The organism is Bacillus sp. ISL-35 (genome assembly GCF_018613355.1).
GTDB lineage: Bacteria > Bacillota > Bacilli > Bacillales > Cytobacillaceae > Mesobacillus.
On sequence record NZ_JAGGQK010000002.1, the window covers coordinates 421264 to 529580 of the forward strand.

A 108317-nucleotide genomic window follows, 5' to 3' on the forward strand; every position below is an offset into this window, starting at 1 on the left:
AAGCTTCTTTCTTAGCTTCTTTAACATAGTGGATCATCTCCTTAATTCTTATTTTAAACTATCCTTGTCCAATGTAAAGTAAACAAGGAAAAGTTTAGCAAAGATTATTTTTCAAATTCCTATCTTTTTGTTTATATTATATGATGAAATAGCAAATTTTTTCATGGATATTGATGGAATGACATAAATTGTCATTTATTTGACACACTTTTATACTGCATTTTTCTGTACATGCACTGTGCGATTTGGTAGACTACCGGGATTACATAAAAAAACCCAATGGTTGGGAAAATACTTTCTATAAGAGAGAGCATCGAAGGAGAAAATCATGAGCAAAATCGTATTTTTTGATATTGATGGTACACTATTGGACCATGATAAAAATCTGCCTGCCTCCACAAAGGAGGCACTTGAAAAGCTGAAGGAAAACGGTATATTCGTAGCGATTGCTACTGGAAGAGCTCCATTCATGTTTGAAAACCTCAGAAAAGAGCTGGATATCGATTCTTTTGTAAGCTTTAATGGACAATACGTGGTGTTTGAAGGGGAGCCAATTTATAAAAACCCTTTGAACAACCAAAAAATAGAGGAACTTTACAAAGAGGCTAAAGACCAGGGTCACCCGGTCGTATTTATGAATCATCAGACGATGAAGTCATCTGTAAAGCATCACCATTTTATCGAAACGAGCCTGGGTGGATTGAAATTTGCCCATCCGGAGCAGGATGACAGATTTTATGTTGACAGGGACTTGTTCCAAACCCTTCTTTTTTGTGAAGAAGGTAGGGAGGAGTTTTACCGGGAAAATTATCCGGAGTTTACTTTTATCAGATGGCATCCTTATTCAGTTGATGTTCTTCCTGCAGGTGGGTCAAAGGCGGAAGGTATTAAGAAGATGGTCGAACGGTTAGGTTTCAAGCCCGAGGACGTCTATGCATTCGGCGATGGACTTAATGACCTGGAAATGCTGGAAGCTGTGGGAACAGGTGTCGCCATGGGCAATGCTGTGCCACAACTAAAGGAACTGGCGAATATGATGACCCGTGATGTTGATGATGATGGGATATGGCATGGCTTGAAAAAGTTGAATTTGATCTAGAGTTAATAATTAGCATTAATACTGCTTCACAAAAAAAGCCGAATCTAATCAGATTCGGCTTTTTACCGTTCTACTGGGACAGCATTCGGTATGTCGGCATATGGATCCTGCTTATTGATATGATCGTAAAACATGATTCCGTTCAAGTGGTCGATTTCATGCTGGAAGACAATAGCGGGAAGGCCTTTGAGACGTATCTTCACTTCGTTTCCTTCAAGGTCGATTCCTCTTACAGTGATTCTTGCATATCTTGGCACATAACCGGGGATCGACTCATCTACTGAGAGACAGCCTTCGCCAGCTGCCAGATAAGATTGTTCTACTGAATGACTGATGATTTTGGGGTTGAAAAGGGCATAGCTGATCAAGTTGTCCTTCTCATCCGTCAAATGCACAGCAATCATTCTTTTCGTCACATTTATCTGAGGAGCAGCAAGACCGATTCCCGGGCGCAGTCCATGTTTTTGTGCGATCTCAGGATCCTGGCTGTTTATCACGTATTCAATCAGGCTTTGGAGTATTTCTTTATCTTCCTGTGAAGGAGGCATGGAAACTTCTTCTGCAACTTTTCGGAGCGCAGGATGTCCATCACGGACGATATCATCCATCGTCAACATATATTTCACCTCTGGTATGTAATAATGTTAAGTCTAACAAATGTATTACGAAAAGTTAACTAGAAAACATGAAAAGAGAGAGGGACAAGAATCCCTTCTCCCTTTACTCTTTCCAATTAAAATTTCCAGCAGGCGCATCCAACGATGATCAGAAGGATAAACAACACGACAATCAATGCGAAGCCGCCGCGATAACCTACTCCTGCAACAGGATATCCACCACATCCATATCCGTATCCGTACATATGGAAACCTCCTCTATAGTATGATTCGCCCGCAATTCGGGTCGATTGCTATAGCCTATGCAAAAGAAATAAGAAGGTATAGGCTCAAGCCCAAAGCATAAACCACTTTATGTTTGAATATATTTAGGGAAAGGACAAGCTCATTCCACTTCCATGATGGATAAAGAATATGCGAAATTTCATTTCTATTGTCAAATCTCGCCGCAATCGATATAGTAAAATTGGTATCTATGAGGAGGTTATTATTTTGTCCATATTCAAAAAAATAAGTTTAGCTATGATCATGATGGCTGGAGTTTTTAGTCTGGCTGGGTGTTTGGACAAGCAATCACCTGAAGAAAAGATGTTCGAAGAGCTTGAAAAGGTCGTTTCAATTGAAAAGACATTTGAGGATCAGCAGGATCCGCTTGTAGAGCTGGAAAAGAAGGAAAAGGAAATATATGAAAAAATCATTTCGCTTGGCATGAAGGAATATGACCAAATCGTAAAACTGGCTGATGAGGCATTGGCTAACGCCGACAAACGTGCAGAGCATATTGATAAAGAAAAAGAAAGTATTGACGAATCACGGAAAGAATTCAAGAAAATCGACCAAATTATTGAAGAGATTGAGGATCCAAACCTAAAGAAGCAGGCAAATAAATTAAAGGCCACAATGAATGAACGGTATGAAATCCATGATGACCTGTACAAAAACTACAAACTAGGTCTCCAATACGATAAAGAGCTTTATGAAATGCTGAAGGATAAGGAATTAAGCTTTGATCACCTGGAAGAGCAAATTAATAAAGTAAATGAGATATATGAGACCGTACTGAAGGACAACCAGGAATTCAATGATAAAACGGACCAGTATAATAAAGAAAAACTGGCTTTTTATAAAAAAGCCGGAATAGAAGTAAGCCCGGATAAGGAAGAATAGGAATAGAACTAAAACCGCTTTTAATCCAAAGCGGTTTTTTTGTTGCTTTTGATTTATGCTCTCTTAAAGCACGATGTTGTTTTACGCCTGTTGATTGTAATGGAAGACCAGAAGGCTCAGCGCCAACCAGGAAGAATTGCCTTTTGAAAAAGCCGGCAGTGGGGCTTTTTCATTATACTTCCAGCGGAAAGCGAAGTGCCTGGAACGAAAATCAACAGTCTTGTTTAACAGAGCCTGGATTTAAAACGACCGACTTGCATTTGTTTGATTTGGAGGATAAAAGCTTGGTATTTAGCATTAATACAGTTTGAATTAAAAGTAATTTATTATAGTACAGTAATTATCGAAGAGTGATACAGTTGCTTTTTCAGGATAATAACATAACGATGATGATTAAAATTAAAAAAGATAAAACATAGTATTTGACGGAGTTATTTTCGTGATGTAAACTAAAAAACGAATGAGCGAATTGTATTACTCTATTTATGGATTTTACTAATACAGAATTCAGGAAGCTGGAATGGAGAAATATAAGTTTTTTTATTGTGCATCTGTGGAAAACTATAGAATGGTGTGTCCACATGCGGCTTCAGCCAGAGATGCTTGAGCCCCTTGTGTTCTGCCATAAATAAGTTGATCGATTCCGCTCAAGATGTATTTTTAGAACCCGGGGAAATTAATCCTGTTATTGGGTAACCTATTTTTGTATATTTAATAAAATTTATGAGTTAGAAAGGAAGAGGTGGCTCTGATGGCATCTAAAACGAAAAATAACACTACTGATGCAAAGAAGCAGCTCGAAAAGATCGAAAGCCAATTTGAAATGTTCCAGATTTTAAATGAAGAGGGCGAAGTCGTTAATGAAGCGGCAATGCCTGAACTTTCGGACGAGCAATTACAAGAATTGATGAAGCGTATGGTTTACACGAGGATTTTGGACCAGCGTTCAATTTCATTGAATCGCCAGGGACGTCTTGGTTTCTACGCTCCTACAGCAGGTCAGGAAGCTTCCCAGCTTGCATCCCAATTCGCACTTGAAAAAGAAGACTTTATTCTTCCGGGATACCGTGATGTGCCACAGATGATTTGGCATGGTCTTCCGCTTACACAGGCTTTCTTGTTCTCTCGCGGCCACTTCAAGGGCAATCAGATACCTGAAGGTGTAAACGTCATTTCACCTCAGATTATCATTGGTGCTCAATATATCCAGGCTGCAGGTGTGGCGCTCGGTATGAAAAAACGCGGAGCTCAAGCAGTCGCTGTGACTTACACAGGTGATGGCGGTTCTTCTCAAGGTGACTTCTACGAAGGAATCAACTTTGCAGGAGCTTATAAAGCGCCGGCAATCTTCTTCGTTCAAAATAACCGATTCGCAATTTCTACTCCAGTAGAAAAGCAGACTGCTGCACAGACAATTGCTCAAAAAGCTGTTGCTGCAGGTATCCCTGGTATCCAGGTAGATGGAATGGACCCGCTTGCAGTTTATGCTGTAACTCTTGAAGCACGCGAGCGTGCAGTTAACGGAGAAGGCCCTACATTGATTGAAACTATGACTTATCGTTATGGTCCACATACAATGGCTGGTGATGACCCAACTCGTTACCGTACATCTGATTTGGACAATGAATGGGAAAAGAAAGATCCATTAGTCCGTTTCCGTAAGTTCCTCGAGAAGAAGAACCTTTGGACTGAAGAGATGGAAAATGAAACAATCGAAAGAGCAAAAGAAGAAATCAAAACTGCTATTAAAGAAGCGGATGATACTCCTAAGCAGAAAGTCACAGACTTGATGGAGATCATGTATGAAGAAATGCCAGACTACTTAAAAGAACAATATGAAATATACAAAGAGAAGGAGTCGAAGTAAGCCATGGCTCAAATGACAATGATTCAAGCAATTACAGACGCTCTTCGCGTAGAATTGAAAAACGATCCCAACGTCCTTGTATTCGGAGAAGACGTTGGCGTAAACGGCGGTGTATTCCGTGCGACAGAAGGCCTGCAAAAAGAGTTTGGGGAAGATCGCGTATTTGATACTCCGCTTGCAGAATCCGGTATTGGCGGACTGGCAATCGGTCTAGCTTTGCAGGGATACCGTCCTGTTCCTGAGATCCAGTTCTTCGGATTCGTGTTCGAAGTAATGGATTCAATTGCTGGTCAAATGGCTCGTATGCGTTACCGTTCCGGCGGCCGCTACAGTTCACCTGTAACAATCCGTTCACCATTCGGTGGAGGCGTACATACTCCAGAGATGCACGCTGACAGCCTTGAGGGAATGGTTGCACAACAGCCTGGCTTGAAGGTTGTTATTCCTTCAACTCCATATGATGCAAAAGGTTTGCTGATTTCAGCGATCCGCGACAATGATCCAGTTATTTTCCTTGAGCACATGAAGCTCTACCGTTCATTCCGTCAGGAAGTTCCTGAAGAGGAGTACACAATCCCTCTTGGAAAAGCCGAGGTTAAGCGTGAAGGTACAGACCTTTCCATCATTACTTATGGAGCAATGGTCCATGAATCACTGAAGGCTGCAGAAGAACTTGAAAAAGAAGGTCATTCTGTAGAAGTAATCGACTTAAGGACTGTAATGCCTTTCGATATTGAAACAATCGTTGCTTCTGTTGAAAAAACAGGAAGAGCAATCGTTGTCCAGGAAGCACAAAAACAGGCTGGAATGGCAGGACAAATTGTGGCGGAAATCAATGACCGCGCTATCCTTAGCCTTGAAGCACCAGTTTTAAGAGTGGCTGCACCTGACACAGTATTCCCATTCTCCCAGGCAGAAACTGTATGGCTGCCTAACTATAAGGATGTAATCGTAACAGCTAAGAAAGTTCTTGAATTCTAAAATAAGCAAACAGAATCGAAAAAACTTAGGAGGGTGAATTCCATTGGCATTCCAATTTAAGCTGCCAGACATCGGTGAAGGTATTCACGAAGGTGAAATCGTCAAATGGTTCGTAAAACCTGGCGATAAAGTTCAGGAAGACGATGTACTTTGCGAAGTACAAAATGATAAAGCGGTAGTAGAAATTCCTTCCCCTGTCGCTGGTACAGTCGAAGAAGTTTTAGTTGAAGAAGGAACAGTTGCAACAGTTGGACAGGTTCTCGTAACGTTTGACGCACCGGGATATGAAGACCTGAAGTTCAAAGGTGAAGATGAAGATGCTCCAGCTGAGAAAACAGAAGCACAGGTTCAATCTACAATGGAGGCTGGGCAGAAAGTCGAAAAAGAAGCAACAGAAGCACCTGCTCCTGCAGGCGCAACTGGTGCTGGCGCAGCCGCTGCACCACAGGCAGAAGTGGATCCTAACCGCCGCATCGTGGCAATGCCATCTGTTCGTAAATATGCACGTGAAAAAGGCGTTGATATTCGCCAGGTTGCTGGATCAGGAAAAAATGGCCGCATCCTGAAAAACGATGTCGACAGCTTCTTAAGCGGAGGAGCCCCTGCAGCAGCTGCTGCACCGCAGGCTGACCAAGCACAGGCACCAGAAGCGGAAGCAGCTCCTAAAGCAGCAGCTCAGGCTATCCCAGAAGGACAATACCCTGAGACTCGCGAGAAGATGAGCGGTATCAGAAAAGCGATTGCCAAGGCAATGGTTAACTCTAAGCATACAGCTCCACACGTTACATTGATGGACGAAGTGGATGTATCGAAACTTGTTGCACACCGCAAGAAGTTCAAAGAAGTGGCTGCTGAAAAGGGAATTAAGCTTACATTCCTTCCTTATGTGGTAAAAGCTTTAACAAGTGCACTTCGTGAATATCCAGCATTGAACACATCATTGGATGATGCCACAAGCGAGATCGTTCACAAGCACTACTACAATATCGGTATTGCTGCTGATACTGACAAAGGCTTGCTCGTACCGGTCGTTAAAAATGCAGATCGTAAGTCTGTATTCTCAGTCTCAAATGAGATCAATGAACTTGCCGGAAAAGCTCGTGATGGCAAACTTGCTCCAGATGAAATGAAGGGTGCTTCTTGCACAATCTCAAACATCGGTTCTGCTGGCGGACAATGGTTCACTCCAGTAATCAACCATCCGGAAGTTGCCATCCTTGGAATTGGCCGTATTGCAGAAAAGCCTGTTGTCAAAGATGGAGAGATCGTTGCCGCTCCAGTACTAGCTTTATCTTTAAGCTTCGATCACCGCATGATCGACGGTGCAACGGCACAGAACGCATTGAATCACATTAAACGCCTGTTGAACGATCCAGAACTATTGTTAATGGAGGGGTAATAAATGGTAGTAGGAGATTTTCCAATCGAAACTGATACTCTTGTCATCGGTGCCGGTCCTGGCGGATATGTGGCAGCCATTCGCGCTGCCCAGCTGGGCCAAAAAGTAACAATCGTAGAAAAAGCGGTTCTTGGCGGTGTCTGCCTCAACGTCGGCTGTATTCCTTCTAAAGCTTTGATTTCAGCTGGTCACAGATTTGAAAACGCAAAGCACTCAGAAGACATGGGCGTTAAAGCAGAAAACGTGACGCTTGATTTTTCAAAAGTACAAGAGTTCAAAGCAGGAGTAGTCAAGAAATTGACTGGCGGCGTTGAAGGATTGTTGAAAGGCAACAAAATCGACATTGTTAAAGGCGAAGCGTACTTCGTGGATGCCAATACAATTCGTGTGATGGATGAAAATTCAGCACAGACATATACTTTCAAGAACGCTATCCTTGCTACTGGATCTCGCCCAATCGAGATTCCGGCTTTCAAATTCTCTAAGCGTGTACTTGATTCTACTGGTGCATTGAATCTTCAGGAGCTTCCTGAGAGCATTGTTGTCATCGGCGGAGGCTATATCGGCACAGAGCTTGGCGGTGCATATGCAAGCTTCGGCACGAAGGTTACCATCCTGGAAGGCGCTGACGAAATCCTGAATGGTTTCGAAAAGCAAATGTCTTCACTTGTGAAAAAGAACCTTAAGAAAAAGGGTGCTGAAGTGATTACGAAGGCCCTTGCCAAGGGTGTTGAAGAAACTGAAACAGGCGTAACTGTGACCTATGAAGTAAAAGGTGAAGAGCAAAAAGTCGAAGCAGACTACGTATTTGTCATGGTAGGCAGAAAGCCAAACACTGACGAACTTGGCCTTGAGCAAGTAGGAATTGAAATGACTGATCGTGGTGTAATCAAAATTGACAAGCAATGCCGCACAAATGTCAGCAACATTTACGCAATTGGCGACATTGTTGAAGGACCGCCACTGGCTCATAAGGCATCTTACGAAGGTAAGATTGCTGCTGAGGCAATCGCTGGACACCCTTCAGAAATCGATTACCTGGCAATCCCTGCAGTCGTGTTCTCAGATCCAGAATTAGCTTCTGTTGGTTATTCTGAAAAAGAAGCGAAAGATGCTGGCATCGATGTTAAAGCAGCGAAGTTCCCATTTGCTGCAAACGGCCGTGCACTATCACTTAACCAGACAGACGGCTTCCTGAAGCTGATCACACGCAAGGAAGATGATATTGTAGTAGGTGCGCAAATCGCTGGTCCTAATGCTTCCGACATGATTGCTGAACTTGGTTTGGCAATCGAAGCAGGCATGACTGCTGAGGATCTTGCAATGACCATCCACGCTCACCCAACATTAGGTGAAATTACGATGGAAGCAGCAGAAGTTGCGCTTGGAAATCCAATTCATATCATAAAATAAATTAAAATAAAAAAATCCTTTCCATAATGGGAAGGATTTTTTTATTCGTTATTCAAAACAGCAGAGATCGGCTCGATGATCTGTTCTTTTGTGACACTTCCATTTACATTCGCGAGCACTTGGTCGCGATGGACAATCAGGATGGCCGGGAACTTTTTCTCTTTCAAAAGATCATGGTATTGGTTCGCATTTGCAGCTGGAATGACAACAATGTTATTAAATTCTGCCGGATATTCCTTCTTTAACTCTATGATTGCATCATAATAGGATGATTCTTTCTTGTAATTCTTTTCATCAGAAAAGAAGACAACCTGTTTTATATCTTCGTTCAGCACAAGTTTGTCTGAATTGTTGACTGGATTGCATGAAGCCGTCAGAAAAAGGAACGTAGCGACAAAAACAAAAGATAAGCTTTTCATTTATCTTTGCCTCACTTTTATCAGATTATGTTTCCTCTAGGGTAACTAGTTGTCCATATTCTATCACAGCAATTTCCAAAAGAATGGAATGTTATTGAAATGTTACATAATTGAAAAATATCCTTCCGTACTGGACATATACTAGTAAAAAAGATCAGATGTTTAGCAGTTTGCTGGTCGGGAAAGATAAACTAGACATGGTGGTGGAGGGTTTGAAGGTGTATACTGTTTTACTGCTTCAATCACTCATATGGAGTGGATATACCTTAACGGAATGGCTATCCAAACACGATCATCCGATTTATAATGGTATTATGTTCGTTGTGTTTTTTTATCTGGCAATAATAATTGGAAATTATATAATGAAATCGGCAAGGAAAACATTTTTAATCACGATATTAAGTCTTGCTCTGTATGTGTCATTTCATTTAACAATGTCTCTTATTATGTAATACGGGATAACATTTTCAGTAGGAACGCCATAAATCCATCAGTATTGTCAGCGAGATACACCAGCAGGAGGGGAAAAGGGTTGAATAGAACGATATCATATATGCTCACTGCATCGTTATTGCTAGCTGGCTGCAGTGCGGCAGGAGAAGCTCAGAAGCCAAAAGAGAATAATGAAGTGAAGGAAGAAAAAGTCGATCCTGAAGAAAAAGCAGCTGAGAAACCATCGGAAAACAGAAATGCAGAGTCAACAGAGGAAACACCAGAAGAAGAAGTTCAAGAGAGCGTGGACGTGGAACAAAGCACACCACAGTATCGGATGAAAACGGACTTTTCAATCGAGAATATTGAAAATCCGGATGAAAAAATAGTTTTGCTGACGATCGATGATGCTCCTGATAAAAATGCTCTTGAGATGGCGAAAACATTAAAGGAGTTAAATGTTAAAGCGATCTTTTTTGTGAATGGGCATTTTCTTGATACACCAGAAGAAGGGGAAGTCTTGAAGGAAATTCATCAGATGGGCTTTATGATTGGCAACCATACATATAACCACAAATCATTGCAGGACTTATCAGAAGAACAGCAAAGAAAAGAAATTGTAGACCTGAATGACCGGGTGGAAGAGCTGATTGGCGAAAGGCCACAATTTTTCAGGGCGCCGTTTGGGATGAATACGGATTACAGCAAGCAGCTTGCTGCTGACGAAAAAATGCTGGTCATGAACTGGACCTATGGATACGATTGGAAGAAAGACTATCAATCCAGGGACGCCCTGGCTGATATCATGATCAATACTCCATTTTTGAGAAATGGTGCAAATCTGCTCATGCATGACAGGAAATGGACAAGCGAGGCATTGAGAGATATCGTGAACGGACTTCAAAATAAAGGATATAAAATTGTTGATCCGTCACAAATAGAAACGCCAGCAAACAGCGAAACGGCTGCTCAATAGCAGCCGTTTCGTTTTTTGATGGATGATATTATTTGCGAGGATAGAAGTACATGATTCTCCCATTGAATAAGTGCAATTCACCCTGCAATTTTTTTCCGATAAACTTGCTGAATTCGTTTGCTTTGCCCTTATCGCCAGCAGTTGCAGTTGGAGGAAGTGTGATTTGTATGTATGATTGTTCGCGTTCAGTGCCGTCCTCAGTGACAACGCTTTCTTTGTCAATGCCGATCAGAATTGCATTGTAACGGTCTTGTGATGATTGCAGGTAAAACCATGTACCTTTGCCATCTTCTTTTTCCTTCATTTCATATGGAAACGCTGAGTTTTCATAATTCCAGTCAACCTGATCGCCTGTCTTTGAGGTGATTTCTTTGTAATAATTAAATAAATCTTTCAGTTCTTCGGTGGAAATGGCTTGCTGAGATGATGATGGAACAAGTTTTATATAAGCATTACTAGACATCGTCCAATCCCCTTTTCCTATCTATTCCTTCCCATTTTATCACTCCTGAAAAAGTGTTGACAATAGAATAAAAGCTTTTTAGCTTTGTGAGCACTTGCCTTTTTGTCAAAAATGAATTATAATAATATTCTAAATATTTAGTTTTAAAGGAGGAGGCATATGGAACTATTCGAAAAGCTTTATGATGAGCACGAAAAGGTTCATGTCAGGTTTGTGGGGTTTACCACCTATGACACCCGTTATGACTTTGGGATCGTGTATACCAATATGTTTTTCGGAAAACCGCTTGTCGTCTGCATGCAGACAGGGCGTTCGGCACTCCTCGACCCAAAGGACATAGAAGACATAGAATATTTACAGAAAGCATTCCACATTACAGAAGTCCGGCAGGCTGAGGATCTTGCGCTGTTTTTTAACGAAGAATTGCCAACAGCCCCATTCCAAACTCAATATGAATAAGGTTATGAAGAGAACAGGCCTGCTGCAGGTCTGTTTTAATTTTTGGGAAAACTTTACCAGATAGGTCTTTTCATTTTAATCAAGGATTACTTAATGCAAGCAGACACGTCCACATAATTATAACCCTCGAAAGAAAAAACAGAGGCTAAAAATTAAAAGTGTCATACTAATTGACAGTGAAACATATATTGTGTGTGAGTATTACATAAATTACCTATAAAAAATAAAAAGTGTTATACAATTTAGGCTTGAAATCTTAATAATGTTATATTATTATATAAACAGAAGATGTTAAAGCGCTTTCAAAATTCAAATGAAAAGGGGTTTGAAAAGATGGGCACAATCGTTTGTCAAACTTGCAATTCTACAATTGACCATTTCGAAGATGAGAAAGTAACGGTGTTATATTCAAAAAAATGCAACTGCTGCGACCATGAAGGTGCAGAAGAAAGATAAGAATAGACAAAAGGGCATGCACACTGCATGCCCTTCTTTTTTGGTTAGGAAATTATAAAAGTATTTTGTGTAGATAACTACATATGGGAGTCTTAATCCAACTCCAGCGCCTAGCCCCTCGAGACGCTTCGGTCCTGCCAATGAAGTCAAAGAACGACTTCACTGGCAGGCCCTCCAGCGCTTGTCGGGGCTGAACAAGGCGCTTGCGCTTTTTGTTCTTATCTGATCGCTTTGTGTTCCTTGATCACTCGGAATGATTTAAGTTCATCATCCTCAGGTCCTTGTACAGGAAGGCCTGCTTCCATATTAGTCTTGATATATACAAGGTTTTCTTTCGTGATGATTTCGCCCGGGATGAAAATTGGGATTCCTGGAGGATACACCATAACGAATTCGGCAATGATCCGTCCTTCTGATTCCTCGACAGGAACAACCTCTGTATCGGCGTAAAATGCGTCTCTAGGTGTCAGAGCCAATAATGGAATATCAGGCAGCATAACCTCAGCATGGACCTTCTCAGCCAGGTGGTGGAATTCCTTTGAAAGTTCACGCAAAGCCTCAACAAGAATTTCAGCTTCTTTTTGTGTGTCTCCAGGTGTGATGATACACAGGATATTATACAAATCAGAGAGTTCGACTTCGATATTATATTTTTCTCGAAGCCAATTTTCGACCTCGTATCCTGTGATATTTAGATCCTTGATGCTGATTAGAACTTTTGTTGGATCAAAATCATATGTCGCATTTGTACCAAGCAGGTCTTCACCAGGACAGTAGAGATGTTCGATTTCGTTTACCTGCCCACGAATCCATTGAGCTAATTTAATCGTTCTGTCAATAATGTCCCTTCCTTCAGTTGCAAGCCTTCTCCGTGCCGTATCCAGGGATGCAAGGAGCAGGTATGATGTAGAAGTGGTCGTCAGCATGCTGATGATCGATTGGACACGCTTGGCCGAAACCAGGCCTTCTTTAACATTCAAGATAGAGCTTTGCGTCATCGAACCGCCAAGCTTGTGCACACTGGTTGCAGCCATATCGGCACCTGCCTGCATGGCGGAAAGCGGAAGATCCTCATGGAAATGGATGTGAACACCGTGCGCTTCATCCACAAGTACCGGAACATCATAAGAATGAGCAATCTCCACAATCTTCTTCAAATCGGCAGCAAAGCCGAAGTATGTTGGATTAATTACCAGTAAACCTTTTGCGTCGGGATGCTGCTCAAGAGCTTTTTCAACAGAATCTGTTGAGATGCCGTGGGAAATTCCTAATTTTTTATCGATCTCTGGATGAATGAAGATCGGAATAGCGCCGGAAAAAACGATGGCGGACATGATTGATTTGTGCACGTTCCGCGGAACGATGATTTTATCTCCAGGGCCGCATACAGTCATGATCATCGTCATAATCGCTCCGCTTGTCCCCTGTACTGAAAAGAAAGTGTGGTCAGCGCCAAAAGCTTCAGCAGCCAACTCCTGTGCCTGCTTGATGATTCCTTTTGGTGAATGAAGATCGTCAAGCGGGCCGATATTGATCAAGTCAATTGACAGGGCATTATCGCCGATGAAATCACGGAACTCAGGATCGATTCCGCTGCCTTTCTTATGTCCAGGTATATGAAATTGAATCGGGTTCTTTTCTGCGTGTTTTAACAGGTTAGTGAATAGTGGTGTTTCGTTTTGTGACAATTGATAATCACACCTCTTTAATGTATTGGATTCCCTTTTATAGGTAATGATGATTTTTCAGCTTTTAAAAAAATAAAACACATGCATTATAGCACTAATCATGGTGTTTGCAAAGAATTTCAAAATAACCAGAAAACCGGCAATCCTGCTTCATGAAAACAGGAAATCTTGCTTCTATAATAGAAGTATTAAAGATACAAGCATGTGAAGGAGAGGGACTATGAACTGGAAAACAGATGTAACGAACCTATTAGGAATACAATACCCTATTATCCAGGGAGGACTCGCTTATCTTGCATATTCTGAGCTTGCTGCCGCGGTTTCGAATGCAGGAGGTTTAGGTCAGATCACGGCAATGTCACTTCCTGACCCTGATGCACTGAGAACTGAGATACAAAAAGTAAGGAAATTGACTGATAAGCCATTTGGTGTCAATTTTGCCATCGGACAGCATGGAAGGGCCTTTTCGCATTACCTGGATGTTGCCATAGAAGAAGGCGTGCCGGTTATTTCGATGACAGGGGGCAACCCGGCACCAATTTTTGAACAACTAAAAGGGACCGAGAGTAAAAAGCTTGTTCTGGTAGCTGCGAAAAGGCAGGCTCAGAAAGCCGAGGAGCTCGGTGCGGATGCTGTCATGGTAGTTGGTCAGGAAGGCGGCGGTCATCTTGGCAAGAGCGATATTGGCACGATGGTGCTGATTCCATCTGTAGTTGATGCCGTCAGCATCCCGGTTATCGCCTCAGGAGGAATTGGAGATGGAAGAGGTTTGATGGCAGCATTGAGCCTGGGCGCGCAAGGAATTGAAATGGGAACACGCTTTATTGCCACGAAAGAATGTGTCCATGCAAACGAACTGTATAAGCAAAAATTGATTGAAGGAACAGAGAATGATACGACCGTGATAAAAAGAACACTGGGCATGCCTGCAAGGGCGATTGCCAATCCTTTGACAGAAAAGATCCTTGAAATAGAGAAGCAAGGCGGAGGTTATGATGCCTTGAAGGACCTGATCAGCGGGAATGCAAACCGCAAATTTATTTATGAAGGAGACCAGGAGAAGGGTTTTGGCTGGGCCGGACAGGTGATGGGATTGATCAAAGACTCACCTACAGTCGCTGAGCTTTTCGAAAGGATCATTAATGAAGCAGAAGCAATCAGAACATCGTGGGGAAGATAAAGATCCGCCATGCTTGCGCACCCAGATAAATAACGGTACAATCGATTAACAAAATAAGGGTGACAGGGAAAGTTTGTTCCTGGGCACAGCAAAAAAGCAGGTGAGCACAGATGGAATACCAATATCCAATAGACTACACATGGTCGACAGATGAAATTGTCGATGTCATCCATTTTTACGAATGTATTGAAAAAGCTTATGAAAAAGGAATCGATCGCGATACACTGCTTCAAGCATACAGACGTTTTAAAGAAATCGTTCCGGGAAAAGCTGAGGAAAAGACACTCTTCAACGAATTTGAAGAAGTAAGCGGGTATGTCTCATACCAGGCAGTAAAAGAAATCAAACAAACAGGGAGCGGCGAAAAGATCAAAGTCCTACCGAAAAAGACTAAAAGATAATCTGTTGAAACCAAAGAAAGAGCCCAGGCAAAATTGGGCTCTTTCTTATTGTCCAGCTCCGGCTCCTAATTCCTCGAGACGCTTGGCTAGCTGCGGCTCCTAACTCCTCGAGACGTTTCGGTCCTGCCAATGAAGTCAAAGAACGACTTCACTGTCAGGCCCTCCAACGCTTGTCGGAGTTGGGCAGTCGCCTCCGCTTTTCGAATTGTCCAGTGTCGCCTCCTAGAAACTCCGAAACTTCAACTCCGCCGGCAGAAGCAAAAAGCGCTTCTTTGTCGGAGTCTCCAGTTTCTGCGTTTCTGGACAGTCGGCTATACTTTTCAGTTTCGGTCCTGCCAATGAAGTCAAAGAACGACTTCACTGTCAGGCCCTCCAGCGCTTGTCGGAATTGGGAAGTCGCCTACGCATTTCATGGTTTAAGCGTTTTTATATAGGGGTAATGTTTCTTTAAATACAAACTCTATTTTCGAAAGCATTTCTTCACCGCTTAACTTGACGGCTTCCTCGCGAGGAATGTTCAATCCGCAAAGGATTTCGGCTTTTTTAACAGTTTGGAGACGCTTGAACATTGACAGAAGATCTTCTTTGGAAAGGTCGCCATGCATGGTGGCTTCCGGCTTCATATGATCGCCTGACCAAAAGAAGTTTTTTGGAGTACGGGCAAAAATTGAATCGAGATCCTGTTCAAGTTTTTTCCCGATAGCTTCCTTTTCAGGTGCTTCGTAGATCACGGCGAACCAGATGAAAACATGAGTTTCCCAGAGGCCAATCTGGAAATGCGGCTGCATTTTATATCCTCTTGGATTGCTGGCAAAAGCGACCCATGTATCCTTAGGCGGGTTCTTCGTCCTCCTGGCATGTTTAGCGACATGATAATGTATTTCTTCACCGGCAATATTTGAAAGCGTCGGGGCGAAGTGCTGGCCCAGTTGTTCCAGCTTAGGGCGGATCTGGGATTTTAAGGCCTCCATTCGTTCATCGAGACCGTCAATTTTAAAAACATCGAAATCTGCTTTTTCGAATCCTTGAAATGACAATATAAAAACCTCCTAGTACTTTGTCAAATATTGTAGCAAAAGCTTATGGAAAATAGAAGCGGCAGGCCTTTTCGGAGACCTGGGTAAACGCACATATTTGTACCACAGGCAGTTGGAACTTCATACAATGAATAAAAAACTAGAAATTAATAGAGGAGTGTAAATAAATGAAACAACTCATAAATTCAACGAGAAAAAGAAATGGCGAGCTGCAGAGAACAGCTGTACTGCGATTGGAAATGGATTATGAATTAGCCACACTTTTTGATGCTATGACTGACTCGGATAAACCGAAAATGAAAGAATGCAAACAGAAACTTGAAAGAATCCGGCAAGAACTATTACGTTTAAAGGCTTTATAAGCAGGAAACGTAAAGTGAAAGAAGTAGTTGGCCAATGCTTAAACAAACCGAATACTGCGGCAATCAAGACCCTTGACGAACTCCTGTAAAGCAGATGGAGTTCGTTTCTTATGTTTCTGAACGAACAACGTGCCGAGTCTTGCATGTTATTCACTTGACAAGGGAAATCCTAATACTTGATGGGAATGAAGGAAATCCGATAAGCTAAAGTAGATTCCTCAAATAGTAAAAAATATTGGAACGGGGGAAAACTGAATGAACTATAACCTGAAAGAAATGGATACATATGCGAAAAAATGGGTGAAAGAGGCCGGTGAGAATATCAGGGCTTCGTTTCCGAAGACATTGAATGTGACCTCGAAATCCAATCCAAATGATCTGGTTACGGATATAGACCAAGCAACAGAGCAATATTTCATAAAAAAAATCAAAGAGACATACCCTGACCATAAAATCATGGGAGAAGAAGGCTACGGGGATGAGGTAACCGGACTATCAGGAGTAGTCTGGATTATAGACCCAATCGATGGAACGATGAATTTTGTCCATCAGCAGCGGAACTTCGCGATTTCCATTGGAATTTATGTCGATGGTGAAGGAATGATCGGGATCATCTATGATGTCGTTCATGATGAACTTTATCATTGCATAAAGGGAAACGGCGTTTATTTAAATGAAAAGTCGATTCCTAAGCTTACCGAAGCGAAGGTCAGTGAATCGATCATTGCCCTCAATGCTACCTGGGTGGCTCCAAATAAGCGGATCGACCATCAATTGCTGATTCCTCTCGTAAAAGATGTAAGAGGAACCCGGTCTTATGGTTCAGCAGCAATGGAAATGGTCTATGTCGCTACTGGCAGGATCGATGCTTATATGACCCCGCGGCTTGCTCCTTGGGATATTGCTGCAGGAATCATCATGATCAAGGAACTTGGCGGAGAGGCTACGGATCTCAGGGGAGAAGAATTTGATATGCTTAAGCAGAATTCTTTGTTTGTTTCGAAACCTGGGCTGCATGGTGATATTTTACGAAACTACCTTAAGGATGGAAAATGGTGAACCTAGCCTGGCGTCCATTTTTAAGTGCAGATTCAGGTTTTTTCCTGGAAATTGCAGAGTCCAGCCGGAAATGGTTGAAAAATGAGTTGCAAGGTCAGGATTTGGCTGGCTACCTAAAGCAATATGAGGATTTGTCAGGTGAGTGGAGGGTCTGGGAAAAAGGGGGCGTACCCGTTTCCATTACCTATCATCTGGAGTATGCTCCTTCCAATCAGAAGCCATGGCTGGGTACGATCCTGGTAAAAGCAGATGTACGGCGAAAAGGAATTGCTTCGTCGATTCTGGAAGGACTCTCACTTGAATTGAAGGCAAATGGGCATAGGGCTCTTTTTGCAGCTGTTCTCATTGATGAATATGAATGGTCCAATTTTTTGACGGACTGCGGTTTTGAACAATTCAAAACAGAAGAAAATGAGGGCGAGACCTTTTTGATTATGGTCCGCCCTCTTGGATGACCGGCTGGCATTTCAGCCGGTTTTATTTTTCAAATTTTAAAGCTCTCCAGCTTCTCTCATCTGCTTTTTTTTCTTAAAACCGAATCCCATAACAAACACAAGTGCTATGATACATGCAATAGCGCCGGCAGCACTTCGTTCACCTATGGCGATACCGATACCAATCATGCATGAAGCGGCTGCAAATGCGAAAAATAATAATGGCCATTTTATCTGCTTCAAGTTGATTCCTCCCATTCGACATTTGTTGCAAATAATAATATATTTAATTGTACATTAAAATGCGTATAGGTTTCTACTCATTTTGTGTTATAATATGTAAGTTGTGTAAAAAGCCAAAAGATAAATTATGATATTAAAGGCAGGGTGACTTTTTTGAAATTAAGAGAAGATATTAGAAATATAGCGATCATTGCCCACGTTGACCATGGTAAAACGACATTGGTCGACCAGCTTCTGAAGCAATCAGGTACTTTCCGTACAAATGAGCATGTCGAAGAGCGCGCAATGGATTCAAATGATTTGGAAAGAGAACGGGGAATCACGATCCTCGCGAAAAATACAGCAATTTCCTATAAAGATACACGAATTAACATTCTTGATACTCCTGGTCACGCTGACTTTGGCGGCGAGGTTGAGCGTATCATGAAAATGGTTGACGGCGTATTGCTTGTTGTTGATGCGTATGAAGGCTGTATGCCGCAAACACGTTTTGTTTTGAAGAAAGCACTTGAACAACATTTAACACCAATCGTGGTAGTGAATAAGATTGACCGTGACTTTGCTCGTCCTGCTGAGGTTGTTGATGAAGTCATTGACTTGTTCATCGAACTAGGTGCAGATGAGGACCAGCTTGAATTCCCAGTTGTTTATGCTTCTGCAATCAACGGAACAGCAAGTATGGACCCTGAAAAACAGGATGAAAACATGCAGTCATTATATGAGTCAATTATTGACCACATCCCTGCACCTGTTGATAACCGTGAAGAGCCTCTTCAATTCCAGGTTGCCCTTCTTGACTATAATGACTATGTTGGCAGAATCGGTATCGGCCGTGTCTTCCGCGGAACGATGAAGGTTGGCCAGCAAGTAGCGCTTATGAAGCTTGACGGCTCTGTAAAGCAATTCCGTGTTACAAAGATTTTTGGTTTCTTCGGCCTGAAGCGCCAGGAAATTCAGGAAGCACATGCTGGTGATCTAATTGCGGTTTCCGGAATGGAAGACATCAATGTTGGGGAAACTGTATGTCCATTCGACAACCAGGATCCACTACCAGTTTTACGTATTGATGAGCCAACACTTCAGATGACATTCCTAGTCAATAACAGTCCATTCGCTGGCCGTGAGGGTAAATACCTTACTGCGAGGAAAATCGAAGAAAGACTTCGCGCTCAGCTGCAAACGGACGTTAGTCTTAGAGTAGACAATACGGACTCACCTGATGAATGGATCGTTTCAGGCCGTGGAGAATTGCACCTTTCTATCCTGATCGAAAACATGCGCCGTGAAGGTTATGAACTTCAAGTATCAAAGCCTGAAGTTATTGTACGGGTAATTGATGGAGTAAGAAGTGAACCGGTAGAACGCGTTCAAATTGATGTTCCTGAAGAACATACTGGATCCATTATGGAATCAATCGGTGCCCGTAAAGGCGAAATGCTCGATATGATCAACAATGGAAGCGGCCAGGTTCGTTTGATCTTCAACGTACCGGCACGTGGACTAATCGGTTACACAACAGAATTTTTAACTTTGACACGCGGATATGGTATCATTAACCATACATTCGACAGCTACCAGCCGATGCTTCAAGGCCAGGTAGGCGGACGCCGCCAGGGTGTTCTCGTTTCAATGGAATCCGGAAAGGCATCTACTTATGGAATCATGCAGGTAGAAGACCGCGGAACGATTTTCGTTGAGCCAGGCACTGAAATTTATGAAGGCATGATCGTCGGAGAGCACACTCGTGAAAATGATATAACTGTTAATATCACGAAAGTAAAGGCAGCAACGAATATTCGTTCTGCAAATAAAGACCAGACTTCTGTCATCAAGAAGCCAAGAATCATGACTCTTGAAGAATCATTAGAATACTTGAACGATGACGAGTATTGCGAAGTAACACCAGAATCAATCAGACTCCGCAAAAAGATTCTTGATAAGAACGAGCGTGAAAGACAGGCTAAAAAGAAGAAATTTGCTGAAGCTTAATTAAGTAGGGGGAAGAAACATGGATGTAAGCCAGAGATTATCATTTTTTGCAGCATTATTCAGAGTAGATGAGAATCCGACGGTTGGTATGTGGATGCTGTATCTCACCATTGCCGCTTTGAGCATCCTGGTCTACAAACTTGGATTTGCACAGAAGCTGCCAGTGCTGAAAAGTATCATCATCTACGTATTTTTATTGCTGGGCTCTACAGTCCTGACCTTCCTTGCTATTTTCCTTCCCATCGCGGAGGGACTTGTGGTCGCTGCGCTTATCCTGATCATATACAAGCTCAGGTTGCGCCAGCATAAAAAAGCAGAAGCAAATGTCAAATAGGAGTTGGGGAAATGAAATCACTCCAGGATGCTATCTATAATTGGCTGACCATTAAAATTGTCAGCGATGCCCGGCCAGAAGATACAGCAGCAGCAGATACAACTCAATTGTTCGAGCAAATTCTTGCCGAAGAACATAAAGTTGAATCAAAAGAACTAAAACGGGACGCACTGATGTATTATGTCACAGTCGTGCAGGAAGGTAACTCAAAAGAATACCGATTCCCGCGAGACCTGATCGAAGTCATGCTTGACCAAATCAGGCAGGAACCTGACAAATACGCGAACTATCCAGAAGAAGACTAAAAAAATCCGCCCAGCGATGGGCGGATTTTTTGTTGTTGATGTAGGGGGATTTGTTTTCTGTGCAGGAGATGGATTTTGACAGGTTTGAGGCGGAAGCAGTTAAAGTTGTCAAAAAAAGCCCTGGATTCGGACAGGTTTGATGAACGAGACGGAAAAGCTGTCAAAAAAAGCCCTGGATTCGGACAGGTTTGAGGCGCGAGAGGGAAAAGCTGTCAAAAAAAGGCTTTGAATTTAGACAGGTTTGAGGCGTGAGGCCAAATAGCTGTCAAAAAAAGCCCGGAATTCAGACAGGTTTAGGACATGAAGCCCAAAAGCTGTCAAAAAAAGCTGTTGATTCAGACAGGTTTAGGACAAGAAGCCCAAAAGCTGTCAAAAAAAGCTGTTGATTCAGACAGGTTCGAGACATGAAGCGGAAAAGTTGTCAAAAAAAGCTCTGGATTAAGACAGGTTCGAGGCAGGAAGAGGAAAAGCTGTCAAAAAAACCTCTTGTTCTTGACAGGTTCGAGGCTCAGGTCGGAAAAGCTGTCAAAAAAAGCTCCGGATTCAGACAGGTTCGAGACACGAGGCCTAAAACCTGTCAAAATAACCTCCGAATTCAGACAGGTTTGAGTCACAAGCTATAAAACCTGTCTGAATCAGCCCCGGATATCCCCCAAAACTTAATCCAGGAGGGCCCCAATAAAAGACCTATCACTAATCACCAGTCATCTTTCTCAACACGGCTGCGATACAATTTGAAATTTCCGGTCGCAATCCGGTTGTTAGTTTTTTCGGCAATACGCTCATTGCAGTTTTCACACATATATGTATGGATCGGGCGGTTTCGAAGCCTTTTCGCCTGAAGGGTATCGCTGTTGATATTTTCGATTTTGTCGCATAATACACATTTGACTCTCATACTTGCACCTCTTATCAATAATTAGCTTACATAGCCTATTTGAGTTTGGATTATATTATAGTATATCATTGTTTAAAGCCGGAAAAAGGGGAATCGTTTGATTTGCCCCAAAATAACGGTTCGTAGTACTATTATGATAGTTTAAGGAGGGTGAATATGGCAAATCAAGTAGAACCAAAGCTAATTAAACCATTGGTTGATGAACTTCAAAAAGAGCGTTTTGTCACCTTGGCGACAGTAGATCATGAGTCCGGTGGCCCAAATGTCAGCGCAATATCATGGGTGCTTGCTAAGGACGAAGAGACCATTTATTTCGCAGTGGATAACCGCTCTCGAATCATCGAGAACATTAAAAGCAATGACAAGGCAGTCATCAACCTGATTGCTAATGAATCTACATACTCAATCAGCGGAACGGCAAGTGTCAAGCAGGAAAAGCTTGAAGGGGTACCGTTGAAGCTGGCGCTTGTTGAGATCAGCATCAGCGAAGTACGGGACGTCATGTTCTATGGGTCAAAAATCGTGGCAGAACCTCAATATGACAAGACATATGATAAGGATGCTGCTGCACGTCTCGATAAGCAAGTAATGGAAGCCATGAGAAAAGCTTAGTCAATTGACTAAGCTTTTTTTTTGCACCCTATTTATGATAGTTCGACTGTTTCTCCTGATCTTTTTCCAGCTGTTTTTTCTCTCCTTGATTTAGATTCTTCTTCGGGTCCTCCGTCGGGCTCTCCGTTTGCGGTTCAATCATGTCTGCCGGAATTTCTGGCATGACCCTTCCTGTAATATCCGCCAGCTCATTAAGGATTCCCACGATAGGGTGTCCATTTTGAATATCCTTTCCGATCTCCTTTAATCTTGCAGTGATATCCGGGTCTGCTATGACTACCGCACTGGCACCATGCGGATCTTTTTTTAAAGCCTCGGCCACTGTATATTTAACTGTATCTACTTCTGAACGCTCCATATTATCGTTAACGTCGATTCCGACAATAGCATAACGGCCAATCACTACCGCGGCGGCATCATCCACATCCGGAATATGTGTTGTCAAACTTACCAGGTGACGGGAAATTTTTTGTCCGGATTGGCGGTCGACCCCTTCGATCGCACTATTCTGCACCTTGACCTTCTGGTTTTTGTCATTCTCATTTGCGCTGTTTTGTCCAGTACATGCAGTCAACAGAAAAATAAACGAGATAGCAGCAACCAATCTTATCATCATTAAATCCCTCCGGATATTTATTCTATAAAAACCATCAAACATTCTGCATCGTTATATAAAAAAAGAAATGCTCAAAGGTTATTGTGCAAAATATCTTCTATCTTTATTCAGAAAGTCATATATTTTACCAAAGTCCCGGCCAAGGCTGCCAAGTTGGCCAGAGCCGAGATCAAGAAGGCGGGAGGCATCAATTTGAGTAAAATATACGTACTGGATACAAACGTCTTATTACAGGATCCGCACGCAATCTTTTCCTTTCAAGACAATGAAGTTGTCATACCTGCTGTAGTTCTGGAGGAAGTGGATTCAAAGAAAAGATATATGGATGAAATTGGGCGCAATGCACGCCAGGTTTCAAGGCTTATAGACGGAATGAGGGAAACAGGGAAGCTGCATGAGAAAATCAATTTGGAAGGCGGGGGAACGCTCAGGATCGAGTTAAACCATCGCTCGTTCCATCAGCTTCAGGAAATCTTCGTTGAAAAAACAAATGACAACCGGATCCTGGCAGTGGCCAAAAACCTCAGTCTTGAAGAAGAAACTAAAGAAGATGGCCGTCCGGTCATCCTGGTCAGCAAAGACGCGTTAGTCCGGGTAAAAGCAGATGCGATAGGACTGATTGCTGAGGATTTCTTAAGTGATAGGGTTGTGGAAATGAATCATCTTTATTCCGGCTATGCAGAAATATATCTGGAAATAGAGGTGCTTAACCGTTTTTATGAAAAAGGAGAACTTGATTTCTCTGAATTAAAAGGTCAGAACTTTTTTTACCCTAATCAATTTGTGATCATGAAGGACCTTCTTGGAAGTTCCGCATCGGCCATTGCAATCGTCGATACAAAGAAGAAAAAAGTAAAAAAACTGGTATTCGAAAATGAGGGGAAACATATCTGGGGAATCAGGCCGAGAAATGTTCAGCAAATCATGGCAATGGAATTGCTTTTACGGCAAGACATGCCTTTAATCACACTGATCGGCCGTGCGGGGACAGGCAAAACATTGCTCGCTTTAGCAACAGGTTTACTCCAGACGGAAGATTTGAACATTTTTAAGAAGCTGCTTGTGGCAAGACCAATTGTGCCCGTCGGAAAGGACCTTGGATTTTTGCCTGGTGAAAAACAGGAAAAGCTCAGGCCGTGGATGCAGCCAATTTATGATAACCTGGAGTTTTTATTCAACACGAAAAAACCGGGTGAGCTCGATGCAATTCTGGCGGGAATGGGTTCAATCGAGGTCGAAGCACTGACATATATAAGGGGTAGAAGTATCCCGGATCAATTCATCATCATTGATGAAGCCCAGAACTTGACAAAACATGAGGTGAAAACAATCCTTACAAGGGTAGGGGAACGAAGCAAAATCGTCCTGATGGGCGACCCTGATCAAATCGACCATCCTTATCTGGATGCTTATAATAACGGTTTGACTTATGTTGTTGAGAAATTCAAGGATCAGCAGATTTCCGGGCATGTACAGCTCGTCAAAGGAGAAAGATCGCCGCTTGCCCAGCTGGCTGCTGACATTTTAAAGTAAAGACATTTGAAAAATCCTGCAGCTAGAGGCAGCATTACAACAAATATAACGGGCACCCTGCAGGATGCCCGTTCGTGTAACTTACATATTATTCGACAGTAAATCCGGTAACATTTTTGATTGGATGATCCTTATTGGAGCCATCCTTGTAGTATATATGCAATGGGCCATCTTCCCTCAATGGCTTTCCGTCCTTTGAAAAACCGAGTATGATGTCTGCTGCCTCTTCAAGAGGAATTACGGCTTGATTGTTTTCGCCGTATTCAATGACGACATTTTTAGCTTCTTGCTCAGGTTCGGCGTTATCAAGGAATGGTTTGAATGGAATTCCGAAAGTACCCGTAAGGACTTTTTCTTTCTGGAACTTCACTTCTGTCTTGAGTGTCGGCGGATAAACAGCACCTTCCATGATTTCGCGGTCCCAATGCTTGGACACTGATTTTGTATATTCTTCAAGAAGATCTTCGCTTTCCTTCTCATTAATGAAATATGTAGTCAAATCCACTTTTCTGTCATCAAAAATCCAAACGCCAGAGTCCAGGGTGATTTTATATTTAACTTTTCCTTTGATTGGGATAATGGTTTCCATAATTTCCTCCTGCAATTGTTCTGTATGTTATTTAATAAGTATAGCGATATTTGGAATGGATGTCATTTAAGCTATCCCAATTGCAATAACCAATTAATTCTGCATCCCTAATATTCTTGCATTTTTGTCCGCATAAGGGTAAAATTTATAGATAGGATTGGGTAATCGCTCGGAAACGGGGGGATCAAGTTGGCGTCTGATATGATTATTAACCATCAGGAAAAAGCCCATGCCTTGTTAAAGGCTGACGCTGATAAAATTTTAAGGCTGATCAAAGTGCAAATGGATAACCTGACAATGCCTCAATGCCCTCTTTATGAAGAGGTTTTAGATACGCAAATGTTTGGATTATCAAGAGAGATAGACTTTGCAGTGAGGCTCGGCTTAATCGAAGAAACAGATGGGAAAGTAATTCTTGACCAATTGGAAAGGGAACTTTCCATTTTGCATGAAGCTTCGTTAAAAAAATAACCCTAAAAACTCAAACAATCCTATAATGGATGTTTGAGTTTTTTTGTAGAACGCCCATCGGTTTAGAACATAACAGCGATATGACTTTATTACATTTCTTTATAACTTTTCCTAAACAAAGGCAGGATATTTCAACTTATAGTAGAATAGATTAAACAACTTAGAAGATGGGGAAGAGACAATGTTTAAAAAAATACTGAAATCCTATGACTATTCATTGATCATTGTTGTAGTGCTCTTATGCTTGTTCGGACTTGTCATGGTTTACAGTGCCAGCATGGTCACTGCCATTCAAAGGTATGACTATCCAAGTGATTTTTTCTTTCAAAAACAAAAGTTTAATTTGTTGGTAGCTTCTGTTTTGTTCATCCTAGCGGCGTTATTCCCCTATAAAGCGATGAAAAGCACTAGATTATTGCTTCCGATGGTGACGTTTATCCTCGGCGGACTAGCTGCATTGTTTTTATTCGGGAAAGTGACGAACAATGCGTTAAGTTGGTTTGAACTTGGCGCAAGGAGTCTTCAGCCATCTGAATTTGCCAAATTGAGCGTTATTATTTATCTATCTGCGGTATATGCCAAAAAACAGGCCTACATAAACCAGTTCAATAAAGGTGTAGTACCGCCGCTTGTATATTTGATCCTGGTTTGCATGCTGGTTGCCATCCAGCCTGACTTCGGTACTGCAGCGATCATTTTTGCAATCGCGGCAACCATCATCATTTCTTCAGGTATGAACCTGAGAAATATCGCCAAGCTAATTTTATTCGGACTGGCTTTTTTGGCCCCATTTGTTGTATTCCTTCAGGATGAGATTTTTTCTGAAACCAGGATGGGAAGGTTTACCGCCTACAGCAATCCATTCACGGATGAACAGAATACAGGTTATCATTTGGCCAATTCCTATTATGCAATTGGCTCAGGCGGCCTGAAAGGGCTCGGTCTTGGTGAAAGTGTGCAAAAGCTTGGATATCTTCCAGAGCCGCACACCGACTTCATCATTGCCGTGATCTCCGAAGAGTTAGGGATTTTTGGTGTGGGATTTGTGTTGCTGAGCCTCGGGTTCATTGTTTTAAAAGGAATCCATATAGGCCTGAAGTGTAAAGATCCATTTGGAAGCTTGCTGGCTATAGGAATTTCGAGCATGATTGGGATACAGTCATTTGTCAACCTGGGCGGCGCCTCAGGGGTCATTCCATTGACAGGGGTACCGCTGCCATTTGTCAGCTATGGGGGATCTTCTTTGCTCCAGCTGGCAATAGCCACGGGAATTCTCGTCAATGTTTCAATGTTCGTTAATTACGAAGAGAAATATAAAAAGGACAAGATCTCCCAGCCGAAACCTTCTCCAGCCATGGTCAACCAGAATACATTCAAGTTCAGGTCATGACATAAAACAAAAGAAGCTGCAGCAATTGCTGCAGCTTCTTATTTTACAGTTGCCGGGGAAAGGTCAACGGCTGAAGGTTTCTCTACCCTAGCGGCATTTTTCTTGCTTCTGGAAACAAGAAGGATGAAGTAGCTGAATACACCAAACAGTACTGAGATGAAGAAAGCATGTGCCAAAGCGATATACAAATTAAGTCTGGTATAAATAATCAGTGCTCCTGCGGTCACCTGAAGTGAAACCAGCACCATGGAAATGATCCAGCCCCAGTATAATACTCTCTCATGTTTGTAATGTTTTACGGTGATATAGGTTACGTAGGCAATCCAGATAAAAATGAATCCGGCTGCTGCCCTGTGGCCCATCTGAACCCATTCATACAGGTTCGTTGGCAGGAAGGAACCGTCGTTGGTGCATAATGGCCAGTCTTTGCAGACGAGGCTTGCATTCATGTGTCTAACCAGTGCTCCCGTATAGACAACAATATAGCTGTATACTGCCAGTCCAATAATATGGAACCTCATTCTTTTATCGATCACTAATTTTTCAGCCTCAAACTTTTTATCGACTTCAAATATAAGCAAAGTCAATAATAGGACAGATGCAAAAGAAATAAGTGAAATGCCAAAGTGAAGCGCGAGAACAAAATCTGATTGTCCCCAAACGACAGCGGCAGCGCCAATCAAAGCCTGCAGAACCAAAAAGAAAAATGATAAAACAGCAAGGAACTTCGTTTCTCGTATATGGCCAATAGCTTTCCATGTCCAAATAGACAAAATAAGTACCATGAACCCTACGCTGCCCGATACTAACCTGTGGGCAAGTTCAATAACCAATTCGGGAGTTATCTCAGTTGGAACGAATTCTCCGTTGCAAAGCGGCCAGGACCTTCCACAGCCCATTCCGGATTCAGTTTTAGTAACCAGTGCTCCCCCGAGTAAAACAAATAGCATCCCAATCGTGGTTAATACAGCAAGCCACTTTAGGGAACGATTCATAATCATCACCTGCTCATTCAAAGTTCGATAAGTTGTCAAATAATAAACTTGACATGTATAATGAAAGAAACTTGTAGAAAATAAAAAATTCTATTCCTATAATAACGAAGTTTGGCGAAAAAGGATAGAAAACAATACTTATGATACTACACAAAATAAGGTTTTTTTTCAATACTAACCTCCGGGATGGACATTGAAGCCTTTTATCGGTAAAATTCTCTTGGCAGTACCATCCCTGGGAGATTGGCAGACTACATACCAGCTTTTTTACATTCATGAAAATATTATCCAAGAATATGTAATAATAGCTCTCCGACGATCCTTTTAATAAACATTCGATTCTAGTCAAAATTCCTTGCAATAAAAAAGAACTTTATGGATAATGGCGGTAAGACACAAATTAGTCAAATTTTGTTCAAAAAAAATTCACAAAAAAGTTGTGAAGTGTGATTTAATATACAACGTAGGCTTTATTTTTCTACACAAACATTTAACAGCCTTAACACGTTGAGAATAGTGAAAACTATCTGGAATATGAAGTTGAAAATACTCTTCTTTTTTTTGTAAAAATTCGCATCTTGAATTTGGAAGAAAAGGGGATGAAGGAGGATATGGATGTCTAATTCAAAAGCTTTAACAGAAGCTGTATTGGAGAACGGACAGCCTGCAGTTGCGGAGAAGACAATGATGAAGGATTTTCTTGCACTGATTAAAGTAGGAATTGTTAATTCCAATGCAATGACAACTTTTACTGGTTTATGGCTTGCGCTTCATTTTAGCGGTGCGCGATTCCTGGATAATATTGATTTGATTCTTGCGACTTTGATCGGTTCATCCTTGATCGTTGCCGGCTCATGCAGCCTGAATAATTACATTGACCGGGATATCGACCACTTGATGGAACGGACAAAAGACCGTCCAACAGTTACTGGTAAAGTCCATCCAGGTAAAGTGGCGTTGATGAGTTTCCTGTTGATCGGTATTGGTACCGCATTTTTGCTTACTACTACCATTACAGCTGCTGTAATCGGGCTGTTTGGAGTTTTTAGTTATGTTGTTCTATACACTTTGTGGTCGAAAAGACAATATGTTTCCAACACGATTGTCGGAAGTATCTCAGGAGCAGTACCGCCATTAATTGGCTGGGCTGCGGTTGACGCAAACCTTGATGTCATGGCCTGGATGCTTTTTGCCATCGTTTTTGTATGGCAGCCGCCGCATTTTTATGCTCTTGCGATGAGAAGGGCAGAAGAATACCGTGCAGCTGGAATCCCGATGCTTCCTGTCGTAAAAGGATTCAAAGCGACGAAGAAGTCAATCTACCTATGGATTACAGCTTTATTGCCGCTCCCATTCTTCCTTCAGGAGCTTGGGATCTCATTTATGGTTCTGGCAACCGTTCTGAATATTGGGTGGATTGTATTGGGAATCTATCTAGAAAAGCTTAAAGATGATATTAAATGGGCAAAACTGATGTTTGTATATTCTTTACAATACTTAACTGTCATGTTTGTCGCTATGGTAATTGTCACACTTATCTAACCTTCGTTAGGAGATTCACTCTTTGATGAGAGAGGATTTTTCCATATATTTTAAAACCAAATTAATAAGATTTTTTACGAAAGAGGGGTTTAATTAAGCTATGAAGATGCTTGCTAAATGGCGTCTGCTATCATTGTTCGCATTGATGGCATTAGTCTTGTCAGGCTGTGGAGAGCCATACTTGTCTGCGTTAAGACCTGCAGGTGAGGTTGCTCAATCCCAGTATGAACTCATGTTGTTGAGCACGGCGATTATGGTGGGAGTAATTGCAATCGTCACAGTCATTTTTATTTATGTTGTCATGAAGTTCCGCAGGAAAAACGACAACGAAATTCCGAAGCAGGTTGAAGGAAGCCACAAGCTGGAAATCCTTTGGACTGTTATTCCGATCTTATTGCTTCTAATTCTAGCTGTTCCAACAGTGGCTGCAACGTTCAAGTTAGCGGATGTGTCACCAATGGATAAGAAAAATGCAGATGGAAAGACAGATGCTCTAGTAGTTAATGTCCGTGCAAATCTTTATTGGTGGGAATTCGAATATCCAAATGAAGAAATCATCACTAGCCAGGAATTGGTAGTGCCGACAGATGAAAAGGTTTACTTTAATCTGAAAGCTTCTGATGTTAAGCACTCATTCTGGATTCCTTCTGCCGGAGGAAAGATGGATACGAATACCGACAACGTCAATAAGTTCTGGCTTGAGTTCGACAGTAAAGGTGCTGATGAAGCTGGCGGCCTGTTCTATGGAAAATGTGCTGAGCTATGCGGCCCTTCACACGCATTGATGGACTTCAAAGTAAAGGCAATGCCTCGCGCTGAATTCGATCAATGGGTAGCAAGTATGAAAACAGTTAAAGAACCTGTTAAAGCTGAAACAGCAACTGCACAGCAAGGACAGGAAATCTTCAATAACAGCTGTATTGGTTGCCATGCAGTAACTCCTGCAAACACGGCTCCAGAAGCAGCACGCGTTGGTCCTAACCTGACTAACTTCGGTGAACGTTCCCGTGTTGCTGGTGTGCTTGATCATTCTTCAGAAAATGTGAAGAAGTGGCTTGAGGACCCAGAGGCTTATAAGCCAGGAAATAAGATGACTGGAAAGTATCCTGAACTCTCTCCAGATGAGCTAGACGCATTGGCAGAGTATCTGATGGGCTTGAAAGTCCAGAAATAAAAGGGGATATGTTTGAAAGGGAGGTAAAACTGTGAGTACCTATACTCAGAAAAAAGGATTCGGCGCAACGTTATGGGACTTCCTGACAACGGTTGACCATAAAAAAATTGCCATCCTTTATCTAATCGCTGGCGGATTCTTCTTCCTCCTCGGAGGGCTTGAAGCGCTATTTATCCGTATCCAGCTTGCTGTGCCAAATAACGATTTTGTTAGCGCGGGATTCTATAACGAAATCCTGACGATGCACGGAACGACGATGATCTTCCTTGCAGCGATGCCGCTTGTCTTTGCATTCATGAATGCCGTAATGCCACTCCAGATTGGTGCGCGTGACGTTGCGTTTCCATTCTTGAACTCTTTAGGATTCTGGTTATTCTTCTTTGGTGGAGTATTCCTGAACCTTTCATGGTTCCTTGGAGGAGCTCCGGATGCTGGTTGGACTTCTTACGCTTCATTATCCATAGCGTCTGAAACACATGGTATCGACTTCTATGCACTTGGTTTGCAGATTTCAGGTGCGGGTACACTAATCGGGGGGATCAACTTCCTCGTAACGATTGTTAATATGCGTGCACCTGGTATGACATATATGAGGATGCCGATGTTCACTTGGGCTACATTCGTGACATCTGCCCTGATCTTGTTCGCATTCCCTCCATTGACTGTAGGTTTGTTCTTACTGATTTTTGACCGCATGTTCGGTTCTAATTTCTTTGATGTAGCAAACGGTGGTAACACAATTATCTGGGAACACCTTTTCTGGATCTTTGGTCACCCGGAAGTTTATATCTTGATTCTGCCGGCTTTCGGTATTTTCTCTGAGATATTCGCAATCTTCTCTAGAAAACGTCTTTTCGGTTACTCATCCATGGTATTCGCGACTGTATTGATCGGTTTCCTAGGATTCATGGTATGGGCTCACCATATGTTCACAACAGGCCTTGGACCGATCGCAAACGCAATTTTTGCTGTAGCGACTATGGCCATTGCCGTACCGACTGGTATCAAGATTTTTAACTGGCTGTTCACGATGTGGGGAGGAAGCATTAAGTTCACTACGCCAATGCTTTGGGCTGTAGCGTTCATTCCTTCATTCGTAGCCGGTGGTGTAACTGGTGTCATGCTAGCATCAGCTGCAGCTGACTATCAGTACCACGACAGCTATTTCGTTGTCGCTCACTTCCACTATGTAATCGTAGGTGGGGTAGTATTCGCACTATTTGCAGGTGCACACCTGTATTGGCCAAAAATGTTTGGCACAATGCTAAACGAAACTTTGGGTAAAATCACATTCTGGTTATTCCTGATTGGTTTCCACCTGACATTCTTCATCCAGCACTTCCTGGGATTGATGGGTATGCCACGTCGTATCTTCACATTCCTACCAGGACAGGGTCTTGAAACAGGAAACCTGATCAGTTCCATCGGTGCTGCTTTCATGGCAGTTGCTGTAATTGTTCTTTTGATTAACGTTGTTATGACAACTGTTAAAAACGAAAAAGTTGGAAATGATCCGTGGGGCGATGGCCGTACTCTTGAGTGGGCAATTGCATCACCACCGCCATTCTACAACTTCAAGCAGCTTCCATTAGTTCGTGGACTTGATGCTTACTGGCTTGAAAAAATGGAAGGCAAAAAGGGTATGACGCCTGCAGAACCACTGGGCGATATCCACATGCCGAACAACTCATTCATTCCTTTCGTGATCGCACTTGGTCTCTTCATCGCAGCATTTGGTGCAATGTACCGTGCAGAGACAAGCTGGGGCTTGCTGGTACTAATTCTAGGAATGGCAGTAACATTAGGAGCAATGTTCGTCCGCTCTATTAAAGATGATCATGGCTTCCATATTCATAAAGAAGATCTTATGGATGATGATAATGATAAGGGGGTAAAGGCATAATGCAAGCTGAAGAAAAATTAACATATGAAACATGGCCTGCCGAGCCTGAAAAAGCAACCCTCGAAGCAAAAAACAAATTTTTGGGCTTCTGGTTCTTCCTTGGCGGAGAAACAGTTTTGTTTGCAACTTTATTTGCGACATACCTAGCATTGAAAGATAAGGTTCCAAGTGCTGACCATGCACTGGCAAAAGATATTTTTGAAATACCGCTTGCTTTTGCAGCGACAATGCTGCTTTTAACAAGTTCTTTGACAAGTGTATATGCAATGTATCACATGAAGAACTTCAACTTTAAAAAGATGCAGCTTTGGCTTGGATTGACTGTCCTGCTGGGAGCAGCATTCCTTGGCCTTGAAATTTATGAGTTCAATCACTATGTTCATAAGTTCCACCATACGTTTACAAGCAGTGCATTTGGTTCTGCCTTTTACACGCTGGTAGGCTTCCATGGTGGCCACGTTGCATTTGGTTTGCTTTGGATCACGACACTGATGGTCCGTAACTCCAAGCGTGGGTTGAATCTGTATAACGCTCCTAAGTTTTATGTTGCCAGCCTTTACTGGCACTTCATCGACGTTGTATGGGTATTCATCTTCACGGTTGTATATCTAATGGGAATGGTGGGATAAACTGATGGCTAATCAACAACCAAGTTCAGGGAACCCAAGAGTTGACGTCGAATATCGCCGCAAGAAAAGCGCCGAAGAGATGAGATACCAAATCGTTTCCTTTGCATTGATGATTTTCTTGACAATTGTTGCCTTTGTTGCAGTTGGATATGAAGGATTTTCTGGCTGGTTCACAGTTCCGTTCATCCTTTTGCTTGCAGTAGTTCAAGTTATTTTCCAGCTCTACTATTTCATGCACATGAGTCACAAAGGACATGAAGCACCTTCATTATTCCTATATTCTGGAGTGCTTGTAGGCGCAATTACCATCCTTACATTCACTACAATCATCTGGTGGTAAGCATAAATATGACTTAAAGAGAAAAATCGGCTGTCACAGCCGATTTTTTCTATGATAGGCGCTAAATTAGCACTTAATGGAAGTGCCGTTTCGTTGATGTTGCATACCAATGGAAGTATAATGAAAGTAAAGTTCTATAACAGGACGGGGTGAAAAAAGATGCTTACTCTAGATATATTTGGGTTCAGAGCCCTATGGAGCCCGGTATTTTTTCTAGTGCTGGCAGCTCTATTAGTTGCTTATTATCTAATTGTGTACAAATACTATGGTCGTTTTAAAGAAGGAACTCGGGCAACACGACAACAGGCTGTATATTTTACATCAGCCATCATCGTACTGTATATCATTAAAGGATCACCTGTCGATTTGATGGCCCATATTACTTTTTATATGCACATGATCCAAATGGCCGTTCTTTATCTTGTCGTTCCGCCTCTATTGATTTTCGGACTGCCTGACTGGCTATGGCGATCATTCCTTTCCCTGCCGGCAGTCGATCCGTTGTTTCGCTTTTTCACGAAGCCGCTGATTGCCTTGATCATGTTCAATGGAATATTCTCCATTTATCATATTCCGCTGATTTTTGATTTTGTCAAAACGGATATGTGGCTGCATGCAGGCTATACATCAGTGCTTTTTGTACTGGCCATGTTCATGTGGTGGCCGCTAGTCAATAAATTGGAAGAGTATCAAACATTATCAGGCGTAAAAAAGATGGGATATATCTTTGCTGACGGTGTATTGATTACCCCAGCCTGCGCTTTGATCATTTTTGCGGATACACCAATGTACGCAACCTTTGCAGATCCGAACGCCTGGGGAGAAGCATTGAAATTATGTGTACCGCCTTCCACACTTTCCAGCTTGAATCTTAGCGGTCCTGAAACTTTCAGTTCTATTTCACTTTTGCATGACCAGCAGCTCGGCGGAGTAATTATGAAGGTCATTCAGGAAATCGTGTATGGAATTTTCCTGGGATATGCATTTTTCCAGTGGTTCCGGAATGAAGAGGAACGCCAGGCTGAACAGGATGCCATCAATCTTGCCAGCGCTCCACAGCCATTAAAATGAAATGAATTGTAAAAGCTTCCTTTTTAAAAGGGAGCTTTTATTTTTTTATGTTTTTTAATGTGAATCAGCTAATCAAAGATTGAAAAATAGGGACATGTCACCTACAATTAACCTTATGGAGAAATAATGATTGAGAGGGAAAAGAAATGTCGAATTTACCGATTCTGCCTACGATCAGCACGACCTTTATTGTCCTCAGTGCCATTACAGTGGCAATTGGCTGGGCCCAAATAAAACAAAGGAAGATTGATCAACACCGCAAGACGATGACTCTAGCCGGCATATTTGCGATCATCTTTTTTGTGATTTACGCTACAAGGACAATCTTCATTGGCAACACATCTTTTGGGGGACCTGATGATATCAAAATCTATTACACATTGTTTTTGATTTTCCATATTACACTTGCAACAATCGGTGCAGTGCTTGGAATCATCTCTCTTTACACAGGATACAAGAACAAGCTTGAGCGCCATCGGAAACTTGGACCAGTAACAAGTATTACCTGGTTTTTCACCGGAATCACAGGTGTCGCTGTTTATCTGCTTCTTTATGTTTTTTATAAGGGTGGAGACACTACTTCAGTCATCAAAGCAATTCTTGGGACATAACACGAAAAACATTGCGTATAGCAATGTTTTTTCTTTTGCAGGTATTTCTTTTCCTGAAGGCGAACTTATAAAGTTGTATAAAGGGGGATCAAGTTGCATGGAAATAAAAGTGTTAACTAAAGAACATTATCTGCAATCAATGAAATTATCAGAGTATGCTTTTCAATATAATGTGCCGGAAAGTGATATTCCTAAAAGGCTGGAAACGCTGAATAAACATCGTTTGCTAGGGATTTTTGAAGGAAATGAGCTGGCGTCGAAACTACATATTCTTTCGCTGAAGGTATTGCTGGGAGAAACAGAATGGAAAATGGGCGGAATCGCCGGTGTGGCCACATATCCTGAGTACCGGCGCAAAGGCTATGTGAATGCCTTGATAAAAAAAGCGCTGGCAGATATGAATCAAGATGGAAGTATAGTTTCTTTCCTTCATCCGTTCCAAATTGATTTTTACAGACGGTTCGGCTGGGAAATCATTTCTGATAACAGGAAAGTGACAGTGGAAAAAATCAATTTAAGACCAGTGGAAATTCAGCCTGGAAAAATTAAGCGACATACCGAGAAAGGTCACACTAGTGATATCGAAATGGTGTACCGTCAATATGCTGGCATGCACAGCGGAATGCTGGCAAGGGATTCTGATTGGTGGAACTCGAGTGTATACGGTTCCCAATTCGCGGCTGTCTATTACGATTCGGAAAATGAGGCAGCAGGTTACCTCTTATACGAGGTTAAGGATAATATCATGAAGGTAGAGGAATACGTTTCATTAACCAATGAGGCGAGAAAAGGATTATGGAACTTCATATGCCAGCATGATTCGATGGTGGACCAAGTGGAATTGATGTTATCCGTCCATGACCCATTCCCTTATTATTTAAAAGAGCCTAAGCTTAAGACTGAGATTTCTCCCTATTTCATGGGAAGGATCGTCAATGCGACGAAAGCTCTGTCCAGCTATCCGTTCCTGAACAGCGACTCTGACAGAAAGTTGTTCATCCACCTTGATGACAGCGCCGCTCCCTGGAATACAGGTGCCTATTTGATAAGCCGCGAAGGCATCAAATTTTACCCAGTGAAAGAAGGAGGTTCCTGCGTTAGAGAACCAAAACGCGGTCTTCATATGAGCATCAATTCTTTAACAGCGGTATTGTTTGGCTATAAGCGCCCTAAAGAACTATTTGAGCTGGAGCTTATAAAAGGGGATTTGGAAGCAGTCGAACAGCTTGAGAAAATCACTCCGCCATTCAAGCCATTCTTTTATGATTTCTTTTAATACAGAAATAAGAAAACCCGGGATAGCACTTCCCGGGTTTTTCGTGTTAAATTTTGAATTTCAATTTAATGATTCCAGCTTCTTTCGCTGAATTGAAAGCAATCAGCAGAAGCGGTCCGATGATAAAGCCCATGAATCCAAAAAGCTTCAGGCCAAGATACATGGCAATTAGTGTAGACAGCGGAGAAAGTCCGATTTGGCTGCCCATTACCTTTGGCTCGACTGTACGCCTGATGATCAGCAAGATGACCGCCAGAACGGCAAGCTGGGTGCCCAGCGCAATATTTCCGGTTGCAAGATGGAAAATAGACCAGGGCGCAAGGATGACGATTGAACCAATGAGCGGGATAAAATCAATGACCCAGATGATCGCTGACATGACAATCGCGTATTTGGGTGTGATGAAAAGCAAACCAATCAGTGAAACAATGAAAATAATCACACTGACTAAAAATTGAGCTTTAAGGAATCCAAACACAACATATGAAAGGCGGGACGTCATGAAATGAACCTTATCCGCCGTTCTTTCTGTTAAGTGACCATCTACGCTTTTCCTTAAAGATGGAAGTTCCAGCAAGAAAAGGAATAAGGCAATCAAATAGACAAGGAAACTGATCAGGAAATTCGGAATATAGGTCAACAATGCCTTTAAATTATCTATATTGATGAAAGCAATCATGTCATTTTTGAGTTTATTCAAAAAGTCCTCTGCCCGGTTGCTGATTTCAGTGACTACCTCCCTGGGAAGGTCATTCGCAGCTTCTACAAATCTGTTCTCGGCCTTATACCAGGCATTGGTGATTTCATTGATATAGACAGGAGTATTGTCAATAAGGTCAATTGCCTCTGTCACTGCGGTCGTCGTGAGGAAATAACCCGCAACCACGATAAGCAGTACAAACAGAAGGAAAATGACGAGAACAGCCAGCCGCCTTCCGCTCTTCAGCCTTTTCTGGAAGTATACGACTGCCGGCTCGAGAAATAGGGCAGTGATCAATGCAGCGATCAACGGAATCGACACCGGAAGGATAATATAAAGAATCGCTGCCACCAAGATGGTGATTAATGCAATAATAATCGTTCGTTTCGTGAAAATACCGGACAATTGGAGCTCCTTTCTATACTCTTGTTGAGTATATACCTCTACAAACATTCAGTTTTGGTCAAATCAGCAAAAAACGCTAAAATTCCTTAACAATTAAATTATAGTACGCATTTAATATAAGAAACAACAAAAATCAGCTATTGCGGCTGGGATTTTATTTCACATTGAATTCCGGCACAAGCAGTTTTTTGATAAAAAACGATCGTTCGTCATTCATTCCCTGTCCATGTGCCTGAACATCATGTTCGATAACCTAACCATATAGGGGTGAGGCAATGAAGAATTCTGGGAACGTCATTCCTGTGCAACTTAGAGAGTTATGCCGTGCAATTTGTGCAATCGTCCATGCAAACATCAATGAAGACGCTTTTTTTCATCAATCTGAGCTTAAAACGAGAATCCCCGTTTTCCGAAAATCAGCATTCAGTGATAATGGGGTAAGGTGTGAACTAGAGCAGGGAAATGTAAATATAAAGGTATTTGTCAACGCCATGCTAGGGGAGCACTCAATCTACCATAATGCAATGGATCTTCAGCGTCGCATAGCAGAGGAAATTATCCTGTATACTTCTTTTTTGCCTAAGAAAATTGATGTGATTATTACTGGCGTAAAAGCAAAAAAGACGCAATGAAAGCGTCTTTTTCCCTTTAGATTTATATAGCGAATTTCTCGACTTCAGCTTTCACTTCATTCAGAAGCTTCTCACACTGGCTGACTAATGATTTCGGGAAGTGTTCACCTTCACCGTATTCGACACCATGCGGATAATAATGTTTGCCCAGCAAAGGAGTCATCAATTGAATGATTGCTTTGTGTGCGCCAACATCACCCTCGTGGACATGGCCCTGGACACGCAGATAATATGTACCTTCCTTGACGACGAGCTTTTTGTCATAAGTTACTCGCTCATAATCCCATTGTCCTTCACGTACAAGACCGTGCTCCAGCATAACCTCATCAAGACGGTTCAAGTCCGCCTTCAGATTTTCGATACCTGTATTTTCGAATTTCATCCTTTTTCCCTCCTAAAAACACACTGCAAAATTCACGCTTTATAATAGAGTATATCTCAAATTTAATAATAGTAAAAATATGATTAAGTTGCAATGAATATAAAAGCGTTTTTCAGTGTTTCTTGTTTTATTCTTTATAGCATCCAGCAAGATTGACAATTTCACGTTTTTGGCATAATTAGCAAAATCCCGGCAACCATAATATCGAGCAGGTTAAGCTTGACCCATAAGGAGGAAAAAAGACGTGCGTAAAATCCGGGATATTATGACGAGCGATGTAGAGACATGTACCTTGCTGGATAATGTGTTCGAAGTGGCAGTAAAAATGAAGGAGCTGAATGTTGGAGCCATTCCTATTGTTGACAATGATAAACTGGTAGGCATGATTACCGACCGAGATATTGTCATTAGAGGAATCGCTGAAAAACATCCACCTTCCTCAAAGGTTGAAAGTGTCATGAGTGACCATCTTGTTACAGCAACCCCTGAAATGTCCACGAAAGAAGCTACAAGCCTTATGGCGGAACACCAGATCAGAAGGCTGCCTGTAGTCGAAGGAGACAAATTGGTAGGGATAGTAGCACTTGGTGATTTTGCTGTCAATGAAATGACAGATGAGCAGGCCCAACATGCTTTATCCGAAATCTCTGAATCCGAAAATCAAATGCAATAGCGAGGAAAGGCACTCTCAAAGGGTGCCTTTTTGTCTTTATCTGTCTAAAAGAAGAAACGGCATGACAAGAAATCGATCGGAAGTGTGATATTTTGACAGAGAAAAGGGAAAAGTGTCCAATTTGTTGATAGGTCATTATTTTTTATAGGGCTGATGGAACAGTCCTATTAAAAAGATCAACATAAATGGTATAATAAAAGCTAAAATCGCTCATATAGTAATAGAGAGATACTAGCTTGCATCTTATACGCAGCAGGCTTGAATAAGGGGGGGATCCATCTGCGAACAATTGTAAGGATATTGATTTTTGCTGCAATATTTCTATTTATAGGTTTATACATGGGATATAACAAAGAAGAAAATGATGATTTGGTAATCGAACAGAACTCGACTCCTAAAGTGGATGAATCTCTTGAAAAGAATATCGCAGAACAAAATATCAGCGAAGGCATTGAACAGCCTCAGCAGGGTGTAGCCTCACTATTAGGAAAAGACATTGATGGACTTAAAGAGATACTAGGCAATCCTTCCAGGGTTGACCTATCAGCTTATGGTTTTCATTGGTGGATCTTCAACAACGACCCTGATCAATATATACAGGCTGGTGTACTGAATGACAAGGTTGTGACCGCCTATGGGATTGGCCCGAAGGTGGATGTACTGCCATTTAAAATTGGGCAGCCGATCGAAGAAATTTTTTCAATGAATGTGATTGAACCGGAAGTAACCTTCGAACACAACGGAAGCTCATACAAGTTCGAGCTTTCCGAACAGGATATGAACACAAGGCCAGTCATCAAGATGGGCGACTACTTCGTGCAGCTTTATATCGATAAATTCACGAGCTCCGTATCCAGCATTCGGTATATGGACAAGGAAACAATCATCAAACAGCGACCATATGAAATGGTCTACAGAGGGACGCTGATCGAACCTCCCGTATTATCCGATGGGGACTGGGTTAGGATTGAAGCAGGCCTGGAGAAACAAATTCTCGACATAACCAATGCCATCAGATCAAGACATGAACTGCAATTACTAGAGTGGGATGAGAAAACGGCTGAAGTCGCTTATGCGCACAGCAAAGATATGGCAATCGAAGACTATTTTTCTCATGAGTCGGAAAAATACGGGGATCTGTCCGAAAGACTAAAAGCGGCTGATATCTTATATGAAGTGGCCGGGGAAAACATCGCTGCAAACTATACGGATGCGCCAGCGGTTGTAGAAGGATGGCTGAACAGTGAAGCCCACCGTGAAGCCCTATTGAATGAGGATTTCTCCCACCTTGGAGTTGGAGTTTATCAAAAGCATTATACCCAGAACTTTTTGAAAATGTGGAATCAAGAGTAATAGCAATTTTAATTAATTCTTACGATCTTCATAAATACCAGAGTGCTTGCTCTTTCCAGTAGGGTTCGGAATGCTTCCATTCCGAACCCTTTTTTGTATCGTAAGAAAAGCTGTCCGAAGTGCGGGTACTTCGGACAACTTTGGGGCAAATAGGTGTAAAGCTGTCCGAACTATGTGCCACTTCGGACAACTTACGTGCTTTTAGGTGAAAAGCTGTCCGAACCAGGGTCCACTTCGGACAACATTTGTGGTTCTAGGTGAAAAGCTGTCCGAACCAGAGTCAACTTCGGACAACTTTCGCGCTTACAGGCGATAACCTGTCCGAACTAGAGGCGACTTCGGACAACATTTGTGGTTCTAGGTGAAAAGCTGTCCGAACCAGAGTCAACTTCGGACAACTTTCGCGCTTACAGGCGATAACTTGTCCGAACCAGGGTCCACTTCGGACAACATTTGTGGTTCTAGGTGAAAAGCTGTCCGAACCAGAGTCAACTTCGGACAACTTTCGCGCTTACAGGCGATAACCTGTCCGAACCAGGGGCAACTTCGGACAACATTCGTGTTTTTAGGTGAAAAGCTGTCCGAACTAGAGTCAACTTCGGACAACATTCATGCTTACGGGTGAAAAGCTGTCCGAACTAAAGACACCTTCAGTCCACTTTTGTACAAACAGGCGTAAAATCAGGCAGACCCAAAGCTGCTTCGCCCACTCTGCTCTGCCCGTCGGAAAGCGAAGCGACCTAAACGGAAATCAACAGTTAAACAACATAAAAAAAAAACTGTAGAAAACTCGGGTATCCACGAGTTAGTCTACAGTTTGTAAGCCGCAGTCATCTGCTCTTAGCCTTTCCTGACAGCTCTGTTAATGGAAAAGTAGCCATGCTTCCAGTTACCATACAGATGCACCAATTCGCCTTCACTGAAGGTGGGAGGGACTGCTCCTTTTCTTAAAGGAGTTATTTTCTTTACCGTCAATTCTTTTACTCCGGTGTTGATTTTCAAAACAGTCACATGGTTGAAGCGGTGATAGTAAAAACGTTCTTTGTGTTCATGGACTTCAATGATTTTTCCGCTGACGATTGCTTCTTCTGGAATTTCCTCCAGACCAATCCATTCCTGCTCATTTCGCTGCATCTCTTTTTTTGTCAGCCAATAAAAATAGGCAAGGATTAGTGGAATCGCAATTGCTGTAACCATGTAATATCCCCTTATTTATGCTGTTTTTCGATAACGAAAAAGCTTCCGGAAGAGTGGGCTATTCTTTTGCCGTCAGACCGGAATACATCGGCTTCAAGGACGACGGTGCTTCTGCCTTTATGGATCAGCGAGGCTTTGCAATGGAGTTTGTCGCCGATTCCGGGAGCAAGAAAATGGATGTTGAGCTGTGATGTCACGGCAGCGTAGCCTTCTGGCAGCAACCTGTTTGCCAATGTTCCCATCGCCGTATCCAGTACAGTGGCAGTAAATCCGCCATGAACAATCCCGAGTGTATTGTCGAGCACCCTTGTAATTGGAATATCAATTTCACAAGTTTGGTCATCGAGTCTTCTGTCCATGTGCAGCAGGCCATCGATATAAGTGCTGTTTTTGCCGCTTAATTTATTTTTTACTCCTGCCAGCACAATTTTAAGTGCTTCTAATTCCTGTTCGCCTGATAGCGAGATGCATTCGTCCAAAAGTTGGTGCAAATCTTTTTCCACTATATTTATACCTCTTTCTAAATGGCTCTGTTTCTTTCATTCTTATTCTAAATCATTATTTTAGCAAAGCCTTTTTTATGTTTTCTATTTTAACAAGTTTGATTTCAATTTGGAACTATTCGATATATCCTTCACCATTCATGATGGGTTTCATATGCTATTATAGGCATTTGTTACACTGTGAGGTGAAAGGCATGGCCAAAAAGAAACTCCATCCATCTGTTGAAAAGTTCAAGGAATTTGTAAAAGAACGCCCGGAACTGGCACAGCAAGTACGGAAGGGGGAAACGACCTGGCAGGAAATGTTCGAGGATTGGTACTTACTTGGTGAAGACGATCCAAGATGGGCTGCAAAATCGGAGAATAAAAAGGACAAGAAAAACGAAGAGAAGGAACAAAAAACAGATTGGCTCGGTACCATCATGGGGGCAGTGAAAAATATGGACCCTGCCCAGGTGCAAGGGCAGATTAACAATATCAGCCAGGCACTCGGGGCAATCCAGGGTGTGCTTTCCCAGTTCCAGGGGAAATCAGGCGGGTCCCAAGGTTCAAACAATGCTGGTCCGTCAAATCCCTTTTCATTCAGGAAGGATTAGAATGGAGGCGTAAGCATGCGAAAAGATGTTATGGATCAATTGCGATCGAATAAGGAATTGATTGAGTTCGTCCGAGCCCAGCCCCACTGGTACAGGAAGCTGAGCAGGGATCCAAGGGATTTGCATTCAGCCCAAATTGCTGCGCTGCATCATTTTGAAAAAACCATCCCTCATAAGGTCCAGAAGTTCTCCAACAATGTACAGATGGCATCAATGATGATGCATATGTTCTCGAGTATGAATTCACAGTCATGATCAAGCTTCCTTCTCCACGAAGGAAGCTTTGTTTTTTCAGCCTGTAAAAGCCTTCAGACCAGAATCCTTAGCTTTTCTGGCAGTTTCATGGTAAAATGAGGTTCGGAGGTGAGCCAGCATTGCTTGCTGTTACATCAGAAAGAGTCTTATTGTTGGAAGAAGCTGAACAGTTAGTCAGCATGATTTTACAATCTGATATTGCCGAATATTATCGGGAATGTTTATATAACGTTAAAAACAATGCGGAAACACAAAGAAAGGTCCGTGATTTTGTGGACATGAAGGAACGCTATGAAGAGGTCCAGCGTTTCGGAAAATACCATCCCGACTACAAAGAAATCATGGGCAAGATCCGCCTTGTGAAAAGAGAGCTTGATATGGACGAGACCATTGCCGAATTCAAGAAAGCGGAAAATGATTTGCAAAGCCTTCTTGATGAGGTGAGCGTAATTATCGGCAGATCCGTTTCCGAGAGTGTGAAAGTGCCAACCGGAAACCCGTTCTTCGAAAGCTCTTGCGGTGGCGGCTGCGGCAGCGGTGGAAGCTGTGGATGCTCCGCTTAAAATGAAAAGCATGGGACTCCCATGCTTTTTTATTTGCCTCGATTCTGCTTCGGTAAGCGGGAAAACATGATTGATGATTGAAAAAACTGGTTTTTGTATGCTAGACTAGTACAAAGCAAACGTTTACCGAAGGGGAAAAGAATATGATAGGACAGAGGCAAGGAATCATCGTCTGGCTGTATTCACTGAAACAGGCCAAGATGCTCAGAAGATTTGGCAATGTTCATTTTGTCTCGAAAAAGTTGAAATATGCTGTAATTTATTGCAATCTCGACGAGGCAGAGGGGCTTATGGAAAAGATTAAATCATATTCATTCGTTAAAAAGGTGGAACCTTCTTACAAACCATTCTTGAAAATGGAGTTTGAAAATTCTTCCCCTGACAAGGCCAAAGAATATGACTATAAGATGGGAATATAGCAATATAAAAAAGGCGAGGGGAATCCTCGCCTTTTTTGTATTGAAATGCTATTGAAGAGGCGGAATGTAATGGTTCAGCCTGAGGATGCCTATCAAGTACTGAAAATACAATTCTTTTTCGGCAAACATCGTGGACGGTTTAACATCAAATTCTATGATCGTCTTGTCCAGTTCATCAGCCAGCTCCTTGAACATGTCAAAGCGCTTGTTCTTTAAAATATGAGGGTTCGATATTCCCTCCCTGCAGATATATAAAGCCTGGAAGTTCCCGGGGTTGGTTGGCTTAAGGACCACTACGAGGGAACTTACTTCTTTTTCATTCACTTTTGTATGGATCGCCATTAAGTGCATCAACCGATGGCGGTTTGCCCTGGCTGTTTCAATCAATTCGTATAGATCTGAGTATCCTTCTCCAAGCTCGATAAAACGCTGAATCAATTTTATTTCCCCTTCCGACTTATCACTCCTTCATACTTTACCATTTGCAGTCTTAAATTTGAAGCTGTTATGTCCTGTAGGAGAAGATGTTTTTTTACAAAAACAAAGCCTTGAACCATTTAGGCTCAAGGCTTCCTTCCATGCACCACAATAGTGCAGAAGGCAAAGGGAGAGGAGAAACCGGAGGAAGAACTTATGGGGAAACGTAAGTCTTCTCCGCGGTTGGCAACAACATCCTCAAATTGATGTTGTTAATCATCATTATTTCCATATTAGGAAGGGATATACACTGGTTTGGTTAATTTTTTGAATGTGTGGTAGGATAAGGGAGTAATTTATACGAACATATTGTAAAAAGCTTACATATTTTAAGGAGCAAAAAAATGAGAGTTGTATCAGGTGATTTAAAGGGCCGGGTTTTAAAAGCGGTGCCCGGGACGTCTACCAGGCCTACTACTGATAAAGTGAAGGAATCCTTGTTCAATATGATTGGGCCTTATTTTACGGGAGGTCTGGGCCTTGATTTATTTGCCGGCAGCGGAGGCCTGGGGATCGAGGCACTCAGCAGAGGACTGGATCAGGTCATTTTTGTCGACCGTGAAGGAAAGGCAATTCACGTTATAAATGAGAACCTGAAGTCCTGCGGCCTGGAAGAGAAAGCAGAAGTTTACCGGAATGACGCTGTCAGGGCCTTGAAGGCCATTCAGAAAAGAGAGCTGGTCTTCGATTATATTTTCCTGGATCCTCCTTACAAAAAACAGCAGCTGGTCAAGCTGTTGGAAATGATGGATAAAGAGGGACTTATCCATCAGGAAGGTTTGATTGTCTGCGAGCATGCTTCAGATATCAGGCTGCCAGAAAAAATAGGGAAATTGGTGCAAACCAGAAATGAAAAATATGGTATTATCGGAATAACTCTTTATAACGTTGATGCAGAAGATGAGGGGGAAGAATAGGTGGCAAGAGTTGCTGTTTGTCCAGGCAGTTTCGACCCAATTACCTACGGGCACTTGGATATCATCACAAGAGCTGCGAAAGTATTCGATGAACTTTATGTAGTCGTTTTGAATAATTCTTCAAAGAAACCGCTGTTTTCGGTAGAAGAAAGAATAGATCTGATCGATCAGGTCACAAAGAACATCCCGAATGTAAAAGTGGATTCCTTTCAGGGACTGCTGGTTGATTATGCAGAGAGCGTCAATGCCAATGCCATAATCAGAGGTTTGCGCGCTGTTTCGGATTTTGAGTATGAAATGCAAATCACTTCAATGAACAGGGTTTTAGATGACAAAATCGAGACTTTTTTCATCATGACAAATAACCAGTACTCATTCTTGAGTTCAAGCATCGTAAAAGAAGTGGCCAAGTATGGCGGTAAAATTTCTGAATTGGTACCAAGTGAAGTCGAGGAAGCTTTACTGAAAAAATTCAATGAAGACAAAAAATAACGGGCAGAGATGCCCGTTATTTTTCTTGCAGGATCCGGCTGCCGAGAATCCAAATGTAAATGAGCAAGCTGCCTATCGTGATCAGCGGCCCTGCCGTGGCAAGGAGGCTGTATGCTTCTGCCAGGCGGCTTCCCTCCGATGTCAGATATTCCATTACGGGCAATGCATTTGATGGCTGGCCATCCTGGAAAAAGCGTTCATATACTGGTTTCCAGAGAATGAAAGCATAAAAAGCAGCAAAGAATCCATGGATGATTCGCGCGAAAAAGAATGGCTGGAAACGGATATCTGTCTGCGCGAGAATGCTTGCCACCTGTGCCTGAACACTAAAACCGCTGAATGCCAGTATGAAGCTTGTAATGACAGCCTGATGCATCAAGGTTGCATCCTGGACCTGGCTGGTCATCTGGCTGCCGAGTGTAATCTCGAATAAGCCAGAAATAAATGGAAGGCTAAGCATATCAGTCATTCCCAGCATTCCGAGCATGATTTCAAGGAATTTGGCAAGAAATCCAGTAACATGAAGGTGGAATAACAGTTTATTTATAACCGAAAACAAGATGATGAAGCCGCCAATCATCAATAGAGTCTGGATGGAAGACATCACGGCATCGCCGAGAAGCTTTCCAATCGGACGGTTGTCCTTGATCCTTGTTCTGTGCAATGCTGCAAAAGCATCCCTTATGGATAAATTCCGTTCTTTATCCTTTTTGGTGCTTTCTTCGTTTCTCCCGTAGAACCTCATGATCAAGCCTACGCTGATATTGCCAAGATAATGAGCCAGAGCGAGTATGACCCCAAGCTGGACATTGTAAAAGAATCCAACTGATACAGCTCCGAATATGAAAAGGGGATTGGAGGAGTTTGTAAATGAAACCAGTCTTTCTGCTTCAATTTTTGTCAGCTGACCTTCCTGGCGCATCCTTGCCGTCAGTTTAGCTCCTGCTGGAAAGCCCGATGCCATTCCCATCGCCCAGACAAATCCGCCGACACCCGGTACCTTGAACAGAGGCCTCATCAACGGTTCGAGAAGTACACCGATAAAACGGACAACTCCAAATCCGATCAGCATTTCGGATACGATGAAAAAAGGAAGGAGCGAGGGAAAGACAATTTCCCACCACATATTCAATCCCCGGATCGAAGCATCAAAGGATTCTTGGGGAAAGGTAATGAGTGAAACAGCCAGAAAGGTGACGGAGGCTGCAAGGAACAGTGTTTTCAATCTGGATTTTAGCACTTGAGATTCTCCTTCCTGCGGTCTTGCTGTGAAACTTTTTTAATCAATGGTAAAATAGAGTGAAACTCACCGGTGGGGTAATTTTCCATCCATCCCATACTATATACCTTGTGTGCTGTCACATTAGTGAAAAAAACCTTGATAAGGGGCCGGTTTGGACCCGAAATTTTTTACCTGAAAAAACATGATTAGTTGTCAGCCTTGTCCTCATATAAATCAATATACTCGCTGAACTTCAATTTAGACCAAGTTTAGGATGTATCGACAAAAACATGGGTTTAAGGGAGGAAAAAGCTTTGGCAAGACCAAAGGTCGGTTTAGCCCTGGGTTCTGGTGGTGCAAGAGGATTTGCCCATCTGGGTGTCATAAAAGTCCTTCGGGATGAAGACATCCCCATTGATTTAATAGCCGGAAGCAGCATGGGGGCGCTTGTAGCATCATTCTACGGTGCGGGGCTGGATGTTGAACGGCTCTATAAACTATCACGGGTATTCAAAAGGAAATACTATCTTGATTTTACGGTACCTAAAATGGGATTTATCGCCGGGAAAAGAGTGAAAGAGCTCATCAGAATCTTTACTCATGGCAAAATGATTGAGGAGCTGGATATCCCCATTGGAATTGTTGCAACAGACCTCATGTCGGGGGAGAAGGTAGTCTTCAAACAAGGTCCTGTGGCTGAAGCTGTAAGGGCAAGTATTGCAATCCCGGGGATTTTTGTACCCGAAAAGCTTGGAGGCCGATTATTCGTCGATGGCGGGGTCGTTGACCGCATCCCCGTTTCTGTCGCCAAGGAGATGGGAGCCAATATCGTCATCGCCGTTGATGTTTCGAGTGTGAAAATCAACGAGGATGTGACCTCTATATTCGACGTGATTATGCAAAGTATCGATATCATGCAGATGGAGCTGGTCGCGAATCGGGAGGTTGCTTCCGATGTGATGCTCCGCCCGCCAGTTGAAATGTTCAATTCAAAGGCATTTACTAATATAGAAGAAATCATTGAGATTGGTGAAGAAGAAGCGAGGAAGCATATCGATAAAATCAAACAATGCATTGCAGAATGGAAGGAGCCGCAAACAGAATGAGCAGAAAGACATCGATAGGCATTTCTATATTGGCAGCTGTTTTAATTATGGCTAGTGCACTTTTTTACCTGCCATACTATGTAACCAAGCCGGGAATGGCAAAAGAGCTGGAACCGATTGTCGAGGTGGAAGGCGGTTATGACGAGGAAGGCAATTTCATGCTTACAACCGTCAGGATGGGCAGAGCCAATATATATGCATACGTTATCGCCAAGTTCAGCAAATACCAGGAAATTTATCCAGTCGAAGATATCAGGGCAGAGGATGAAACGGATGAAGAATACAATATCCGCCAGCTGCACATGATGGATAATTCGAAGACGGCAGCAATCGAGGTTGCCTATAAAAAAGCCGGGAAACCAGTGGACTATACGTATAAAGGTGTTTATGTGCTAAGGACAATGGAAGGAATGCCGGCTGATGGAAAATTGAAGCCAGGCGACCTCGTTTTCAAAGTAGATGGCAATCCTTTTTCATCATCACAAGAATTCATAGATTATATTAGTTCCAAGAAGCCAGGGGATACAGTGAAGCTAGAGTATAAGCGAAATGGCAAGTCAAAACAGGCCAAAATCCCATTGAAGGCACTTGATGATGGAAGCAATCGCCCTGTAGTAGGAATCCAGCTTGTTGATGATAAAGAAATTGACGTGGAACCGGATGTCACGGTGGAATCAGAGGAGATCGGCGGACCATCGGCAGGATTTATGTTCTCATTGGAAATTTACAATCAATTGACAGAGGAAGATTTGACAAAGGGATACGAAATAGCTGGCACCGGGACAATGAGCCCCGATGGGACAATTGGAAGAATCGGCGGGATCCAGCAAAAAGTAGTAGCGGCGGATAAGGCAGGCGCCGAAATCTTTTTCGCACCATTTGAAAAAGGTGCAAAAGGCTCAAATTACGAAGAAGCACTTATTGCCGCAAAAGATATTAAAACAAAAATGAAAATCGTTCCTGTTGATACTTTTGATGAAGCCGTGTCCTATCTGGAGAACCTAAAAGAAAAATCACGCTGATCCAGCGTGATTTTTTTATCCTTTTAACATGATGGGTGGTTGTGCGAATTCTTTTGCCAGCAATTTTTCCTGGCTGCTGCCGTTTTGGCCAAGTGCATAGATTCTGGCCGCTCTGGTATCCAGTTCAAGATCAGGATCTGAAAAGGCTGAAAGCTTGGAAACAAGCGGCAGGCTGAAATCCTTTTTCCTTAAGTTCAAGTAGGATCGTCCTTTTTCGGTTGCACCTAATAACCTCAGATAATTCACTGTATTTTTGGTGGTATTCATTTGATCTTTTCGTGTATTGGTTAAAATGTGGAGGCAGACTCTTTGCAGCCTTGTCCATGTATAGCGCTTCGTTTTAATCGATTCCATGAATTGCTGGAAGCTGTTTGAGGCTGCTGCAGCGGCAAGCAATCTGTTTTCCAGTCCTTCTTCCACTTCATAAAACTCGTTCAATTCTTTAGGACTGCTTTGCAAAAGCCTGTATTTTAAGAAAGGCCAGTAATTTTCCCAGGAATGGAATCCTCCATACTCTTCCTTATAGCTGATCAAGTGTTTGTATGTCGAATCAGGGACGTATTGTCTGATCGCTTCCATTTCGCCTGATGCGCCGAACAACGCTTTGCGTATGCTGGTCGCACTGGCGATTGTCGCCGAAGCAAAATGCTCATCATGGTAGCCAGCGTTTTTTCTGGTAATTGTTTGTGCCGTCATTTGGCTGTCCTGTCTGAGGATTGCCTGGATGTAATGCATCCCCAAAATATTATTTGGCTTAGAAATATCAATGAAGCTTTCTGCAGGAGCGAGGGCTTGGAATGCCAGGGCTATTGACTTAGGGTAGCTGTTACCTTCTCCTGCAAAAAACCTGATTTTTTCTTGAAAAAAATCATTGTTGGCCTCAAGAAAGCTGATCGTCTGGATGAACGCATTGAGATCGCCTGATTCACTGCCAAAACACAGAGTCTCACAGCCGGCTCCAGACAGGATTGAGACTGCACCTTCTGCGAAGACCTCGGCATGCTGTGTCGCGAATCGGTAGGGAAGTTCAAATACAATGTCTACTCCGGCATCAAGTGCCATCTTTGTTCTTGTCCATTTCGAAACAAGCGCTGGTTCCCCGCGCTGCAGAAAATTCCCGCTCATAGCGGCGATGGCAATATCAGAACCAGATTGTTCTTTCGCCTGCTGCAAATGAAATAGATGGCCATTATGGAAAGGATTATATTCAACGACGACACCAACAGCTTTCATTATTGTACTCCTTCGTGTTAATATGGATATTGCATTGTTTTGAAGTTTAATTTAAAGTATTTATGTAAATTATAGTGTAAAGAAAAAATATTGACAAATGATTACGCGAAGGGCTATAATTACCTTTGTTGCCTTGGGGTGATTCTATGAAATGGACAATAAGTCAGATACAAAAACATCGAAATAAGGACTTTCTGATTGACGAGTTTGTTCGAATGGACTCAATTAAGGAAACAGATCCGACAATCCGCGAGGTATCTCCCATCCATCTAACTGGAAGGGCGGATATCAGTGCCACAAGAGTGACATTCCACATCCGGATTGATGGTCACTTGATCCTGCCTTGTTCACGAACACTTGTTGATGTAAAATATCCAATTGATGTGGAAACTACTGAAACTTTCATGTTAAACAGCTACGATTATGAGGCTGATGAGGAAGTTCATCAAGTAACAGGCGATGTCATTGATCTTGAACCCATCATCAGGGATATCTTGCTGGTGGAAGTGCCGATGCAAGTATTCTGTGATGATAGCGCTGGTCAAGAAGGCGCACCCCAGTCAGGTAAGGATTGGGAAGTAATCGAGGAACAGGAGAAATCCGAAAAACTTGATCCCCGGCTTGCCGGACTTGCAAAATTCTTTGAGGATTCCAAGGATTCCTCTGACTAATGAATGAAAAAAGAGCGTGGAGGTCCAGAAAAGGACTGGCCTTCATAAACTTTCTTATTCCTTTTAAGGAGGTGGGAAGAATGGCTGTACCATTTAGAAGAACGTCTAAAACTGCGAAAAGAAAACGCCGTACTCATTTTAAATTACAAGTTCCGGGTATGGTAGCATGCCCTAACTGCGGTGAAATGAAACTTGCTCACCGTGTGTGCAAAGCTTGCGGAACATACAAAGGAAAAGAAGTTGTTAACGACTAATTTTCTTTCAGAAAAAGCACAGGATGCAGATGCATCTCTGTGCTTTTTTTGTTTTATAGGAAATGATCGCAACTGGGGTTGTCATAATCCAGCTCCAGCGCTTATCTGGGCTGACCGGGGCGCTTGTACTTTTTGTCTATATTTGCTCCTTAATACAGAAAATTGATACAATTTGAAGGACTAGTGTTTTTCAGGAGGAGCGGGTTGGATGGATTCATACATAATTTCAAAAGAAAAAGACGGAGTGCTGCTTTTTACGATCAACAGGCCTGCCAGAAGAAATGCTATTGACTATGAGGTAATGGCAGGGCTGGAAACAGCAATCGAAATGGCGGCAGATCGGGATGTTAAAGTCTTTGCGATTACAGGTGCCGGTGAGCAGGCTTTCTGTTCGGGAGGCGATTTATCTGCCTTCCATCAATTGAAAACAGAAGAACAGGCATATGGGATGCTTTCGCGGATGGCTGGGATTCTATATAATCTGCTGACACTTCCAAAACCGACCATTGCGATTCTCAATGGTTCTGCAGTTGGGGGAGGTTGTGAAATAGCATCTGCCTGCGATTTCAGAATTGGAAAAGCAGAAATGAAAGCGGGTTTCGTCCAGGCAAACCTGGCAATTACAACTGGCTGGGGAGGGGGCACGATCCTCCTGGAAAGACTTCCACACGCAGCAATGAAAATGCTGCTTGATGCAAGAATCCACAATGCTGAAGAGCTAATGGGCCTTGGTTTCTTGAATCATTTATATACAGATGATCCTATTGATGCCTGTCTCTCATTCATGAAAGAAAGTTTGAATAAAGAGACAGCGGTTTTAGAAGCTTATAAATCATTAATCAATAAAAAATGGGAGCAATTATCAATGAGAGAAAGGATGGAAGCAGAAGCCGCAAAATGTGCTGTACTATGGGGAGAAGAAGCACATCATCAAAAAGTGGACGATTTTATGAGCAAAAAAAATAAAAATAATTGATTGGTATTGGATGATATCAGTCTATCTTTCCTATTAGATGCATAAGAATGAATAAAAAACAATAGGAGGGATTTTCTGATGCCACTAACCCGTCAGGATGCCTGGTCACAGGACGAAGACTTATTGCTTGCTGAAGTAGTATTGCGCAATATCCGCGAGGGCGGCACGCAATTAAAAGCTTTTGAGGAAGTAGGGAAACAGCTGTCAAGAACAGCCGCCGCCTGCGGTTTCCGCTGGAATTCCTATGTGAGGAAGCAATATAAATCCGGCATCGAACTAGCAAAAAAACAGCGAAAAGAAGCAAAAAAACAGGTGAAATCACAAGAAGTTACGGAAGAAGCTCAGGCTCCGGCAAGCGAAACGCCAAGCCCGGTCCAGGAGATAAAGGAAAAACAATCGAATTTAAGCATTGAAGCAGTAAAACAGTATCTTGATGACCTCTATGAAAAAGCGGGAACTCTTAACAGTCAGGATGATCAGAAAGAAAAAATCCGCGGCCTTGAAAAGCAAATCTATTACTTGTCTGCTGAAAATGAAAAATTAGAGACAAAGCTGAGGTCGATGGAAGAAGACTATCGTGCCCTGATTGATATCATGGAGCGGGCCAAAAAAAGAGTAGGCCCTAAGGACGAAGAAAAACAGCAGAAAATGAACTTTCAGGTTGAGGGAAAAGGAAACCTGGAAAAGGTTGAAAAATAAACAATAAGAAGCGCCTGCCAGATTTGGCAGGCGCTATTAATATGTTCTTACTGGACTTGTTCCGTTACACCGGCAGGATACCAGACAAGCGGGTTTTCACCACGGTCTCTTTCCACATCATAATGAACAGGCGTGAAGCCCATCTTTTCCCAGAAGTCCTGAGATTTAACTCTTGGATTAGTCTTGATTGGCAGGCCAAAGGTTTTCGCGAATTCAACGAGCGCTTTGCCATAGCCCTTTCCCTGGTAATCCGGAAGTACTTCAAGCTTCCAAAGCTCCAGATAATCCTGGGAAGGTTCGAAGTAACGGTCAAACTGTTTCTTGACCTGATAAAGGCTCATGCGCGCAACAAGCTTGTCGCCGAAATAAATACCGTAAAACGGTGAATCGCTATCATTTTCCACAATATTCGCTTCCAGATCCTCCAGCATTGAAAGCTCCTGATGGCCATACTCCTTGAATTTCTTGAATTCCTCTAACGTCTTATAATTGATTTTAAGTTTTTCCACTTTTTTCACCATAATACACTCCCTCTATCAAGCCGCCAATCAATGACTGATCATGCGCTTTTCCTATTCTGAAAAAGGCAGCTGAAATTATTTGTTTTTTTACACCTATTTTTATTATATTATAAAAACATGAAAAATTCTGCATTTGAATTTTAGAAAGCGGTTCCAATTTTTGCAGGAAGAATACAGAATATTGTAGAATTTTATAAGTGAGCGTAATTTTTTACGGGAAAGGGGAAAGAGCGTGCAAAAAATATTGATTGCAAACAGAGGAGAAATAGCGCTTCGCATTATCCGCACTTGCCGTGAGCTTGGAATTGATACTGTGGCTGTCTATTCAGATGCTGATCAGGAACTGCCTTTTGTAAAAGAAGCTGACAGCGCTTTCCGGATTGGTGAGCCGCCGGTTCAGAAATCCTACCTCAATACAGATGAAATTTTGAGAATCGCAAAGGAAGAAAAAGTGGATGGCATCCATCCTGGTTATGGCTTTTTATCGGAAAACGCAGAGTTTGCCCGAAAAGTGCAGAAAGCTGGGTTGACATTCATCGGTCCTGCTCCGGATACGATTGAAAAGATGGGTGATAAAATCGTCGCAAGATCGACGATGGAAGCTGCGGGCGTTCCTGTTGTGCCGGGCAGTGACCAGGGTTTAAAAACGCTGGAGGACGCCGTCAGGCTTGCAGAAGAAATTGGCTACCCGGTCATGCTGAAGGCTAGCGGGGGCGGGGGCGGAATTGGCATGGTGCTCTGTGAAAATGAGCAAGCGCTCGCTAAGAATTTTGATTCCACGAAGGCCAGAGCAAAGGCATATTTTGGATCAGATGAAGTATTCATTGAAAAATACATCAAAAATGCCCGTCATGTCGAGGTCCAGATTTTTGGCGACAGCCATGGCAATCATGTACATATGTTTGAACGTGATTGCTCGATCCAGCGCCGTCACCAAAAAGTGATTGAAGAGGCGCCGTCACCGTTCTTAAGGGAAGAAGCGCGGCAGAAAATGTATGAAACCGCAGTAACAGCTGCCAGGGCCGTGGATTATGTGAACGCCGGGACCGTGGAATTCATTGTGGATGAAAATGAGAATTTCTACTTTCTCGAAATGAATACAAGATTGCAGGTTGAACATCCGGTCACGGAAACCATTACCGGTCTCGATCTTGTGAAGTGGCAAATCCTCGTTGCGAGAGGCGAAAAACTTCCTTTGCTCCAGGATGAAATTGAGAAGAAGGGATCAGCGATTGAATTCCGTCTCTATGCGGAAGATCCAGTCAGGTTCTTGCCTTCACCAGGTAAAATCACTGAGTTTTCATGGGAAGATCGCGAAGGAGTCCGAGTCGATGCCGGTTATGAATCTGGTTCGACGGTCACACCTTATTATGACCCAATGGTTGCGAAATGCATCGCTGCGGGAGGAAACCGGGAAGAAGCCATCAAAATTGCTCAGGAATTTTTTGCAAACATGAAGCTGGAGGGAATCAAATCGAATGCTCCATTGTTTGTGGAAATTTTAGGTGAAGAAGGCTTTAAATCCGGAAACTACACAACTGCATATTTAACAGAAAGAAAATTGGCATCAAAATAGAGGAGGATATGGATATGAAAGAAATTACAGCAAGTATGGCAGGAACAGTATTGAATGTGATGGTGGCCGCTGGGGATTCCATTACGGAAGGCCAGGAAGTATTGATGCTTGAATCGATGAAGATGGAAATCCCTGTTGAAAGCCAGGGGGCAGGAACGGTAGCTGAAGTGAAAGTAAATATCGGCGACTTTGTTAACGAAGGCGATATCCTGCTTGTACTAGAATAATAGCAAAGTAAAGGCGCCGAACTAGCCCTTTAAAGGGGAAGGATTGAACCAAATAGGTTTTAGGAGGGGAACAATGACAACCGCAAAGACTTTAACGGATACTTTACAAGAGAAAGTCCAGCAAATTGAAGCTGGCGGCCACCAGAAATATCATGACAAGCTGGCGGAGCAAAATAAATTGTTCGTAAGAGATCGGCTTAATCTTTTATTTGACGAGGGAGTCTACGAGGAAGATGGCAAGTTCGCGAATTTCCAGGCTGGCGACCTGCCTGCAGATGGTGTCGTGACTGCTATTGGCAAAATCGGCGGACAGACTGTTTGTGTCATGGCGAATGATTCGACAGTAAAAGCAGGTTCATGGGGTGCCAGGACGGTTGAGAAGATCATCAGGATCCAGGAAACAGCTGAAAAGCTGAAGGTTCCTTTATTGTATCTTGTCGACTCGGCAGGTGCCCGTATCACTGACCAGCTTGATATGTTCCCGAACAGAAGGGGAGCAGGAAAGATCTTTTATAATCAGGTGAAATTGTCAGGTGTAATCCCGCAAATCTGCCTTCTATTCGGACCTTCCGCAGCGGGAGGGGCCTATATTCCAGCGTTCTGCGATATCGTGATCATGGTGGACCAGAATGCGTCGATGTATCTCGGATCCCCAAGGATGGCGGAAAAAGTCATTGGCGAAAAGGTCACATTGGAGGAAATGGGCGGCGCCCGCATGCACTGCTCTGTGAGTGGTGTAGGCGATATGCTTGTCTATAGTGAGCAAGAAGCCATTGAAGCAGCGAAGCGGTATTTGAGTTATTTCCCTGCGAATTTCCAATCAAAAACAGATTTGATTGAAGGAGTTGCTCCAAAGGCAGGAAGAAGCCTTGAAGAGATTGTTCCACTGAATCAAAATGCTCCTTTCGATATGTATGAAGGAATCGATGCCTTGATTGATGAAGGCAGTTTCTTTGAAATCAAAAAGCTGTTCGCCCCTGAGATCATAACCGGCTTTGCCCGTATCGACGGACGTGCAGTCGGAATCATCGCGAATCAGCCAAAGGTGAAAGGCGGAGTTTTATTCGTTGATTCTGCTGATAAGGCGGCAAAATTCATCACACTCTGCGATGCCTTCCATATTCCATTGCTGTTCCTTGCCGATGTTCCAGGCTTCATGATCGGAACAAAGGTTGAAAGGGCTGGTATCATCCGCCATGGCGCTAAACTGATTGCGGCGATGAGTTCAGCCACCGTACCCAAAATCTCTGTTATCGTCCGAAAGGCATACGGTGCTGGCTTGTATGCGATGGCAGGACCGGCATTCGAACCGGATTGCTGCATAGCGCTGCCTACTGCGCAAATTGCGGTAATGGGTCCTGAAGCGGCGGTAAATGCGGTGTATTCGAATAAAATCAATCAAATCGAAGACCCGAAAGAAAAAATCGCTTTTGTCCAGGAAAAGCATCAGGAATACAAAGAGAGCATTGACATCTATAAGCTGGCTTCCGAACTGATCGTAGACGATATCGTCGCAGCGAATGATTTAAGGAATGCCCTGATCGATCGCTTCAAATTATATGAAACAAAGGACATGGAGTTTAGTGTCAGGAAACACCCTGTCTATCCTGTGTAAAACAATGAAACGGAGATCCTTGAGGGTCTCCGTTTCATTTTTGTGCCGTTTAGCAAATTAACTCAAAAATCCTTAATCCTTTCTTCCTAAGAGGCATTTGTTTCTGCTAAAATATGACTAAAGATCTTACTATTGTTTTAACATGTGATAGATTTTCAGGAGATGCACATCTTGATAGTGTGCGGAGACCTTCAATGAGGGGTACTTATGAAGATAGCGATAATTGGCGGCGGTTCATTAGGTTTATTATTCTCCTATTACCTCGGCTTCAAAAACGAAGTTACCATCTATACGCGGACTAAGGAGCAAGCAGACGAGATCAATAAAAATGGACTGCATCTTATAAAAGGCGGCATACCGCAGCCGCCGCTCAAGGTTTCGGCTGCGGCCATCCAGGATTGGAAAGGAACAGAAGAGTTTACGGTTGTGGCAGTGAAGCAATACCAGCTTTCCGACCTAATGGCTGAGCTAAGGCTAAGGGTGAATGCCAGAGGCAGTATTCTTTTTCTGCAAAACGGTTACGGCCATATCAAGATGCTCCCGGAGATCACTGCGCCTGATATTTATGTGGGATCGGTCGAACATGGAGCTGTTAGAGAGAATGAATATACCGTTCAGCATAATGGCTTTGGGGTCACCAGAACTGCAGTATTCCGCGGAGAAGACCGACTTCTCAGAGAATTTTCGCTGAGGGTTCCTGACGATTTTCCAATTCTCTTTGAATCTGATTATAAAGAGATGCTCATCAAGAAGCTGGTGGTCAATGCTGTCATCAATCCATTGACTGCAATTTTGAAAGTCAGGAATGGTGAGCTGATCAATAATTCCTTTTATTTTGAGGTCTTCAAGCAAATGTTTGAGGAGTGTGCCCTTGTCCTTGGTCTGGAACATCGGGAAGAATACCTCCAGAACCTGATGACAGTCTGCACAAAAACAGCAGATAACCATTCGTCCATGTATAAGGATATTGAAAATGGCAGACAGACTGAGATTGACGCCATCCTTGGATACTTGCTCGAATTATCAATAAGCAAAAATATCAAAGCTCCATTAATACATAACTATTATCATTGCATCAAGGGGAAGGAGCAAGAAAGGGAGGGAGCATGATGCCTGGATTCTTCTCCGCACTTGTTGCCGTATTGATTACAGTGCCTATAATTGGCTATCTGGCTGTGTTCATCATCACCAAACAAATCACGGGAAACCACCGTCGATCTGTCAATCTCGCCATTGACTTCAGTACTTTTTTGCTGGTACTGTCTGTCCATTTTTTGATCCTTACCATATGGGGAAAATCCTTTTTTTGGCTTATACTGATTATTTTATTTGGCTTGGCGGCCATATTCGTCTGGATTCATTGGCACTATAAAGAGGAAATCATTCTGCCGAAGGTTTTTAAAGGTTTTTGGCGGTTTAATTTTCTGCTTTTCAGTTCAGCCTACATCATTCTTGTTCTATTTGGTTTGTATAAGCGCCTGATGTTCCTGTTTGCTTGACCTGATGTTGGACTGTCTCTACGGAGGTCCAGCATTTTTTGATTTTTGCAAGCTGAAACGGAGCAAAAGCCTTCTGCACCTGACATAACCGAATGCTTATTCATCCTTTGTAGGGGTGGAGCGACTCCTATTCATAAAAAAACCTTGATTTTAGAAATTTCGAAAGGCAAAGTTTTTTTCTTTTCATTTCAAACAATGCTATACTCATTACAGTGAAAATTGTTAACGAGAAAGGAAGTACAAGTTAATGGAGATGTTGAATCTCTCACTTCCGGCTGCGAACCGGTTTGCGACAGATTACCTTGCTGGGAGCCCTGAACTTCAGAGGTTCTTTCATTATAATTTTACAGACGAAAATTCATATGTTCATCGATTGGATGAATTGAAAAATAGAAGTTTCATGAGACAGGAACTTGCCGACCATATTCAGACATTCATGTCACGATATGCGGAGTCTGATCGAATTGCTGAGAATATCGAGAAACTCAGGAAGGAAAACAGCGTTGCCGTCATTGGCGGCCAGCAGGCTGGTATTTTGACAGGGCCGCTCTATACGATCCATAAAGTGATATCAATCATCAAGCTTGCTGAACAAAAAGAGCAGGAGCTTGGCGTCCCGGTTGTACCAGTATTTTGGATTGCGGGTGAAGACCATGACTACCAGGAAGTCAATCATGTTTACGTCATGAAGGACAAAAGGCAGGAGAAATGGGTCTACCCGGAAAAGAATCTCGAGAAAAAGATGATTTCCGAGGTATGTATCAACCGTGATCTGTGTTATTCCTGGGTTGAGGAAATCATGGAAACCTACGGCGAAACAAAACACACGAAAGAAGTATTATCCTTTGCCCTGGAATCATTGAAGAAAGCGGAATCGTTCGTGGACTTTTTTGCCACGATCATCATGGAGCTATTCAAGGATTCAGGCTTGCTGATTGTTGATTCAGGGAATAAAGACCTGCGCAAGCTTGAAAAAGAATATTTTATCAATCAAATTAAAAATCATCGTGAAATCACTTCCGCTGTCCTTGGCCAGCAAGAAAAGACCAAAGCGGCAGGCTTTTCTAATATGATTGATATCAATGTAAATACAGCGAACCTGTTTTTTTATGATGAACATGTAAATGAACGTATTTTGCTTCAATTTGACCCACAAAGTGGAGGGTTTGCAGGTAAAAATGGCGAAGTCAGTTTCACATATGATGAACTGATGGAGATTGCGAATGAGTTTCCGGAAAAACTCAGCAATAATGTCGTTACCCGTCCGTTAATGCAGGAATGGCTTTTCCCGACGCTTGCCTTCATTGGCGGTCCCGGAGAAATTGCCTACTGGGCAGAGCTGAAACTTGTTTTCGAGCATTTCGGTGTCCAGATGCCTCCGCTTGTCCCAAGGCTGAATATCACCTTATTGGAAAGGTCGATTGAATCCGACCTTGACGAATTGAAACTGGATCTAAAAGAAGTGTTGATTTCAGGTACGGGCGGACATGAACTGAAATACATCGACTCACTGAAGGATCGGGAAGTAGAAGAGTTATTCGGTCAGGTTAAAGGGATGCTGTCAGATCAATATCAGCTCATCCGTGAAAAATCAAACGGAATCGATCCGGTTTTATTGCCATTGCTGCAAAAGAACGAATCCATCCTGCTGAATCAGATCAAGTTCATGGAGGATAAAATTGTAGAGGCAATCTGCCGAAAGAATGACCATATCCTGCGAAAGTTCTCGCGGGTGGAGAATGCATTAAGACCAGGCGGGGCGCCGCAGGAAAGAGTATGGAATCCGTTCTATTACCTGAATAAGTATGGTTTGAACCTGGTTCCGGAATTATTAAAGCTGCAGTATCGGTTCGACGGGACCCATAAAATCATAAAATTGTAAAATTGGCTCCATCCTTTTCGGATGGGGCTTATTTTTCGTCCAGGGCTGGTTTCCAAAATACGGATGAAGGAGCAATTCTCGCGAGTTTTCGCTTAATTATTAAGGATGAAGGTGCAATGAGTCTAAATCAACGGGCAATAGTCGAGGTAGACTAGGATTTCAGTGCAATTAATGAATCGTGCTGTCCATTTGCAGTCTTCGATTGTCCAGCAGCTGATAATGAAAAAATAAAAAAAGTAAGAAATGACGAAGGAATTCAAGTTGGTGGATAGAATATTTAAAATAAGGTGGTGAAAAGTGGGGGAATGTGGTACATTGTATTTAGAAAGTGGGGGTAGTGGCATGTTCATGGGTGAATACCATCATAATGTGGATAGCAAAGGCCGATTGATCATCCCTGCCAAGGTCCGTGAAAACCTTGGGGAAATGTTCATTCTTACCCGTGGACTTGACCAGTGTTTATTTGGTTACCCCGTTTCTGAATGGTCAGTGATCGAAGAAAAGCTCAAAGGACTTCCGCTGACTAAAAAAGATGCACGTGCATTTACCCGTTTTTTCTTTTCGGGTGCTACCGAGAGTGAAATTGACAAACAGGGGAGAGTCAATATTCCTTCCCCGCTGATGCAATACGCCAAGCTTGAGAAAGAATGTGTGATTTTAGGTGTTTCCAATCGAATTGAAATTTGGAGCAAAGCCATCTGGGAAGAATATTTCGCAGAATCTGAGGAATCTTTTGCTGAAATTGCGGAAAATATGATTGGATTTGATATTTAAGGGTAACATTATTCTGATATAATATTACCTGCTCCTCGATTGGAAAGGTGGATCATGATGTTCAAACATACAACAGTTTTACTGGAAGAAACAGTAGACGGGCTCAATATCAAGCCTGACGGTACATACGTGGATTGCACTCTCGGTGGCGCAGGCCACAGTGAATTGATTTTGTCCAGGCTTTCGGAAAAAGGAAAGCTATACGCATTTGACCAGGACGATGTCGCGATTGCAAATGCAAAAGAAAAGCTTGCAGCATACGGCGACAGGCTGACAATCATTAAAAGCAATTTTCTTTATCTGCAGGAAGAGCTTGAAAAGTTGGGTGTAGAAGAAGTTGATGGAATTCTTTATGATTTGGGAGTTTCCTCACCGCAGCTGGATACCCCGGAACGCGGCTTCAGCTACCACCACGACGCTCCGCTTGATATGCGGATGGACCAGGATGCAGCATTGTCCGCTTACGATGTCATTAATGAATGGCCATATGAAAAATTGGTCAAAATCTTTTTCCAGTACGGAGAAGAGAAATTCTCAAAGCAAATTGCCCGCAAGATTGAGGCTGCACGCGAAAACAAGGCAATTGAAAGTACTGGTGAACTTGTCGAGTTGATAAAAGATGCAATTCCTGCACCTGCAAGGAGAAAAGGCGGCCATCCCGCCAAAAGAATTTTCCAGGCAGTCAGGATCGCGGTTAATGATGAACTTGGTGTATTTGAAAAATCACTAGAGCAGGCAATCGAACTTCTTTCCGTAGGAGGAAGGATCAGTGTCATCACCTTCCACTCACTAGAAGACAGGATTTGTAAGGTAACCTTGAAAAAAGCGAGCGAAACACCGCCGCTTCCACCTGGGCTGCCAATAATTCCTGATGAGTTTCAGCCTAAATTGAAGCTGATTACAAGAAAACCAATCCTTCCATCAGAGGAAGAGCTCGAGTTCAATAACCGGGCAAGATCGGCAAAACTGCGGATCGCTGAAAAAGTAAAAAAGTAATAATAAAAATATAAAAATTTCAGGAGGGAAAATGATGAGCAATCTGGCTACAAAATTGCAGCAGGAACAGCAGCATCGTACAGTTCAGGCGCCAGCAAAAGCACCGGTAAAAGCACCTGCAAAAAGAAATTCGATTTTAACGCCCGGTGAAAAAATCCTGATGTTTGTCTTCGGAGCAATCGTCTGCTTCGGCGCAACATTCATGGTGTCAAAACAAGCAGCCATTTATGAAGTCAACAAAGAAATCCAGATTATTGAAGGCGACATTCAGGAGCAGCAAAAGATTAATAGTGACCTTGAAGTCCAGATTAGCGAATTAAGTACCTATGAAAGAATCAAAAAGGTGACAGAAAAGCTCGGCCTAACATTGAATGAAAACAATGTTAAAGGTGTGGAAAACTGATGATCAAGAAACAGCCAAATATGAATGCAGGAGCAGCGGTATTATTCGTAATATTCAGCCTGCTCTTTTTTATCTTGATTTTCAGGTTTGTCTCCATCCAGGTCACAGGTGAGGTTCATGGACAAGCACTGGCAGCAAGAGCACAACAAAAATATTCCAATGAAAAAGTGATTGAGGCTGTCAGAGGCACGATTTTTGACCGCAAAGGCGAAGTAGTCGCAGAAGACACCACTTCCTATACGCTGGTCGCCATCCTTGATAAATCGGTGACAACGAATAAAAAGAAGCCAAAACACGTGCAAGACCCGGCAAAAACAGCGGCTGTACTGGCGAAGTATATCGATATGAGCGAATCGGATATATACAAGAGGCTGACAAAAGAAAAAGCATGGCAGGTTGAATTCGGTAAAGCTGGACGTGATATTTCCCATCAGACAAAGCGGGAAATCGAAGATGAGAAGCTTCCGGGAATTACTTTTTTAAGAGATTCCAAGAGATTTTACCCGAACGGTATGTTTTCATCCCATTTAGTCGGCTTTGTCGAGAAGGAAGAAACAGAGGATAAAAAGACGATTACCACCGGAAAACTTGGCGTTGAGAAAACGTTGAACGATGAATTGACTGGTGAAAATGGGTCTATCAACTTCAAGAGTGATTTATGGGGATTCCTGCTTCCGGATGCTAAAGAAAAAGTGACTCCGGCAAAGGATGGCCATGATATCTATTTAACAATTGATAAAAAAATCCAGACATTTGTCGAAGACGCTGTTGAGCGGGTAGACAAAGAATATAAGCCAAAGAAAATCCTCGCTGTTGTTGCTGACCCGAAAACAGGTGACATCCTGGCGATGGCACAGCGGCCAAGCTTCCACCCGACCACAAGGGAAGGTTTGGATAAAAGCTGGCATAATGAGATTGTTGAAACACCAATAGAGCCGGGATCGACAATGAAGATTTTCACTCTTGCAGCGGCAGTTCAAGAGAAGAAATGGAATCCGAATGAACTATATAAATCAGGGTCCTATAAAGTTACTGAGAACTCGGTCCCTATTGGAGATCATAACAACCGGCAGGGATGGGGGACGATTACTTATCTGGAAGGCTTACAACGATCTTCAAATGTTGCGGTTGCAAAGCTTGTTAATGAAAAAATCGGTACGGATAAATTTCGGGAATACTTGACTGATTTTGGTTTTGATCAGCCGACAGGCATTGACCTCCCAAACGAAGCTGTTGGTAAAATTCAGTATAAATGGCCGGTTGAAAAAGCAACAGTCGCTTATGGCCAGGGATCGACGTTTACACCTATACAATTAATCCAGGCTGCAACCGCAGTAGCAAATGATGGGAAAATGATGAAACCGAGAGTGATAGACAAGATTGTTGATCCAAATACTGGTGAGGTCATCAAACAAGAAGAGCCCAAGTCGGTTGGCCAGCCGATTTCAGCTGAGACTGCGAAGGAAGTAAGAGAAGTATTAGGTACTGTTGTAACGGGTGAGCATGGTACAGGAAAGTCATACGCAATCGATGGATATGAGGTTGCCGGAAAAACCGGAACCGCCAATATTACGGAAAACGGAAAATATCTGAGCGGTGAAAGTAATTACCTGTTTTCATTTCTCGGGATGGCTCCAAAGGACGATCCTAAGCTGATTGTCTACGTCGCTGTCCAGCAGCCGGAAATCGACCATTATTTTAAAGGTTCCATTCCGACTTCCATGATCTTTAAACCTGTAATGCAAAGCAGCCTCCAATACTTGAATATCAAGCCTGCCTCTATGGAAAAAGCCGATTCCAGCCCGGTTCCCGATGTAACAGGAATGGAACCCGGTGAAGCAAAGAAGCTGCTTGAGTCCAAAGGGTTTGAGACTGTTGTCATTGGTGATGGGAATCAAGTGCAGAAGCAATTGCCAAGTGGTGACATCGTAGCGCTTGAAGGCGAAAAAATCATCATTAAAGCTTCTGGAGTCATGACATATCCTGACCTGACAGACTGGTCGCTAAGGGATGTCATGAAGCTCGCTCAACTAACTGGAGTTAAGTTGAATAAAGCTGGTAGCGGATATGTAACAAAACAGAGCCTGAAACCAGGTTTGCCAATAAATGAAGGAGAAAACCTCATTGTTCAGCTCGAAACACCGCTGCAGCAATTCGAGAACTCCTTAAAAAAAGAAGAAGATAATGAAGAAACAGAGGAAGTTGGCGGCTGAGCCCTTCCTCTGTTTTTTTTTTGTGGGCAGTTGGTAGAGGGAGCCTAAGGATCAGACAAAATGATGCTTGTTATAGCCTAGGAGTCCTAAGTGGGCCTGAATACGGACTAAACTAAAAAAAATTGACCGAAGTAGGTCCGGGTTCAGGTTCAGACAAAAACCAGCCGGCAATCACAGGAGTTGTCCGAGGTAGCCTCTAGTTAGGACAGCTTTTCGCCTGTCAGCACAAAAGTTGACCGAAGCAGCCTCTGGTTCGGACAGCTTTTCAACGGTAAGCACGAAAGTTGTCCGAAGTAGCCTCTGGTTCGGACAGCTTTTCGCCTGTCAGCACAAAAGTTGACCGAAGTAGCCACTGGTTGGGACAGCTTTTCAACGGTAAGCACGAAAGTTGTCCGAAGTAGCCTCTGGTTCGGACAGCTTTTCGCCTGTCAGCACAAAAGTTGTCTGAAGTAGCCTCTGGTTCGGACAGCTTTTCAACGGTAAGCACGAAAGTTGTCCGAAGTAGCCTATGATTCTGACAGCTTTCCAACGGTAACCGCAAAAGTTGTCCGAAGTAGCCACAAGTTCGGACAGCTTTTCAACGGTAAGCACGAAAGTTATCCGAAGTAGCCGTAAGTTCGGACAGCTTTTCAACCGTAAGCACAAAAGTTGTCTGAAGTAGCCTCTAGTTCGGACAGCTTTCCAACGGTAACCGCAAAAGTTGTCCGAAGTAGCCACAGGTTCGGACGGCTTTTCAACGGTAAGCAGTAAAGTTGTCCGAAGTAGCCGCAAGTTCGGACAGCTTTTCAACGGTAAGCAATAAAGTTGTCCGAAGTAACCCCAGGTTCACCCCAAACCCCGCCCTCTATCACAAAATCAATCCAAAGCACCTCCTGATGCTGCATCCGCCCAAGCTTGTCTCGACTTCTTGTTATAATCAAAATCGTACAAGCATATATTTGAACGAGTGTCATGGTTTTCAACGGAACAATTTTAGGAGGAGGTTCGTTCAATATATGCGTGTATCAAATGTGACGGTCAGAAAAAGGCTGGCTCTCGTTCTGCTGATCGGGATCTTGGTGTTTTTCATCATAGATGTCCGGCTTGGCTATGTACAGTTTATGCTTGGTGATTTTTTGACAGGAAAGGCGAAGGACTCGTGGAGCAGGAATGTCCCATTCGAACCTCAACGCGGAGAAATTACGGACAGGAATGGTGTCGCGCTGGCAACGAATATCAGTGCCCCGACTGTCTATGTGGTGCCCCGACAGGTGAAGGATCCTGAGGCGGCAGCTGAATTATTGGCCAAGGCATTGGATATGCCGAAGGAAAAGGCCCTCCAGCATATCACTAAAAAAGCGATGATCGAGAGAATACCAGAGGGAAGGAAAATCTCCCATGAAAAAGCGAAAGAAATCAGGGCGTTGGATATTAAAGGTGTTTATATCGGGGAAGATTCAAAACGTCATTATCCGTATGGAAGCTATCTATCCCATGTACTCGGATTTGCTGGGGTTGATAACCAGGGTTTGATGGGACTCGAGCGCTACTATGATAAGGAGTTAAAAGGGAAAAAGGGATCGGTACAATTTTATGCGGACGCAAAACAGCAGCGGATGCACAATATGGCGGATGATTACGAGCCGCCGGTGGACGGGCTCGATCTGAAGCTGACGATCGACAGCAGGGTCCAGACCATTGTCGAAAGGGAATTGGATATTGCTCAGGCGAAATACAACCCAGATGGGATCATTGCGATTGCGATGAACCCTAAAAACGGGGAAATCCTGGCGATGTCCAGCAGACCGGATTTTGATCCTGCTAATTTCCGCAATGTTCCGCCTGAAGTGTATAACAGGAACTTGCCGATTTGGAGTACCTATGAACCCGGATCGACGTTCAAGATTGTTACGCTCGCAGCTGCACTTCAGGAAGGAAAGGTCGATCTTGAAAAGGATCATTTCCATGATTCAGGTTCCGTAGAGGTAGCGGGAGCGAGGATCCGCTGCTGGAAAAAGGGTGGTCACGGAAGCCAGTCTTTCCTTGAAGTTGTCGAGAATTCATGCAACCCTGGATTTGTCGAGCTCGGGGACAGACTCGGAAAAGAAAAACTCTTCAAATATGTAAAGGATTTTGGATTTGGCGAAAAAACGGGAATCGACCTCCAGGGAGAAGGCAAGGGAATTCTTTTTAACCTGGATAGGGTTGGACCGATCGAACAGGCAACCACGGCGTTCGGTCAGGGTGTATCGGTTACACCGATTCAGCAGGTTGCTGCGGTTTCAGCAGCGGTGAATGGCGGTATACTTTATACACCGTATATTGCCAAAGAATTGATTGATCCGATTACCGGGGAAGTTGTGATGAGAAAGACTCCTCAGGAGAAAAGAAGAGTCATTTCAGAAGAAACCTCGAAGGAAATCAGGCATGCGCTTGAGAGTGTCGTTGCGAAGGGCTCTGGTAAAAATGCATATGTAGATTCGTACAGGGTTGGCGGCAAGACAGGGACAGCACAAAAAGCAAAAGATGGACGTTATCTGGAAAATAACCATATCGTTTCCTTCATAGGCTTTGCACCTGCGGACGACCCGCAAATTGTAATCTATGTTGCTGTAGACAACCCAAAGGGCACCGTCCAGTTCGGTGGTGTTGTAGCCGCTCCGATTGTTGGCGATATCATGGAAGATAGCCTTAGGGCGATGGAGGTCCCGCCGAGAAAGGATCAAATCGAGAAAGAACTCACATGGCTGGATACACCAATGGTGGAAGTTCCTGACCTGATTGGTCTCTCCAAGTCAGAACTCAGACAGCAATTGATCAATTTTAAACTTGATATCGCAGGAGATGGGGAGAAAGTGGTCAAACAGCTTCCTTCACCTGGAGTGAAAATCAAGGAAGGATCCACGATTAGGGTATATATGAATGATTGACCCGAATTCGGTTTCTTACTGAACAGACGATAGCAGGCGGCGGCAGGATCGAGATCCGCCGCTGCTTTTGCATGCTGAACCCAATTAAACTCTTATCTATTTGCTCTGTTTTGGCTCTGGGTGTTGCTTCTCGAACAATGATCCGGAATACTGTTTGTCAGAATATGTTGCTAAAGTGGAGATGCGGAAATATTCTTAAAAAATCCGGAACTGTTTTTCAACTTTGGTGTAAAGAGCCATCGATAAAAAGGGCTTATACTTTTCACCTCAACAATGGCTAATTTTAGCCTAATCATGTAAAATAAGAGTCGCCATGTTGTTTGAGAGGATTTGATATTTATGAAATTACACGAATTGATCGGGTATTTGCACCCTTTCGTGGATTACAAGGGAGAAAATCCCGAGATTACTTCGATTGAAAATGATAACCGCCGTGTGAATCCGGGAAGTTTATTCATATGCATTAAAGGCTATACAGTTGATGGCCATGATTTTGCCGGGGCGGCTGTAAAAAATGGGGCGGCAGCTGTTCTTGCTGAGCGCGAGCTGCCTGTCAATGTCCCGGTGATTGTAGTGAAGGACACCATGCGGGCGATGGCAGTCCTTGCCGATGCTTTTTACGGCCAGCCAAGCCAGAAGCTACATATGGTTGGGATTACAGGGACGAACGGAAAAACGACGACGAGCCATATTGTTGAAAAGATTTTCAAGGATGCCGGAAAAAAAACCGGTTTGATCGGGACAATGTACACGAAGATTGGCGAACAGACATTTGAAGTGAAGAACACCACTCCGGAAAGTTTGACACTGCAGAAGACGTTCAAGAAAATGGTCGATGAACAGGTCGATACAGCTGTGATGGAGGTATCCTCACATGCACTCGTCTATGGCCGTGTCCATGGTACAGACTATAATGTTGCAGTTTTTACGAATTTGACCCAGGACCATCTCGATTACCATAAAACCATGGAAGAATACAAGAAGGCAAAAGGCTTGCTGTTTTCACAGCTTGGCAATGCCTTCCACCATGAAAACCCGAAATTTGCGGTATTGAATGCGGATGATCCGGCCAGCGAGGAATTCGCGATGCTGACAACTGCTCATTTATTGACCTACGGGATTGACAATCATGCCGACTTGCAGGCAACGAATATCTCCATGACTGCCAGTGGAACGTCATTTGATTTGGTAAGCCCATTTGGGGTAAGAAAGGTGAATATCCAGCTGATCGGCAAGTTCAGCATCTACAATGTTCTTGCGAGCATTGGGGCTGCCCTTGTATCCGGAATTTCGCTGGAGGCAATCATTGACTCTGTTGAAAGTGTCAAAGGAGTCTCAGGAAGGTTCGAAGTGGTTGATGCAGGACAGGATTTCTCTGTCATTGTAGACTATGCCCACACACCAGACAGTCTGGAGAACGTCCTGAAGACCGTGCAGCAATTTGCGCAAAAAAGAATTTTTTGTGTGGTTGGCTGCGGCGGGGATCGCGACCGCACTAAACGGCCGATCATGGCGAAGATTGCCTGCGAGTATTCAACAGATGCCATCTTCACCTCTGATAACCCACGCAGTGAGGAGCCGGCAGAAATCATCAAGGATATGGAAGAAGGAGTCAAGGGTGAAGTTTATACTTCGATCATTGACAGAAAAGAAGCGATCCAGCATGCTGTCAAAAATGCCGGCGCAGGCGATGTAATCCTGATTGCCGGAAAGGGACATGAAACGTATCAGCAAATTGGAGACAGAACGTTTGATTTCGATGACAGGATTGTAGCGCGCGAGGCGATAGAGGAGAGGTAATATGCTGACATACCAGGATGTTTCGAGACTGTTTTCGAAAGTGAGTGGAATAAAAGAAGAAAAGATCCGCTTTCACACGGTAAGCAGCCAGGCAGGAGCCAAACAGCCAAAGGGACTGTTTGTTCCGGTATCCGAAGAATCCGGAACTTTACAGGAAGCGATTTCGAATGGTGCCGTGGCAGCGCTATGGCCTGATGGAGTAAAGGTTCCGTCATATGCTCCCAATCACTTCCCGATTTTTTATGCACAAGATCATTTGAAAGGCTTAGAGGAAATCATGAATTTATATTATAACTATTTGACACAACACGAAGAAACCAGGGAAAGAACGAAATTCATTTTCCCTGACAAAGGACTTCTTAATGAAACGGATGAAACATATGATATAGCTGTGATGGCCGAAAAAATCAATGGATTTGGCGGCAATATAAGCAAGGCAGGTGAGGAATAGAATGCTGGAGCAAGTTATCTTTTTCACAATATTAATGGGTTTTCTAATAACGGTCTTGCTTTCGCCAGTATTTATTCCTTTCCTGAGAAGGCTTAAATTCGGCCAGAGCATCAGAGAGGAAGGGCCAAAATCACACCAGAAAAAGACAGGAACTCCGACAATGGGCGGTGTCATGATTTTAATTTCCATCACAATCACGACACTTGTTATGACAGGAAAGTTCTCGCAGCCCACTGTGGAAACCTATCTTTTGCTATTTGTTACATTAGGGTTCGGACTCCTTGGTTTCATGGACGATTTTATCAAAGTCGTCATGAAGCGGAACCTTGGTTTGACTTCCAAGCAAAAATTGCTTGGTCAAATTATTATTTCCGTTATCTTTTTCTTCATTTTCAACCAAAGTGAATTATCGACAGTAGTCAGTATCCCGTTAACCGGTCTTTCTTTTGATCTTGGTTGGGGATACGCGCTGTTCATTATTTTTTGGATGGTCGGTTTCTCAAATGCTGTTAACCTGACGGACGGGCTTGACGGGCTGGTTTCCGGTACGGCAGCCATTGCATTTGGTGCTTTTGCTGTCCTGGCATGGAACCAATCGCAATATGAGCTGTCGATTTTTTCTGTTGCAGTTGTTGGTGCTGTTCTAGGTTTTCTTGTATTCAACGCACATCCTGCAAAAGTGTTCATGGGTGACACCGGTTCACTTGCCCTGGGTGGTGCGATTGCAACTGTTGCCATCCTGGCTAAGCTTGAAATTATCCTGATCATCATTGGCGGAATCTTTGTCATCGAAACATTATCCGTGATCCTTCAGGTTATTTCATTCAAGACAACAGGAAAAAGGATTTTCCGGATGAGTCCGCTTCACCACCACTATGAATTGATTGGCTGGTCGGAATGGCGGGTTGTTGTGACATTCTGGACTGTCGGCCTGCTTTTCGCAATCCTTGGAATTTATATTGAGGTGTGGATCTAGATGAAACATATTAAAACATATCAACATAAAAAAATTCTTGTACTTGGCCTTGCCAAGAGCGGAGTCAGTGCTGCGGCTCTGCTACATAAACTAGGCGCTTTCGTTACAGTTAATGACAGCAAGCCATTATCGGAAAATCCCGAAGCACAGGGACTGCTTGAACAGGGAATCAAGGTGGTCTGCGGAAGCCATCCGATTGAATTGATGGATGAAGGATTCGAACTGGTCGTCAAGAATCCCGGCATCCCGTATTACAATCCAATGATCCAAAAGGCGGAAGAAAACGGGATCCCTGTCATTACCGAGGTTGAGCTGGCCTACCAGATATCAGAGGCGCCACTTGTAGGAATCACGGGAACAAACGGGAAAACCACGACAACAACTTTGATTTTTGAAATGCTCGAAGCCGGCAAAAAACAACCGCTGATTGCCGGGAATATCGGCACGGTTGCATCAGGTGTTGCCCAGGAAGCAACAGAGGAAAATACGATTGTCATTGAGCTTTCCTCATTTCAATTAATGGGTATCGACACATTCAAGCCAAAGATTGCCGTGATTACCAATTTGTACGATGCACATCTTGATTATCATGGGACAAGAGAAGAATATATTGCAGCGAAAGCGTTGATCACGAAGAACCAGACTGAAGAGGACTACTTGATCGTGAACGCTGATCAGGAAGAAGTCATGAACATCGCACGCGCTTCAAAAGCTCAAATCGTGCCTTTTTCGACGAAAGAAGTCTTGGACAGCGGGGCTTATGTGAAGGATGGATGGGTTTGTTTCAATGGGGAGCAAATCATTGAAACAAAGGATATTGTTTTACCTGGTAAGCATAATCTGGAGAATATCTTGTCAGCTGTTGCGGCAACTTTGCTATCAGGAGCGGATCAAGAAGCGATTTTCAAAGTGCTTACAACCTTTGCTGGAGTCCGCCACAGACTTCAATATGTCGGCAGTAACGCCGGACGGAAGTTTTATAATGACTCGAAAGCAACGAATATACTGGCAACCGAAAATGCCCTGGCAGCTTTTGATGACCCAATCGTATTGCTTGCCGGCGGTCTGGACAGAGGGAATTCCTTTGATCAACTTGTCCCCTCGTTAAAAAACGTCAAGGTATTGATTACTTTTGGAGAGACTGCTGAAAAAGTGGGACAGGCTGGACATGAGGCAGGAATAAAAACGATTCTCCGCGTCGATAATGTGGAAAAGGCCGTTCCCGTGGCGTTCGAACATTCAGTACCCGGAGATGTCATTCTGCTCTCACCGGCATGTGCCAGCTGGGACCAATATAAAACTTTTGAAGTCAGGGGAGACATGTTTATCGAGGCCGTGCATAAGCTTAAGTAAGGGCTTGTCTTGAACAACATGACTCAGGTTGCCTGGCCTCATGCAGGCTGGATGGGAAGCGGCATATGAGCCCTAAATCATACAGCCGAGGTGTATTGCTTTGCCAACGAAAAAATCGACTCCAGACATATTCCTGATGATTGTAACCTTTGCACTTTTGACTGTGGGACTGATCATGGTTTACAGTTCAAGTGCTGTCTGGGCAGACTATAAGTTTAATGACTCTTTCTTTTTTGCGAAACGGCAAATGCTGTTTGCGGGGGTCGGAATCATTGCGATGTTTTTTATCATGAATATTGACTACTGGACGTGGCGGACATGGTCAAAGGTCATCCTGATTGTCTGTTTTGTCCTGTTGGTCCTGGTATTAATCCCCGGGATCGGGAATGTACGGAATGGCTCAAGGAGCTGGATTGGCGTAGGCGCTTTTTCGGTCCAGCCATCCGAATTCATGAAAATTGCGATGATTGCCTTCCTCGCGAAATTTTTGTCGGAGAACCAGAAGGCAATTACCTCTTTTAAAAGAGGTCTTGTGCCCTCGCTGGGGCTTGTCTTTTTGGCATTTGGCCTGATTATGCTGCAGCCGGATCTGGGTACAGGAACAGTGATGGTCGGCACTTCAGTTGTCATCATTTTTATCGCCGGAGCAAGAATCAGTCATTTCGTGGGACTTGGTCTCCTTGGTGTCGCCGGTTTTGTCGGCTTAATAGCCTCTGCGCCTTACAGAATCAAACGGATCACTTCCTTTCTTGACCCATGGCAGGACCCACTGGGAAGCGGGTTTCAAATGATTCAATCACTCTATGCCATAGGGCCCGGAGGATTGTTCGGACTGGGGCTGGGACAAAGCCGGCAAAAATTCTTTTATCTCCCGGAACCACAGACGGATTTTATCTTTGCGATTCTGGCTGAAGAGCTCGGATTCATTGGAGGATCATTGATTCTTCTCTTATTCTCTTTACTCCTCTGGAGGGGCATCAGGATTGCGCTCGGTGCACCGGATTTGTTCGGTACATTTCTTGCGACTGGGATCATCGCGATGATCGCCATCCAGGTCATGATCAATATCGGGGTTGTTACGGGCCTTATGCCTGTAACAGGGATCACACTACCATTCCTGAGCTATGGGGGCTCTTCCCTTACATTGATGCTGATGGCGGTTGGAGTGCTGTTGAATATTAGCCGTCACTCAAGGTATTAAGCTGAACACATGATAAAGACCCTGATTACAGGGTCTTTTATTTGTGGTGATTTTTCATTATGGAATACCTGATTTTACGGTTAGTGTATCAAGACTGAAAAAGAATCCCGGAAAATCGGACATGAACGATGAATATGTTAGGAATATGCCTATGTTCATGCTATATTACATTTAAATAACAATATCTTAAAAAACTGTTCTACAGTTTAGAATATAGTAGAATAGGGTAAAACCGGGGAGTGCCTTTTTATGGGCACTTTTGACGATTATTTCTGTCATTGCGCTCGGAGCTGCTGCCGAAAGTGGCGGTCAAATGCGTGATTGACAGCAATTCAAAAAAGAGATAAGTTGCTGAGGTGTGGAAAATGAAGATTGCAGTTAGCGGCGGCGGTACAGGAGGACATATTTATCCTGCGCTTGCACTAATCAGGGAGATTCAAAAAAAGGATGAAAATGTTGAGTTTCTTTACATAGGAACAGAAAAGGGTCTCGAAAGCAAGCTCGTGCCGAGGGAGAAGATCCCTTTTAAGTCAATACATATCACAGGCTTCAAACGGAAACTTTCTTTTGAAAATGTAAAAACGGTGCTGCGATTCCTGAAGGGCGTAAGGGATAGTAAAAAAATGCTGAAGGAATTTAACCCTGATGTTGTCATTGGCACAGGAGGCTATGTGTGTGGCCCGGTTGTCTATGCAGCCGCCAAAATGGGCATACCAACAATTGTCCATGAACAAAACAGCGTACCAGGTTTGACCAATAAATTCTTGAGCCGTTACGTTGATAAGGTTGCCATCTGCTTCGAGGAAGCAAGGCAGTTTTTTCCGGAACAAAAGGTCGAATTGACAGGCAATCCCCGCGCGTCTGAAGTGTTGGGACAGGATGGAATCAAGGGGAGGCTGTCTGCAGGGCTTAAGCTTAAGGTGCCGACTGTGCTGATCTTCGGAGGAAGCAGAGGTGCCAGGCCGATTAATGAGGCGGTAGTCAAAAGCCTGACAGAATTAAGCAGTAAACCATATCAAGTATTATATGTAACTGGTGATGTGCATTTTGAAGAAGTCCAGAAAGAAGTGGAACTGGTTGGGAATCCAGTAAACGTGATTATCAAGCCATTCATACACAATATGCCTGAAGTGCTGGCCGGTGTTGATTTGACGGTAGCAAGAGCTGGAGCGACTACACTAGCTGAACTGACATCTCTGGGAATACCGAGCATACTGATTCCTAGCCCATACGTAACAGACAACCACCAGGAAAAGAATGCACGGGCATTAAGTGAGAACGGAGCAGCACGCCTGCTGCTTGAAAAAGACCTGACTGGGCCGAAGCTGGTTGAGGGTATTGACCAGATTCTCGGGCAGGAACAGAAACTTGCTGATATGAAAAAAGCAGCAAAGAAACTCGGTATACCAGATGCTGCCCAAAGGCTCTATCGTTTGATGGAGGAACTGGCCGCAAAGTAGCCTATAGGAATGGAGCTGCATAAACTGGTTGAATAAAGGCTGTATCGTGAAAGGAAGATAATTTATGAAGGATCTGGCTAGCAAACTTAGAGAAATGAATATCGGAACGGTTAAGGAAAACGAGCCGCTCGCGAACCATACATCAATGAAAATTGGCGGTCCCGCAGACATACTTATTGAGCCTTCGTCAATAGAAAACCTGAAAAAGGCAGTAGAAGCCATCAAGGAATCTGGAGTTAAATTGACGGTGATCGGGAGAGGGTCAAATCTTCTTGTATCGGATAAAGGGATTGAAGGCGCAGTTATGAAACTTGGCTCTGGGCTGGATGATTTGGAGATTGAAGGCACAAGAGTCACTGCTGGGGGTGGACTTTCACTTGTGAACTTTGCGATCACCATCAGCCGTAAAGGGCTTTCCGGACTAGAATTCGCCGGAGGCATCCCGGGCTCGATCGGAGGCGCTGTATATATGAACGCAGGCGCCCACGGTTCAGACATCTCCCAAATTCTTGAGAAAGCATATGTCTTGTTCGAGGATGGCACCCTTGAGTGGCTCTCGAATGAAGAGATGAAGTTTTCTTACCGGACCTCAGTCCTCCAAAAGGAGCGTCCTGGAATCGTCGTCGCTGCGGTTTTCCAGCTGAAGGAAGGAAACAAGGAGAAAATCGTGGCAGATCTTCAGAAAAACAAGGATTATCGCAAAGAGACCCAGCCATATAATTATCCAAGCTGCGGCAGTGTTTTCAGGAATCCCCTTCCTGACCACGCGGGTAATTTAATTGAAAAATCGGGCCTGAAGGGGCATCAAATCGGCGGTGCACAAATCTCCGAGCTCCATGCAAACTTCATTGTAAATAAAGGCAACGCCAAAGCTGAGGATGTACTCGGCCTGATTCAGCATGTTAAGGATACAGTCCTGGATTTACATGGTGTGAAAATGGAGACAGAAGTAGAAATTATCGGACGGAAATAGCAGGAAATTGGTTCGGGTTGTCAGATTTTGTGATATAATATGTCATTAGATTAGGATGCAGAGACGGCATGGAAATACCTCGTGCCGTTGGTCTTTCCTACGATATTAATGGACAAGACACCTTACTGATGATGTACGATAAATGATGGCTTTAACCTGCAAGACTGTATTGATAGACGTTATCTTTTAAGGAATGGGTTCAGCCGATTAAAGAGGGGATTGAAAATGGATAAGGGGAAAATCGTCTCAATTGAAGACCGGATTCCTAAACTGAAACATCAGAGGCGGAAGAAGGCCAATCGCAGGCTGATCATGCTGCTTGCTATATTTTTCTTATTGATTGCAGGTGTTATTTATTTCCAGTCACCACTTAGTAAGGTGAAAGAGATTACCGTTACGGGAAACCATTCGTATACCTTTGAACAAATCGTCGGAAAAAGCGGGCTGTCACTTGAATCAAATATCTGGAAGGTCAACAGGGGAGAGATTGAAAAGAAGCTGGAAAGAATCGAGGAAATCGAGAAAGCGACTGTCAATGTCAAACTGCCCAATACAGTGAGAATCAAGGTCGAGGAGTACGACCGGCTTGCTTACATATCAAAAGGAAAGAATTTCTACCCGGTTCTTGAAAATGGACATATACTCGGGAAAAAGCAAATTGATGAAATCCCTGTCAATGCACCAATCCTGATCGGTTTTAAGGAAGGAAAAGTGTTGGACGAAATGCTGGCATCCCTTGAAGAATTGCCTGAGGTGGTCATTAATTCAATCTCTGAAATCCATTCAAAGCCGGTGAAGACAGACAAATATCTAATTAAGCTTTATATGAACGATGGCTTTGAAGTAAATGCGACACTCAGGACTTTCTCGGAAAAAATGGCTCATTATCCGTCCATAGTCAGCCAGCTTGACCCTGAAAAAAAGGGCGTGATCGATCTCGAGGTTGGCTCTTATTTTAAAGCATATGAAGCAGAGGAAGCTGAAGAAGTTGAAATTGAACAAGAAAATGAACAGTAACCGAGTAGTTCTTTCAATCGTTTTCCTGGTTCTCGGCTTCATGGTCGCCTTTTCATTCCGTGTCACCCAGGATGACGGCGACAAAGGAAAGAGATTGACGGACAGGCAGTGGGAGCAGCATATCAGCCTGAGGAACCAGTTGATTGAACAAGAAGAAAAAAACAGGGAACTGCAAAAAGAGTTGAATGCCAAGCAGGAAAAGGTAAGGGAAATTGAAACCAGCCTGTCCAAGGAAGCACAAGTATTTTTCAACATGGCTGAAGACGCTGAAAAATATCGGAAGTTTCTTGGCAAGGTAAAGGTCAGCGGAAAAGGTGTGAAAGTAACTCTTGCCGATGGTGAGTACGATCCAGATGAAGAGAATATCAATAATTATCTTGTCCATGAACATCATGTTTTCAAGGTGATTAACGAACTCTACATTTCAGGAGCAGCAGCGGTCGCTGTGAATGGGCAGAGAATAGCGCATAATTCTTATATTTTGTGTACTGGCCCGGTAATCACTGTGGATGGCTACCAGCATCCTGCCCCTTTTGAAATCACTGCGATAGGTGACCCCGATGTCCTTTCCTCCGCGTTGAATATTACCGGTGGGGTAAAAGACCAGCTAGTAAATGACCAGATTGTTTTTTCATTGGAAAAAAAGTCGGAAATTACGATGGAACCTATACTTGGGAATTAACGCAGGTCGACACTCCTTTCTTTGATAAGACGCATGAAAAATGTTTTTGAAGGCTTCAGGTAAGAAAAAAATGAAAAGGCCTTATAGAAAGCAAGGTGAAATATAATGGGCCGACCTAAAAATCTCAGCTTCAGCTTGATTGCTGCTATTATTGGATTAATGGTCGCCATTCAGTTTCAAACCGTCAGGGAACCAGAAGTCCGGGATACACGTGACACATGGCAGCTTCGGGAGGATTTAATGAAAGAGAAGGAATTGCAGTCCAGGCTGCTTCTCGAAATCAGGTCGAACGAAGAAAAAATCACCAAGTATGAAACTGAACGGCAGCAAAGCAAGGAAGAAGTGCTCCGTGAAACACTCGCTGAATTGAAGGATGAAGCCGGCCTGGAAGAGGTTAAGGGTCCTGGTCTCTCCCTGTCGATTGAGCCGGCGTTCAATCTGATTGTCGAAGGGGACAATCCTCCTTCGGTTTCTCCTGACCTGCTCAAGAGGCTCTTGAATGAATTGAATATGTATGGAGCAAAGCATGTTTCAGTTGATGGTGAGAGGGTCATAAATACAACCGTCATCCGGGATATTAACAGGGTGACGAAAATCAACAACCATTCTCTGAACCGTTTTCCCATTGAGGTAAAGGTCATTACGGAGAACGGGGATACTGCTGAAAAATTATACAACCGGATGAAGGTTTCTACGGTTGCCGAGGATTTCTTCATTGATAATCTGGAAGTTAAAGTAAACAGGCCGGTGGGAGACCTGGTCGTACCGGCTTATCAGGATACGATCAGGATCAGATACATGGAATCTGCTAAAACAGAAAAAGGGGGAGGCAACGGATAATGTGGCTTCCAATAATGGGGTTGATAATCGGTGCCATCATAGGCCTGCTGACCGATATCCGTATCCCTGAAGAATACTCAAATTATTTATCCATCGCGATCCTTGCAGCCCTCGATACATTGTTCGGCGGGATTCGTGCCCAGCTACAAAATATCTACGATGAGAAAGTTTTTGTGTCAGGTTTCTTTTTTAATATAATATTGGCAGCAAGTTTAGCTTTTCTAGGTGTTCATCTTGGTGTAGACTTGTATTTAGCAGCAGTTTTTGCCTTCGGGGTAAGGCTGTTCCAGAATATAGCGGTCATCAGGAGAATATTATTGACAAAATGGTCAACGACAAGTGAAAAGTAGAAAAAAAAATGATATTTTAAAAGGGAAATATTTAATTGTGACGAATAAAGTAATGTAATTAAAAAAGAAACGCAATTAGATAACAGTGTGAAAATTGTTGTTCAAACATTAGGAATTGTTGAAGGAGGTGCCACAGAATGAACAGCAATGATATATATGTCAGTCTTGACATCGGTACATCCAGTGTTAAGGTTATCATTGGGGAAATGGTTAATGACACTTTGAATATAATTGGTGTTGGCAATGTGAAGTCCGAAGGGTTAAGAAAGGGCTCCATTGTTGATATAGATGAAACCGTTCATTCTATTAAAAGGGCAATTGAACAGGCTGAAAGAATGATAGGTTTGAAGATTAACCAGGTGATTGTAGGGGTCACCGGCAATCATGTTTCACTTTTGCCATGCCATGGTGTGGTTGCGGTTTCCAGCGACAATCGCGAAATTACAAATGAGGATGTAGCGAGAGTCATTGATGCTGCACAGGTGGTATCGATCCCGCCTGAGCGAGAGATAATAGACGTGATTCCAAAGCAATTTATCGTTGACGGTCTTGATGAGATCAATGATCCAAGAGGCATGATCGGTGTCAGGCTTGAAATGGAAGGTACGATCATTACCGGATCAAAGACAATCTTACATAATACTCTTCGTTGTGTGGAGCGTGCTGGACTTGAAATTGTGGATATTGGCCTTCAGCCGCTTGCTGCAGGTGCATTCGCACTTTCAAAGGATGAAAAGAATATGGGTGTCGCGATGATTGATATTGGCGGCGGCTCATCAACTGTCGCTGTTTTCGAAAACGGGCACTTAAGGGGTACATCTGTCATACCGGTTGGAGGAGACCATATCACTAAGGACTTGTCCATCGGATTGCGCACAACGACCGAAGAAGCGGATCAATTGAAATTAAAGCATGGACATGCTTTTTACGACCATGCTTCCGAAGACGAGGTATTTGAAGTATCAATTATCGGCAGTGACCAGCAGCAGCAGTTCAACCAGCTGGAAGTAGCCGACATCATTGAAGCGAGAATGGAAGAAATCTTCTCCCTTGTCCAGGATGAGTTGAAACATATGAACATCAGGGACCTGCCTGGCGGGTTTGTCCTTACAGGGGGAACAGCCAATATGCAGGGAGTCCTGGAGCTTGCTCAGGATATCTTCCAAAGCAGGGTAAGGATTGCCATTCCAGACTATATTGGCGTCAGGGAACCTCAATATACGACTGCAGTTGGATTGATTCAATTTGCTTATAGAAACGCAAAATTAAAAGGGAAGAAAATGGAAGCAGCTTTTAGCGAATTAGAACCGAAAGAAAAAAGAGTTCAAAAACAGCCGCATCCAAAATCGAAGCCTGAGAAACAGCCTGAAGAAAAAGTCACCACAAGAATGAAAAAATTTCTTGGCTACTTTTTTGAATAATCAGAGCTAACAGGAAATCGACGAATTAGGAGGATTTGTCATGTTGGAATTTGATACGAATTTAGATTCACTTGCTACTATAAAAGTTATCGGTGTTGGCGGCGGCGGAAATAATGCGGTTAACCGAATGATCGAACACGGCGTACAGGGTGTCGAATTCATTGCGGTTAATACGGACGCACAGGCGCTGAACCTTTCAAAAGCTGAAATCAGAATGCAAATCGGTGCAAAACTTACCCGCGGACTTGGCGCTGGTGCCAATCCTGAAGTTGGGAAGAAGGCTGCCGAAGAAAGCAAAGAGCAGATCGAAGAAGTGCTTAAGGGTGCGGATATGGTATTCGTTACTGCCGGCATGGGCGGAGGCACTGGAACAGGTGCAGCTCCTGTAATCGCTCAAATCGCGAAAGACCTTGGGGCTTTGACTGTGGGTGTTGTTACACGTCCATTTACTTTCGAAGGACGCAAGCGTGCGGGACAAGCTGGCGGCGGAATTTCGTCGATGAAGGAAGCAGTAGATACGCTGATCGTCATTCCGAATGACCGTTTGCTTGAAATCGTTGATAAGAGCACTCCGATGCTTGAAGCGTTCCGTGAAGCGGATAACGTTCTTCGCCAGGGTGTTCAGGGTATTTCTGACCTGATTGCTACTCCTGGTTTGATCAACCTTGACTTTGCTGACGTAAAAACAATCATGTCCAATAAAGGTTCAGCCCTAATGGGTATTGGGGTAGCTGCAGGTGAAAACCGTGCTACTGAAGCAGCAAAAAAAGCAATTTCATCTCCATTGCTTGAAACATCACTTGATGGAGCCCAGGGCGTGCTAATGAACATTACAGGCGGCACTAATCTGAGCCTTTATGAAGTTCAGGAAGCGGCTGATATTGTTGCTACTGCTTCTGACCAGGATGTAAACATGATCTTCGGTTCCGTAATTAATGAAACATTAAAAGATGAAATCATCGTTACTGTTATCGCTACTGGCTTCAACGAGGAAGTCATCCAGCCAAAACCGACGAGACCTGGATTTGGCGGGCAGCAAAAACCTGGAATGGGCGCAATCAAGCGTGAACAGCCAAAACGCGAAGAAATCCAGCAGGAAGCACCACGAAGCAATCCATCTTCACAAGGGGATGATGCTCTTGATATTCCAACCTTCCTGCGTAACCGCAACAGAAGACGCTAATTTTACATCATAAGACAAAAAGGCATAGCCGTAACGGCTATGCCTTTTTTTATTGGCAGGAAATCTACTAGGATCAGCACACCAGAAAAGAATGTGAAGAAGTAGTCATACAGACTATTAAATCGGGGTTCTTTCAACTCATTGGTCTAAAAATCAGAAAATTGACAAAATCCGAAGGGATAAGTGAAAATCTCTGTTGTTTTGTTGCCAGAATGTGACACACTTCATATGCCAATGACGATATACTTTTTCGTAACGGAATGATAGAGCAAGAGGCAAAACTTATATCACTTGCCATGATCTTGTTCGATGCCAATCGTATTGCCATCAGATATTCTGTGTTCATCGGAATTCAGCTGGAAATTGCTTCTTTGCCCATACCGGCTTAAGAATATCTGACAGAAGAGGCATTAAGGCGTCTGCAATTCTGTACAGGGGGATGAGAGGTGAAGGTCTATCTGGATGTGATCTGGGCGTTGAATCTGTTATTTGATACGTTCCTTCTATATTTGACTGCCATCATCCTGAAGAGGCAGATCAAGCTTTGGCGTCTGGCGGCAGGAGGAACGATTGGTTCATTGCTCATTATATTATCGATAACGCCATTTCATGCGGCAGCCGGCCATCCGGCTGGAAAGTTACTCTTTTCGATTTTGATGGTACTAGCAGCTTTTGGCTATAAAAGAATGCGGTTTTTCTTAAAAGCACTTATGACTTTTTATGTCACGACTTTCCTGCTTGGAGGTACCTTGACAGGAGTCCATTATTTCATCCAATTTGATATGGATTTGGCTTCGAATGTCGCGATGAATCATATTAAAGGATTCGGCGACCCGGTCAGCTGGCTGTTTGTGGTATTGGGTTTTCCGCTGGCCTGGCACTTTTCAAGACGGAATATTGAACAATTCGAAATGACGAAGATCCAATATGATTCCCTTGCTGATGTGAAAGTGAAATTCATGGAGATGGATTTTAATATTAGAGGATTGATTGACAGCGGGAACCAATTATATGATCCCATCTCTAAATTGCCGGTCATGATTTTATCCATCAACCACTGTTTGGACCAAATATCGGAAGAAATCAAAAAGATAGCCGAAAATCCTGATTGTGTATTGTCGGGTGACGGACAGTTTTCACAGCAGCTTGAAAATCGAATGAGAATCATTCCATGTAAAGTCGTCGGACAAGAGCACCAGTTAATCATTGCCTTTAATCCGGATCAAATCAGTATTACCACAGAAGAGGGCATTTACAGGGCAGAAAAGAGCCTGATTTCTTTTACAGCACAGGAATTATCGGCAGATGGAAGTTTCCAATGCATCATCCATCCTAAAATGCTTGCAGGGATGGCAAAGTCAGAGCAGGCGGTCAAGGTAAGCTAATATTACTATACTCAGAAATACATAATTTAGAAGGAGGACAATCAATGAAAAATTTGCGGCTTCGGTTATCCTATTACTGGTATAAATTATTAATAAAACTAGGCTTGAAAACAGATGAAATATATTATATCGGCGGTAGCGAAGCGTTGCCCCCTCCTTTAACGAAAGAAGAGGAAGAAGTGCTGTTGAACAAACTTCCTAACGGGGATAAAGCAGCGAGGTCGATTCTGATCGAGAGAAACCTGAGGCTAGTCGTTTACATCGCCCGCAAATTCGAAAATACAGGAATCAACATTGAAGATTTGATCAGTATCGGAACAATTGGATTGATCAAGGCGGTCAATACATTCAATCCAGAGAAAAAAATCAAGCTGGCTACCTATGCATCTAGATGTATTGAAAATGAAATCCTTATGTATCTTCGGAGGAATAATAAGCTTCGTTCAGAAGTTTCCTTTGATGAACCGCTGAATATCGATTGGGATGGAAATGAACTGCTTCTGTCCGATGTACTTGGTACGGATGATGATATTATAACGAAGGACCTCGAATCGAATGTAGATAAAAAATTGCTGGTAAAAGCGCTCCAGCAGCTTTCAGACCGTGAAAAACAGATCATGGAATTGCGCTTTGGCCTTGGCAGCGGCGAGGAAAAGACGCAAAAGGATGTAGCGGATATGCTGGGCATTTCGCAGTCCTACATTTCCCGTCTTGAAAAGAGAATCATCAAACGCTTAAGAAAAGAATTCAATAAAATGGTATAGCAGAAAAATTTTCTCAAATAAATTTCACCATTAAAATATCAATAACTAGGCGGTTTGGCCGGCTGATTCTTCCTAAAGGCGTTCCAGCCTCCCGGTAATCAGTGCATATTTTTCCTTCCTGCGGAGATACTGAATTTTGACAGCAGCTCCTGTGAGGAGGGAAAAGATTGACACGAAACAAAGTTGAAATTTGCGGTGTTGATACATCAAAGCTTCCCGTTCTGAAAAACGAGGAAATGAGAAAACTATTTAGAGAGATGCAAAGCGGTGACATCACAGCAAGAGAAAAACTGGTGAATGGGAACCTAAGGCTTGTTTTGAGTGTAATCCAGCGTTTTAACAACCGGGGCGAGTTTGTCGACGATCTGTTTCAGGTCGGGTGTATAGGCCTTATGAAGTCCATTGATAATTTTGATCTGGGACAGAATGTAAAGTTTTCAACCTATGCCGTCCCGATGATCATCGGCGAAATCAGACGGTATTTACGAGATAATAATCCAATCAGAGTCTCCCGTTCACTCAGGGATATCGCTTACAAAGCACTGCAGGTACGCGAAAAGCTTATGAGTGAGGCTTCAAGGGAGCCGACTGCTGAAGAAATTGCGAAGGTATTAGAAGTGCCGCATGAAGAGATTGTCTTCGCCCTCGATGCCATCCAGGATCCAGTATCATTGTTCGAGCCGATATATAATGACGGCGGAGATCCGATCTATGTAATGGATCAGCTTAGCGATGAGCGGAACAAGGATACGAACTGGATTGAGGAAATCGCCCTTAAAGAGGGCATGAGACGCCTGAACGAAAGGGAAAAGCTGATTTTAAGGAAAAGGTTCTTCCAGGGCAAGACACAAATGGAGGTAGCCGATGAAATCGGGATTTCCCAGGCCCAGGTATCCCGGCTTGAAAAAGCAGCCATCAAACAAATGAATAAGAATATCCAAAGCTAAGCTGCCTTATGGGCAGCTTTTTCAATTGTTGAATGCCTTCCTGCAATCATACATCTTTTCCTGATTCATATAATGCTATAAGGGGTGGAAAACGCCACAGTGAAATCCGGAGGGATCTGAATGGTAAAGGTTACCGAGTTTCAAGTGAAAGACGTCGTGAATGTATCAGATGGGAAAAGACTTGGGAACATTGAAGATTTTGAAATCAATTTAAATACAGGGAAAATCGAGGCTCTCGTCATTGGAAGTTCCGGCAAGGTACTAGGATTCTTCGGGAAGGAAGACGAGGTCGTCATACCATGGAGGAATATCCTGAAAATAGGTGAAGATGTCATTTTGGTCCGCTATAAGGACAGTGGGGAATATCTGCAGCATGAGGAACGGGAAGTGTAGCATCGTAACACTGTTGTATTGCGGCTTGTATGTGATAAACTAGACAAAAACGTGTGAGGTACAAAGTTATGGAGCCATTCATCTTAAAAAGTCAGGAATTCTTTACAATAAAAGAGTGGATGGAGCGACATCCTGGACTGGAGGCTGGGTTCACGACAAAGCATGGCGGAGTGAGCCAGCTGCAGGCTTTTTCGGGATTGAACTTCGGCTTCCATGTTGGAGACGAGCAGTCGTCTGTTTGCGAAAATCGTCTTCTTCTGGCTGAAAAGATCGATTTTCCGCTTCATAGCTGGGTTGGCGCAGAACAGACACATGACATCCGAATTGCAAAAATCGACAAGACCGACAAAGGAAAAGGCTCAAGAGATTATGAATCCTCGTTCCCGGAAACGGATGGTTTTTTGACTTCAGAGCAGGGCATCCTGTTGACACTTTGTTTTGCAGATTGTGTACCATTGTATTTTATAGAGCCAGAATCCAGATTGATTGGCGTCGCTCATGCAGGGTGGAAAGGCACCGTCCATGGCATTGCAGCCGAGATGATTAGCAAATTCAAGCAAAATGGGGCGAAAACTGAAAAAATTTCTGCTATTATTGGTCCATCAATATGCAAAAAATGTTATATTGTTGATGAGAGAGTCATCAATCTAGTGAAAAATATACTAGATGGTGTCGAGATGTTGCCATATAATCAAGTTAGTGAAGGTCAATATTCTCTCGATTTGAAGGAATTGAACCGTCAGATCTTAATGAAGGCCGGAGTGAAAAAGGAAAATATAGAAGTAACCGATTACTGTACCAGCTGCCATAGCGAGCACTTTTATTCCCACAGAAGGGATCAGGGGAATGCTGGCCGCATGATGGCATACATCGGCTGGAAGGAGGATATCCATCCATAATGAAAGTTGCAGAGAATCTGGAGGTTATCCAGAGTCAAATAGCAAATGCCTGTAAGATTGCGGGCCGGAAACTAGATGAAGTGAAACTCATCGCCGTGACGAAATATGTATCCCCAGAGAGGGCCCAGGAAGCGATCAATGCAGGTGTGATCAATCTCGGTGAAAACAGAGATGAAGGATTGCTCGATAAAATCAGCCATCTTCAGGACAAGCCTGTTTGGCATTTTATCGGAACGTTGCAAACTAGAAAAGTAAAAAACATCATAGATCATGTTACATATATCCATTCACTGGACAGGCTGTCGCTGGCAAAGGAAATTAATAAGCGCGCCAGGTCAAAGATGAAATGCCTCATCCAGGTCAATGCATCAGGGGAAGAGAGCAAGCACGGCCTCGAGCCGGAAGATGTCATAGATTTTATTCAAGAATTGAAACAATATCCAAATATCGAGATCAGCGGATTGATGACAATGGCTCCTTTAACGGAAGACGAACAGGTCATCAGAGATTGCTTCAGGAATCTGAAAAATCTGCAGGCAGAGATCCAGAAGCTTGAACTGGATTATGCTCCATGCCATGAACTGTCAATGGGAATGTCAAATGATTTTAAAATAGCGGTTGAGGAAGGTTCGACTATGGTGCGAATCGGTACAGCCCTGGTAGGCAATGAATCGGAGGTGCAATAATATGAGCTTAAAATCAAAAATAAAGACATTTTTTTTCCTGGAAGATGAATATGACTATAATGATGAGGAAATGCTCGAAGAAGAAATTGAACCGATTAAGTCTAACAAACATCCTGTCCAGCAAAAACAGAATGTGGTAAGCCTTCAGAGCGTGCAAAAATCATCTAAGGTGATCCTGATGGAACCAAGGATGTATGCTGAAGCCCAGGAAATTGCAGACCATCTGAAAAACCGCAGGGCAGTGGTCGTGAATTTGCAGCGCATTGAGCAGGATCAGGCAAGGAGAATTGTCGATTTCCTCAGTGGAACCGTTTATGCAATCAGCGGTGATATCCAGCGGATCGGCATGAATATCTTTTTATGTACCCCGGATAATGTGGAAGTGACAGGGAATATTTCTGAACTGATGCAGGAGCGGGATTACCAAGAGTCGAGGTGGTAGGTTAATGGATATAGTGATTGGATTAATAGCCCAATTAGTGGGGATTTATCAATGGGCATTGATAATTTATATTTTCATGTCATGGTTCCCGAATGCAAGGGAAACAGCAATTGGACAATTTTTAGCCCGAATTTGCGAGCCGTTTTTGGAGCCGTTCCGCAGGATTGTGCCTTCTATTGGCATGATTGACATTTCGCCAATCGTGGCATTCCTGGTATTAAGATTTGCGGTATCGGGCCTGTATCAATTGGCTCATTGGTTTTAAACATATGACTATTCTTACAGGGTCTGATTCAGGCCCTGTTTATTTTCTATAAAGGTTTCAAAGGAGTACAATATGAGTATTTACCAGCATTTCCGTCCCGAGGAACGGGAATTTATCGACCAGGTGATTAACTGGAAAGAATATGTTGAGCAGAATTATGCTCCAAAGCTGACTGATTTCCTGGACCCGAGGGAGCAGCAAATCTTAGGAACAGTCATCGGAAAGCATCCCGATGTGAAATGGGAATTGTTTGGAGGGGCTGGAGGCACGGAGAGAAAACGGGCGTTTCTGTTTCCAGAGTATTTGGAAGCAAAACAAGAGGATTTTCAGGTGAAGCTTTTCGGCGTCGTCTATGCCAGTAAGTTCGTGAACATTGAACATCGGCAGGTACTTGGAAGCCTGATGTCACTTGGCCTGAAGCGCGGAAAGTTCGGCGACATCCTTATTGATGGAGATAAGGTCCAATTTTTTGCTGCTGCCGAAATTGCTGACTATATCAGATTACAGCTTGAATCTGTCGGCAGGGCTTCGATCAGCCTGACAGAGCTTCCCCTTGAAGAGGCAGCAGCAATCGATGATGAATGGAATGAAGTGAACACCACTGTCTCATCTTTAAGGCTGGATACAGTCATGTCTGCACTCTTCAATCTTTCCAGGCAAAAATCCCAGCTTTTGATCCAGCATGGGCACGTGAAAGTCAATTGGACTGCTATCGAAAATACAGCATTTGATTGTGGCGAAGGGGATGTCATCTCCGCGCGTGGGTACGGCCGTGCGAAAATCATCACAATTGAAGGGAAAACAAAAAAAGATAAATATCGGGTTATTGCCGGAAGAAAAAAATAATTATATAGTAAAGAAGAAGGATTTTTAGTGTTTTTGTCGAATCATAGCTTTAAGTACATAAGGATTATAACGAAATGGGAGGTGGCGTAATGCCTTTAACGCCGTTAGATATACACAACAAAGAATTCAATAAGGGATTTCGCGGGTATGATGAAGATGAAGTGAATGAGTTCCTTGATCAGGTCATCAAGGACTACGAACTAATAATCCGTGAAAAAAAGGAAATGGAAGAAAAGCTGAATGAAATGAATTCCAGGCTTGGCCATTTTACAAATATAGAAGAAACCTTGAATAAATCAATCGTTATTGCCCAGGAAGCTGGGGAAGAAGTCCGCCGCAACGCTCAGAAAGAGGCAAAGCTGATCGTTAAGGAAGCGGAAAAGAACGCAGACAGGATCATCAATGAGTCATTGTCAAAGGCACGTAAAATTGCTTTGGAAATCGAAGAATTGAAAAAGCAGTCCAAAGTATTCAGGACAAGGTTCAAGATGCTGATCGAAGCACAGCTTGATATGCTGAACACCGATGATTGGGATCACCTGCTTGAATATGAACTCGATTCAACAGAATTAAAGGCGACTGCAAGAGAAGAAGAAGATTCACTGGCTTGACGCAGGCACGCTGTTTCGCATATAATTTCATAACAAAGTGCAATACATGACAGAAACGATGACAGGGACAGTATGGCGTTCCAGTTGCTTGCTTTTTCAGCGAAATGGGGAAGGTGGAAGCCCATTGCAAGCGGATTGCCAGAAGATCACCCGATAGTTCCGAGCTGAACATCCAAACAGGATCAGTAAGCACAGGCGTGACATTCGCGTTAAGAATGCTAAGAGGACAGGATCACGATGATCCTTGTCTATTTAGGGTGGTACCGCGGGAAATAAACCTTCTCGTCCCTTTTTTAGGGATGAGGAGGTTTTTTATATTTTCAGTGATTGTTTCCTATCATGATTGCAACGGTAAAAAATAGGAGGATTAATTCAATGGAGTATAAAGACACTTTGCTTATGCCGAAGACCGAGTTTCCAATGCGCGGAAACCTTCCGAACAGGGAACCGGAAATCCAGGCTAAATGGGAAGAAATGAAGATCTATGAAAAGGTTCAAAAACACACTGAAGGGCGTCCGCTGTTCATCTTGCATGATGGACCTCCATATGCCAATGGAGATATCCATATGGGGCACGCACTGAATAAAATCCTCAAAGATTTTATTGTCCGCTATAAATCAATGAGCGGTTTCTCTTCACCGTATGTTCCTGGATGGGATACACATGGTTTGCCGATTGAGCAGGCTTTGACAAACAAGGGTGTTAAACGCAAAGAAATGACGGTAGCTGAATTCAGGAAGCTATGTGAAGAATATGCATACCAGCAGATTGAAAACCAGCGTGAACAGTTCAAGCGTCTTGGTGTCCGCGGTGACTGGGAAAATCCGTATATCACACTGAAGCCAGAATATGAGGCACAGCAAATCAAGGTATTCGGTGAAATGGCGAAGAAAGGCTACATCTACAAAGGCAAAAAACCAGTGTACTGGTCACCATCAAGTGAATCTGCGCTGGCAGAAGCAGAAATCGAGTACCAGGATAAGCGTTCAGCTTCCATCTATGTTGGGTTCCCGGTAAAGGACGGCAAAGGTGTTCTTGACCAGGATGTCGAGATCGTCATCTGGACGACAACTCCTTGGACAATTCCTGCCAACCTTGGGATTTCTGTTCACCCTGACCTCACTTATGTTGTAGTTGAGGCAAACAATAAGAAGTATCTTGTAGCCGAAGCCCTGCTTGAAGCTGTTGCCAAGGAAATCGGCTGGGAAGATGTATCAGTTGATAAGAAAGTTTCTGGTAAAGAGCTTGAAGGTGTTCTTGCAAAACATCCAATTTACGGCAGGGATTCCCTCGTGATGCTTGGAGAGCATGTTACGACTGATGCTGGTACCGGATGCGTACACACTGCACCGGGACACGGGGAGGATGACTTCCATGTCGGCCAGAAATATGGTCTTGAAGTTTTATGCCCTGTTGATGATAAAGGCGTCATGACTGCTGAAGCTGAAGGATTTGAAGGGTTGTTCTATGATCAGGCTAACAAGCCAATCACCGAAAAGCTTGAGGAAGTCGGTGCATTATTAAAGCTTAGCTTCATCACTCACTCCTATCCGCATGACTGGAGAACAAAGAAGCCGGTTATCTTCCGCGCTACTGCGCAATGGTTCGCTTCGATCAAAGATTTCCGCGGCGAGCTGCTCAAGGCCGTAGAAGAAACGAAATGGGTTCCGGCATGGGGTGAAACAAGATTGTTCAACATGGTTCGCGACCGCGGCGACTGGTGTATTTCACGCCAGCGTGCATGGGGTGTTCCAATCCCAGTATTTTACGCTGAGAACGGGCAGGAAATCATCACAGATGAAACAATCGAACATGTATCAAACCTGTTCCGTGAACACGGCTCAAACATCTGGTTCAAAAAGGAAGCAAAGGAGCTGCTGCCTGAAGGCTTCAGCCATCCTGGCAGCCCGAATGGCCATTTTACAAAAGAAACTGACATCATGGATGTTTGGTTCGATTCCGGATCATCTCATCAGGCAGTACTTGTTGAGCGCGATGACCTGCAGCGTCCGGCAGACCTTTACCTTGAAGGATCTGACCAGTACCGCGGCTGGTTCAACTCATCTTTGTCAACAGCAGTAGCTGTCACAGGCAAGGCACCATACAAAGGCGTACTGAGCCATGGTTTTGCTCTAGATGGCGAAGGCCGCAAGATGAGTAAGTCAATCGGGAACGTCGTCGTTCCTGCCAAGGTCATGAACCAGCTGGGAGCAGACATCCTTCGTCTATGGGTTGCATCTGTTGACTATCAATCGGATGTACGTGTATCTGACGCAATCTTGAAACAGGTTGCCGAAGTATATCGTAAAATCCGTAACACGTTCAGGTTCTTGCTTGGAAACCTGTCAGACTTCAATCCTGAGACAGATGCGGTTCCATTCGAGCAGCTGCGTGAAGTCGACCAGTTCATGCTTGTGAAGCTGAATAAGTTAATCAAATATGTCCGCAATGCTTATGACAACTATGAATTCGCAGGTGTCTACCATGCGGTGAATAACTTCTGTACATTAGATTTGAGTGCCTTCTATCTTGATTTTGCGAAGGATGTTCTTTACATCGAAGCAGCAGATAACGCAGAGCGCCGCGCAATTCAGACAGTATTGCATGAAAGCTTGCTTGCATTGGTTAAGCTTACTGCTCCGATCCTTTCACATACTGCTGATGAAGTTTGGGCTTTCATCCCTTCTTCAAAGGAAGATAGCGTTCAGCTTACAGATATGCCTGAAGCAAAAGAAGTAGCAAACGCTGAAGCACTTGAGAAGAAATGGAATGCATTCATGAAGCTTCGTGATGATGTCCTGAAGGCTCTTGAAGAAGCCAGGAATGAAAAAGTCATCGGAAAGTCACTGACTGCCAAGGTATCCTTGTATGTCAACGACAGCACGAAAGAACTGCTTGACTCTATCTCTGAAAACTTAAGCCAGCTGTTCATCGTTTCAGGCTTTGAAGTTGCCGGAAGCTATGACCAGGCTCCTGAAAATGCAATCAAGCTTGAAAATGCAGCGATCGTCGTCACAAAAGCAGAGGGTGAAACCTGCGAAAGATGCTGGGTTGTCACTCCGGAAGTCGGAAAGGTGGAAGAACATCCAACACTTTGCGAACGCTGTGCAACTGTTGTAAAAGAAAATTATTAATCGTTCTATTGAAACTCCGGGTTTTCGAACCCGGAGTTTTTTTATCATGTCAAATATCTTCCTGCTCCGGTAAAACTTTAACTGAGTCAGCATAAGGCAACGGGAAATAATAGCTGTAAACAGGAACGGGGGCAGATATATGGAAGGTAATCTTGATTACATTTACAACGAGCTCCGCGAAACAAGAATAGAATTGTTAACGTACCTGAACTATGGTCAAAGAGATGAAAGAATTTTACACTATATCAAAGATGAACTTCGCGACATTGAAGCAGCACTGGAGAAAATGGAAAATGGCGAGTATGGAAAATGTGAAATATCAGGAGAATACCTGCCATATGAGTTTTTGCAGACTATTCCGACAGCCAGGTCTGCAGGAGAATTGGAGCAATTAGAACAATACTGCAGGAAACCGATCTATTCGTGATTTATTTTTGTCTATCAACATAGAGTTGAGCATAGTTTTAGCTGGGATTGGAAAAAATCATTGAAAATTTCCAAGTCGCCAATAAAAATCGATTTTCGCTAATAAACAAGGCATTATCGCCAATAAAATAAAATTTTCGCCAAAAAAACAGTGGAAATCGCCAATAAAAAATTTTTTTCGCCAATAAAAAATCCAGCAGGTCAAATTACGTAAAAATCTGCAGGTAAAACGGCTGTTTTTAACTGAATATTTCTGTTATCAGGGGTTTTACCACCTAAGAATGTCAGCAGCCATACTAAAACTGATAAAATCTGTTGTTTTTTATATGAAGAATATTAGTTCTTTCATTTGAATATTGTCCAGCTCCAGCGCCTACCCCTTCGAGACGCTTGTTCAGTGTCGCCTCCTGGAAACTCCGAAACTTCAACTCCGCCTGCAGAAGCAAAAAGCGCTTCTTTGTCGGAGTCTCCAGTTTCTGCGTTTCTGTGCAGTCGGCTATACTTTTCGATTTCGGTCCTGCCAATGAAGTCAAAGTGCGACTTCACCGTCAGGCCCTCCAGCGCTTGTCAGGGGTAATCGAGGCGCTTGCGCTTTTCGGTATATGTGCTAAAATGCAAAGGTAATGTATGAATTGCTTTTGATGTGGAGGGTACCTTTGTGTTTTATTACATAATTGCGCTGTTTGTTATTTTGCTTGATCAGCTTACTAAATGGTTAATTGTTAAAAACATGGAGCTTGGAGATAGCATAAAGGTCATTGAGAATTTCTTGTATATTACTTCTCACCGCAACCGTGGTGCTGCATGGGGAATCCTGCAAGGGCAAATGTGGTTCTTTTATGTCATTACCATCGCAGTGGTGGTAGGCCTTGTCATTTATATTCAAAAGGCAGCTAAGGGTAAGCTGCTGCTGGGAGTTTCGCTTGGTTTCATGCTGGGCGGGGCGATTGGGAATTTTATCGACAGGGTATACCGGAAAGAAGTGGTTGATTTCGTCAACACATATATTTTTGGTTACGATTTCCCTATTTTCAATATCGCGGATTCTGCACTTGTCATTGGTGTCGGCCTGTTGATGATTGATATGATCAGGGAAGAGAGAGAGGCGAAAAGGAAAGCTTATGGAGAAAATGGAACACATCATCAGTGAGGAACAGGCTGGTGACAGAATAGATAAGGTCGTTTCCACATTGGATTCTGAATGGTCAAGAAGCCAGGTCCAGCAATGGATCAAGGAAGGCAATGTGCTTGTAAATGGATCTAAGGTAAAAACAAATTATAAATGCAGCCTGGATGACAAACTGGAAATTGTCATTCCAGAACCAGAAATACTTGATGTTATTCCTGAAGAGATGGATCTTGAAATTTATTATGAGGACCATGATGTCCTTGTTGTAAACAAGCCTAAAGGAATGGTGGTCCACCCTGCACCAGGCCATATGACGGGCACGCTTGTAAATGGCCTGATGGCACATTGCAAGGATCTGTCAGGAATCAATGGTGTATTGCGCCCTGGTATCGTCCACCGGATTGATAAAGATACATCAGGCCTGCTGATGGTGGCTAAAAATGACATGGCACATGAAAGCCTTGTGAACCAGCTTGTCGCCAAATCAGTTACCCGAAAATACAAAGCGCTCGTCCATGGGAATATTCAGCACGACCATGGCACAATCGACGCGCCGCTTGGGCGTGATTCAAAAGACCGCCAGAGCATGACAGTCGTCGATAATGGAAAACATGCTGTCACGCATTTCAATGTGCTCGAACGGTTCCAGAACTTCACATTGGTTGAGTGCCAGCTGGAAACAGGAAGGACTCACCAGATTCGTGTCCATATGAAATACATCGGTTATCCGCTTGCCGGGGATCCGAAATATGGCCCAAAGAAGACTCTTGATCTTGGCGGTCAGGCATTGCATGCCGGTGTCCTTGGTTTTGACCACCCTAGAACAGGTGAGTATCTTGAATTTGAAGCACCGATGCCTGAATACTTCACAGAGCTTTTGAATGAATTAAGAGAAATTCGTTGACAAAGTTCAACAAGTATCTTAAGATGACTATAGTTTAATAAGTCCTTTAAAGACAGTCCCGTGAGGCTGAGAAGGAAACGGAGCTGCAACTGGCATAATTGTATGCCTTGCTGCAATTGACTTTACACGTTTACCCTCTTGCTGGAACTGGCAGGAGGGTTTTTTACTTAAATCCGTTTTCAAACCATAGAAAGAGAAGGAGTGAAAACAAATGTCTGAAAAAGCCGTTGTCCTGGACAACCAGGGAATTCGCCGGGCGTTGACGAGGATTGCCCATGAAATTATTGAAAGAAACAAAGGGATCGAACATTGTGTCCTGGTCGGCATCCGCACGAGAGGAATATACATCGCCAACAGGCTCGCAGAAAGAATCCGCGAGATTGAAGGGGCGGAAATGCCGGTGGGGGAACTTGATATCACCCTGTACCGCGATGATCTGACCACGAAGACGATCGACCAGGAGCCTGAAGTAAAAGGCTCTGACATTCCGGTCGACATATCGAACAAAAAAGTCATCCTTGTGGACGATGTACTCTATACAGGCAGGACAGTCCGCGCCGCGATGGATGCGTTGATTGACATCGGCCGTCCCGCGACCATCCAGCTTGCTGTGCTGGTTGACAGAGGACACAGGGAGCTGCCGATCAGGGCAGACTTTGTAGGCAAAAACATCCCGACTTCAAGTTCGGAAAAAATTGTGGTTGAACTGCAGGAAGTGGATGAAGAAGATCGCGTAAGCATTTTTGAAAAATAAATAGTGCCCTTTTAATAACAGTCCAGAGAGGCTGGAAAGGGGGAGCGCATCGCTGATGGCTTTGTGCGGGCTTTTTTACCCACCCTCTTTGCATCCACTCACTGGCAAAGAGGGTTTTTCTTTTTATAAAAGAGAGGGGATATAACAATGAATAACAAACCAATCCTGGACATAAAAGACGTACCATCACCTTTTCAATGGGTCACGCTAAGCCTTCAGCACTTATTCGCCATGTTCGGCGCAACCATCCTTGTACCTTATCTAGTCGGGTTAAGCCCGGCAATCGCCTTGATCTCAAGCGGACTTGGGACGATCGCCTTCCTGATCATCACCAAATTCCAGGTGCCGGCTTATCTTGGATCCTCCTTCGCATTTATCGCACCTGTCATCGCGGCGAAAGCAGGCGGCGGACCGGGAGCAGCCATGGTCGGTACCTTCCTTGCAGGCCTTGTGTATGGAATTGTCGCATTGATCATCAAGAAAGCAGGCTACCGCTGGATCATGCGCCTGCTGCCTCCTGTAGTTGTAGGACCGGTCATCATCGTAATTGGACTTTCGTTAGCAGGTACTGCAGTTAGCATGGCAATGAATAATCCTGGCACCAATGAATATAGCTTGATTCACTTCTCTGCTGCTCTTGTGACGCTTGCAGCAACAATCATCTTCTCGATTTACGGAAAAGGAATGCTGAGCATGGTTCCGATCTTAGGAGGAATTGTAGTTGGATACTTGTATTCCCTTGCGATTGGTATCGTAGACTTAAGTGGTGTAAAAGCAGCAAAAGTATTTGAAATGCCAGATTTCATCTTCCCGTTTGTAGATTACGATATAAGCATCAGCTGGAAACTCGTCCTTCTGATGGTTCCAGTCGCAATTGTAACTTTATCTGAACACATCGGCCATCAGCTTGTGTTAAGCAAGGTTGTAGGCAAAGACTATATTAAAGAACCAGGTCTTCACCGTTCGATCATGGGCGATGGAATGGCAACGATGATTTCCGGCTTGATCGGCGGACCTCCAAAAACAACTTACGGCGAAAACATCGGTGTGCTGGCAATCACAAGAGTATACAGTGTCTATGTCTTGCTTGGAGCAGCAATCATCGCGACTGTCTTCGGCTTCATCGGTAAAATCACTGCGCTGATCAGCTCGATTCCAACACCAGTCATGGGCGGTGTATCCATCCTGCTGTTCGGAATCATCGCATCATCAGGTTTAAGGATGCTGGTTGACAGCAAAATCGATTTTGGCAACACACGCAACCTTGTCGTTTCATCAGTCATCCTGGTAATAGGTATTGGCGGAGCTTTCATCAAGGTAAATGAAAACTTCGAAATCCATGGCATGGCTTTAGCGGCTTTGGTCGGTGTCATCCTGAACATTGTCCTGCCTGGACGTCCAGAAATCGAAGATGACATGTTTGAACTTGAATCTAAAAAAAAAACTGAGTTAAAGAACGATGTAGCATAGTTCCACCTTTTAAAAAGGTCCAGAGAGGCTTAAAAGGGTGTTATGAGCGAACCGGCTTATTCAGCGTACACATAAACACGCGATCATGCGGATTTATGCCGGAAAGTTCATGTGCAAGCACCCTGTTGAATCCAACAGGGTGCTTTTTTTCTAGATAAAAGGAGGCGGGCTGAAATGAAATGGGATCTGCTGACAACATCAAAGCTGAGCATAGATGAAATACAGGAAATCCTCAAAAGCGCATCGGGATTTGCCGGGGGGGAAATCTGGCAGCCAGCGAAAAAGGTTTTTATCAGTAATTTGTTTTTTGAACCGAGCACAAGGACAAAGTCAAGTTTCGAAATGGCGGAACGCAAATTGGGACTTGAAGTGATTCCATTCGAGGTGCACACATCGAGTGTCTTAAAAGGCGAGACATTGTATGACACCGTCAGGACACTTGAGGCGATTGGAACGGATGCCGTGGTGATCAGGCACAGTGCTGACAATTATTTCACTGAGCTGGAAAAAGGCATTTTGATCCCGGTCATTAATGCAGGCGATGGGAAAGGGCATCATCCCACACAATCATTGCTTGACCTGATGACCATTCAGCAGGAATTTGGAAGTTTCATAGGGCTGAAAGTAGCAATCATCGGGGATATCCTTCACAGCCGGGTGGCACGGTCCAATGCCGATGTCCTTGTGAGACTGGGTGCCAGCGTCATTTTTTCAGGGCCTGAAAGCTGGGTGAACCTTCAAGAACTTTCGCAAGGCTGTGAGTATATGGAAGTGGATGATGCAGTCCGGGAGGCAGATGTCGTGATGCTGCTCCGCGTCCAGCATGAACGCCATGACGGAAAGCTCCTTTTTGAAAAAAATGATTACCATAATCGCTTCGGCTTAACGTTGGAACGAGAAAAGCAGATGAAAAAAGAAAGTATCATTCTCCATCCGGCACCGGTCAATCGCGGAGTGGAAATTGCAGATGGATTGGTGGAGTGTTCCAGGTCGAGGATCTTCAAGCAGATGGAAAATGGTGTCTACATAAGAATGGCCGTGTTGAAAAGGGCACTTGAAAAAAGAAATGGGGGAATGGAAGATGTCAATGCTAATCAAAAATGGCAAGCTGCTTACTGAAAACGGGTTTGAAAAAGCTGATATTTTAATAGAAAACGGAAAAATTTCAAAGATTGAACCTCATATCTCAACAGAAGCAGAAGAAATGGTTGATGCAGCCGGAAAGCTGGTGGCACCAGGACTTGTAGACCTCCATATACACCTTCGCGAGCCAGGCGGTGAAAAGAAAGAAACGATTGCAACCGGGACACTCGCGGCAGCGAAAGGCGGATTTACAACCGTTGCCGCCATGCCGAACACAAGACCGGTACCGGACAGTAAAGCCCAGATGGAATGGCTGCAGGAAAGGATACAGGAAACTGCTTCAGTAAGGGTATTGCCATATGCTTCAATCACTGTTCGTGAACTGGGTCAGGAACTAACCAATTTCGCTGAACTGAAAGAAGCAGGTGCCTTCGCACTGACAGATGACGGAGTAGGAGTCCAGTCAGCAGGAATGATGCTTGAAGCGATGAAACGAGCTGCAAAGCTTGATATGGCGGTCGTCGCCCACTGCGAGGACAATACCCTGATCAACAAAGGCTCGCTTCATGAAGGAAAAAAAGCTGCGGAGCTGGGCATCAACGGAATCCCTTCAGTATGCGAGTCGGTACATATCGCCAGGGATATCCTGCTTGCTGAAGAAGCAGGCTGCCATTACCATGTCTGCCATATCAGCACCAAGGAATCCGTCAGGGCCGTGCGGGATGCGAAACGATATGGCATCAAGGTCACTGCAGAAGTAACACCACATCATTTGATTTTGAATGAAGAAGATATACCAGGGAATGATGCCAATTATAAAATGAACCCTCCGCTAAGGAGTAAAGCAGACCAGGAAGCACTGATTGAAGGATTGCTCGATGGCACGATCGATTTTATCGCTACAGACCATGCGCCGCATACAAGCGGGGAAAAAGCAGAGGGAATCGAACTGGCGCCATTCGGGATTGTCGGCCTGGAGACCGCTTTCCCACTCTTATATACACATCTTGTTGAAAAAAATGTCCTTACAATAAAGGAACTGGTCGACTTTTTGACCATCAAGCCTGCAAAAGCATTCGGGCTTCCATATGGAGAATTGAAGCCTGGTGCGCCTGCAGATGTCGTATTGATTGACCTTGATCAGGAAAAAGAAATCAATCCAGATGAATTTTTATCAAAAGGAAAGAACACACCGTTTGGTGGCTGGAACTGCAAGGGCTGGCCAGTGCTTACAATCGCTGAAGGAAAAATAGTCTGGGAAAAGGGAGTTGTTAAGGCATGAAGAAGCAGCTGATATTGGAAGATGGGACGGTTTTTGTGGGAGAAGGCTTTGGAAGTGAAGCTCAGACGACAGGAGAGGTTGTTTTCAATACTGGTATGACCGGCTATCAGGAAATCCTGTCCGATCCATCGTATTGCGGCCAAATCGTGACATTGACATATCCCCTGATTGGAAATTACGGAATCAACAGGGATGATTTTGAGTCGATTAATCCTGCAGTCCAGGGATTGATCGTTAAAGAGAATGCCGAATTCCCTTCTAACTGGCGTACTGAACTGTCATTGCACGATTACCTAAAAATGAAAAACATTCCCGGGATTGCCGGGATTGATACGAGAAAACTGACAAAAATCATTCGCCAGCACGGGACATTAAAAGGCATGATTTGCGGTATGGAAGAGGATGCCGAAGAGATTGTCGCAAAACTGAAAATGAAAAACCTGCCAAATGACCAGGTGAAGCAAGTATCAACGAAAACTCCTTATCCAAGCCCTGGCCGCGGACATAGAGTTGTCCTGGTTGACTTCGGGCTGAAGCATGGGATTTTAAGAGAACTAAATAACCGTAACTGTGATGTGATTGTCGTTCCATACAATACAACCGCTGAAGAAATTCTCAGCTTGAGTCCGGATGGCATCATGCTGTCAAACGGACCTGGGGACCCAAAGGATGTTCCGGAAGCGATCGAAATGATCCAGGGGTTGCTTGGCAAAGTCCCATTGTTTGGTATCTGCCTTGGCCATCAGCTTTTTGCGCTTGCTTGCGGAGCCAATACCGAGAAAATGAAATTCGGCCATCGAGGTTCGAACCATCCGGTGAAAGATTTACGGACAGGGAAGGTCGCGCTGACGTCCCAAAATCACGGATATACGGTAAAAGATGATTCAGTAACAGGAACAGACCTGGAGATCACACATATTGCCCTTAATGATGGCACGGTTGAAGGCCTTTCACACAAAAATGTGGCGGCATTCACTGTACAGTATCACCCGGAAGCATCACCAGGACCGGAGGATGCAAATGGGTTGTTCAACCAATTCATGGAAATGGTTGAAGCAGAAAAAAAGGAGGTTGTTCCACATGCCAAAGCGTAAAGATGTAAACACAATTTTAGTTATAGGTTCAGGGCCAATCATCATCGGCCAGGCTGCGGAATTCGATTATGCAGGTACACAGGCATGCATCGCATTGAGGGAGGAGGGCTACAAGGTCATCCTTGTCAACTCCAATCCGGCGACAATCATGACGGATACGGAAATCGCCGATGTTGTATACATAGAACCCCTTACACTGGAGTTTGTATCAAGAATCATCCGCAAGGAGCGCCCGGATGCAATCCTTCCGACCCTTGGCGGGCAGACCGGCTTGAACCTCGCTGTGGAACTGGCCAATGCGGGCGTATTGGATGAATGCGGTGTACAAATACTAGGAACCAAACTTGATGCGATCAACCAGGCTGAGGACAGGGAGCTGTTCAGGAGTCTGATGAATGAGCTGGGGCAGCCGGTGCCAGACAGTGAAATAATCCACAGCCTTGAAGAGGCGTATGCATTTGTTGAACAGATCGGCTACCCGGTGATTGTCCGCCCTGCTTTTACAATGGGAGGAACCGGTGGCGGAATCTGCAGCAATGAAAAAGAATTGATTGAAATCGTGACAAGCGGCATTAAAAACAGCCCGGTCGGACAGTGCCTGCTGGAGAAAAGCATCGCCGGATTCAAGGAAATTGAGTATGAAGTGATGCGCGACAGCAATGATAATGCCATTGTTGTCTGCAACATGGAAAACTTCGACCCGGTTGGCGTCCACACTGGAGATTCCATCGTTGTTGCGCCGAGTCAGACATTGAGTGACCGGGAATACCAGCTGCTCAGGAATGCAAGCTTGAAAATCATCAGGGCACTTAAAATAGAGGGTGGCTGCAATGTTCAGCTTGCGCTTGACCCGGACAGCTTTAATTACTTTGTAATCGAAGTGAATCCGCGTGTCAGCCGTTCTTCGGCACTGGCATCAAAAGCGACCGGCTATCCCATCGCCAAGCTTGCTGCGAAGATTGCGGTAGGATTGACACTTGATGAAATGCTGAACCCTGTCACAGGCAAAACATATGCCTGCTTCGAACCGGCATTGGATTATGTCGTGACCAAAATCCCGCGCTGGCCATTCGATAAGTTCGAATCCGCCAACCGAACACTGGGCACCCAAATGAAAGCTACCGGTGAAGTCATGGCAATCGGCAGGAACTTTGAAGAGTCTTTGCTGAAGGCGATTCGTTCTCTTGAAGCGGATGTCACCCATCTTTCACTGAATAATAAAGATGAAATCGATGATGAATTGCTTGAAAAAAGGATCCGCAAAGCAGGGGATGAGCGACTATTTTATCTTGCGGAAGCGATCAGAAGAGGAATCACCATCGAAACGCTGCACAGCTGGAGCAAAATTGATTTATTCTTCCTTTATAAATTAGAGAGATTGATAGCTTTCGAGCAAGAGCTGGCAGCACAGCCATTCGAGCTCGAAACAGCCAGGACTGCGAAACAAAAAGGCTTTGCCGATAAGGTCATCGCCAAACTGTGGAATGCGACAGAAAAAGAAGTATACCAATGGCGTATAGATAATAAGCTGATTCCTGTCTTCAAAATGGTCGACACTTGTGCAGCTGAATTCGAATCTGGAACTCCATACTTCTATGGCACATATGAAGAAGAAAATGAGTCGATTGTGACGGAAAAGCCAAGCGTCATCGTTCTGGGTTCCGGTCCAATCAGGATCGGTCAGGGAATCGAATTCGACTATGCTACCGTCCACTCTGTCAAAGCCATTAAAGAGGCAGGTTATGAAGCAATCATAGTCAACAATAACCCGGAAACGGTATCTACCGATTTCAGCATCTCTGATAAATTGTACTTCGAACCACTTACAATTGAAGACGTCATGAACATTGTGAACCTGGAGAAACCGATTGGCGCTGTTGTCCAATTCGGGGGGCAGACAGCTATCAATCTAGCTTCGAAGCTGGTTGACAGAGGGGTTAAAATTCTTGGCACAAGCCTTGAAGACCTCGACCGTGCCGAAGACAGAGACAAGTTTGAATATGCGCTTTCAGACCTGAACATTCCGCTCCCAAAAGGAAGCACGGCAAAATCAGTCGAAGAAGCAGCAGCGATTGCAGCGGAAATTGGTTACCCAGTCCTCGTCCGCCCATCCTATGTACTCGGCGGCAGAGCGATGGAAATCGTCTACAAAGAAGAAGAGCTGCTTTACTATATGAAAAATGCAGTAAAGGTTAATCCTGATTACCCAGTACTGATTGACCGTTACCTGACTGGAAAAGAAGTTGAAGTGGACGCAATTTCCGATGGCAAGAATGTATTGATTCCTGGGATCATGGAGCATATCGAAAGAGCCGGTGTCCACTCGGGTGATTCAATCGGCGTCTATCCGCCGCAAAGCCTAAGTGAAGAAGTAAAACAAAAGCTAGTATCCTATACAATCGACCTTGCAAGGGGACTTAACATCGTAGGCTTGCTGAATATCCAGTATGTTATCGCGAATGAAGAGGTTTTCGTTCTGGAAGTCAACCCGCGTTCAAGCAGGACGGTTCCATTCCTGAGCAAGATTACGAATGTGCCAATGGCCAAAATCGCGACAAAAGTAATCCTGGGACAGAGCATTGAAGACCAGGGTTACCAGACTGGACTTGTGCCAGAGCAAGAGGGAGTGTTTGTCAAAGTACCGGTGTTTTCCTTTGAAAAACTGCGCCGCGTCGACATTACGCTTGGACCTGAAATGAAATCGACAGGAGAAGTAATGGGCAAGGATACAACGCTTGAAAAAGCTCTGTATAAAGGCATGATCGCTGCCGGAATGAAATTCAAGGAGTTCGGAACTGTGCTGCTGACAGTGGCGGATAAAGATAAAGAAGAGGCACTGGCGTTGGCCAGAAGGTTATCGAGTATCGGCTATCAGCTGATGGCTACCGAGGGCACGGCAAAATACCTGCAAAATAACGGAATCAAAGTTAAAACAGTCGGCAAGATTGGCTCTCCTGGCCAGAACCTGATTGATGTCATCCGTAAAGGCGAAGCCCAGATGGTCATCAATACGCTGACAAAAGGAAAACAGCCTGAACGTGATGGCTTCAGGATCCGCCGTGAATCAGTTGAAAATGGCGTGCCTTGCCTGACTTCACTGGATACGGCAAAAGCGATCTTAAGAGTCATTGAATCGATGACATTCTCAGCAGATGCCTTAAAGCCGATGGAGGCAGCCAAAGAAGGTGTACTTTCATGATCAAGCAGGAAAACTGCAAAGTGGTCAGCAACAGGCAAATTGCCGACAATATCTTTGAACTAGTACTGAGCGGTAATCTTTCCGCCGTAATGGAACAGCCTGGACAATTTGTCCATGTAAAGACTGGTGAAGGATTCGATCCGCTATTGCGCCGGCCGATCAGCATTGCTTCAATCAATGATGGAACATTCACAATCATATACAGAAGGCAGGGAAGAGGCACTTCCCTGCTTGCCGAAAAAAACGCCGGTATGGCAGTCGACGTCCTCGGCCCGCTGGGGAATGGGTTCCCGGTCGGGGAGGCAAGTTCTGGGCAAACCGCAATCCTGGTTGGAGGCGGAGTTGGAGTCCCGCCGATGTACGAACTGGCCAAACAGCTAGCCCGAAAAGGGGTGAAGGTCATCAGCATTATCGGATTCCAATCATCACATGCAGTATTTTATGAAAAAGAGCTAGGCGAATTTGGCGAAGTGTATGTTGCGACGGTTGATGGGTCTCACGGCAGGAAAGGGTTTGTAACAGATATTCTTGAAGGCCTCGAAGCGGACATTATTTACGCTTGCGGTCCTACACCTATGCTGAGAGCCATCGAGAATGGAAACTATGCAGCGAAAACCTACCTGTCGCTTGAAGAACGGATGGGGTGCGGCATCGGCGCGTGCTTCGCCTGTGTTTGCCATACGAAAGACGATCCAAAGGGATTTTCATATAAAAAGGTTTGCAGCGACGGACCGGTATTTAAAGCTGGGGAGGTTGTCATATGAGTTCATTAACGATCAAGCTGCCTGGACTTCATCTGAAAAATCCAGTCATGCCTGCATCTGGCTGCTTCGGGTTCGGAAGGGAGTTCAGTCAAATGTACGACCTGAGTCTGCTCGGAGCAATCATGATCAAAGCTACGACACCCGAACCTCGCTTCGGAAATCCCACCCCAAGGGTCGCGGAGACACCAGGCGGTATGCTGAATGCCATCGGCCTGCAAAACCCTGGCTTGGAAAAGGTATTCAATGAGGAACTGCCATGGCTGGATCAGTTTGATGTACCAATCATCGCAAATATCGCCGGTTCTACAGAGGATGATTATGTCGCTGTAGCCGAACAGCTATCGAAATCTCCGAATGTAAGAGCACTTGAGCTGAACATTTCATGTCCGAATGTCAAAACTGGCGGAATCGCTTTTGGTACTGACCCAGAAATGGCAAAGACGCTGACAAAAAAGGTAAAAGAAGTATCTAAAGTGCCTGTATATGTGAAGCTCTCCCCTAACGTTACCGACATCGTCAGCATTGCAAAGGCAGTTGAGAATGGCGGGGCTGATGGACTCACGATGATCAATACATTGCTGGGAATGAGAATTGACCTGGAAACAGAACAGCCGATTCTTGCAAATAAAACGGGCGGGTTATCAGGCCCATCTGTAAAACCGGTAGCCATCAGGATGATCTATGAAGTCAGCCAGCGTGTTAACATTCCGATTATCGGCATGGGGGGCATCCAATCAGCCGAGGACGTGGTCGAATTTTTCCATGCGGGTGCAAGCGCAGCGGCGGTTGGAACCCAGAATTTCGTTGATCCATTTATTTGCCCGAAAATCATTGAAGAATTGCCTGAAATACTGACCAGGATAGGTGCAGATCATATTTCCGAACTAACGGGAAGGAGCTGGAAGAAGAATGAAAGACTCGCTTATTATCGCCCTTGATTTTCCAAACAAGGGACAGGTGCTCGATTTCCTTGAACCATTCGGGACTGAACAGCTTTTTGTCAAGGTTGGAATGGAGCTCTTTTATTCCGAAGGACCGTCGATCATTGAGGAGTTAAAAAAGCAGAATCATAAAATTTTCCTCGATTTGAAGCTTCATGACATCCCGAATACAGTGAAAAGTGCAATGAAGGTTCTTGCGGGTTTAGGCTGTGATCTAGTCAATGTCCACGCTGCTGGAGGTTCAGAGATGATGACAGCAGCTCTCGAGGGACTGGATGCAGGCACGTCATCGGGTCTAAAGCGCCCAGATTGCATTGCGGTAACACAGCTGACAAGTACATCTGAAGCCCAGGTCAATACTGAACAGCTAATCGGTGTTTCCTTGCAGGAATCTGTATTGAATTACGCTGAATTAGCCAAAAAGTCAGGTTTGGACGGTGTTGTCTGTTCACCTCATGAAGCCGGCATGATTCATCACCGATTAGGTAGGGAATTCCATACCGTGACCCCAGGAATCCGTACAGTCGAAAGCGGTAAGCAGGACCAGAAGCGGATAGCAACCCCTGTGTTCGCCAGAGAACAAGGAATCTCGGCAATCGTAGTCGGCAGGCCAATCACACGTTCTGCCAATCCGCTTGAAAGCTACATTAAGATTAAAAATGACTGGAAGGGTGTAAGAATATGAGAAAAGAAATGGCAGAATCTTTGCTTGAAATTGAAGCGGTAAGCTTGCAGCCAGACAATCCATTCACATGGTCGTCAGGACTGAAATCCCCCATCTACTGTGACAACAGACTGACACTCTCTTATCCTGCTGTCCGCAGAAAAGTGGCGAAAGGACTGAAGGACCTCATACAGCAGCATTTCCCCGAGACAGAGATGGTTGCCGGAACAGCTACCGCCGGAATCCCTCATGCTGCCTGGGTGAGTGAACTTCTGGATCTTCCTATGTGTTATGTGCGTTCAAAAGCAAAGGGACACGGAAAAGGCAACCAAATTGAAGGCAAGGTGACCGAAGGGCAGAAAGTCGTGGTTGTAGAGGATCTGATTTCAACTGGCGGCAGTGTAATCGAAGCTGTCCATGCATTGCGGAACGCAGGCTGTCAGGTGCTTGGAGTAGTCTCTATTTTTACATACGAACTGGCAAAAGGAGAGCAGCAGCTGAAATCGTCCAATATTGAAGCATACTCTTTGACAGATTTCAGTACACTGGCAAAAATCGCAGAACAAAAGGGATTGATTACCGAAGAGAACCTTAGCAGCCTTGAAGAATGGAAACAAGATCCGGCCGAATGGGGAACAGCTAAGAACTCCTGATCCTCGCTAAAAAAGAAGATAACCTGCCGGGCTTGCCGGCAGGTTCTTTTGGTCATTGCTGCTTCAATTTCAGGATCAAATCTTCGTCCGGTGTTACATAAACGGTCTGCTGCTGTTCGTAAATAACGAATCCTGGTTTCGCACCGGCAGGCTTCTTTACATGGCGAACCTTGGTGAAATCGACTGGAACGGAGCTTGAATTCCTTGCTTTACTGAAATAAGCGGCAATCTGGGCGGCCTCAAGGATGACATCTTTAGAAGGCTCTTTGCTTCGTATTACGACATGAGATCCAGGAATATCTTTTGTGTGCAGCCAGATTTCATCCCGGGCTGCAACTTTATTCGTCAAATAATCATTTTGCTTATTATTTTTCCCGATGAGGATTTCTGTCCCGTCAGTGGAACGATACTTTTCAAGGACAGGTTTCATGTTCTGCTTATTCTTATTGCCCTTTTTCTGTCTCGCCCGGATATATCCGCCCTCAATCAATTCCTCCCTGATTTCTTCAATATCTTTTGGTGAAGCTGCTTCAACCTGTTGCAGCAGGGAATCGAAATAGGCAACCTCGTCCTGTGCCAGTTGAATTTGCTCCTTTACAATATTGACGGAGTTCTTGGCCTTCTGGTATTTTGTAAAATATTTTTGCGCATTTTCCGATGGAGTCTTTCGCGGATCCAATGGTATGGTGATGGAAGCGCCGTTCTCATCATAATAATTCACGACCGAGATTTCTTTCATTCCTTTTTGGGCCATAAAGATATTCGCGGTCAGCAATTCTCCGTATAGCTGGAACTGCTCTGCCTTTTTTGCATCCTCCAGGGTAGCTTCAAGCTTTTTGATTTTCTTCTCGTTCTTTTCTTTTTCATTCGCCAGCAGACGTTCAAGATCATTTCCCTGTTGCTTGACTCTGTCACGCTCAGCTTTTCCAAAATAATAGCGGTCAAGCAGCTGGCTCAGTGTTTCAAAGGATTTAGTCTCTCCCTGTAAATGTTCAAGAGGAAGCAGGTAAAAGGCTTCCTTAGTGCTTCCATACGTTAAAGCCGGTTTGTAGTGATGGTTTTTAATCTCTTCCATCATGGCGATGAATGCCTTTGGCAGGGTTGTCCGGTTGACGAGCCCAGCCTTGAAGGTAATCTCTCTTGCCAGTACAGGCGATACCCCGGCAAAATTTGCAACCAGCTGTTTATCGATTTTGCCAGCGTTGAAATCAACCACCCGAAGGACATCTTCCTCCCCAGCCTCAAGCGGGTTCATTTTTTCCTGTTGAGGAGGCATGATGTATTCCTGCCCAGGCATGATCGCCCGGTGTGAATTCAAGGCGAAGGAAATATGCTTGATGCTGTCAAGAATGACATTCCTGTTCTTATCCACGATGATGATATTGCTGTGGCGTCCCATGATCTCGACAATCAGCTGTTTGTATGAAATATCGCCGATTTCATTCCGGCCTTTCACCTCAAAAATAATCATACGGTCAAGTCCGGATTGCTTAATATCTTCAATGATGGAGCCCTCAAGATGCTTGCGCAAAAGCATGCAGAACATTGGCGGCTCATTTGGATTATCATATTGCTCATTGGTGATCTGGACCCTTGCGTAGCTTGGGTGAGCCGAGAGCAGCAGCTTATGGTTGACACCATTTGCCCTCACCGCAAGAATGATTTCGTTTTTATATGGCTGGTGGATTTTATTGATTCTTCCTCCTTTAAGCAAGGAGGAAAGTTCGTGTGTGATCGCTCTTGTAAACAATCCGTCAAATGACATTTGAATTACATCCTTTTCTATTATCTGGCATGTCGTGGTAAAAGCAGGTTTTTTGGTTAATTCAGGTTTTTATATTGTCCAGCTGCGGCTCCTAACTCCTCGAGACGCTTGTTTAGCTGCGGCTCCTAACTCCTCGAGACGCTTCGGTCCTGCCAATGAAGTCAAAGAGCGACTTCACTGTCAGGCCCTCCAGCGCTTGTCGGAGTTGGACAGTCGCCTCTGCTTTTCGAATTGTCTAGTGTCGCCTCCTAGAAACTCCGAAACTTCAACTCCGCCGGCAGAAGCAAAAAGCGCTTCTTTGTCGGAGTCTCCAGTTT

General features: G+C 43.7%; 113 protein-coding genes and 1 other annotated feature. Of the genes, 92 read left to right on the forward strand and 21 right to left on the reverse strand.

Going from position 1 to position 108317, the window contains the following annotated elements; translation table 11 throughout:
* Positions 1-328: 328 nt before the first annotated feature.
* On the forward strand, positions 329-1099 hold the full coding sequence (locus J7E38_RS05265) for a Cof-type HAD-IIB family hydrolase (protein WP_214703644.1): 771 nt from the start codon (positions 329-331) through the stop codon (positions 1097-1099).
* A gap of 62 nt (positions 1100-1161) precedes the next feature.
* Here the strand turns inward: J7E38_RS05265 and def are convergent, their stop codons facing one another.
* Positions 1162-1716, reverse strand: coding sequence for a peptide deformylase (gene def, locus J7E38_RS05270; protein WP_214703646.1), 555 nt, complete (start codon positions 1714-1716; stop codon positions 1162-1164).
* Between the two features lie 116 nt (positions 1717-1832).
* Positions 1833-1961 (reverse strand): YjcZ family sporulation protein, encoded by a 129-nt coding sequence (locus J7E38_RS05275; RefSeq protein ID WP_214703648.1) that lies wholly within the window; start codon positions 1959-1961, stop codon positions 1833-1835.
* Positions 1962-2208: 247 nt separating this feature from the next.
* Between J7E38_RS05275 and J7E38_RS05280 the strand changes: the two genes are divergently transcribed.
* From J7E38_RS05280 to lpdA, 5 genes are all read left to right on the forward strand, one after another.
* On the forward strand, positions 2209-2883 hold the full coding sequence (locus J7E38_RS05280) for a YkyA family protein (RefSeq protein ID WP_214703649.1): 675 nt from the start codon (positions 2209-2211) through the stop codon (positions 2881-2883).
* A gap of 751 nt (positions 2884-3634) precedes the next feature.
* Positions 3635-4750, forward strand: coding sequence for a pyruvate dehydrogenase (acetyl-transferring) E1 component subunit alpha (gene pdhA, locus J7E38_RS05285; RefSeq protein WP_214703650.1), 1116 nt, complete (start codon positions 3635-3637; stop codon positions 4748-4750).
* Positions 4751-4753: 3 nt separating this feature from the next.
* Positions 4754-5731 (forward strand): alpha-ketoacid dehydrogenase subunit beta, encoded by a 978-nt coding sequence (locus J7E38_RS05290; protein ID WP_214703651.1) that lies wholly within the window; start codon positions 4754-4756, stop codon positions 5729-5731.
* Positions 5732-5774: 43 nt separating this feature from the next.
* A complete protein-coding gene (locus J7E38_RS05295) occupies positions 5775-7130 on the forward strand; it encodes a dihydrolipoamide acetyltransferase family protein (protein WP_214703653.1) in 1356 nt (451 codons plus the stop codon).
* Positions 7131-7133: 3 nt separating this feature from the next.
* The gene (gene lpdA / locus J7E38_RS05300; protein WP_214703655.1) at positions 7134-8543 is read left to right on the forward strand and encodes a dihydrolipoyl dehydrogenase; all 1410 of its coding nucleotides are present in this window, start codon (positions 7134-7136) and stop codon (positions 8541-8543) included.
* Positions 8544-8584: 41 nt separating this feature from the next.
* Here the strand turns inward: lpdA and J7E38_RS05305 are convergent, their stop codons facing one another.
* On the reverse strand, positions 8585-8962 hold the full coding sequence (locus J7E38_RS05305) for a hypothetical protein (protein ID WP_214703657.1): 378 nt from the start codon (positions 8960-8962) through the stop codon (positions 8585-8587).
* Positions 8963-9494: 532 nt separating this feature from the next.
* On the opposite strand from J7E38_RS05305, the gene J7E38_RS05310 reads away from it, so the two are divergent.
* Positions 9495-10370, forward strand: a complete 876-nt coding sequence (locus J7E38_RS05310) for a polysaccharide deacetylase family protein (protein ID WP_214703659.1) — start codon at positions 9495-9497, stop codon at positions 10368-10370.
* Positions 10371-10398: 28 nt separating this feature from the next.
* Here the strand turns inward: J7E38_RS05310 and J7E38_RS05315 are convergent, their stop codons facing one another.
* Positions 10399-10833: a DUF1885 family protein gene (locus tag J7E38_RS05315; protein ID WP_214703661.1), complete on the reverse strand. Its 435-nt coding sequence runs from the start codon at positions 10831-10833 to the stop codon at positions 10399-10401.
* A gap of 159 nt (positions 10834-10992) precedes the next feature.
* Between J7E38_RS05315 and J7E38_RS05320 the strand changes: the two genes are divergently transcribed.
* Positions 10993-11292, forward strand: a complete 300-nt coding sequence (locus J7E38_RS05320; RefSeq protein WP_214703664.1) for a DUF3055 domain-containing protein — start codon at positions 10993-10995, stop codon at positions 11290-11292.
* A 333-nt stretch (positions 11293-11625) separates the two neighbouring features.
* Entirely contained in the window at positions 11626-11748 is a 123-nt protein-coding gene (locus tag J7E38_RS05325) for a GapA-binding peptide SR1P (RefSeq protein ID WP_079508283.1), read from the forward strand.
* Positions 11749-11966: 218 nt separating this feature from the next.
* Here J7E38_RS05325 and J7E38_RS05330 read toward each other — a convergent pair whose 3' ends face one another.
* Positions 11967-13436 carry an aminotransferase class I/II-fold pyridoxal phosphate-dependent enzyme gene (locus tag J7E38_RS05330; protein ID WP_214703666.1) on the reverse strand — a complete coding sequence of 490 codons (1470 nt, stop codon included), beginning with the start codon at positions 13434-13436 and terminating at the stop codon, positions 11967-11969.
* 220 nt (positions 13437-13656) lie between these two features.
* On the opposite strand from J7E38_RS05330, the gene J7E38_RS05335 reads away from it, so the two are divergent.
* Together J7E38_RS05335 and J7E38_RS05340 are read left to right on the forward strand one after the other, a co-directional pair.
* Positions 13657-14616, forward strand: a complete 960-nt coding sequence (locus J7E38_RS05335; protein WP_214703667.1) for an NAD(P)H-dependent flavin oxidoreductase — start codon at positions 13657-13659, stop codon at positions 14614-14616.
* Positions 14617-14726: 110 nt separating this feature from the next.
* Positions 14727-15017, forward strand: a complete 291-nt coding sequence (locus J7E38_RS05340; RefSeq protein ID WP_214703669.1) for a UPF0223 family protein — start codon at positions 14727-14729, stop codon at positions 15015-15017.
* A gap of 416 nt (positions 15018-15433) precedes the next feature.
* Here J7E38_RS05340 and J7E38_RS05345 read toward each other — a convergent pair whose 3' ends face one another.
* Positions 15434-16054 (reverse strand): YktB family protein, encoded by a 621-nt coding sequence (locus J7E38_RS05345; protein ID WP_214703671.1) that lies wholly within the window; start codon positions 16052-16054, stop codon positions 15434-15436.
* A gap of 167 nt (positions 16055-16221) precedes the next feature.
* On the opposite strand from J7E38_RS05345, the gene J7E38_RS05350 reads away from it, so the two are divergent.
* The 3 genes from J7E38_RS05350 (at position 16222) to J7E38_RS05360 (ending at position 17930) form a co-directional block, all read left to right on the forward strand.
* The gene (locus J7E38_RS05350) at positions 16222-16416 is read left to right on the forward strand and encodes a hypothetical protein (protein ID WP_214703673.1); all 195 of its coding nucleotides are present in this window, start codon (positions 16222-16224) and stop codon (positions 16414-16416) included.
* Positions 16417-16671: 255 nt separating this feature from the next.
* Positions 16672-17475 carry an inositol monophosphatase family protein gene (locus J7E38_RS05355; RefSeq protein ID WP_214703674.1) on the forward strand — a complete coding sequence of 268 codons (804 nt, stop codon included), beginning with the start codon at positions 16672-16674 and terminating at the stop codon, positions 17473-17475.
* Positions 17472-17930 carry an N-acetyltransferase gene (locus tag J7E38_RS05360; protein WP_353049936.1) on the forward strand — a complete coding sequence of 153 codons (459 nt, stop codon included), beginning with the start codon at positions 17472-17474 and terminating at the stop codon, positions 17928-17930. The genes J7E38_RS05355 and J7E38_RS05360 overlap by 4 nt, the downstream gene beginning before the upstream one ends.
* A 36-nt stretch (positions 17931-17966) precedes the next feature.
* Here the strand turns inward: J7E38_RS05360 and J7E38_RS05365 are convergent, their stop codons facing one another.
* Entirely contained in the window at positions 17967-18152 is a 186-nt protein-coding gene (locus tag J7E38_RS05365) for a YlaF family protein (protein WP_214703677.1), read from the reverse strand.
* A 153-nt stretch (positions 18153-18305) separates the two neighbouring features.
* Between J7E38_RS05365 and typA the strand changes: the two genes are divergently transcribed.
* The 3 genes from typA to J7E38_RS05380 are packed head-to-tail and all read left to right on the forward strand — an operon-like array spanning position 18306 to position 20780.
* Complete coding sequence (gene typA, locus J7E38_RS05370; protein WP_214703680.1) at positions 18306-20141, forward strand: translational GTPase TypA; 1836 nt, start codon at positions 18306-18308, stop codon at positions 20139-20141.
* Positions 20142-20160: 19 nt separating this feature from the next.
* Positions 20161-20475, forward strand: coding sequence for a YlaH-like family protein (locus tag J7E38_RS05375; protein WP_144474742.1), 315 nt, complete (start codon positions 20161-20163; stop codon positions 20473-20475).
* 11 nt (positions 20476-20486) lie between these two features.
* Positions 20487-20780: a hypothetical protein gene (locus tag J7E38_RS05380; RefSeq protein WP_214703681.1), complete on the forward strand. Its 294-nt coding sequence runs from the start codon at positions 20487-20489 to the stop codon at positions 20778-20780.
* 697 nt (positions 20781-21477) lie between these two features.
* Here the strand turns inward: J7E38_RS05380 and J7E38_RS05385 are convergent.
* Complete coding sequence (locus J7E38_RS05385) at positions 21478-21678, reverse strand: YlaI family protein (protein ID WP_214703682.1); 201 nt, start codon at positions 21676-21678, stop codon at positions 21478-21480.
* A gap of 156 nt (positions 21679-21834) precedes the next feature.
* Between J7E38_RS05385 and J7E38_RS05390 the strand changes: the two genes are divergently transcribed.
* Positions 21835-22290 (forward strand): pyridoxamine 5'-phosphate oxidase family protein, encoded by a 456-nt coding sequence (locus J7E38_RS05390; protein ID WP_214703683.1) that lies wholly within the window; start codon positions 21835-21837, stop codon positions 22288-22290.
* 28 nt (positions 22291-22318) lie between these two features.
* Here the strand turns inward: J7E38_RS05390 and J7E38_RS05395 are convergent, their stop codons facing one another.
* A complete protein-coding gene (locus J7E38_RS05395; RefSeq protein ID WP_214703684.1) occupies positions 22319-22906 on the reverse strand; it encodes a YhcN/YlaJ family sporulation lipoprotein in 588 nt (195 codons plus the stop codon).
* Positions 22907-23098: 192 nt separating this feature from the next.
* On the opposite strand from J7E38_RS05395, the gene J7E38_RS05400 reads away from it, so the two are divergent.
* On the forward strand, positions 23099-24439 hold the full coding sequence (locus tag J7E38_RS05400) for a PhoH family protein (RefSeq protein WP_214703686.1): 1341 nt from the start codon (positions 23099-23101) through the stop codon (positions 24437-24439).
* 88 nt (positions 24440-24527) lie between these two features.
* Here J7E38_RS05400 and J7E38_RS05405 read toward each other — a convergent pair whose 3' ends face one another.
* Positions 24528-25028: a molybdopterin-binding protein gene (locus J7E38_RS05405; protein ID WP_214703688.1), complete on the reverse strand. Its 501-nt coding sequence runs from the start codon at positions 25026-25028 to the stop codon at positions 24528-24530.
* A gap of 189 nt (positions 25029-25217) precedes the next feature.
* Between J7E38_RS05405 and J7E38_RS05410 the strand changes: the two genes are divergently transcribed.
* Positions 25218-25499, forward strand: coding sequence for an Fpa/YlaN family protein (locus J7E38_RS05410; protein WP_214703690.1), 282 nt, complete (start codon positions 25218-25220; stop codon positions 25497-25499).
* A gap of 181 nt (positions 25500-25680) precedes the next feature.
* Positions 25681-26889 (forward strand): FtsW/RodA/SpoVE family cell cycle protein, encoded by a 1209-nt coding sequence (locus J7E38_RS05415; RefSeq protein ID WP_214703692.1) that lies wholly within the window; start codon positions 25681-25683, stop codon positions 26887-26889.
* Between the two features lie 38 nt (positions 26890-26927).
* Here the strand turns inward: J7E38_RS05415 and J7E38_RS05420 are convergent, their stop codons facing one another.
* Positions 26928-27884 carry a COX15/CtaA family protein gene (locus J7E38_RS05420; RefSeq protein ID WP_214703694.1) on the reverse strand — a complete coding sequence of 319 codons (957 nt, stop codon included), beginning with the start codon at positions 27882-27884 and terminating at the stop codon, positions 26928-26930.
* A 615-nt stretch (positions 27885-28499) separates the two neighbouring features.
* Between J7E38_RS05420 and cyoE the strand changes: the two genes are divergently transcribed.
* From cyoE to J7E38_RS05460, 8 genes are all read left to right on the forward strand, one after another.
* Positions 28500-29426 (forward strand): heme o synthase, encoded by a 927-nt coding sequence (gene cyoE, locus J7E38_RS05425; RefSeq protein ID WP_214703696.1) that lies wholly within the window; start codon positions 28500-28502, stop codon positions 29424-29426.
* Positions 29427-29526: 100 nt separating this feature from the next.
* Positions 29527-30600, forward strand: a complete 1074-nt coding sequence (coxB, locus tag J7E38_RS05430; protein ID WP_214703697.1) for a cytochrome c oxidase subunit II — start codon at positions 29527-29529, stop codon at positions 30598-30600.
* Between the two features lie 31 nt (positions 30601-30631).
* A complete protein-coding gene (gene ctaD / locus J7E38_RS05435; protein WP_214703698.1) occupies positions 30632-32503 on the forward strand; it encodes a cytochrome c oxidase subunit I in 1872 nt (623 codons plus the stop codon).
* Positions 32503-33132, forward strand: a complete 630-nt coding sequence (locus J7E38_RS05440) for a cytochrome (ubi)quinol oxidase subunit III (protein WP_214703699.1) — start codon at positions 32503-32505, stop codon at positions 33130-33132. Before ctaD ends, J7E38_RS05440 begins: the two co-directional genes overlap by 1 nt.
* A gap of 4 nt (positions 33133-33136) precedes the next feature.
* Positions 33137-33472 (forward strand): cytochrome c oxidase subunit IVB, encoded by a 336-nt coding sequence (ctaF, locus tag J7E38_RS05445; protein ID WP_214703703.1) that lies wholly within the window; start codon positions 33137-33139, stop codon positions 33470-33472.
* A gap of 159 nt (positions 33473-33631) precedes the next feature.
* A complete protein-coding gene (gene ctaG / locus J7E38_RS05450; protein ID WP_214703705.1) occupies positions 33632-34543 on the forward strand; it encodes a cytochrome c oxidase assembly factor CtaG in 912 nt (303 codons plus the stop codon).
* A 146-nt stretch (positions 34544-34689) separates the two neighbouring features.
* On the forward strand, positions 34690-35154 hold the full coding sequence (locus J7E38_RS05455) for a DUF420 domain-containing protein (protein ID WP_214703706.1): 465 nt from the start codon (positions 34690-34692) through the stop codon (positions 35152-35154).
* A 97-nt stretch (positions 35155-35251) separates the two neighbouring features.
* Complete coding sequence (locus tag J7E38_RS05460; RefSeq protein WP_214703707.1) at positions 35252-36430, forward strand: GNAT family N-acetyltransferase; 1179 nt, start codon at positions 35252-35254, stop codon at positions 36428-36430.
* Between the two features lie 46 nt (positions 36431-36476).
* On the opposite strand, the gene ytvI is transcribed toward J7E38_RS05460, so the two are convergent.
* Positions 36477-37535, reverse strand: coding sequence for a sporulation integral membrane protein YtvI (gene ytvI, locus J7E38_RS05465; protein ID WP_214703708.1), 1059 nt, complete (start codon positions 37533-37535; stop codon positions 36477-36479).
* A 275-nt stretch (positions 37536-37810) separates the two neighbouring features.
* Between ytvI and J7E38_RS05470 the strand changes: the two genes are divergently transcribed.
* Positions 37811-38167 carry a hypothetical protein gene (locus J7E38_RS05470; RefSeq protein ID WP_214703709.1) on the forward strand — a complete coding sequence of 119 codons (357 nt, stop codon included), beginning with the start codon at positions 37811-37813 and terminating at the stop codon, positions 38165-38167.
* A gap of 22 nt (positions 38168-38189) precedes the next feature.
* On the opposite strand, the gene J7E38_RS05475 is transcribed toward J7E38_RS05470, so the two are convergent.
* Complete coding sequence (locus J7E38_RS05475) at positions 38190-38549, reverse strand: YugN family protein (protein WP_214703710.1); 360 nt, start codon at positions 38547-38549, stop codon at positions 38190-38192.
* A gap of 244 nt (positions 38550-38793) precedes the next feature.
* On the opposite strand from J7E38_RS05475, the gene J7E38_RS05480 reads away from it, so the two are divergent.
* Positions 38794-39222 carry a CBS domain-containing protein gene (locus J7E38_RS05480; RefSeq protein ID WP_214703711.1) on the forward strand — a complete coding sequence of 143 codons (429 nt, stop codon included), beginning with the start codon at positions 38794-38796 and terminating at the stop codon, positions 39220-39222.
* Positions 39223-39501: 279 nt separating this feature from the next.
* Positions 39502-40575: a CAP domain-containing protein gene (locus tag J7E38_RS05485; protein WP_483297158.1), complete on the forward strand. Its 1074-nt coding sequence runs from the start codon at positions 39502-39504 to the stop codon at positions 40573-40575.
* Positions 40576-41415: 840 nt separating this feature from the next.
* Here J7E38_RS05485 and J7E38_RS05490 read toward each other — a convergent pair.
* Positions 41416-41772, reverse strand: a complete 357-nt coding sequence (locus J7E38_RS05490) for a hypothetical protein (RefSeq protein ID WP_214703715.1) — start codon at positions 41770-41772, stop codon at positions 41416-41418.
* A gap of 11 nt (positions 41773-41783) precedes the next feature.
* The gene (locus J7E38_RS05495) at positions 41784-42275 is read right to left on the reverse strand and encodes a PaaI family thioesterase (RefSeq protein ID WP_214703717.1); all 492 of its coding nucleotides are present in this window, start codon (positions 42273-42275) and stop codon (positions 41784-41786) included.
* A gap of 194 nt (positions 42276-42469) precedes the next feature.
* Here J7E38_RS05495 and J7E38_RS05500 point away from each other — a divergent pair, with 194 nt between their 5' ends.
* The 4 genes from J7E38_RS05500 to J7E38_RS05515 all read left to right on the forward strand — a co-directional run bounded on the left by J7E38_RS05500 (position 42470) and on the right by J7E38_RS05515 (position 44108).
* Positions 42470-42871 (forward strand): YlbD family protein, encoded by a 402-nt coding sequence (locus J7E38_RS05500; RefSeq protein WP_214703719.1) that lies wholly within the window; start codon positions 42470-42472, stop codon positions 42869-42871.
* A gap of 15 nt (positions 42872-42886) precedes the next feature.
* Complete coding sequence (locus J7E38_RS05505; protein WP_214703721.1) at positions 42887-43126, forward strand: YlbE-like family protein; 240 nt, start codon at positions 42887-42889, stop codon at positions 43124-43126.
* Positions 43127-43221: 95 nt separating this feature from the next.
* Positions 43222-43689, forward strand: coding sequence for a YlbF/YmcA family competence regulator (locus J7E38_RS05510; protein ID WP_214703723.1), 468 nt, complete (start codon positions 43222-43224; stop codon positions 43687-43689).
* Positions 43690-43832: 143 nt separating this feature from the next.
* Positions 43833-44108, forward strand: a complete 276-nt coding sequence (locus tag J7E38_RS05515) for a YlbG family protein (protein ID WP_144474770.1) — start codon at positions 43833-43835, stop codon at positions 44106-44108.
* 48 nt (positions 44109-44156) lie between these two features.
* Here the strand turns inward: J7E38_RS05515 and J7E38_RS05520 are convergent, their stop codons facing one another.
* On the reverse strand, positions 44157-44546 hold the full coding sequence (locus tag J7E38_RS05520) for a DUF7147 family protein (RefSeq protein ID WP_214703725.1): 390 nt from the start codon (positions 44544-44546) through the stop codon (positions 44157-44159).
* Positions 44547-44929: 383 nt separating this feature from the next.
* Here J7E38_RS05520 and rsmD point away from each other — a divergent pair, with 383 nt between their 5' ends.
* The gene (gene rsmD / locus J7E38_RS05525) at positions 44930-45502 is read left to right on the forward strand and encodes a 16S rRNA (guanine(966)-N(2))-methyltransferase RsmD (protein ID WP_214703728.1); all 573 of its coding nucleotides are present in this window, start codon (positions 44930-44932) and stop codon (positions 45500-45502) included.
* Positions 45503-45994 (forward strand): pantetheine-phosphate adenylyltransferase, encoded by a 492-nt coding sequence (gene coaD, locus J7E38_RS05530; protein WP_214703730.1) that lies wholly within the window; start codon positions 45503-45505, stop codon positions 45992-45994.
* Between the two features lie 16 nt (positions 45995-46010).
* Here the strand turns inward: coaD and ylbJ are convergent, their stop codons facing one another.
* Complete coding sequence (gene ylbJ, locus J7E38_RS05535; protein ID WP_214703735.1) at positions 46011-47234, reverse strand: sporulation integral membrane protein YlbJ; 1224 nt, start codon at positions 47232-47234, stop codon at positions 46011-46013.
* A 272-nt stretch (positions 47235-47506) separates the two neighbouring features.
* Between ylbJ and J7E38_RS05540 the strand changes: the two genes are divergently transcribed.
* Both J7E38_RS05540 and J7E38_RS05545 read left to right on the forward strand, forming a co-directional pair.
* Positions 47507-48322 (forward strand): patatin-like phospholipase family protein, encoded by an 816-nt coding sequence (locus tag J7E38_RS05540; protein ID WP_215038205.1) that lies wholly within the window; start codon positions 47507-47509, stop codon positions 48320-48322.
* Positions 48319-49344, forward strand: a complete 1026-nt coding sequence (locus J7E38_RS05545; protein ID WP_214703741.1) for a SepM family pheromone-processing serine protease — start codon at positions 48319-48321, stop codon at positions 49342-49344. The genes J7E38_RS05540 and J7E38_RS05545 overlap by 4 nt, the downstream gene beginning before the upstream one ends.
* Positions 49345-49359: 15 nt before the next feature.
* Here the strand turns inward: J7E38_RS05545 and J7E38_RS05550 are convergent, their stop codons facing one another.
* On the reverse strand, positions 49360-50577 hold the full coding sequence (locus J7E38_RS05550) for a nucleotidyltransferase (RefSeq protein ID WP_214703749.1): 1218 nt from the start codon (positions 50575-50577) through the stop codon (positions 49360-49362).
* Between the two features lie 146 nt (positions 50578-50723).
* Between J7E38_RS05550 and J7E38_RS05555 the strand changes: the two genes are divergently transcribed.
* The 4 genes from J7E38_RS05555 (at position 50724) to J7E38_RS05570 (ending at position 53177) form a co-directional block, all read left to right on the forward strand.
* Complete coding sequence (locus tag J7E38_RS05555; protein WP_215038207.1) at positions 50724-51248, forward strand: YceD family protein; 525 nt, start codon at positions 50724-50726, stop codon at positions 51246-51248.
* Between the two features lie 80 nt (positions 51249-51328).
* A complete protein-coding gene (gene rpmF / locus J7E38_RS05560; RefSeq protein WP_023615018.1) occupies positions 51329-51502 on the forward strand; it encodes a 50S ribosomal protein L32 in 174 nt (57 codons plus the stop codon).
* A gap of 208 nt (positions 51503-51710) precedes the next feature.
* Complete coding sequence (locus J7E38_RS05565; RefSeq protein ID WP_214703754.1) at positions 51711-52478, forward strand: enoyl-CoA hydratase/isomerase family protein; 768 nt, start codon at positions 51711-51713, stop codon at positions 52476-52478.
* Between the two features lie 78 nt (positions 52479-52556).
* Positions 52557-53177 (forward strand): RsfA family transcriptional regulator, encoded by a 621-nt coding sequence (locus tag J7E38_RS05570; protein WP_214703756.1) that lies wholly within the window; start codon positions 52557-52559, stop codon positions 53175-53177.
* Positions 53178-53224: 47 nt separating this feature from the next.
* On the opposite strand, the gene J7E38_RS05575 is transcribed toward J7E38_RS05570, so the two are convergent.
* Entirely contained in the window at positions 53225-53698 is a 474-nt protein-coding gene (locus J7E38_RS05575) for an N-acetyltransferase (protein ID WP_214703764.1), read from the reverse strand.
* Positions 53699-53930: 232 nt separating this feature from the next.
* Here J7E38_RS05575 and J7E38_RS05580 point away from each other — a divergent pair, with 232 nt between their 5' ends.
* From J7E38_RS05580 to J7E38_RS05755, 36 genes are all read left to right on the forward strand, one after another.
* The gene (locus J7E38_RS05580) at positions 53931-55274 is read left to right on the forward strand and encodes an acetyl-CoA carboxylase biotin carboxylase subunit (protein ID WP_214703766.1); all 1344 of its coding nucleotides are present in this window, start codon (positions 53931-53933) and stop codon (positions 55272-55274) included.
* Positions 55275-55288: 14 nt separating this feature from the next.
* Positions 55289-55501: an acetyl-CoA carboxylase biotin carboxyl carrier protein subunit gene (locus J7E38_RS05585; RefSeq protein WP_214703769.1), complete on the forward strand. Its 213-nt coding sequence runs from the start codon at positions 55289-55291 to the stop codon at positions 55499-55501.
* A gap of 73 nt (positions 55502-55574) precedes the next feature.
* Positions 55575-57116: an acyl-CoA carboxylase subunit beta gene (locus J7E38_RS05590; RefSeq protein WP_214703772.1), complete on the forward strand. Its 1542-nt coding sequence runs from the start codon at positions 55575-55577 to the stop codon at positions 57114-57116.
* 207 nt (positions 57117-57323) lie between these two features.
* Entirely contained in the window at positions 57324-58226 is a 903-nt protein-coding gene (locus J7E38_RS05595) for a 2-dehydropantoate 2-reductase (protein WP_214703774.1), read from the forward strand.
* Entirely contained in the window at positions 58226-58615 is a 390-nt protein-coding gene (locus J7E38_RS05600) for a DUF3397 domain-containing protein (RefSeq protein WP_215038209.1), read from the forward strand. The genes J7E38_RS05595 and J7E38_RS05600 overlap by 1 nt, the downstream gene beginning before the upstream one ends.
* A 247-nt stretch (positions 58616-58862) precedes the next feature.
* Positions 58863-60497: a bacillithiol biosynthesis cysteine-adding enzyme BshC gene (gene bshC, locus J7E38_RS05605; RefSeq protein ID WP_214703785.1), complete on the forward strand. Its 1635-nt coding sequence runs from the start codon at positions 58863-58865 to the stop codon at positions 60495-60497.
* Positions 60498-60839: 342 nt separating this feature from the next.
* Entirely contained in the window at positions 60840-61271 is a 432-nt protein-coding gene (mraZ, locus tag J7E38_RS05610; protein ID WP_102262102.1) for a division/cell wall cluster transcriptional repressor MraZ, read from the forward strand.
* A 57-nt stretch (positions 61272-61328) separates the two neighbouring features.
* Positions 61329-62267, forward strand: coding sequence for a 16S rRNA (cytosine(1402)-N(4))-methyltransferase RsmH (gene rsmH, locus J7E38_RS05615; protein ID WP_215038211.1), 939 nt, complete (start codon positions 61329-61331; stop codon positions 62265-62267).
* A 34-nt stretch (positions 62268-62301) separates the two neighbouring features.
* Positions 62302-62670, forward strand: coding sequence for a cell division protein FtsL (gene ftsL / locus J7E38_RS05620; protein WP_214703791.1), 369 nt, complete (start codon positions 62302-62304; stop codon positions 62668-62670).
* Positions 62670-64883, forward strand: a complete 2214-nt coding sequence (locus J7E38_RS05625) for a penicillin-binding protein (protein ID WP_214703804.1) — start codon at positions 62670-62672, stop codon at positions 64881-64883. Before ftsL ends, J7E38_RS05625 begins: the two co-directional genes overlap by 1 nt.
* Before the next feature lie 995 nt (positions 64884-65878).
* Positions 65879-67792, forward strand: coding sequence for a stage V sporulation protein D (locus J7E38_RS05630; protein WP_214703806.1), 1914 nt, complete (start codon positions 65879-65881; stop codon positions 67790-67792).
* A 339-nt stretch (positions 67793-68131) separates the two neighbouring features.
* Positions 68132-69592, forward strand: coding sequence for a UDP-N-acetylmuramoyl-L-alanyl-D-glutamate--2,6-diaminopimelate ligase (locus J7E38_RS05635; protein WP_214703815.1), 1461 nt, complete (start codon positions 68132-68134; stop codon positions 69590-69592).
* A gap of 1 nt (position 69593) precedes the next feature.
* The gene (locus J7E38_RS05640; protein WP_214703823.1) at positions 69594-70043 is read left to right on the forward strand and encodes a hypothetical protein; all 450 of its coding nucleotides are present in this window, start codon (positions 69594-69596) and stop codon (positions 70041-70043) included.
* Between the two features lies 1 nt (position 70044).
* Positions 70045-71019: a phospho-N-acetylmuramoyl-pentapeptide-transferase gene (gene mraY, locus J7E38_RS05645; protein WP_214703826.1), complete on the forward strand. Its 975-nt coding sequence runs from the start codon at positions 70045-70047 to the stop codon at positions 71017-71019.
* Positions 71020-72372, forward strand: coding sequence for a UDP-N-acetylmuramoyl-L-alanine--D-glutamate ligase (gene murD, locus J7E38_RS05650; RefSeq protein WP_214703829.1), 1353 nt, complete (start codon positions 71020-71022; stop codon positions 72370-72372).
* A gap of 100 nt (positions 72373-72472) precedes the next feature.
* Positions 72473-73573: a stage V sporulation protein E gene (spoVE, locus tag J7E38_RS05655; RefSeq protein ID WP_214703832.1), complete on the forward strand. Its 1101-nt coding sequence runs from the start codon at positions 72473-72475 to the stop codon at positions 73571-73573.
* Between the two features lie 365 nt (positions 73574-73938).
* Complete coding sequence (murG, locus tag J7E38_RS05660) at positions 73939-75033, forward strand: undecaprenyldiphospho-muramoylpentapeptide beta-N-acetylglucosaminyltransferase (RefSeq protein WP_214703833.1); 1095 nt, start codon at positions 73939-73941, stop codon at positions 75031-75033.
* A gap of 64 nt (positions 75034-75097) precedes the next feature.
* The gene (gene murB / locus J7E38_RS05665; RefSeq protein ID WP_214703837.1) at positions 75098-76006 is read left to right on the forward strand and encodes a UDP-N-acetylmuramate dehydrogenase; all 909 of its coding nucleotides are present in this window, start codon (positions 75098-75100) and stop codon (positions 76004-76006) included.
* Between the two features lie 225 nt (positions 76007-76231).
* Positions 76232-77023 carry a cell division protein FtsQ/DivIB gene (locus J7E38_RS05670; protein ID WP_214703840.1) on the forward strand — a complete coding sequence of 264 codons (792 nt, stop codon included), beginning with the start codon at positions 76232-76234 and terminating at the stop codon, positions 77021-77023.
* On the forward strand, positions 76971-77705 hold the full coding sequence (locus tag J7E38_RS05675) for a DUF881 domain-containing protein (RefSeq protein WP_215038213.1): 735 nt from the start codon (positions 76971-76973) through the stop codon (positions 77703-77705). The genes J7E38_RS05670 and J7E38_RS05675 overlap by 53 nt, the downstream gene beginning before the upstream one ends.
* 105 nt (positions 77706-77810) lie before the next feature.
* Positions 77811-78545, forward strand: a complete 735-nt coding sequence (locus J7E38_RS05680) for a DUF881 domain-containing protein (protein ID WP_214703852.1) — start codon at positions 77811-77813, stop codon at positions 78543-78545.
* A complete protein-coding gene (locus J7E38_RS05685; protein WP_214703855.1) occupies positions 78545-78895 on the forward strand; it encodes a small basic family protein in 351 nt (116 codons plus the stop codon). Before J7E38_RS05680 ends, J7E38_RS05685 begins: the two co-directional genes overlap by 1 nt.
* 137 nt (positions 78896-79032) lie before the next feature.
* Positions 79033-80316: a cell division protein FtsA gene (ftsA, locus tag J7E38_RS05690; RefSeq protein WP_144474799.1), complete on the forward strand. Its 1284-nt coding sequence runs from the start codon at positions 79033-79035 to the stop codon at positions 80314-80316.
* A gap of 40 nt (positions 80317-80356) precedes the next feature.
* Positions 80357-81499 (forward strand): cell division protein FtsZ, encoded by a 1143-nt coding sequence (ftsZ, locus tag J7E38_RS05695; protein WP_214703858.1) that lies wholly within the window; start codon positions 80357-80359, stop codon positions 81497-81499.
* A gap of 446 nt (positions 81500-81945) precedes the next feature.
* Complete coding sequence (gene spoIIGA, locus J7E38_RS05700; RefSeq protein WP_214703861.1) at positions 81946-82884, forward strand: sigma-E processing peptidase SpoIIGA; 939 nt, start codon at positions 81946-81948, stop codon at positions 82882-82884.
* Between the two features lie 44 nt (positions 82885-82928).
* A complete protein-coding gene (sigE, locus tag J7E38_RS05705) occupies positions 82929-83648 on the forward strand; it encodes an RNA polymerase sporulation sigma factor SigE (RefSeq protein ID WP_207498508.1) in 720 nt (239 codons plus the stop codon).
* A gap of 167 nt (positions 83649-83815) precedes the next feature.
* Positions 83816-84595, forward strand: a complete 780-nt coding sequence (gene sigG / locus J7E38_RS05710) for an RNA polymerase sporulation sigma factor SigG (protein ID WP_144474803.1) — start codon at positions 83816-83818, stop codon at positions 84593-84595.
* A 120-nt stretch (positions 84596-84715) separates the two neighbouring features.
* Complete coding sequence (locus tag J7E38_RS05715) at positions 84716-84988, forward strand: YlmC/YmxH family sporulation protein (RefSeq protein WP_214703864.1); 273 nt, start codon at positions 84716-84718, stop codon at positions 84986-84988.
* A 68-nt stretch (positions 84989-85056) separates the two neighbouring features.
* The gene (gene pgeF, locus J7E38_RS05720; RefSeq protein WP_214703868.1) at positions 85057-85887 is read left to right on the forward strand and encodes a peptidoglycan editing factor PgeF; all 831 of its coding nucleotides are present in this window, start codon (positions 85057-85059) and stop codon (positions 85885-85887) included.
* Entirely contained in the window at positions 85887-86573 is a 687-nt protein-coding gene (locus tag J7E38_RS05725) for a YggS family pyridoxal phosphate-dependent enzyme (protein ID WP_214703871.1), read from the forward strand. The genes pgeF and J7E38_RS05725 overlap by 1 nt, the downstream gene beginning before the upstream one ends.
* A gap of 1 nt (position 86574) precedes the next feature.
* A complete protein-coding gene (locus J7E38_RS05730) occupies positions 86575-87015 on the forward strand; it encodes a cell division protein SepF (RefSeq protein WP_214703874.1) in 441 nt (146 codons plus the stop codon).
* 4 nt (positions 87016-87019) lie between these two features.
* A complete protein-coding gene (locus J7E38_RS05735; RefSeq protein ID WP_214703877.1) occupies positions 87020-87280 on the forward strand; it encodes a YggT family protein in 261 nt (86 codons plus the stop codon).
* A 72-nt stretch (positions 87281-87352) separates the two neighbouring features.
* Positions 87353-88126 (forward strand): YlmH family RNA-binding protein, encoded by a 774-nt coding sequence (locus J7E38_RS05740; protein WP_214703880.1) that lies wholly within the window; start codon positions 87353-87355, stop codon positions 88124-88126.
* 89 nt (positions 88127-88215) lie between these two features.
* The gene (locus tag J7E38_RS05745; RefSeq protein ID WP_144474810.1) at positions 88216-88737 is read left to right on the forward strand and encodes a DivIVA domain-containing protein; all 522 of its coding nucleotides are present in this window, start codon (positions 88216-88218) and stop codon (positions 88735-88737) included.
* Between the two features lie 49 nt (positions 88738-88786).
* Positions 88787-89030: a binding site (T-box leader), on the forward strand.
* Between the two features lie 82 nt (positions 89031-89112).
* Positions 89113-91872, forward strand: coding sequence for an isoleucine--tRNA ligase (gene ileS / locus J7E38_RS05750; protein ID WP_214703885.1), 2760 nt, complete (start codon positions 89113-89115; stop codon positions 91870-91872).
* Positions 91873-92011: 139 nt separating this feature from the next.
* Positions 92012-92299, forward strand: coding sequence for a TraR/DksA C4-type zinc finger protein (locus J7E38_RS05755; protein WP_214703888.1), 288 nt, complete (start codon positions 92012-92014; stop codon positions 92297-92299).
* A 344-nt stretch (positions 92300-92643) separates the two neighbouring features.
* Here J7E38_RS05755 and J7E38_RS05760 read toward each other — a convergent pair whose 3' ends face one another.
* Entirely contained in the window at positions 92644-92844 is a 201-nt protein-coding gene (locus J7E38_RS05760) for a hypothetical protein (protein ID WP_214703890.1), read from the reverse strand.
* A gap of 112 nt (positions 92845-92956) precedes the next feature.
* On the opposite strand from J7E38_RS05760, the gene lspA reads away from it, so the two are divergent.
* From lspA to pyrE, 12 genes are all read left to right on the forward strand, one after another.
* Positions 92957-93448: a signal peptidase II gene (lspA, locus tag J7E38_RS05765; RefSeq protein ID WP_214703893.1), complete on the forward strand. Its 492-nt coding sequence runs from the start codon at positions 92957-92959 to the stop codon at positions 93446-93448.
* A complete protein-coding gene (locus tag J7E38_RS05770; protein ID WP_214703895.1) occupies positions 93420-94331 on the forward strand; it encodes an RluA family pseudouridine synthase in 912 nt (303 codons plus the stop codon). Before lspA ends, J7E38_RS05770 begins: the two co-directional genes overlap by 29 nt.
* A gap of 211 nt (positions 94332-94542) precedes the next feature.
* Positions 94543-95085: a bifunctional pyr operon transcriptional regulator/uracil phosphoribosyltransferase PyrR gene (gene pyrR / locus J7E38_RS05775; RefSeq protein ID WP_214703897.1), complete on the forward strand. Its 543-nt coding sequence runs from the start codon at positions 94543-94545 to the stop codon at positions 95083-95085.
* Between the two features lie 147 nt (positions 95086-95232).
* Positions 95233-96555: a solute carrier family 23 protein gene (locus tag J7E38_RS05780; RefSeq protein ID WP_214703899.1), complete on the forward strand. Its 1323-nt coding sequence runs from the start codon at positions 95233-95235 to the stop codon at positions 96553-96555.
* Positions 96556-96729: 174 nt separating this feature from the next.
* A complete protein-coding gene (locus J7E38_RS05785; protein WP_214703902.1) occupies positions 96730-97674 on the forward strand; it encodes an aspartate carbamoyltransferase catalytic subunit in 945 nt (314 codons plus the stop codon).
* On the forward strand, positions 97637-98920 hold the full coding sequence (locus J7E38_RS05790; RefSeq protein WP_214703904.1) for a dihydroorotase: 1284 nt from the start codon (positions 97637-97639) through the stop codon (positions 98918-98920). The genes J7E38_RS05785 and J7E38_RS05790 overlap by 38 nt, the downstream gene beginning before the upstream one ends.
* Positions 98917-100014: a carbamoyl phosphate synthase small subunit gene (locus J7E38_RS05795; protein WP_214703905.1), complete on the forward strand. Its 1098-nt coding sequence runs from the start codon at positions 98917-98919 to the stop codon at positions 100012-100014. Before J7E38_RS05790 ends, J7E38_RS05795 begins: the two co-directional genes overlap by 4 nt.
* Positions 100001-103213 carry a carbamoyl-phosphate synthase large subunit gene (carB, locus tag J7E38_RS05800; protein ID WP_214703910.1) on the forward strand — a complete coding sequence of 1071 codons (3213 nt, stop codon included), beginning with the start codon at positions 100001-100003 and terminating at the stop codon, positions 103211-103213. The genes J7E38_RS05795 and carB overlap by 14 nt, the downstream gene beginning before the upstream one ends.
* On the forward strand, positions 103210-103977 hold the full coding sequence (locus J7E38_RS05805; protein WP_214703913.1) for a dihydroorotate dehydrogenase electron transfer subunit: 768 nt from the start codon (positions 103210-103212) through the stop codon (positions 103975-103977). The genes carB and J7E38_RS05805 overlap by 4 nt, the downstream gene beginning before the upstream one ends.
* A complete protein-coding gene (locus J7E38_RS05810) occupies positions 103974-104915 on the forward strand; it encodes a dihydroorotate dehydrogenase (RefSeq protein WP_214703916.1) in 942 nt (313 codons plus the stop codon). The genes J7E38_RS05805 and J7E38_RS05810 overlap by 4 nt, the downstream gene beginning before the upstream one ends.
* On the forward strand, positions 104887-105603 hold the full coding sequence (pyrF, locus tag J7E38_RS05815; protein WP_214703919.1) for an orotidine-5'-phosphate decarboxylase: 717 nt from the start codon (positions 104887-104889) through the stop codon (positions 105601-105603). The genes J7E38_RS05810 and pyrF overlap by 29 nt, the downstream gene beginning before the upstream one ends.
* Complete coding sequence (gene pyrE, locus J7E38_RS05820) at positions 105600-106235, forward strand: orotate phosphoribosyltransferase (RefSeq protein WP_214703923.1); 636 nt, start codon at positions 105600-105602, stop codon at positions 106233-106235. Before pyrF ends, pyrE begins: the two co-directional genes overlap by 4 nt.
* A 52-nt stretch (positions 106236-106287) precedes the next feature.
* Here the strand turns inward: pyrE and J7E38_RS05825 are convergent, their stop codons facing one another.
* The gene (locus J7E38_RS05825) at positions 106288-108000 is read right to left on the reverse strand and encodes an Rqc2 family fibronectin-binding protein (protein WP_214703925.1); all 1713 of its coding nucleotides are present in this window, start codon (positions 107998-108000) and stop codon (positions 106288-106290) included.
* Positions 108001-108317 lie beyond the last annotated feature (317 nt).

What these genes read in the sequence shown, in the direction of transcription:
- murG (WP_214703833.1), top strand. Translation starts at nt 73,939, where the DNA reads ATGAAGATTGCAGTTAGCGGCGGCGGTACAGGAGGACATATTTATCCT.
- J7E38_RS05730 (WP_214703874.1), top strand. Translation starts at nt 86,575, where the DNA reads ATGAGCTTAAAATCAAAAATAAAGACATTTTTTTTCCTGGAAGATGAA.
- J7E38_RS05420 (WP_214703694.1), bottom strand. Translation starts at nt 27,884, where the DNA reads ATGAATCGTTCCCTAAAGTGGCTTGCTGTATTAACCACGATTGGGATG.
- ftsZ (WP_214703858.1), top strand. Translation starts at nt 80,357, where the DNA reads ATGTTGGAATTTGATACGAATTTAGATTCACTTGCTACTATAAAAGTT.
- J7E38_RS05670 (WP_214703840.1), top strand. Translation starts at nt 76,232, where the DNA reads ATGGATAAGGGGAAAATCGTCTCAATTGAAGACCGGATTCCTAAACTG.
- pyrF (WP_214703919.1), top strand. Translation starts at nt 104,887, where the DNA reads ATGAAAGACTCGCTTATTATCGCCCTTGATTTTCCAAACAAGGGACAG.
- J7E38_RS05490 (WP_214703715.1), bottom strand. Translation starts at nt 41,772, where the DNA reads ATGGTTACAGCAATTGCGATTCCACTAATCCTTGCCTATTTTTATTGG.
- J7E38_RS05630 (WP_214703806.1), top strand. Translation starts at nt 65,879, where the DNA reads ATGCGTGTATCAAATGTGACGGTCAGAAAAAGGCTGGCTCTCGTTCTG.
- J7E38_RS05545 (WP_214703741.1), top strand. Translation starts at nt 48,319, where the DNA reads ATGAGCAGAAAGACATCGATAGGCATTTCTATATTGGCAGCTGTTTTA.
- ileS (WP_214703885.1), top strand. Translation starts at nt 89,113, where the DNA reads ATGGAGTATAAAGACACTTTGCTTATGCCGAAGACCGAGTTTCCAATG.
- J7E38_RS05505 (WP_214703721.1), top strand. Translation starts at nt 42,887, where the DNA reads ATGCGAAAAGATGTTATGGATCAATTGCGATCGAATAAGGAATTGATT.
- ftsL (WP_214703791.1), top strand. Translation starts at nt 62,302, where the DNA reads ATGAGCAATCTGGCTACAAAATTGCAGCAGGAACAGCAGCATCGTACA.
- pgeF (WP_214703868.1), top strand. Translation starts at nt 85,057, where the DNA reads ATGGAGCCATTCATCTTAAAAAGTCAGGAATTCTTTACAATAAAAGAG.
- J7E38_RS05305 (WP_214703657.1), bottom strand. Translation starts at nt 8,962, where the DNA reads ATGAAAAGCTTATCTTTTGTTTTTGTCGCTACGTTCCTTTTTCTGACG.
- J7E38_RS05390 (WP_214703683.1), top strand. Translation starts at nt 21,835, where the DNA reads ATGGCAAATCAAGTAGAACCAAAGCTAATTAAACCATTGGTTGATGAA.
- J7E38_RS05340 (WP_214703669.1), top strand. Translation starts at nt 14,727, where the DNA reads ATGGAATACCAATATCCAATAGACTACACATGGTCGACAGATGAAATT.
- J7E38_RS05355 (WP_214703674.1), top strand. Translation starts at nt 16,672, where the DNA reads ATGAACTATAACCTGAAAGAAATGGATACATATGCGAAAAAATGGGTG.
- pyrR (WP_214703897.1), top strand. Translation starts at nt 94,543, where the DNA reads ATGTCTGAAAAAGCCGTTGTCCTGGACAACCAGGGAATTCGCCGGGCG.
- J7E38_RS05590 (WP_214703772.1), top strand. Translation starts at nt 55,575, where the DNA reads ATGACAACCGCAAAGACTTTAACGGATACTTTACAAGAGAAAGTCCAG.
- bshC (WP_214703785.1), top strand. Translation starts at nt 58,863, where the DNA reads ATGGAGATGTTGAATCTCTCACTTCCGGCTGCGAACCGGTTTGCGACA.
- J7E38_RS05415 (WP_214703692.1), top strand. Translation starts at nt 25,681, where the DNA reads ATGTTTAAAAAAATACTGAAATCCTATGACTATTCATTGATCATTGTT.
- rsmD (WP_214703728.1), top strand. Translation starts at nt 44,930, where the DNA reads ATGAGAGTTGTATCAGGTGATTTAAAGGGCCGGGTTTTAAAAGCGGTG.
- J7E38_RS05325 (WP_079508283.1), top strand. Translation starts at nt 11,626, where the DNA reads ATGGGCACAATCGTTTGTCAAACTTGCAATTCTACAATTGACCATTTC.
- J7E38_RS05375 (WP_144474742.1), top strand. Translation starts at nt 20,161, where the DNA reads ATGGATGTAAGCCAGAGATTATCATTTTTTGCAGCATTATTCAGAGTA.
- lpdA (WP_214703655.1), top strand. Translation starts at nt 7,134, where the DNA reads ATGGTAGTAGGAGATTTTCCAATCGAAACTGATACTCTTGTCATCGGT.
- J7E38_RS05500 (WP_214703719.1), top strand. Translation starts at nt 42,470, where the DNA reads ATGGCCAAAAAGAAACTCCATCCATCTGTTGAAAAGTTCAAGGAATTT.
- J7E38_RS05755 (WP_214703888.1), top strand. Translation starts at nt 92,012, where the DNA reads ATGGAAGGTAATCTTGATTACATTTACAACGAGCTCCGCGAAACAAGA.
- rpmF (WP_023615018.1), top strand. Translation starts at nt 51,329, where the DNA reads ATGGCTGTACCATTTAGAAGAACGTCTAAAACTGCGAAAAGAAAACGC.
- J7E38_RS05740 (WP_214703880.1), top strand. Translation starts at nt 87,353, where the DNA reads ATGAGTATTTACCAGCATTTCCGTCCCGAGGAACGGGAATTTATCGAC.
- J7E38_RS05455 (WP_214703706.1), top strand. Translation starts at nt 34,690, where the DNA reads ATGTCGAATTTACCGATTCTGCCTACGATCAGCACGACCTTTATTGTC.
- J7E38_RS05825 (WP_214703925.1), bottom strand. Translation starts at nt 108,000, where the DNA reads ATGTCATTTGACGGATTGTTTACAAGAGCGATCACACACGAACTTTCC.
- J7E38_RS05810 (WP_214703916.1), top strand. Translation starts at nt 103,974, where the DNA reads ATGAGTTCATTAACGATCAAGCTGCCTGGACTTCATCTGAAAAATCCA.
- murB (WP_214703837.1), top strand. Translation starts at nt 75,098, where the DNA reads ATGAAGGATCTGGCTAGCAAACTTAGAGAAATGAATATCGGAACGGTT.
- J7E38_RS05680 (WP_214703852.1), top strand. Translation starts at nt 77,811, where the DNA reads ATGGGCCGACCTAAAAATCTCAGCTTCAGCTTGATTGCTGCTATTATT.
- J7E38_RS05335 (WP_214703667.1), top strand. Translation starts at nt 13,657, where the DNA reads ATGAACTGGAAAACAGATGTAACGAACCTATTAGGAATACAATACCCT.
- J7E38_RS05570 (WP_214703756.1), top strand. Translation starts at nt 52,557, where the DNA reads ATGCCACTAACCCGTCAGGATGCCTGGTCACAGGACGAAGACTTATTG.
- pdhA (WP_214703650.1), top strand. Translation starts at nt 3,635, where the DNA reads ATGGCATCTAAAACGAAAAATAACACTACTGATGCAAAGAAGCAGCTC.
- J7E38_RS05470 (WP_214703709.1), top strand. Translation starts at nt 37,811, where the DNA reads ATGAAGAATTCTGGGAACGTCATTCCTGTGCAACTTAGAGAGTTATGC.
- rsmH (WP_215038211.1), top strand. Translation starts at nt 61,329, where the DNA reads ATGTTCAAACATACAACAGTTTTACTGGAAGAAACAGTAGACGGGCTC.
- J7E38_RS05725 (WP_214703871.1), top strand. Translation starts at nt 85,887, where the DNA reads ATGAAAGTTGCAGAGAATCTGGAGGTTATCCAGAGTCAAATAGCAAAT.
- J7E38_RS05745 (WP_144474810.1), top strand. Translation starts at nt 88,216, where the DNA reads ATGCCTTTAACGCCGTTAGATATACACAACAAAGAATTCAATAAGGGA.
- sigE (WP_207498508.1), top strand. Translation starts at nt 82,929, where the DNA reads ATGAAAAATTTGCGGCTTCGGTTATCCTATTACTGGTATAAATTATTA.
- ctaG (WP_214703705.1), top strand. Translation starts at nt 33,632, where the DNA reads ATGCTTACTCTAGATATATTTGGGTTCAGAGCCCTATGGAGCCCGGTA.
- J7E38_RS05265 (WP_214703644.1), top strand. Translation starts at nt 329, where the DNA reads ATGAGCAAAATCGTATTTTTTGATATTGATGGTACACTATTGGACCAT.
- J7E38_RS05790 (WP_214703904.1), top strand. Translation starts at nt 97,637, where the DNA reads ATGTCAATGCTAATCAAAAATGGCAAGCTGCTTACTGAAAACGGGTTT.
- J7E38_RS05440 (WP_214703699.1), top strand. Translation starts at nt 32,503, where the DNA reads ATGCAAGCTGAAGAAAAATTAACATATGAAACATGGCCTGCCGAGCCT.
- J7E38_RS05675 (WP_215038213.1), top strand. Translation starts at nt 76,971, where the DNA reads ATGAAGCAGAGGAAGCTGAAGAAGTTGAAATTGAACAAGAAAATGAAC.
- J7E38_RS05770 (WP_214703895.1), top strand. Translation starts at nt 93,420, where the DNA reads ATGGAGAAAATGGAACACATCATCAGTGAGGAACAGGCTGGTGACAGA.
- cyoE (WP_214703696.1), top strand. Translation starts at nt 28,500, where the DNA reads ATGTCTAATTCAAAAGCTTTAACAGAAGCTGTATTGGAGAACGGACAG.
- J7E38_RS05640 (WP_214703823.1), top strand. Translation starts at nt 69,594, where the DNA reads ATGCTGACATACCAGGATGTTTCGAGACTGTTTTCGAAAGTGAGTGGA.
- J7E38_RS05600 (WP_215038209.1), top strand. Translation starts at nt 58,226, where the DNA reads ATGCCTGGATTCTTCTCCGCACTTGTTGCCGTATTGATTACAGTGCCT.
- mraZ (WP_102262102.1), top strand. Translation starts at nt 60,840, where the DNA reads ATGTTCATGGGTGAATACCATCATAATGTGGATAGCAAAGGCCGATTG.
- J7E38_RS05510 (WP_214703723.1), top strand. Translation starts at nt 43,222, where the DNA reads ATGAGGTTCGGAGGTGAGCCAGCATTGCTTGCTGTTACATCAGAAAGA.
- J7E38_RS05515 (WP_144474770.1), top strand. Translation starts at nt 43,833, where the DNA reads ATGATAGGACAGAGGCAAGGAATCATCGTCTGGCTGTATTCACTGAAA.
- J7E38_RS05380 (WP_214703681.1), top strand. Translation starts at nt 20,487, where the DNA reads ATGAAATCACTCCAGGATGCTATCTATAATTGGCTGACCATTAAAATT.
- J7E38_RS05385 (WP_214703682.1), bottom strand. Translation starts at nt 21,678, where the DNA reads ATGAGAGTCAAATGTGTATTATGCGACAAAATCGAAAATATCAACAGC.
- J7E38_RS05635 (WP_214703815.1), top strand. Translation starts at nt 68,132, where the DNA reads ATGAAATTACACGAATTGATCGGGTATTTGCACCCTTTCGTGGATTAC.
- J7E38_RS05565 (WP_214703754.1), top strand. Translation starts at nt 51,711, where the DNA reads ATGGATTCATACATAATTTCAAAAGAAAAAGACGGAGTGCTGCTTTTT.
- J7E38_RS05550 (WP_214703749.1), bottom strand. Translation starts at nt 50,577, where the DNA reads ATGAAAGCTGTTGGTGTCGTCGTTGAATATAATCCTTTCCATAATGGC.
- carB (WP_214703910.1), top strand. Translation starts at nt 100,001, where the DNA reads ATGCCAAAGCGTAAAGATGTAAACACAATTTTAGTTATAGGTTCAGGG.
- ctaF (WP_214703703.1), top strand. Translation starts at nt 33,137, where the DNA reads ATGGCTAATCAACAACCAAGTTCAGGGAACCCAAGAGTTGACGTCGAA.
- J7E38_RS05575 (WP_214703764.1), bottom strand. Translation starts at nt 53,698, where the DNA reads ATGGTGAAAAAAGTGGAAAAACTTAAAATCAATTATAAGACGTTAGAG.
- J7E38_RS05585 (WP_214703769.1), top strand. Translation starts at nt 55,289, where the DNA reads ATGAAAGAAATTACAGCAAGTATGGCAGGAACAGTATTGAATGTGATG.
- J7E38_RS05460 (WP_214703707.1), top strand. Translation starts at nt 35,252, where the DNA reads ATGGAAATAAAAGTGTTAACTAAAGAACATTATCTGCAATCAATGAAA.
- J7E38_RS05315 (WP_214703661.1), bottom strand. Translation starts at nt 10,833, where the DNA reads ATGTCTAGTAATGCTTATATAAAACTTGTTCCATCATCATCTCAGCAA.
- J7E38_RS05795 (WP_214703905.1), top strand. Translation starts at nt 98,917, where the DNA reads ATGAAGAAGCAGCTGATATTGGAAGATGGGACGGTTTTTGTGGGAGAA.
- pyrE (WP_214703923.1), top strand. Translation starts at nt 105,600, where the DNA reads ATGAGAAAAGAAATGGCAGAATCTTTGCTTGAAATTGAAGCGGTAAGC.
- mraY (WP_214703826.1), top strand. Translation starts at nt 70,045, where the DNA reads ATGCTGGAGCAAGTTATCTTTTTCACAATATTAATGGGTTTTCTAATA.
- murD (WP_214703829.1), top strand. Translation starts at nt 71,020, where the DNA reads ATGAAACATATTAAAACATATCAACATAAAAAAATTCTTGTACTTGGC.
- J7E38_RS05625 (WP_214703804.1), top strand. Translation starts at nt 62,670, where the DNA reads ATGATCAAGAAACAGCCAAATATGAATGCAGGAGCAGCGGTATTATTC.
- J7E38_RS05735 (WP_214703877.1), top strand. Translation starts at nt 87,020, where the DNA reads ATGGATATAGTGATTGGATTAATAGCCCAATTAGTGGGGATTTATCAA.
- J7E38_RS05475 (WP_214703710.1), bottom strand. Translation starts at nt 38,549, where the DNA reads ATGAAATTCGAAAATACAGGTATCGAAAATCTGAAGGCGGACTTGAAC.
- J7E38_RS05275 (WP_214703648.1), bottom strand. Translation starts at nt 1,961, where the DNA reads ATGTACGGATACGGATATGGATGTGGTGGATATCCTGTTGCAGGAGTA.
- J7E38_RS05715 (WP_214703864.1), top strand. Translation starts at nt 84,716, where the DNA reads ATGGTAAAGGTTACCGAGTTTCAAGTGAAAGACGTCGTGAATGTATCA.
- J7E38_RS05685 (WP_214703855.1), top strand. Translation starts at nt 78,545, where the DNA reads ATGTGGCTTCCAATAATGGGGTTGATAATCGGTGCCATCATAGGCCTG.
- J7E38_RS05805 (WP_214703913.1), top strand. Translation starts at nt 103,210, where the DNA reads ATGATCAAGCAGGAAAACTGCAAAGTGGTCAGCAACAGGCAAATTGCC.
- J7E38_RS05350 (WP_214703673.1), top strand. Translation starts at nt 16,222, where the DNA reads ATGAAACAACTCATAAATTCAACGAGAAAAAGAAATGGCGAGCTGCAG.
- ftsA (WP_144474799.1), top strand. Translation starts at nt 79,033, where the DNA reads ATGAACAGCAATGATATATATGTCAGTCTTGACATCGGTACATCCAGT.
- J7E38_RS05290 (WP_214703651.1), top strand. Translation starts at nt 4,754, where the DNA reads ATGGCTCAAATGACAATGATTCAAGCAATTACAGACGCTCTTCGCGTA.
- J7E38_RS05595 (WP_214703774.1), top strand. Translation starts at nt 57,324, where the DNA reads ATGAAGATAGCGATAATTGGCGGCGGTTCATTAGGTTTATTATTCTCC.
- J7E38_RS05555 (WP_215038207.1), top strand. Translation starts at nt 50,724, where the DNA reads ATGAAATGGACAATAAGTCAGATACAAAAACATCGAAATAAGGACTTT.
- J7E38_RS05395 (WP_214703684.1), bottom strand. Translation starts at nt 22,906, where the DNA reads ATGATGATAAGATTGGTTGCTGCTATCTCGTTTATTTTTCTGTTGACT.
- J7E38_RS05780 (WP_214703899.1), top strand. Translation starts at nt 95,233, where the DNA reads ATGAATAACAAACCAATCCTGGACATAAAAGACGTACCATCACCTTTT.
- J7E38_RS05320 (WP_214703664.1), top strand. Translation starts at nt 10,993, where the DNA reads ATGGAACTATTCGAAAAGCTTTATGATGAGCACGAAAAGGTTCATGTC.
- J7E38_RS05785 (WP_214703902.1), top strand. Translation starts at nt 96,730, where the DNA reads ATGAAATGGGATCTGCTGACAACATCAAAGCTGAGCATAGATGAAATA.
- coxB (WP_214703697.1), top strand. Translation starts at nt 29,527, where the DNA reads ATGAAGATGCTTGCTAAATGGCGTCTGCTATCATTGTTCGCATTGATG.
- J7E38_RS05540 (WP_215038205.1), top strand. Translation starts at nt 47,507, where the DNA reads ATGGGTTTAAGGGAGGAAAAAGCTTTGGCAAGACCAAAGGTCGGTTTA.
- J7E38_RS05405 (WP_214703688.1), bottom strand. Translation starts at nt 25,028, where the DNA reads ATGGAAACCATTATCCCAATCAAAGGAAAAGTTAAATATAAAATCACC.
- def (WP_214703646.1), bottom strand. Translation starts at nt 1,716, where the DNA reads ATGTTGACGATGGATGATATCGTCCGTGATGGACATCCTGCGCTCCGA.